The sequence below is a fragment of the Streptomyces sp. NPDC043680 genome (assembly GCF_056436685.1).
In genome coordinates this window covers 325,653-437,135 of the sequence record NZ_JBWKCE010000003.1, presented here as the reverse complement: position 1 = coordinate 437,135, position 111,483 = coordinate 325,653, and the positions used below count along the sequence as shown (strand labels likewise).

General features: G+C 72.4%; 103 protein-coding genes and 4 pseudogenes (1 of these 107 cut by a window edge). 60 read left to right on the top strand and 47 right to left on the bottom strand.

Features of this window, described 5'->3' with window-relative positions:
- Positions 1 to 30: 30 nt before the first annotated feature.
- Positions 31 to 249 (bottom strand): annotated as a pseudogene (locus AC0666_RS08555) (ATP-binding protein); the annotation flags it as partial.
- Between the two features lie 452 nt (positions 250 to 701).
- Between AC0666_RS08555 and AC0666_RS08550 the strand changes: the two are divergent.
- Positions 702 to 1,061, top strand: coding sequence for a PRC-barrel domain containing protein (locus AC0666_RS08550; protein WP_468965736.1), 360 nt, complete (start codon positions 702 to 704; stop codon positions 1,059 to 1,061).
- 68 nt (positions 1,062 to 1,129) lie between these two features.
- Here AC0666_RS08550 and trhA read toward each other — a convergent pair whose 3' ends face one another.
- Entirely contained in the window at positions 1,130 to 1,915 is a 786-nt protein-coding gene (trhA, locus tag AC0666_RS08545) for a PAQR family membrane homeostasis protein TrhA (RefSeq protein ID WP_478707303.1), read from the bottom strand.
- A 218-nt stretch (positions 1,916 to 2,133) separates the two neighbouring features.
- On the opposite strand from trhA, the gene AC0666_RS08540 reads away from it, so the two are divergent.
- Positions 2,134 to 2,694, top strand: a complete 561-nt coding sequence (locus AC0666_RS08540) for a hypothetical protein (protein WP_468965738.1) — start codon at positions 2,134 to 2,136, stop codon at positions 2,692 to 2,694.
- A gap of 64 nt (positions 2,695 to 2,758) precedes the next feature.
- On the opposite strand, the gene AC0666_RS08535 is transcribed toward AC0666_RS08540, so the two are convergent.
- Complete coding sequence (locus AC0666_RS08535; protein ID WP_468965740.1) at positions 2,759 to 3,394, bottom strand: TetR/AcrR family transcriptional regulator; 636 nt, start codon at positions 3,392 to 3,394, stop codon at positions 2,759 to 2,761.
- A gap of 127 nt (positions 3,395 to 3,521) precedes the next feature.
- Here AC0666_RS08535 and AC0666_RS08530 point away from each other — a divergent pair, with 127 nt between their 5' ends.
- The 5 genes from AC0666_RS08530 (at position 3,522) to AC0666_RS08510 (ending at position 8,092) form a co-directional block, all read left to right on the top strand.
- Positions 3,522 to 4,463: an alpha/beta fold hydrolase gene (locus AC0666_RS08530; RefSeq protein WP_468965742.1), complete on the top strand. Its 942-nt coding sequence runs from the start codon at positions 3,522 to 3,524 to the stop codon at positions 4,461 to 4,463.
- A 631-nt stretch (positions 4,464 to 5,094) separates the two neighbouring features.
- Entirely contained in the window at positions 5,095 to 5,505 is a 411-nt protein-coding gene (locus AC0666_RS08525; protein ID WP_361717166.1) for a hypothetical protein, read from the top strand.
- A 9-nt stretch (positions 5,506 to 5,514) separates the two neighbouring features.
- The gene (locus AC0666_RS08520; protein ID WP_468965745.1) at positions 5,515 to 6,243 is read left to right on the top strand and encodes an ABC transporter ATP-binding protein; all 729 of its coding nucleotides are present in this window, start codon (positions 5,515 to 5,517) and stop codon (positions 6,241 to 6,243) included.
- Positions 6,240 to 7,193, top strand: a complete 954-nt coding sequence (locus AC0666_RS08515; RefSeq protein WP_468965747.1) for a hypothetical protein — start codon at positions 6,240 to 6,242, stop codon at positions 7,191 to 7,193. Before AC0666_RS08520 ends, AC0666_RS08515 begins: the two co-directional genes overlap by 4 nt.
- Complete coding sequence (locus tag AC0666_RS08510) at positions 7,193 to 8,092, top strand: hypothetical protein (RefSeq protein WP_468965749.1); 900 nt, start codon at positions 7,193 to 7,195, stop codon at positions 8,090 to 8,092. The genes AC0666_RS08515 and AC0666_RS08510 overlap by 1 nt, the downstream gene beginning before the upstream one ends.
- 174 nt (positions 8,093 to 8,266) lie before the next feature.
- Here AC0666_RS08510 and AC0666_RS08505 read toward each other — a convergent pair whose 3' ends face one another.
- Complete coding sequence (locus AC0666_RS08505) at positions 8,267 to 8,686, bottom strand: SRPBCC family protein (RefSeq protein ID WP_468965751.1); 420 nt, start codon at positions 8,684 to 8,686, stop codon at positions 8,267 to 8,269.
- Between the two features lie 22 nt (positions 8,687 to 8,708).
- Complete coding sequence (locus AC0666_RS08500) at positions 8,709 to 9,071, bottom strand: VOC family protein (RefSeq protein WP_468965754.1); 363 nt, start codon at positions 9,069 to 9,071, stop codon at positions 8,709 to 8,711.
- A gap of 136 nt (positions 9,072 to 9,207) precedes the next feature.
- On the opposite strand from AC0666_RS08500, the gene AC0666_RS08495 reads away from it, so the two are divergent.
- The 5 genes from AC0666_RS08495 (at position 9,208) to AC0666_RS08475 (ending at position 13,693) form a co-directional block, all read left to right on the top strand.
- The gene (locus tag AC0666_RS08495) at positions 9,208 to 10,029 is read left to right on the top strand and encodes a helix-turn-helix domain-containing protein (protein ID WP_468965757.1); all 822 of its coding nucleotides are present in this window, start codon (positions 9,208 to 9,210) and stop codon (positions 10,027 to 10,029) included.
- 174 nt (positions 10,030 to 10,203) lie between these two features.
- Positions 10,204 to 11,148 (top strand): RNA polymerase sigma-70 factor, encoded by a 945-nt coding sequence (locus AC0666_RS08490; protein WP_478707302.1) that lies wholly within the window; start codon positions 10,204 to 10,206, stop codon positions 11,146 to 11,148.
- 112 nt (positions 11,149 to 11,260) lie between these two features.
- Positions 11,261 to 12,472: an NAD(P)/FAD-dependent oxidoreductase gene (locus AC0666_RS08485; RefSeq protein ID WP_468965761.1), complete on the top strand. Its 1,212-nt coding sequence runs from the start codon at positions 11,261 to 11,263 to the stop codon at positions 12,470 to 12,472.
- Between the two features lie 187 nt (positions 12,473 to 12,659).
- On the top strand, positions 12,660 to 12,854 hold the full coding sequence (locus tag AC0666_RS08480) for a hypothetical protein (RefSeq protein WP_468965763.1): 195 nt from the start codon (positions 12,660 to 12,662) through the stop codon (positions 12,852 to 12,854).
- 65 nt (positions 12,855 to 12,919) lie between these two features.
- Positions 12,920 to 13,693, top strand: a complete 774-nt coding sequence (locus AC0666_RS08475; protein ID WP_478707301.1) for an alpha/beta fold hydrolase — start codon at positions 12,920 to 12,922, stop codon at positions 13,691 to 13,693.
- A 4-nt stretch (positions 13,694 to 13,697) separates the two neighbouring features.
- On the opposite strand, the gene AC0666_RS08470 is transcribed toward AC0666_RS08475, so the two are convergent.
- Entirely contained in the window at positions 13,698 to 14,207 is a 510-nt protein-coding gene (locus AC0666_RS08470) for a DUF5994 family protein (protein WP_468965767.1), read from the bottom strand.
- A gap of 312 nt (positions 14,208 to 14,519) precedes the next feature.
- On the opposite strand from AC0666_RS08470, the gene AC0666_RS08465 reads away from it, so the two are divergent.
- The 8 genes from AC0666_RS08465 to AC0666_RS08430 all read left to right on the top strand — a co-directional run bounded on the left by AC0666_RS08465 (position 14,520) and on the right by AC0666_RS08430 (position 20,096).
- Positions 14,520 to 15,113: a DUF5994 family protein gene (locus AC0666_RS08465; RefSeq protein WP_468965769.1), complete on the top strand. Its 594-nt coding sequence runs from the start codon at positions 14,520 to 14,522 to the stop codon at positions 15,111 to 15,113.
- Between the two features lie 8 nt (positions 15,114 to 15,121).
- The gene (locus AC0666_RS08460; RefSeq protein ID WP_468965771.1) at positions 15,122 to 15,388 is read left to right on the top strand and encodes a hypothetical protein; all 267 of its coding nucleotides are present in this window, start codon (positions 15,122 to 15,124) and stop codon (positions 15,386 to 15,388) included.
- A gap of 38 nt (positions 15,389 to 15,426) precedes the next feature.
- Positions 15,427 to 15,714 carry a hypothetical protein gene (locus AC0666_RS08455; RefSeq protein ID WP_468583884.1) on the top strand — a complete coding sequence of 96 codons (288 nt, stop codon included), beginning with the start codon at positions 15,427 to 15,429 and terminating at the stop codon, positions 15,712 to 15,714.
- A 368-nt stretch (positions 15,715 to 16,082) separates the two neighbouring features.
- The gene (locus AC0666_RS08450; protein ID WP_361717201.1) at positions 16,083 to 16,286 is read left to right on the top strand and encodes a cold-shock protein; all 204 of its coding nucleotides are present in this window, start codon (positions 16,083 to 16,085) and stop codon (positions 16,284 to 16,286) included.
- Between the two features lie 324 nt (positions 16,287 to 16,610).
- Complete coding sequence (locus AC0666_RS08445) at positions 16,611 to 18,137, top strand: DEAD/DEAH box helicase (RefSeq protein ID WP_478707300.1); 1,527 nt, start codon at positions 16,611 to 16,613, stop codon at positions 18,135 to 18,137.
- A 46-nt stretch (positions 18,138 to 18,183) separates the two neighbouring features.
- A complete protein-coding gene (locus tag AC0666_RS08440; protein WP_468965778.1) occupies positions 18,184 to 18,522 on the top strand; it encodes a CBS domain-containing protein in 339 nt (112 codons plus the stop codon).
- Between the two features lie 49 nt (positions 18,523 to 18,571).
- Positions 18,572 to 18,883 (top strand): SCO5918 family protein, encoded by a 312-nt coding sequence (locus AC0666_RS08435; RefSeq protein ID WP_478707299.1) that lies wholly within the window; start codon positions 18,572 to 18,574, stop codon positions 18,881 to 18,883.
- Between the two features lie 874 nt (positions 18,884 to 19,757).
- Positions 19,758 to 20,096: a MerR family transcriptional regulator gene (locus AC0666_RS08430; protein WP_468965782.1), complete on the top strand. Its 339-nt coding sequence runs from the start codon at positions 19,758 to 19,760 to the stop codon at positions 20,094 to 20,096.
- A 268-nt stretch (positions 20,097 to 20,364) separates the two neighbouring features.
- Here the strand turns inward: AC0666_RS08430 and AC0666_RS08425 are convergent, their stop codons facing one another.
- The 3 genes and pseudogenes from AC0666_RS08425 to AC0666_RS08415 form a co-directional block, all read right to left on the bottom strand.
- On the bottom strand, positions 20,365 to 21,012 hold the full coding sequence (locus tag AC0666_RS08425) for a DUF305 domain-containing protein (RefSeq protein ID WP_478707298.1): 648 nt from the start codon (positions 21,010 to 21,012) through the stop codon (positions 20,365 to 20,367).
- Between the two features lie 55 nt (positions 21,013 to 21,067).
- Positions 21,068 to 21,490, bottom strand: a complete 423-nt coding sequence (locus AC0666_RS08420) for a DUF6153 family protein (protein WP_468965784.1) — start codon at positions 21,488 to 21,490, stop codon at positions 21,068 to 21,070.
- A 91-nt stretch (positions 21,491 to 21,581) separates the two neighbouring features.
- Positions 21,582 to 22,144, bottom strand: a pseudogene (locus AC0666_RS08415) (LuxR C-terminal-related transcriptional regulator).
- 322 nt (positions 22,145 to 22,466) lie between these two features.
- Between AC0666_RS08415 and AC0666_RS08410 the strand changes: the two are divergent.
- Together AC0666_RS08410 and pucL are read left to right on the top strand one after the other, a co-directional pair.
- Complete coding sequence (locus AC0666_RS08410) at positions 22,467 to 23,819, top strand: aminotransferase class III-fold pyridoxal phosphate-dependent enzyme (protein ID WP_478707297.1); 1,353 nt, start codon at positions 22,467 to 22,469, stop codon at positions 23,817 to 23,819.
- 231 nt (positions 23,820 to 24,050) lie between these two features.
- Complete coding sequence (pucL, locus tag AC0666_RS08405; protein WP_468965787.1) at positions 24,051 to 24,968, top strand: factor-independent urate hydroxylase; 918 nt, start codon at positions 24,051 to 24,053, stop codon at positions 24,966 to 24,968.
- Here the strand turns inward: pucL and AC0666_RS08400 are convergent.
- A complete protein-coding gene (locus AC0666_RS08400; protein ID WP_478707296.1) occupies positions 24,965 to 25,441 on the bottom strand; it encodes a histidine phosphatase family protein in 477 nt (158 codons plus the stop codon). The genes pucL and AC0666_RS08400 overlap by 4 nt on opposite strands.
- A gap of 189 nt (positions 25,442 to 25,630) precedes the next feature.
- On the opposite strand from AC0666_RS08400, the gene AC0666_RS08395 reads away from it, so the two are divergent.
- The 5 genes from AC0666_RS08395 to AC0666_RS08375 all read left to right on the top strand — a co-directional run bounded on the left by AC0666_RS08395 (position 25,631) and on the right by AC0666_RS08375 (position 28,427).
- A complete protein-coding gene (locus AC0666_RS08395; protein ID WP_361717230.1) occupies positions 25,631 to 25,846 on the top strand; it encodes a CbtB domain-containing protein in 216 nt (71 codons plus the stop codon).
- 24 nt (positions 25,847 to 25,870) lie between these two features.
- Entirely contained in the window at positions 25,871 to 26,626 is a 756-nt protein-coding gene (locus tag AC0666_RS08390; RefSeq protein ID WP_468583867.1) for a CbtA family protein, read from the top strand.
- Between the two features lie 21 nt (positions 26,627 to 26,647).
- Positions 26,648 to 26,893 (top strand): hypothetical protein, encoded by a 246-nt coding sequence (locus AC0666_RS08385; RefSeq protein ID WP_356852098.1) that lies wholly within the window; start codon positions 26,648 to 26,650, stop codon positions 26,891 to 26,893.
- Positions 26,894 to 27,124: 231 nt separating this feature from the next.
- Positions 27,125 to 27,706 carry a class F sortase gene (locus AC0666_RS08380; protein ID WP_468965791.1) on the top strand — a complete coding sequence of 194 codons (582 nt, stop codon included), beginning with the start codon at positions 27,125 to 27,127 and terminating at the stop codon, positions 27,704 to 27,706.
- Positions 27,707 to 28,271: 565 nt separating this feature from the next.
- Positions 28,272 to 28,427: a hypothetical protein gene (locus AC0666_RS08375; RefSeq protein WP_468965794.1), complete on the top strand. Its 156-nt coding sequence runs from the start codon at positions 28,272 to 28,274 to the stop codon at positions 28,425 to 28,427.
- Positions 28,428 to 28,502: 75 nt separating this feature from the next.
- Here AC0666_RS08375 and AC0666_RS08370 read toward each other — a convergent pair whose 3' ends face one another.
- Complete coding sequence (locus tag AC0666_RS08370; RefSeq protein ID WP_468965796.1) at positions 28,503 to 28,919, bottom strand: hypothetical protein; 417 nt, start codon at positions 28,917 to 28,919, stop codon at positions 28,503 to 28,505.
- A 160-nt stretch (positions 28,920 to 29,079) separates the two neighbouring features.
- On the opposite strand from AC0666_RS08370, the gene AC0666_RS08365 reads away from it, so the two are divergent.
- The 4 genes from AC0666_RS08365 to AC0666_RS08350 all read left to right on the top strand — a co-directional run bounded on the left by AC0666_RS08365 (position 29,080) and on the right by AC0666_RS08350 (position 34,152).
- A complete protein-coding gene (locus AC0666_RS08365) occupies positions 29,080 to 29,907 on the top strand; it encodes a hypothetical protein (protein WP_468583862.1) in 828 nt (275 codons plus the stop codon).
- An 89-nt stretch (positions 29,908 to 29,996) separates the two neighbouring features.
- Positions 29,997 to 31,994: an FUSC family protein gene (locus AC0666_RS08360; RefSeq protein ID WP_468965799.1), complete on the top strand. Its 1,998-nt coding sequence runs from the start codon at positions 29,997 to 29,999 to the stop codon at positions 31,992 to 31,994.
- Between the two features lie 81 nt (positions 31,995 to 32,075).
- Positions 32,076 to 32,801: a hypothetical protein gene (locus AC0666_RS08355; RefSeq protein ID WP_468965801.1), complete on the top strand. Its 726-nt coding sequence runs from the start codon at positions 32,076 to 32,078 to the stop codon at positions 32,799 to 32,801.
- A gap of 10 nt (positions 32,802 to 32,811) precedes the next feature.
- Positions 32,812 to 34,152, top strand: coding sequence for a sensor histidine kinase (locus AC0666_RS08350; RefSeq protein ID WP_478707295.1), 1,341 nt, complete (start codon positions 32,812 to 32,814; stop codon positions 34,150 to 34,152).
- A gap of 44 nt (positions 34,153 to 34,196) precedes the next feature.
- Here AC0666_RS08350 and AC0666_RS08345 read toward each other — a convergent pair whose 3' ends face one another.
- Entirely contained in the window at positions 34,197 to 36,302 is a 2,106-nt protein-coding gene (locus AC0666_RS08345; RefSeq protein ID WP_478707294.1) for a PhoX family protein, read from the bottom strand.
- A gap of 298 nt (positions 36,303 to 36,600) precedes the next feature.
- Between AC0666_RS08345 and AC0666_RS08340 the strand changes: the two genes are divergently transcribed.
- Positions 36,601 to 38,082 carry a VWA domain-containing protein gene (locus AC0666_RS08340; protein WP_478707293.1) on the top strand — a complete coding sequence of 494 codons (1,482 nt, stop codon included), beginning with the start codon at positions 36,601 to 36,603 and terminating at the stop codon, positions 38,080 to 38,082.
- Positions 38,083 to 38,193: 111 nt separating this feature from the next.
- Here AC0666_RS08340 and aspS read toward each other — a convergent pair whose 3' ends face one another.
- Positions 38,194 to 40,011 carry an aspartate--tRNA ligase gene (gene aspS / locus AC0666_RS08335; RefSeq protein WP_468583853.1) on the bottom strand — a complete coding sequence of 606 codons (1,818 nt, stop codon included), beginning with the start codon at positions 40,009 to 40,011 and terminating at the stop codon, positions 38,194 to 38,196.
- A 136-nt stretch (positions 40,012 to 40,147) separates the two neighbouring features.
- Here aspS and AC0666_RS08330 point away from each other — a divergent pair, with 136 nt between their 5' ends.
- Together AC0666_RS08330 and AC0666_RS08325 are read left to right on the top strand one after the other, a co-directional pair.
- Positions 40,148 to 42,517: an ATP-binding SpoIIE family protein phosphatase gene (locus AC0666_RS08330; RefSeq protein ID WP_478707362.1), complete on the top strand. Its 2,370-nt coding sequence runs from the start codon at positions 40,148 to 40,150 to the stop codon at positions 42,515 to 42,517.
- Between the two features lie 63 nt (positions 42,518 to 42,580).
- Positions 42,581 to 43,642, top strand: a complete 1,062-nt coding sequence (locus tag AC0666_RS08325) for an AI-2E family transporter (RefSeq protein ID WP_478707292.1) — start codon at positions 42,581 to 42,583, stop codon at positions 43,640 to 43,642.
- A gap of 487 nt (positions 43,643 to 44,129) precedes the next feature.
- Here the strand turns inward: AC0666_RS08325 and AC0666_RS08320 are convergent, their stop codons facing one another.
- A complete protein-coding gene (locus tag AC0666_RS08320) occupies positions 44,130 to 45,086 on the bottom strand; it encodes a pirin family protein (RefSeq protein WP_361717270.1) in 957 nt (318 codons plus the stop codon).
- A 161-nt stretch (positions 45,087 to 45,247) separates the two neighbouring features.
- On the opposite strand from AC0666_RS08320, the gene AC0666_RS08315 reads away from it, so the two are divergent.
- Positions 45,248 to 45,628: a hypothetical protein gene (locus AC0666_RS08315; RefSeq protein ID WP_468965814.1), complete on the top strand. Its 381-nt coding sequence runs from the start codon at positions 45,248 to 45,250 to the stop codon at positions 45,626 to 45,628.
- Between the two features lie 166 nt (positions 45,629 to 45,794).
- On the opposite strand, the gene AC0666_RS08310 is transcribed toward AC0666_RS08315, so the two are convergent.
- Positions 45,795 to 46,259, bottom strand: coding sequence for an SseB family protein (locus AC0666_RS08310; protein WP_361717276.1), 465 nt, complete (start codon positions 46,257 to 46,259; stop codon positions 45,795 to 45,797).
- Positions 46,260 to 46,465: 206 nt separating this feature from the next.
- Here AC0666_RS08310 and AC0666_RS08305 point away from each other — a divergent pair, with 206 nt between their 5' ends.
- The 4 genes from AC0666_RS08305 (at position 46,466) to AC0666_RS08290 (ending at position 52,069) form a co-directional block, all read left to right on the top strand.
- Complete coding sequence (locus AC0666_RS08305; protein ID WP_468588059.1) at positions 46,466 to 48,292, top strand: acyl-CoA dehydrogenase; 1,827 nt, start codon at positions 46,466 to 46,468, stop codon at positions 48,290 to 48,292.
- Positions 48,293 to 48,546: 254 nt separating this feature from the next.
- Positions 48,547 to 49,293 carry a hypothetical protein gene (locus AC0666_RS08300; RefSeq protein ID WP_356852122.1) on the top strand — a complete coding sequence of 249 codons (747 nt, stop codon included), beginning with the start codon at positions 48,547 to 48,549 and terminating at the stop codon, positions 49,291 to 49,293.
- Between the two features lie 103 nt (positions 49,294 to 49,396).
- Positions 49,397 to 50,689: a M18 family aminopeptidase gene (locus tag AC0666_RS08295; protein WP_361717282.1), complete on the top strand. Its 1,293-nt coding sequence runs from the start codon at positions 49,397 to 49,399 to the stop codon at positions 50,687 to 50,689.
- A 177-nt stretch (positions 50,690 to 50,866) separates the two neighbouring features.
- Positions 50,867 to 52,069: a hypothetical protein gene (locus AC0666_RS08290; protein WP_478707291.1), complete on the top strand. Its 1,203-nt coding sequence runs from the start codon at positions 50,867 to 50,869 to the stop codon at positions 52,067 to 52,069.
- A gap of 39 nt (positions 52,070 to 52,108) precedes the next feature.
- Here the strand turns inward: AC0666_RS08290 and AC0666_RS08285 are convergent, their stop codons facing one another.
- Positions 52,109 to 53,938: an NHL domain-containing thioredoxin family protein gene (locus AC0666_RS08285; protein WP_478707290.1), complete on the bottom strand. Its 1,830-nt coding sequence runs from the start codon at positions 53,936 to 53,938 to the stop codon at positions 52,109 to 52,111.
- A 126-nt stretch (positions 53,939 to 54,064) separates the two neighbouring features.
- On the opposite strand from AC0666_RS08285, the gene AC0666_RS08280 reads away from it, so the two are divergent.
- On the top strand, positions 54,065 to 54,643 hold the full coding sequence (locus AC0666_RS08280) for a Uma2 family endonuclease (protein ID WP_468965821.1): 579 nt from the start codon (positions 54,065 to 54,067) through the stop codon (positions 54,641 to 54,643).
- Here the strand turns inward: AC0666_RS08280 and AC0666_RS08275 are convergent.
- The 4 genes from AC0666_RS08275 to AC0666_RS08260 form a co-directional block, all read right to left on the bottom strand.
- A complete protein-coding gene (locus tag AC0666_RS08275) occupies positions 54,640 to 55,167 on the bottom strand; it encodes a DUF4240 domain-containing protein (RefSeq protein WP_468965822.1) in 528 nt (175 codons plus the stop codon). The genes AC0666_RS08280 and AC0666_RS08275 overlap by 4 nt on opposite strands.
- Positions 55,168 to 55,195: 28 nt before the next feature.
- Positions 55,196 to 56,002: a hypothetical protein gene (locus tag AC0666_RS08270; protein WP_468965823.1), complete on the bottom strand. Its 807-nt coding sequence runs from the start codon at positions 56,000 to 56,002 to the stop codon at positions 55,196 to 55,198.
- A gap of 80 nt (positions 56,003 to 56,082) precedes the next feature.
- The gene (locus AC0666_RS08265; RefSeq protein ID WP_468965825.1) at positions 56,083 to 56,409 is read right to left on the bottom strand and encodes a hypothetical protein; all 327 of its coding nucleotides are present in this window, start codon (positions 56,407 to 56,409) and stop codon (positions 56,083 to 56,085) included.
- 80 nt (positions 56,410 to 56,489) lie between these two features.
- Positions 56,490 to 57,269, bottom strand: coding sequence for a carbon-nitrogen family hydrolase (locus tag AC0666_RS08260; protein WP_468965827.1), 780 nt, complete (start codon positions 57,267 to 57,269; stop codon positions 56,490 to 56,492).
- 158 nt (positions 57,270 to 57,427) lie between these two features.
- Between AC0666_RS08260 and AC0666_RS08255 the strand changes: the two genes are divergently transcribed.
- Entirely contained in the window at positions 57,428 to 58,258 is an 831-nt protein-coding gene (locus AC0666_RS08255; protein ID WP_468965828.1) for a maleylpyruvate isomerase family mycothiol-dependent enzyme, read from the top strand.
- An 84-nt stretch (positions 58,259 to 58,342) separates the two neighbouring features.
- Here AC0666_RS08255 and AC0666_RS08250 read toward each other — a convergent pair whose 3' ends face one another.
- A complete protein-coding gene (locus AC0666_RS08250) occupies positions 58,343 to 59,695 on the bottom strand; it encodes an MFS transporter (RefSeq protein ID WP_468965831.1) in 1,353 nt (450 codons plus the stop codon).
- Complete coding sequence (locus AC0666_RS08245) at positions 59,685 to 60,365, bottom strand: GntR family transcriptional regulator (RefSeq protein WP_468965833.1); 681 nt, start codon at positions 60,363 to 60,365, stop codon at positions 59,685 to 59,687. Before AC0666_RS08245 ends, AC0666_RS08250 begins: the two co-directional genes overlap by 11 nt.
- Before the next feature lie 168 nt (positions 60,366 to 60,533).
- On the opposite strand from AC0666_RS08245, the gene AC0666_RS08240 reads away from it, so the two are divergent.
- Positions 60,534 to 61,712: a DUF418 domain-containing protein gene (locus AC0666_RS08240; protein WP_478707289.1), complete on the top strand. Its 1,179-nt coding sequence runs from the start codon at positions 60,534 to 60,536 to the stop codon at positions 61,710 to 61,712.
- Here AC0666_RS08240 and AC0666_RS08235 read toward each other — a convergent pair.
- The 6 genes from AC0666_RS08235 to AC0666_RS08210 all read right to left on the bottom strand — a co-directional run bounded on the left by AC0666_RS08235 (position 61,696) and on the right by AC0666_RS08210 (position 68,843).
- Positions 61,696 to 62,004 (bottom strand): protease inhibitor I42 family protein, encoded by a 309-nt coding sequence (locus AC0666_RS08235; RefSeq protein ID WP_468965837.1) that lies wholly within the window; start codon positions 62,002 to 62,004, stop codon positions 61,696 to 61,698. The genes AC0666_RS08240 and AC0666_RS08235 overlap by 17 nt on opposite strands.
- Positions 62,005 to 62,022: 18 nt before the next feature.
- A complete protein-coding gene (locus AC0666_RS08230; RefSeq protein WP_468965839.1) occupies positions 62,023 to 63,915 on the bottom strand; it encodes a C1 family peptidase in 1,893 nt (630 codons plus the stop codon).
- Between the two features lie 242 nt (positions 63,916 to 64,157).
- The gene (locus AC0666_RS08225; protein ID WP_478707288.1) at positions 64,158 to 65,336 is read right to left on the bottom strand and encodes a ribosomal eL19 family protein; all 1,179 of its coding nucleotides are present in this window, start codon (positions 65,334 to 65,336) and stop codon (positions 64,158 to 64,160) included.
- A gap of 229 nt (positions 65,337 to 65,565) precedes the next feature.
- The gene (locus AC0666_RS08220) at positions 65,566 to 67,032 is read right to left on the bottom strand and encodes an MFS transporter (RefSeq protein WP_478707287.1); all 1,467 of its coding nucleotides are present in this window, start codon (positions 67,030 to 67,032) and stop codon (positions 65,566 to 65,568) included.
- A gap of 80 nt (positions 67,033 to 67,112) precedes the next feature.
- Complete coding sequence (locus tag AC0666_RS08215) at positions 67,113 to 68,096, bottom strand: NADPH:quinone reductase (protein ID WP_478707286.1); 984 nt, start codon at positions 68,094 to 68,096, stop codon at positions 67,113 to 67,115.
- 168 nt (positions 68,097 to 68,264) lie between these two features.
- Positions 68,265 to 68,843 (bottom strand): NADPH-dependent FMN reductase, encoded by a 579-nt coding sequence (locus tag AC0666_RS08210; RefSeq protein WP_468965847.1) that lies wholly within the window; start codon positions 68,841 to 68,843, stop codon positions 68,265 to 68,267.
- A 269-nt stretch (positions 68,844 to 69,112) separates the two neighbouring features.
- Here AC0666_RS08210 and AC0666_RS08205 point away from each other — a divergent pair, with 269 nt between their 5' ends.
- The gene (locus AC0666_RS08205; RefSeq protein WP_468965851.1) at positions 69,113 to 70,006 is read left to right on the top strand and encodes a pirin family protein; all 894 of its coding nucleotides are present in this window, start codon (positions 69,113 to 69,115) and stop codon (positions 70,004 to 70,006) included.
- A 28-nt stretch (positions 70,007 to 70,034) separates the two neighbouring features.
- On the opposite strand, the gene AC0666_RS08200 is transcribed toward AC0666_RS08205, so the two are convergent.
- The gene (locus AC0666_RS08200; RefSeq protein WP_478707285.1) at positions 70,035 to 71,561 is read right to left on the bottom strand and encodes a hypothetical protein; all 1,527 of its coding nucleotides are present in this window, start codon (positions 71,559 to 71,561) and stop codon (positions 70,035 to 70,037) included.
- Positions 71,562 to 71,600: 39 nt separating this feature from the next.
- The gene (locus tag AC0666_RS08195; RefSeq protein ID WP_468965857.1) at positions 71,601 to 72,257 is read right to left on the bottom strand and encodes a TetR/AcrR family transcriptional regulator; all 657 of its coding nucleotides are present in this window, start codon (positions 72,255 to 72,257) and stop codon (positions 71,601 to 71,603) included.
- Positions 72,258 to 72,421: 164 nt separating this feature from the next.
- Between AC0666_RS08195 and AC0666_RS08190 the strand changes: the two genes are divergently transcribed.
- The 9 genes from AC0666_RS08190 to AC0666_RS08150 are packed head-to-tail and all read left to right on the top strand — an operon-like array spanning position 72,422 to position 85,443.
- A complete protein-coding gene (locus tag AC0666_RS08190; protein ID WP_468965859.1) occupies positions 72,422 to 72,973 on the top strand; it encodes an SRPBCC family protein in 552 nt (183 codons plus the stop codon).
- A 57-nt stretch (positions 72,974 to 73,030) separates the two neighbouring features.
- A complete protein-coding gene (locus tag AC0666_RS08185; RefSeq protein WP_468583127.1) occupies positions 73,031 to 74,623 on the top strand; it encodes a class I adenylate-forming enzyme family protein in 1,593 nt (530 codons plus the stop codon).
- The gene (locus AC0666_RS08180) at positions 74,623 to 75,840 is read left to right on the top strand and encodes an FAD-dependent oxidoreductase (RefSeq protein WP_468965863.1); all 1,218 of its coding nucleotides are present in this window, start codon (positions 74,623 to 74,625) and stop codon (positions 75,838 to 75,840) included. Before AC0666_RS08185 ends, AC0666_RS08180 begins: the two co-directional genes overlap by 1 nt.
- The gene (locus AC0666_RS08175) at positions 75,837 to 77,825 is read left to right on the top strand and encodes an FAD/NAD(P)-binding protein (RefSeq protein WP_478707284.1); all 1,989 of its coding nucleotides are present in this window, start codon (positions 75,837 to 75,839) and stop codon (positions 77,823 to 77,825) included. The genes AC0666_RS08180 and AC0666_RS08175 overlap by 4 nt, the downstream gene beginning before the upstream one ends.
- On the top strand, positions 77,822 to 79,249 hold the full coding sequence (locus tag AC0666_RS08170) for a nitrosuccinate lyase (protein WP_468965869.1): 1,428 nt from the start codon (positions 77,822 to 77,824) through the stop codon (positions 79,247 to 79,249). Before AC0666_RS08175 ends, AC0666_RS08170 begins: the two co-directional genes overlap by 4 nt.
- A gap of 60 nt (positions 79,250 to 79,309) precedes the next feature.
- Positions 79,310 to 80,698 carry an MFS transporter gene (locus AC0666_RS08165; protein ID WP_468965872.1) on the top strand — a complete coding sequence of 463 codons (1,389 nt, stop codon included), beginning with the start codon at positions 79,310 to 79,312 and terminating at the stop codon, positions 80,696 to 80,698.
- On the top strand, positions 80,691 to 82,829 hold the full coding sequence (locus tag AC0666_RS08160; RefSeq protein WP_478707283.1) for a molybdopterin oxidoreductase family protein: 2,139 nt from the start codon (positions 80,691 to 80,693) through the stop codon (positions 82,827 to 82,829). The genes AC0666_RS08165 and AC0666_RS08160 overlap by 8 nt, the downstream gene beginning before the upstream one ends.
- The gene (locus AC0666_RS08155) at positions 82,826 to 84,226 is read left to right on the top strand and encodes an FAD-dependent oxidoreductase (RefSeq protein ID WP_468965878.1); all 1,401 of its coding nucleotides are present in this window, start codon (positions 82,826 to 82,828) and stop codon (positions 84,224 to 84,226) included. Before AC0666_RS08160 ends, AC0666_RS08155 begins: the two co-directional genes overlap by 4 nt.
- Entirely contained in the window at positions 84,223 to 85,443 is a 1,221-nt protein-coding gene (locus AC0666_RS08150) for an FAD-dependent oxidoreductase (RefSeq protein WP_468965881.1), read from the top strand. Before AC0666_RS08155 ends, AC0666_RS08150 begins: the two co-directional genes overlap by 4 nt.
- A 65-nt stretch (positions 85,444 to 85,508) precedes the next feature.
- Here the strand turns inward: AC0666_RS08150 and AC0666_RS08145 are convergent, their stop codons facing one another.
- From AC0666_RS08145 to AC0666_RS08130, 4 genes are all read right to left on the bottom strand, one after another.
- Entirely contained in the window at positions 85,509 to 86,720 is a 1,212-nt protein-coding gene (locus AC0666_RS08145; protein WP_361717369.1) for an acyltransferase family protein, read from the bottom strand.
- Positions 86,721 to 86,850: 130 nt separating this feature from the next.
- Complete coding sequence (locus AC0666_RS08140) at positions 86,851 to 88,233, bottom strand: aldehyde dehydrogenase family protein (protein WP_478707282.1); 1,383 nt, start codon at positions 88,231 to 88,233, stop codon at positions 86,851 to 86,853.
- Positions 88,233 to 89,336: a phenylacetate--CoA ligase family protein gene (locus AC0666_RS08135; RefSeq protein WP_478707281.1), complete on the bottom strand. Its 1,104-nt coding sequence runs from the start codon at positions 89,334 to 89,336 to the stop codon at positions 88,233 to 88,235. The genes AC0666_RS08140 and AC0666_RS08135 overlap by 1 nt, the downstream gene beginning before the upstream one ends.
- 102 nt (positions 89,337 to 89,438) lie before the next feature.
- Positions 89,439 to 90,239, bottom strand: a complete 801-nt coding sequence (locus tag AC0666_RS08130; RefSeq protein WP_478707280.1) for an arylamine N-acetyltransferase family protein — start codon at positions 90,237 to 90,239, stop codon at positions 89,439 to 89,441.
- A 252-nt stretch (positions 90,240 to 90,491) separates the two neighbouring features.
- On the opposite strand from AC0666_RS08130, the gene AC0666_RS08125 reads away from it, so the two are divergent.
- The 5 genes from AC0666_RS08125 to AC0666_RS08105 all read left to right on the top strand — a co-directional run bounded on the left by AC0666_RS08125 (position 90,492) and on the right by AC0666_RS08105 (position 96,378).
- On the top strand, positions 90,492 to 92,159 hold the full coding sequence (locus AC0666_RS08125; RefSeq protein WP_468965891.1) for a carboxylesterase family protein: 1,668 nt from the start codon (positions 90,492 to 90,494) through the stop codon (positions 92,157 to 92,159).
- Positions 92,160 to 92,239: 80 nt separating this feature from the next.
- Complete coding sequence (locus AC0666_RS08120; protein ID WP_478707279.1) at positions 92,240 to 93,454, top strand: MFS transporter; 1,215 nt, start codon at positions 92,240 to 92,242, stop codon at positions 93,452 to 93,454.
- Between the two features lie 26 nt (positions 93,455 to 93,480).
- The gene (locus tag AC0666_RS08115; RefSeq protein WP_361717387.1) at positions 93,481 to 94,872 is read left to right on the top strand and encodes an FAD-binding oxidoreductase; all 1,392 of its coding nucleotides are present in this window, start codon (positions 93,481 to 93,483) and stop codon (positions 94,870 to 94,872) included.
- Positions 94,869 to 95,711: an arylamine N-acetyltransferase family protein gene (locus tag AC0666_RS08110; protein ID WP_468965895.1), complete on the top strand. Its 843-nt coding sequence runs from the start codon at positions 94,869 to 94,871 to the stop codon at positions 95,709 to 95,711. The genes AC0666_RS08115 and AC0666_RS08110 overlap by 4 nt, the downstream gene beginning before the upstream one ends.
- Positions 95,712 to 95,892: 181 nt before the next feature.
- A complete protein-coding gene (locus AC0666_RS08105) occupies positions 95,893 to 96,378 on the top strand; it encodes a hypothetical protein (protein ID WP_468965897.1) in 486 nt (161 codons plus the stop codon).
- 178 nt (positions 96,379 to 96,556) lie between these two features.
- On the opposite strand, the gene AC0666_RS08100 is transcribed toward AC0666_RS08105, so the two are convergent.
- On the bottom strand, positions 96,557 to 97,411 hold the full coding sequence (locus AC0666_RS08100; RefSeq protein WP_468965900.1) for an arylamine N-acetyltransferase family protein: 855 nt from the start codon (positions 97,409 to 97,411) through the stop codon (positions 96,557 to 96,559).
- A gap of 2 nt (positions 97,412 to 97,413) precedes the next feature.
- Positions 97,414 to 98,418: an aldo/keto reductase gene (locus tag AC0666_RS08095; RefSeq protein WP_468583144.1), complete on the bottom strand. Its 1,005-nt coding sequence runs from the start codon at positions 98,416 to 98,418 to the stop codon at positions 97,414 to 97,416.
- A gap of 137 nt (positions 98,419 to 98,555) precedes the next feature.
- On the opposite strand from AC0666_RS08095, the gene AC0666_RS08090 reads away from it, so the two are divergent.
- The gene (locus AC0666_RS08090) at positions 98,556 to 99,497 is read left to right on the top strand and encodes an NADP-dependent oxidoreductase (RefSeq protein WP_468965904.1); all 942 of its coding nucleotides are present in this window, start codon (positions 98,556 to 98,558) and stop codon (positions 99,495 to 99,497) included.
- A 60-nt stretch (positions 99,498 to 99,557) separates the two neighbouring features.
- Here the strand turns inward: AC0666_RS08090 and AC0666_RS08085 are convergent, their stop codons facing one another.
- From AC0666_RS08085 to AC0666_RS08060, 6 genes and pseudogenes are all read right to left on the bottom strand, one after another.
- A complete protein-coding gene (locus AC0666_RS08085) occupies positions 99,558 to 100,088 on the bottom strand; it encodes a hypothetical protein (RefSeq protein ID WP_468965907.1) in 531 nt (176 codons plus the stop codon).
- A 163-nt stretch (positions 100,089 to 100,251) separates the two neighbouring features.
- Positions 100,252 to 101,442, bottom strand: coding sequence for a 3-hydroxybenzoate 6-monooxygenase (locus AC0666_RS08080; protein WP_468965910.1), 1,191 nt, complete (start codon positions 101,440 to 101,442; stop codon positions 100,252 to 100,254).
- Between the two features lie 24 nt (positions 101,443 to 101,466).
- Positions 101,467 to 102,744: a 3-phosphoshikimate 1-carboxyvinyltransferase gene (gene aroA, locus AC0666_RS08075; RefSeq protein ID WP_468965913.1), complete on the bottom strand. Its 1,278-nt coding sequence runs from the start codon at positions 102,742 to 102,744 to the stop codon at positions 101,467 to 101,469.
- Positions 102,741 to 103,397: pseudogene (locus AC0666_RS08070) on the bottom strand (transketolase-like TK C-terminal-containing protein); the annotation flags it as partial. The pseudogene AC0666_RS08070 and the gene aroA, both read right to left, overlap by 4 nt.
- Before the next feature lie 21 nt (positions 103,398 to 103,418).
- A pseudogene (locus tag AC0666_RS08065) lies at positions 103,419 to 103,847 on the bottom strand (hypothetical protein); the annotation flags it as partial.
- A gap of 208 nt (positions 103,848 to 104,055) precedes the next feature.
- Positions 104,056 to 104,757 (bottom strand): SDR family oxidoreductase, encoded by a 702-nt coding sequence (locus tag AC0666_RS08060; RefSeq protein WP_361714746.1) that lies wholly within the window; start codon positions 104,755 to 104,757, stop codon positions 104,056 to 104,058.
- A gap of 223 nt (positions 104,758 to 104,980) precedes the next feature.
- Here AC0666_RS08060 and AC0666_RS08055 point away from each other — a divergent pair, with 223 nt between their 5' ends.
- Positions 104,981 to 105,493: an AtaL-like protein gene (locus tag AC0666_RS08055; protein ID WP_468965916.1), complete on the top strand. Its 513-nt coding sequence runs from the start codon at positions 104,981 to 104,983 to the stop codon at positions 105,491 to 105,493.
- A 72-nt stretch (positions 105,494 to 105,565) separates the two neighbouring features.
- On the opposite strand, the gene AC0666_RS08050 is transcribed toward AC0666_RS08055, so the two are convergent.
- The 5 genes from AC0666_RS08050 to AC0666_RS08030 are packed head-to-tail and all read right to left on the bottom strand — an operon-like array spanning position 105,566 to position 110,500.
- Entirely contained in the window at positions 105,566 to 105,919 is a 354-nt protein-coding gene (locus AC0666_RS08050) for a hypothetical protein (RefSeq protein ID WP_478707278.1), read from the bottom strand.
- The gene (locus AC0666_RS08045) at positions 105,916 to 107,799 is read right to left on the bottom strand and encodes an anthranilate synthase family protein (protein WP_468965924.1); all 1,884 of its coding nucleotides are present in this window, start codon (positions 107,797 to 107,799) and stop codon (positions 105,916 to 105,918) included. The genes AC0666_RS08050 and AC0666_RS08045 overlap by 4 nt, the downstream gene beginning before the upstream one ends.
- The gene (locus tag AC0666_RS08040) at positions 107,796 to 108,470 is read right to left on the bottom strand and encodes an isochorismatase family protein (RefSeq protein ID WP_361714734.1); all 675 of its coding nucleotides are present in this window, start codon (positions 108,468 to 108,470) and stop codon (positions 107,796 to 107,798) included. The genes AC0666_RS08045 and AC0666_RS08040 overlap by 4 nt, the downstream gene beginning before the upstream one ends.
- Before the next feature lie 58 nt (positions 108,471 to 108,528).
- Positions 108,529 to 109,299: a 2,3-dihydro-2,3-dihydroxybenzoate dehydrogenase gene (locus AC0666_RS08035; protein WP_468965928.1), complete on the bottom strand. Its 771-nt coding sequence runs from the start codon at positions 109,297 to 109,299 to the stop codon at positions 108,529 to 108,531.
- A 31-nt stretch (positions 109,300 to 109,330) separates the two neighbouring features.
- Positions 109,331 to 110,500: a 3-deoxy-7-phosphoheptulonate synthase gene (locus AC0666_RS08030; protein WP_468965930.1), complete on the bottom strand. Its 1,170-nt coding sequence runs from the start codon at positions 110,498 to 110,500 to the stop codon at positions 109,331 to 109,333.
- Between the two features lie 301 nt (positions 110,501 to 110,801).
- Between AC0666_RS08030 and AC0666_RS08025 the strand changes: the two genes are divergently transcribed.
- On the top strand, positions 110,802 to 111,483 hold the 5' portion of the coding sequence (locus AC0666_RS08025) for a transaldolase family protein (RefSeq protein ID WP_361714727.1). 347 nt of this gene lie beyond the right edge of the window; 682 of the gene's 1,029 nt are visible here — the first part of the coding sequence; its start codon is at positions 110,802 to 110,804; the stop codon falls past the right edge of the window.

The following is a 111,483-nucleotide window of genomic DNA, read 5'->3' as shown; positions in this document are numbered from 1 at the left end:
CGGGGCAGGAGGGCGTGTACGGTCTTGCCGCCCGCCGGTGCCGTCGACGAGGTCGGGTGTGCGCATGCGCGGCGGGTGGGGACTGGAGTCCTCGACGGAGACCTCGATGGAGTCGGGGTGCGCGGCCAGCCGGAGCGTGTAGACACCGCCACCGTGGCGCAGGGCGTGGGTGACGAGCTCGGAGACGACCAGGATCACGGTGTCGGCGCTTTCCGGTTCGATGACCGTGTGCCCGAGGGCTCCGAGGAAGGCGCAGTGCGCAGGACGGTGCGGTGGTGGAGTTCCGAAGCCAGGGCTGGTGCAGGACGGCGACGGGACTGACGACGGGACCGGGTGGCCCGCGGTGATCTTCCCGAGTGACGGGGGTGCGCAGGCGCATGCCCTCTTCGGCCTCTCCTCTCGCCGCCACCCTCCGGCACACCGCAAGCCGGACCCGAATGCCCTTGCTGTGCCCGCCGCACAGGCCCAGAGGGCGACGTTCGCACCACCGCGGCTTCGTCGTCCTACTCGCCGCAGCGCGGACTCCGGGACGGAGCGGTACTCGGGCACCGAGGCCTATGCGAGGTCCGCCCTGGCGCGCACGCCCGGAATCCTCTGCGGACCCGGTTGCGCAGCAGGCACCGGGGCATGTGGTCGGGCAGACGCGAGCCGCTGGTGCACCGAGCCACCACGCCCGGTCGCCGAGGACGAGGAGATGGTCTGTGAGCGGAGTGTGGACGTACGCGCAGGACAGCGGCTACACGTCAGGGCAGTCACTGGTGGGATTCACCGTGGAAGCCGCTGACGGTGTCATCGGGCACGTCGACCGACAGCAGGACCAGCCCGGCATGCAGCACCTGGTGGTCGACACCGGCGTGTGGGTGTTCGGCAGGAGCGTCCTGATCCCGGCCGGCGCCATCACCCTCATCGACACCGAAGCGCAGGTGGTGAAAGTCTCGGCCACGCAGGAAGACATCAAAGCCGCGCCACGGTTCACGACCGACAGCGAAACAGCCGACCACGCCTACCTGTCCGCGGTCGGCGCCCACTACGTCTCCCTCCGCCGCCCGCCCGCGCCCTGACCCGAAGCCGGTCGGCAGCTCACCGGCCCCCCGCACATGGGCGGGCATGCATCGACACGTCGTCGTGCTCAGTAGGCAGCGAGTAAGACGGCGATGTAGTGCGCGGTGAAGGCTGCCACGGTCAGGGCGTGGAACACCTCGTGGTAGCCGAACCAGCGGGGTGAGGGGTCGGGGCGCTGGAGGGCGTACACAACCGCGCCCGCACTGTAGAGCAGCCCGCCCGTCACGATCAGGATGAGTACGGCCGCGCCGCCGCTGTGCAGGAAATCGGGCAGGTAGCGCACCGGTGCCCAGCCCAGGGCCAAGTAACAGGGCGTGTACAGCCAGCGGGGCGCTCCGATCCACAGGACACGGAAGGCGATGCCGGCCAGAGCGCCCGTCCACACGATCCACAGGAGGACGGACCGCTGGTCAGGGGCGAGAAGGAGCACGGCCAGCGGGGTGCAGGTGCCGGCGATGATCAGGAAGATGTTGGCGTGGTCCAGGCGGCGCAGGACGGCCTCGCCGAGCGGTCCCCAAGTGCCGAGGTGGTAGACGGCGCTCGTCCCGAACAGCAGCCAGGCGGTGACGGCGTACACGGTGCAAGCCACAGTGGCCTGCGGTGTGCCGGCCAGACAGATGAGGACGATGCCCGCGGCCAGGGACGCGGGGACCATGCCGGCGTGGAGCCAGCCCCGTAGCTTCGGCTTGATCGGCTCCACCAGAGCGGCCGCTCGCTCGAACAGGTCGGCGGGAGGCGCGGAGCCCTCGCCTCCTCCATCCGTCGGTGCGGAGACAACATGGCCGGCTTCGGCGTCGTCCCGGGGCACTGCTTCCCGTCCTGACACGTGCTGCTGGGCATCACTGGCAACCATGAGTCCATGCTAGGAGCCTGTCCGAAGCGGCATTGTCCGAGGTGTGTCGCAGTCTCCGGGGCGGCATCGCCGGGCGCGGCCGGTTCGGCCACCTCTTGGTCGCGTCCTGGCACTCTTCCTCCAACTGGGGCCATGGAAGTCGTGTAATTCGGCGGGTCAGGGGAACGATCTGGGCTTCCGAACGGGCCTCTCCGCTCTCCTACGTCCAAGGACCGCCGATGCTTCCCGAGTTCCGCTCCCATGCATCCGCCCCCCTTTCCCATCAGCTGGAACAGCGGCTGGGACTGGATCCCCGCCTCGAAGCCGGCCACATCGACGTGGAGCGCGTCGCGGACATCGCCGTCGTCGCATCGGCACACTCCGACGGATACGCGGCCACCGCACACCTCCTCGGCCTACTGGCCGCGCTCCCCGCCCCCACCGAGTCCGGAGAGCACTTCTGGTCGGACCTGTGGAGGTCCTCGGGCTCCCTCTACTTGCTGCCCGCCAACATCAAGGCGAGCGTGCTGAGTTCACTGGCAGGAGAAGGCACCGGCCTGGCCGGCCAGATCCTCTCGGCTTTCGACGAGATGACCCCGCCCCAGCGCATCGCGGCCGGAGAGGTCATCGGCCAGGCACTCGCCGAGTCCGACCACCTTCCCGACCTCAAAACACAGGTCATCGGCGAGCTGTGGCTGCGCGACCTCGAACTCACCGCCTGGCGCGTCCTGCACGCGGACCACAAATCAGCCGATCCGTCCAGGCGGGAAGCCTTCTTCGACGCATGGAAGAGTGTCTGATCCGCAAGGTCGTCCGTGCCGTTCGGCCCCGACCACTCTGCGCGCGCGAGTGCTCCGCCACACTTCAGTTTGAGCCCGCTCCCCTCTCGGACGTCTCGGCAGTCGTGAAGATCCGGTCCAGGTGATGGCGGAGCACCGCGATCGCCGACTCCGGACTCCGCTGGCCCACGAGGATGCTGGTGCCCATGGTCGCCGCCATCGCCAGCAGGCTGATCGCCTCCGTGCGCGCGTCGGCGCCCGGGTCGGCCAGGCCGGCCCCCTGCGCCTGCTTGAGGAGTCCGGTCAGGGCATGCTCCGCGGCGTCGGGGTTGTCGATGAAGGGCTGGGCGGCCAGCGCCTCGTCGGTCACCGACAGGATCGCGTAGGAGCTGTACAACAGGTGGAACGTGCGGCTCTCTTCGTCGGTCGGCAGCGAGGCCAGCAGCAGCGCCTCCACCATGGCACGCGGGCCCGGGTCCGGGCCGGCAGCGGCCAAGCGGGCACCCACCCTCGCGGTGAAGCGGTCGGTCAGGTGCCGGAGGCCGTAGAAGAGCAGCTTCTCCTTGGTCTCGAAGTAGTACTGGACGAGTCGTAGTGACACACCGGCCTCTGCGGCGACGTCGCGCATGCCGACGGCGTGCAGTCCGCGCCGTCCTGCGGCCTGGATGAGGGCGTCGGCGATCTGGGTGCGCCGTTCCTCGTGGTCCACGTGCTTGGGCATGTGCGGTGCCTCCGGCTGTCGGTGGTGAGTTCGCGTCCGGCCCGTCCGGATCCCTTCATGGTACCGCCGTATCAGCAATATGGTACGGTCGTACCACGAAGAACGGATCTTCACCGGAGGTGCCGCCGTGCCCGAGAACACCGCCCGCGTACGCCGCGACGTCGGCCGCTACGTCAACGACGCCCTGCGCGACCGCTACTTCGCCGCCGCCGACATCCTCTACGCGATGGGGGCGCCCATCCGCTCCGAGACGGACGTGGAGACGAGCTTCGGCACCACCCACGTCTACCGGTACGGGCCCTCGGACCCCGCCGCCGACTCCCGGACGCCGATCGTCCTGATCCACGGCGCCGGCTACAGCTCCGCCATGTGGTACCCCAACACCCCCGGGCTCAGCCTCGACCGCCCCGTCTACGCCCTCGACACCCCCGGTGACGCGGGCCGCAGCGTCCACCGCGAGCCCATGTGGCAGCCCGAGCGCGCCGCACAGTGGATGGACGAGGCCCTCGACGCTCTCGGCCTCGACCGGGTCCACCTCGTCGGCTCCTCCTACGGCGGCTGGCTCGTCCTCAACCAGGCCCACCGGCGGCCCGGACGGCTCGCCTCGGTCACCGCCCTCGACCCCGGCGGCCTGGAGAAGGTCGGCCTGCGCTTCTTCGCCTGGGTCTTCATCAGCCTGTTCGCCACCTTCGCCCCCAAGGCCCTGCGCCCCCGGCTCGCCAAGTGGCTGGACCAGCCGGTCATAGCCGTCCCCGAGATGCGCAAGTGGATCCAGCTCGGCGCCCGCGCGTACCGGATCCGCCGCCCCGCACCGCTGCCGCTGGCCGAGGACGCGCTGCGATCCATCCGGACCCCGCTCTACGTCATCATGGGCAAGCACAGCCTGCTCGTACACCCGAAGCGGCAGCTGGAGCGCGTGCCCCGGCTGATTCCGGGAGCCCGCGCCGAGATCATCGCGGCGACCGGCCACGGACCGCAGATCGACCACCCCGACGTGATCAACGCCCGGATGCTGTCCTTCATGGAAGACGTCGACTCCCTCGACCCTGCTGCGGTCAGCGGCGCATAGGGCCACGGCAGGGAGAAACGACGCCGGCGGCGCCCGCTCCGTGCCACAACGTGCCAGTAGGGGCGGTGAAGAGCGGTCAACACGGGGTTCCCGAAGCAGCCGGCACAGGTCAGCTGGCGGACATTTCGGCAGGTCAGAACTGATACCGGCACGGGCTGGCAGGAAGCGCACAGCCTGGGGGCGGCGGGAACGTCCAGCGGGTCCGGAGCGGCCGCCCCGCGTGCCCCAACACCACCTCGTGCGGCAGGTCTTCGGGGCCACCGCGCATTCGGTGCCGGGTTCGTGCGCTCCTTTGCTTCACGTGCAGGGCTGCGCCCGCAAACGATCACGCTGGGGGGCGCGCCGGCGGTCGGCGCAGGGCGAGCCCGGCACCGACCGGCACTGCCGCCGGTCCGCCCCAGGCTCGGCCAACTCCCCGCATGCGCAAGCGAATGCATCCGCGCGACCGCCACCCGAGGTGACCCGATCAGGTCACCGGAAGAACAAACGCAAACACCGAAATTTGGCTCGATCGTGCCGTCATTTGACCAAAACGAAATAAAAGATGAAGATCATCTTCCGCTGGGTGCCGATGACGGCACGCAGTGCACAGACTCCACCGGGGAAGGTGGAGCAATCGGGAGGAAACCCCATGCGTACTCGCATGAAGTCGGCCGTGGTGACGGCATCGCTCGCAGCAGGACTCGTTGGCGCACTCGCGCCGAACGCCTTCGCCGCGTACACGCAGGTCAAGAACTTCTCCTTCATCGACGAGGGCGTGGGTGCGGAGACCGGCCGTTGGTCGGCCCCGGGCAACAGCCAGTCGGCTTCGCAGGACGCGTGCGCCACGAGCAACGGCGCCCAGGGCCGGGTCGGTTACGACTTCAAGATCGACAAGTCCTGGCAGCCCGACCAGTGGGTCGCCTGGCGTGACTGGTCCTGCGACAACGGCACGTTCTGGAAGGAGTTCAACAACGCCCCCGCCGGCAGCTACTACATGCAGATCGCCAACGCCCCGGCCTTCGTGCACTCGTCGGGTCGCGTCGTTTACAACTGGAAGTAATCTCAGACGATGAGCGTCCTTTCCTGTCACGAAGTGACCAAGAGCTTCCGGAAGCACTCCGTGCTGGAAGGGGTTCATCTCAGCCTGGAGGCCGGCGAGATCGTCGGCCTCCTCGGGCTCAACGGCGCGGGCAAGACCACCCTGATGCGGGTGATCACCGGGCTCTCCACCCCCGATTCCGGTGAGGTGCGGCTGTTCGGGGAGGCCCTGCCGATGCGGCCGCGGCAGCTCGACCGGCTTGGGGCCGCGCTCGACGCGCCCGCCTTTCACCGGTGGTCCACCGGGCGCGCCATGCTGCGCACCCTGCTCGACACCGCCGGGCTGCCCGACGGCGGGCGGATCGCCCGCACGCTCGACCGCGTCGGGCTCAGCGGCGCCGCCGACCGGCGGCTCGGGACGTACTCGCAGGGCATGCGGCAGCGGCTGGCCATCGCCGCGGCGCTGCTCAAGCGGCCCGATCTGCTGATCCTCGACGAGCCCACCAACGGGCTCGACCCCGAGGGACTGCGCATGGTGCGGCGGATCGTGGCCGAGGAGGCCGGACGCGGGGCCGCCGTCCTCGTCTCCAGCCACCAGCTCGACGAGATCCAGCGGATCTGCCACCGCGTGATCATGCTCGCCCAGGGCCGCGTCGTCGCCGCCGGCACCCTCGACGCGCTCGGCTACGACCCGGAAAGCGGTCCGGCCGCCTTCGAGGACTGGTTCTTCGGGCTCGTCGGGAACGGCGGCCGCCAGTGAACCGCCTCGTCCGGGCGGAGACCCGGCGGCTGCTGCGGCACCCGCTCGCCCTCACCCTCGCCGCGCTGTTCGTCTTCGGCTCCCTCTACTGCGCCTGGGTGAGCCAGAGCATGGCCTCGCACAACATCACGCAGGTGCAGGCCAACCTCGACTTCCTCCCCCAATCGTGTGATTCCGCGCGGAACACCCCGCAGCAGAAGGCCGGGTGCCTCGCCGAACTGCCCTTGCAGGCAGCCGGGCTGGAGCGGATCCAGGACAGGTTCACCGCCGAAGGAGTCCGCGCCGCCCAGGCCCAGCACCCGGTGGGCTCACTGCTGTGGACCGTACGGCTGCTGACGTCCATTCCGGGGCTCGCGCTGTTCGTGATGCTGGCGGCCTTCTCCGTCGCCGGCGAGTGGAGCCGGGGCAGCATCGTGCCGCTCCTCCTCTACGAGTCCCGCCTCAGCAGGCTGCTCGCCGCCAAGGCCCTGGCTCTCTGGGCGTGGAGTGTGGTGCTGCTGTGCGTGTCGGCCGTCGTGACAGCCGCGTTCGGCCTGCTCTACGGCCGCAACGCCTACCCGCTGCCCTCGCCCGGCGCCCTCGGCACCGTCATCGCCGACACCGCACTAGGCGTACTGGCCGGGGCAGCCGTGCTGGCCGGGGCCGCAGCCGTCGCGGTCGCGCTCGGCGCACTGCTGCGCCAGCAGCTGCGCACCTTCCTCGCCGGGATGCTGCTGCTCGTCCTGGTGGTCCGCACCTCCGCCGCCCCGGGGCTGGGCGCCTGGCTCCCCGGCGGCGCGCTGGCCGACCTCGTCGGCTTCGGTGGGGTGGACGGGGTTTGGGACCACTTCTGGATCTCCACCGACCCCTCCACGGCCCCCGTCATGCTCCGCGTCCTGCCGACCCTGGCCCTCATCGGCCTGCTCTGGCTCGGGCTGGACCGCCTCAACCGGACCCGGGACCGCGCCTGATGGCCGGTACCCGGCGGCGGCCGGCGCGCGGGGAGGGGAACGCCTGGGCCGGTGAGCTGCGCGCCCTGTGGACCGCTCCCGTATGGGGAGCGACCGCGGCTGTGATGCTGCTGACCCTGGCGCTCGTCGGCCGGCTCTGGATGTCGGGAGCCTCGTACGGCGTGCTCGACCCCTCGGTGTCGGCGCTCACCTCTCTCCCGTCGGCGCTGCGAGCGGCGGCATGGCAGTTCGCGACCCTGCTGGGTCTCGTCCTCACCGGAGTGGTCGTCGCCACGGGGCTCGGCCAGACCCTGGAAGGCGGCACCTGGAGCGCCCTGCGCCTGTACGAGAACCGGGTCGGGGTGCTGTGGGCCCGCAAGGCCGGCGCCGCACTCGCCCTGTCACTCGCCAGCCAGATCGTCACCGGCGTGCTGCTGTGGCTGAGCACCTCGGCATACGCCCGGCTGTGGCCGGTGCGGCCCCGCGCGGTGCCCCCCGGGTTCGCCGGCGGGACCGTCCACACGTCACCTCCCCTGCCCGTCGAGTCCGCGACCTGGGGCCAGGCCGCAGGCGCGATCGCCGCCGCCGTCCTCGTCCAACTCCTCTTCATCTCCCTGGCCGCCCTCGCGGCGGCCCTGCTGCGCAGCGTCATCGGGACCCTCGCGCTCGGCATCGGCCCCCTGCTGGTGACTGCGCCGCTCGTGCTGCTTCCGGCGGCGCCGTTCCTGCCGCACCGCTGGATCGCCGATCTGCTGAACCTGCCCTCCGAGGCCCAATACCAGCTCTACCTCTGGAACCAGGCCCCGCCCGATCCCGCACCCCTGACCGGGTGCCTCGCCCTCGCCGTGGCCGCGGCCCTGGCCGGTGTGGCGGCCTGGGCGGCGCTGCGCTCCGAGCGCGCGCTACGGCCCGTGGACTGACACCGCGGCCAAGTCTGGCGCAGCGCCTCCCGTAGCAGAGGCGTACAACGACGGCGCACCACGACGCAGGGGCCCGGGCCCGACCCATCCGGGCGTCGAGCACCACCTGCCGCTCCCGCTGCCGCCGGGGCAGGACGGAGACACGCTCCGGCCCCGGCCCCGGCCACGAGGTCTCTACCCGTCTGTCGGGTCCGGAGTGGCCTTCAGCGTCTCCTGCATGATGCGGGCACCCTGCTCGGCCATCTCGCTGAGGGGACCGGCGAGTTCGTCCGGCGTCACGTCGATCGTCCAGACGAAACGGCTGCGCCCTTCGGTGTCGGCGAGGACCTGCATCGAGGCGTGATGGTGCTTCGGCTTCATCGAGCCGCCGACCACCGCGTAGGCCACCCGGCGAGCCGCATCGTCGATGTCGACGATCAGCTCGTGGACGACGACACCGTTCGCGAAGGTCACGGTCCTGGTGTCCGTGCCCATACGGGTGTCCGTGACGAAGCCCGGTGCCAGGCGCCGGTGCACGGCTCCGACCTCGCGCAGGGCCTCCCACACGTTCTCCGGGGAGTTGTCGACCAGGAATTCTTTGTAGACGTAGGCCATGTGTCCTCTTCTGTGGGGTGTGTCAGGCGCCGGTGGTGAGGCAGAACGGGTGCCCCTCGGGATCGGTGAGGACGACCCACTGGTCCTTGCCGGGCTGGAACGCGGGCCTCGACGCTCCGAGGGCGAGGATCCGGCCGGCCGCCTCCTCCAGGTCGGTGACCGTGAAGTCGAGATGGGCGTGCTTGCCGTCGTCGGGCCAGCCGGGGGCGCGGTAGCCCTCGATGCGTACGAAAGCCAGGCCGGGGTGGCCGCCGCCGGCGAGGGAGGCGTAGTCCTCGCCGCTGTGGACGATCTCCCAGCCGGTGACCTTGCTGTAGAACTCGGCAAGCCGGACCGGGTCACCACAATCGATGACGAGGGTGCTGATCTGCGCGAGAGCGGACATGAGGGCGACTCCTTGAGCGCGGTAAGCGCGGTAGGGGACGAACTAGACGCCGCTCAGCTTGCTTGCCACGGCCCATTCCGGTCTTGAAGATCCTTGCGGCGAGGCCGGTGTCAGACCCCCGGCGTAGCGTTCAAGAGTGCTCACCTCCACCGTCCTGGCCACCCGGCCCGACTTCCGCATCACCGCGGTGAACTGCCGGGACGACCACACCCGCTGGTCAGAGGCGGAGGTCCGCGAGGACTTCCGCCTGGTCCTCGTACGGCGCGGCCGGTTCCGCAGGCGGGCGGGCGGCACCTCGGCCGAGGTCGACCCGACCGTGGCCTATCTCGGTGTGCCGGGCGAGGAGGAGCATTTCGCGCACCCTGCCGCCGGGGGCGACGAATGCACGTCGATCAGCCTGACGCCCGCACTGTGGCGGGTCGTGGCGGGTGAGGACGCACGCCCAGCCCGACAGAGCGTCTACGTGGACGCCCGCCTCGACCTGGCCCACCGCCGCATCCTCGCGTCCGCCCGCACCGGCGACGTGGATCATGCGCTGACCGAGGAACTCCTCGGCCTGCTCTCCGCCACCGTCCGCCAGGCCGTCGGCGGAGCCGTACCGGCCATCGTCCGGCCCGGCCGCAACGACGCGACGCTCGTCGCCGCGGCCCGGCACGCGATCGGCGAGGCCCACCCCGCCTCCGAGGGGCTCCTGCCCCTCGCGGGGCTCCTCGGCGTCTCGCCCTACCGCCTGAGCCGCTCCTTCACCCGCGAGCTGGGAGTCTCCCTGACCCGCTACCGCAACCGGGTCCGTGTCGGCCGGGCCCTCGACCGTCTGGACGCGGGCGAGGACAGCCTCGCCACGCTCGCCGCCGACCTCGGCTTCTCCGACCAGGCCCATCTCTGCCGGACCATGCGCCAGTACCTCGGCCACACGCCAACGGCCCTGCGGCGGCTCCTCGCCCCGGGATCACCCTGAGGCAACATCACCCGGGACGACGGACTCGACCCGCGGTCCGGCCCGTGCCACTGCGTGCCAGTGCCAGGAGGGGTGGTGAACAGCGGTCAAGAAGGATCCGTACGTCCTCGCTGCTCAACCAGAGAGCGCCTTCTCTCTGCCGGTCCGCCCCAGGAGGCGCTTAGGATCGCGGGCATGGCCGTGATCACGAGTGGTGTGGAGCGCTTCGAGACCGCCAGGCCCCGGCTGGAGGCCATTGCCTACCGGCTGCTCGGCTCGGCGAGTGAGGCGGAGGACGCCGTGCAGGAGACGTTCCTGCGCTGGCAGGCGGCCGACGTTGAGCGGATCGAGGTGCCCGAGGCCTGGTTGACGAAGGTCCTCACCAACTGGTGCCTCAACATGCTCACTTCGGCACGCGCCCGGCGCGAGACGTACGTGGGGCGATGGCTCCCCGAGCCGCTGCTCGCCGGGGACCCGATGCTCGGCCCGGCCGACACAGCCGAGCAGCGCGAGTCGGTGTCGTACGCCGTCCTCGTCCTGCTGGAGCGCCTGTCGCCCAACGAGCGGGCGGTGTACGTGCTGCGCGAGGCCTTCGACTACCCGCACCGGGAGATCGCAGAGATCCTGGAGATCACCGAGGCCGCCTGCCAGCAGATCTACCACCGGGCCAAGAAGCACATCGCGGGCGGCAAGGCACGCACCGAGATCGACGAGGTCGCCGCCAGGAGGATCGTCGAGGAGTTCCTGGCCGCGGCGACCACTGGCCGTACCGAACCCCTCGTACGTCTGCTCACCCAGGACGCCGTCTCGGTCGGCGACGGCGGCGGGAAGGTGCCGGCCCGCGCGAAGGCGTTCGAGGGCGCGCTCGCGGTCGCCACCTTCCTGCGCGGCCTGTTCAAGCCCAGCGCGGCCAAGCGGGCGTATGTCGGCGGGGTGCCCGAGATCTACGCCACGACCGCCAATGGCGAGCCCGCCATCGTGGCGGTCGTGGACGGCCGGGTCGTCGGGATCACCTGCCTGGAGGTCACCGCGGAGGGCATCGCCGCGGTCCGCAGCCAGGTCAACCCGGACAAGCTCGTCCGCGCGACCGAGCAGTGGGCCGCCGCCGACCACGGGGAGGGCCCGCTCCACACCCTCTGAGGAGGTGTGACGCAGGTCACGTTCCGGTCCTGTCAGGGAACGGGGGGCTGTCCGGTTCAAGAGGCGAAACCACGCCGGACCACGGCAGCCCCGCCCAGACAGGAGCACGGACATGCAGCACCGCATCGTCGTCCTCGGAGCCGGCTACACCGGTGCCGTCGCCGCCGGCCGCCTCGCCAAGCGGCTGCACCACGAGGACGTCGCCATCACCCTCGTCACCCCCGAGCCCGACTTCGTCGAGCGCGTCCGCCTGCACCAGCTCGCGGCCGGCCAGGACCTCGGGTCCCGGCCGTTCGGCGAGATGTTCGCGGGCACGGGCGTCGAACTGAAGCTCGCGAAGGTCACCGCCGTGGACGTGGACCGCAAGACGGTGACGGTCACCGCCTCGGACGGCCCCGAGCGGGAGGAACGGGAGGAACTGGAGTACGACACCCTGGTCTACGCCCTCGGCAGCAGCTGGAACGACGGGGGCGTCCCCGGCACCGCCGAACACGCCCACGAGATCTCCACCCGGCCCGGCGCCCTCCGCCTCCGCGATCGCCTGGCCACCCTGGACGCCGGCCGGCCCGTGGTCGTGGTCGGCGGCGGCCTGACGGGCCTGGAGGCCGCGACCGAGATCGCCGAGGCCCGCCCGGACCTCGACGTCGCCCTGGCCGCCCACGGCGTCCTCGGCGACTGGCTCTCGGAGAAGGGCCGCTCGCACCTGCGGAAGGTGGTGGACAGGCTCGGGATCACCGTCCACGAGCACACCACGGTCAGCGCCGTGGAGGCGGGCGGCGTGACGACCGCCGACGGCCGGACCCTTCCCGCCGCGGTCACGGTCTGGGCCACCGGCTTCGCCGTCCACCCGATCGCCCGCGCCACCGCCCTGGAGCTCGCCGACGACGGCCGGATCGTGGTCGACACCACCATGCGCTCGGCCTCCCACCCGGACGTGTACGCCGTGGGCGACGCGGCGGCGGCGGCCGGCCCGGGTGGCAAACCCCTCCGCATGTCCTGCGCCTCGGGCGTCCCCATGGCCTGGCAGGCCGCCGACGCCATCGCCGCGCGTCTCGCCGGCACCAAGGTCCCCCGCGTCTCCATCCGCTACTTCCAGCAGTGCATCTCCCTCGGCCGCAAAGAAGGCCTGATCCAGTTCGTCACCGCCGACGACCGAGCAGTCGACCGCGCCCTGACGGGCCGCGTCGCCGCCCTCTACAAGGAACTGATCTGCAAGGGCGCGGCCTGGGGCGTGGCCAACCCGACGGCGGGCATGCCGTCCCGGCGCCGGCGTGTCGTACGCCAGGAGACCCGCAGCCGCGCACGGGCGGAGGCTGCGGCCTGACCTCGCCGCGGCCGAACCGGTCCCTCCGCCGCGAAGCGGCGTGCCACCACGTGCCGGTAGGGGCCGCGCCTGTCCTCGGCGCTGGCGGGGGTGGCACGCTCCCGGCGGCGCCACGAGATGCAGAGCGTCACTGTGCGTGTCAGCGTGAGAGGAGTCCGTACCCCACACAGCACGAGGAGTCGCCGTCATGGGCGGTACGCAGGGCAAGCGCCAAGAGCCGGGCAAGGGCCGCGAGCCGCAGGAGCATCAGCGCCGCGGAGACCCCGCGCACCCCCAGCCGGGCAAGCAGTCCCGCGAAAGGGGAAAGGAGCAAGGCCGCAAGGAGACCTCGCCCCGCCCCGAGGACGACCTGCTGCGCGAAGAGGACCTGTACGACGAGTAGCTCTGACTCGATCGCCGGTGACCGCCGGCAGCCGGGCATGGCCACCTCATGAGCAGGGGCATGGTGTGACAGGACAGGTCATTCCGCACGACGTACTGGGCACCGGCTCCGAACGGGCCCTCTTGCTGCACCACTGGTTCGGCGACCGGTCGAGTTTCGACCTGGTGCGCGACCACCTGGACGGGGACGCGTTCAGTTACGCGTTCCTGGACTGCCGCGGGTACGGCGACGCGATCGACACCGACGGCGCCTTCACGATGGAGGAGGTCGCCGAGGACGCCCTCGCCGTGGCCGACCGGCTGGGCTGGGAGACCTTCTCGGTCGTCGGCCACTCCATGGGCGCCAAGGCGGCCCAGCTGATGCTGTTGGACGCCCCGCAGCGGATCCGCTCGATCATCGGCATCTCGCCCGTGCCCGCGTCCGGTTTCCCGCTCGAAGGCGAGATGTGGGAGCTGTTCGCCGGGGCCGCGAAACATCCCGGCAACCGCAGGGCGATCATCGACTACACCACCGGCGGGCGGCGCGACGACGCCTGGCTGGACGCGATGGTGGGCCGCTCGGTGGGGCGTTCCTCGGCGCCGGCTTTCCGCGCGTACCTGGATTCCTGGGCGCGCGTCGACTTCCACGAGCGGGTGAAGGACAACCCGGCCCCCGTCCTCCTCCTCGCCGGTGCGAACGACCCCGCGCTGGGACCCGAAGCCATGCGGGCCACCTGGATGCAGTGGTACCCGAAGGCCCGGCTGGAGGTGGTCCCGGACACGGGGCACTACGGCCCGGAGGAATCCCCCGAGGCCGTCGCCGCGGCCGTCGAGCGGTACCTCGGCCACCTCGTCCGCTGAGGGTTCAGGCTCCGGCCGCCGGATCGGCGGAGCCGCCGTCCGCGGCTTCGGGTGGGGTGGCGACGAGGATCTGAGCGGCTTGGGTGATGTTGTCGGCGCGGACGGCGCGGGCCATCGCTTCACGGGCGGCGTCGGCGGTCGTGTCCGGGGGAACCACCAGCAGCGCGAAGTGGTCGTTGTCGCCGCGGGTGATGAGGACGGTGTCGTCGCCCACCGGGTCGGAGTCGAGGTGCACGACCCGGTCGTCGATGACCAGGCGGCTCGGGATGCCCCGCCAGGCGGTGGCGTCCAGGCCGACGCGGGTGATGGGCCCGAGGTGCTCGGTCAGCACCCTCACCAGGGCGGGCAGCTCGCTGTCGACATTGCGGGAACGGGGCCACCACGCGCCGTCGAGGACGCCCTCACGGGAGCGGGTGGTCTCCAGCCGCAGCAGGGCCGTGCCGGGTTTCACCGCCTGGTGGACCGCGTCCGGCAGGAGCAGCGGGGGCGTCCGGGGGGTGTCGGAGTCAGCCATGGTGCGTCCGCCCGTCTGCGAGGAACAGCCCGCTCTCGTCGCGGCCGGCGCCGATGCCGGTGCCCGGCCGGCGACGCGCGCGAGCCTGCCGTCGCTTCACGGTACTCCCGCCGCCGTCGACGCCGCCTGCCTGGCGCGCCCGATCGACCGCCCGCCGGGAAATACCTGGCCGGAACCGGTCAGAGTTCACTGGTCCGGCGTACAGTGAAAGCACCGGGAGTACTTCGCACACCGGCTTTCACGCAGGTGTCATTTCCGGCGATCGCCAAAAAACCGGGCTGCCGATGGGCAGCTCGGGGGCAGGTCCGCATCATGACCACCACCACCGAACGGACCGCGCCCCGCGACCTCGCCGCAGAGTTCTCGGCACGTCTGTCCCTCACTCCGAAGACCAAGCTCGCGGGTCAGCTGGACGGGGCCTGGTGGCCCTACTCCCGCGATCTGCACGTCGAGCTTCCGCCGCTCGCGGCGGCCCTCGACGAGGTCTGGGGACGCATCACACGCGTCACCGTGAACCCCACCCGCTGGCCCCTCGTCCCGCACAAGGTGCACGTCGCCGGGCACACCGTCCACGTGGGCTGGTTCACCGAACAGCACCCCGACAAGCTGATCCTGCTCTCCCTGACCGTCGGCCGCTGGGACCTCCTCGTCGTCCCGCCCGAGACCGAGCCCGCCGCCGCGGCCCGGCTCATGACCGCCGCCGCGATCCCCGGCAGCGTCCTGACCGCCGGCGCCCTGATGGCCAACGAGGCCGCCATCGGCCGCGGCATACGCGCGGCCCGGAACCGGCGCGACGCCCGGAACCGGGAGAACGCCTGGGAGACCGATGGTGGAGCCTCCGCGGCACCCTCCGGGCACCTCATCGGGCGACGCGCCCTCCCGGTACCCGGGAACACCTGGTGGTGAGCTGCCCCTTGGAATCCCACGAGACGGAAGCGCTCCCGGCGGCCGGCCAGGCCGAGGTGCGCGTCGTCGCCGCCACGCCCGAAGCCGCCCGCGCGGTCGCCGAAGTCCTGCGCCGCTGCTTCGACGCGACGGAACAGCGCAGCTATCCCGCCCCGGGCGGCGGTACTCGGCTCCACCTCACCGTCGACACCGAAACCGTCGCCGGCCCCGCCCGTTCCTGGCTGACCACCAGCAGGCCCGCGGACAGCCCGGACGCCCTCGCCGAGGAGACCTGAGGGACCGGGGCACTCGCCCCGCACGAAAGGACGCGGCCATGGCCACCCTCCGCGAGCGGCAGGCCTACCGCCGGCAGATCCTCGGGGCCCTGTACGAAGCCGGCGAGGGCAACCGCCTTCTCGGAATCACCGGGGCGAAACTCGAACACGACCTCCACATCCCGCAACAGGACCTGGCAGCCGCCTGCACCTACCTCGCCGCCGAGGACCTGATCACCGTCGACTGGGAGCCGGGCAACACACCCGCGATGGTTTCACTGACGCACCAGGGGATCCGGCTCATGGAGGCCGAAGAGGAACGGGGCCCCTCCGGACGGAGTCGATGACGACGACCGCCGCATCCTGCGCAGGATCGAGGGTCCGACGGCCTGGCACGACGCAACGCTCGTCCTGGTCGATTGGCGCGGTGAATAAATATCTGTGCCCGCGGTCTGAGAATTTAACGGACACCGCAGGGAGGGTTTTTGCCGCAACGCACAGGGCGGCAAACTTCACCGCGCACAAGCCACTGCGGCGTGCTACTGTCGATCTCGGTTGCAGTTGTGGTACCCAAAACTTCAAGCGCCTCCAGCCGGCCTCCGCGCCACCTGGAAGCGCTTCATATTTCCGGGCCGTTTTCCGGGCGGGGCATCATCGCAGCGACACGGTCTCCGCACAGTGCGGAGACCGGCGTACTGCCCAAAGGAGATATGACATGGCTGCTGGCACCGTCAAGTGGTTCAACGCGGCAAAGGGCTTCGGCTTCATCGAGCAGGACGGGGGCGGCCCCGACGTCTTCGCCCACTTCTCGAACATCGCCGCCCAGGGCTTCCGCGAGCTGGCCGAAGGCCAGAAGGTCACTTTCGACGTCGCGCAGGGCCAGAAGGGCCCGACGGCCGAGAACATCGTTCCCGCCTGACGCTGACGCGCCATTCGTAGCTGGGGCCCGCATCCCTCGGGGTGCGGGCCCCAGCTGCAGCATTTTCCGCAGCGCTTTCTCCTGCGGGACAGAGTATTCAGGTGCGGTTCCTCCTCAAAACCGCACCCTTAGATCGGCGTCCTGGATTTCACATCCGCATGACGCCGCCCCTTTCAGCGCCTGCGCACCTACAGATCTCGCACGCACGGATCATTTGTAGGCCAGATTCGCTGCCGCATTTCATTCGGCCCGTTCTCGTGATTCCCGCGCTGCACTTCCGCTGCTGGAATTCCTTGATGCGTGCCGTATCAAGGAAGGTTCTGCATGAACCCCACACGTACGAACGAGCGCTCCTCCCGCACCCGCAGCCGTACCGGCGGCCCCGCTTTCGGCACGGGCGCCGGTTCGGGTCGGGGCAGCCGCTTCGGCTCGTCCGCCCCGAGCCGTTCCGGAGGTCCGAGCCGCTCGGGCGGCGGCCACGGCCGCCGGCCCGCCGCGCTCCAGGGCGAGTTCGCGCTGCCGAAAACGATCTCCCCCGCGCTGCCCGCCGCCGAGGCGTTCACCGACCTCGACATGCCCGCAGCTTTGGCAGCCACGCTGACCAGGGAGGGCGTGACCGTGCCGTTCCCCATCCAGGCCGCGACCCTGCCGAACTCCCTCGCGGGCCGCGACGTCCTCGGCCGCGGCCGCACCGGCTCCGGCAAAACCCTGGCGTTCGGCCTCGCCCTGCTGGCCCGCACCGCCGGGCAGCGCGCCGAGCCGCGCCTCCCGCTCGCCCTCGTCCTCGTCCCCACCCGCGAGCTGGCCCAGCAGGTGACCGACGCCCTCGCCCCGTACGCCCGCTCCGTGCAACTGCGTCTGACCACGGTCGTCGGCGGCATGTCGATCGGCAAGCAGGCCGGCGCGCTGCGCGGGGGCACGGAGGTCGTCGTGGCCACGCCCGGCCGGCTGAAGGACCTCATCGACCGTGGCGACTGCCGCCTGGACCAGGTCGCCGTCACCGTCCTCGACGAAGCCGACCAGATGGCCGACATGGGGTTCATGCCCCAGGTCACCGCCCTGCTCGACCAGGTGCGCCCCGAGGGCCAGCGCATGCTCTTCTCCGCCACCCTCGACCGCAACGTCGACCGGCTCGTACGCCGCTACCTGACCGACCCGGTCGTGCACTCGGTGGACCCCTCGGCCGGTGCGGTGACGACGATGGAGCACCACGTGCTGCACGTCCACGGCAACGACAAGCAGCGGATGACGACGGAGATCGCGGCGCGCGAAGGCCGGGTGATGATGTTCCTGGACACCAAGCACGCCGTCGACCGCCTGACGGAGCACCTGCTCAGCAGCGGAGTACGGGCCGCCGCGCTGCACGGCGGCAAGTCCCAGCCCCAGCGCACCCGAACCCTCGCCCAGTTCAAGACCGGCCACGTCACCGTGCTGGTCGCGACCAACGTGGCGGCGCGCGGCATCCACGTCGACGCCCTCGACCTCGTCGTGAACATCGACCCGCCGACCGACCCCAAGGACTACCTGCACCGCGGCGGCCGTACCGCCCGCGCCGGCGAGTCCGGCAGCGTCGTCACCCTCGTCACCCCCGACCAGCGCCGCGACATGACCCGCCTGATGACGGCCGCGGGCATCACCCCGCAGACCACCCAGGTCCGCTCGGGCGACGAGGCCCTGAACCGCATCACCGGCGCCCAGGCACCCTCCGGCATCCCGGTCACCATCACCGCCCCGGCGTCCGAGCGGTCCGAGCGGTCCGAGCGCAGCGGAGCCTCCCGCGGTCGGCGCAGGCCCGCTTCGGCTGGCCGGCGCATGCGCGTGCAGCGGCCCGCAGGCAATGCGGCGGCGTGAGAACCACTTGATCAGAAAACTGACCCATCTCTGCAGGAGGCACGTTGTGACGCTGGTCCAGATGCAGCCCCGCCCGGCGGACGCCACCCCTGTGCACCGGACGGCGGACGTCGCCGTGGAGGCGACCGACCCGCAGATCTGCGACGACATGACGGTCGAAGTGGCCCTGTCCGTCATGGCCAGTGCCCGCGTGGGACACCTGCTCGTCTGCGACGAGGACGGCCTGTGCACCGGACTGCTGACCCGGGCCCAGCTCACCGCCGTCCGTGACAGCGACGCGTACACGGACCGAGTCCGGCTGCGCGACGTCCTCGGCGACCGCGGGCCGTTCACCTCGCCCCTGACCACGAGCAGCGCTCTCGGCGTCCTGGCTCTGGCACGCTGACCCGCCTCACCGCGGTCGGCCCCTTCACCTTCTCCCCCCGTGAGGCATCATGCGCTGCGTCATCGCCCGCTTCCCCTTCGACCTGACCAAGAGCGGCGTCCTGGAATCGATGAAGGGCGTGAAGCCCGAGCAGGTCCTCGGCGAGTCCGTGATCATCGGCCGCCGCACCTACCCCGCCAAGCAGGTCGGCCAGGTCATCACCCGCCAGGACCGCCGCGACTTCAGCGTCGGCGAGGTCCTCCGGGCCATGACCCAGCTCGGCTTCACCTGCCGCGGCCTTCCCACGGCCGCGGCGCCCTCGCGCGTCCTCAGCCCGCTCCAGCAGGCATCCGCGATGCTCGGCACCCCGGTGACCGTCTGACCCTGGAAACGGCACGAGCCGACCCAGAACAGCAAGAAGGGCCCGACCGGCACACGCCGGTCGGGCCCTTCGCCGTACCGGCGGCCGGCGAGAAGGGCACTCACCTGTGGACATCCCGGCGCCTGACCTGCAGTGCAGGACGCCTCGGCCGATCTGGACCAGGCGCGAAAACCTAGCTCGCTTCGAGGCGAACGAAAATCTATCTCGGCCGGAGTAGACATTGGGCGGTGGCGTGGTTATGGTTTCTCTCGTAGCCAGAGAGAGACGGAACGGCTCGGCAGAGACGAACTGCCGGGCAGAAGTACCCGCAGTTGCAGTTGGTTGGACGGTGCGGTGGTGGAGTTCCGAAGCCAGGGTTGTTGTAGGACGGCGACGGGACTGACGACCGGACCGGGTGGCCCGCAGTAATCAGGGGCCGCCGCAAGCAGTAACGCAGTGGCAGTACCCGTAGGTGCAGTACGTACTACCCAGCAGTACAAGCAGTACGCAGTACCCAGCAGTGAAGTCAGTGAGCAGGAGCTCGGTGAAGGCGTCGGCTGCGGACGCGCGCACCGGGAGCTTGGCAAGCAGTTGCAGTTGATCACCGAGGGAAGAACGGAGGAGCCGAGCGCCATCAGGATCGCCCGGGCAGAAGTCGTGGGCCCGGGTACCGCAGGACATCGATAGTGAGGTGGTCTCCGGTCAAGCAACCGCGATCCCCGCACGCCCGACGGCATCTCGGTCGGGTCTGCGGAAACAGAAGGCCGGCGCAGTACCAGGGCCGGCAGATGGTGTAGTAGTTCCTTCGGGGCCTTGGTGCCGTACGGCACCAAGGCCCCTCCACGCGTTCCCGGAGACATGAGGGACCATGCATGACAGACATGAGAGAGGTGCAATGACAGCAGACGACTCATTCGGCCGTCTCGACGACGACGACTACCCCGCCTACACCATGGGCCGGGCCGCCGAGATCCTCGGCACTTCGCAAGGCTTCCTCCGCGCCATCGGCGAAGCCCGCCTCATCACCCCGCTCCGCTCCGCGGGCGGACACCGCCGCTACTCCCGCTACCAGCTGCGCATCGCCGCCCGCGCCCGGGAACTCGTCGACCAGGGCACCCCCATCGAGGCCGCCTGCCGCATCGTCATCCTCGAAGACCAGCTCGAAGAAGCCCAGCGCATCAACGCCGAATACCGCCGCGCCGCCGAATCGTCCGGCCCGTCGGCCTCGGCCTGAGGTGAGGCCGACGTCGGTATCCGCCGGGTCGGCAGCCGACTGGGGGTCGCCCGTGCCACCCATGTCGCCCATACCGCCGCCTCGACACGGCGGCCGGATCTGACCCGGTGTCTGAACCGCCCGTCTGACCCGCCCGGTCAAGGGCCCGCAGCGCGCCCAGGAGCCCGAGCACGCACCGCCGGCCGCTCCCCCACAGGCGTCGCCGGCGAGAGTGTCACCCCAGCGCCGACCGGCGCACCGGCCCGCGGTGGGGCCGGTGCGGCAGGGGTCAGGGGCGAAGGAGGGTCTTCATGCGGGCGATCTCTGCCGACTGGGACGCGGTGATCGCCTCGGCCATGGTCTTGGCCGGGCCGTAGGAGCCGGTCTTGCGCTCCGTGCCGGCCATGGCGATCGCCCCCTCGTGGTGCTTGACCATCAGCTCCAGGAAGGCCGTGTCGAAGGCCTTGCCCGAGGCCTTCTCCAGGCCGGTCATCTCCTCGGCGGTCATCATCCCGGAGGGCGTGCCGCCGCCGCCGTGGGCCGAGTGGTCCGCGGCGCCCGGGGCGGGCACCTGCTCACCCCAGGACGTCAGCCATCCGGACATCGCGTTGATCTCCGGGTCCTGCGCCTTCTTGATTTCGTCGGCGAGCTTCTTCACCTCCGCCGACTCCGCGCGCGACGCGGCCAGTCCGGCCATCTCCACCGCCTGGCGGTGGTGGGGGATCATCCCCTGGGCGAAGGCGACGTCCGCCGCGTTGTGGCCGGCGCCCGGGGACTGGGCGGGGGCCGAGGCCGTGGGGCCCTCGTGGCCCTCCGCCGGGTGGTCGGCGGTGCTGTTGCCGCCGCCGCAGGCTGTCAGCGTGAGGACCAGTGCCGTGGTGGCCGTGGCCAGCGCGACCAAGGAACGGGTGCGCATGGTGGTCGTGGTCGTGGTCATGGTCATGCAACTCCTCGGATGTACGGGATCAGGGCGCGCCGGAGCTCGGCGCGGCCTATATCCGCAGGAGTTGCAGTTCCGCGAGGTCGGGAGGCGCCCGGCCGCCCCCGGTCTCCCCCTGGGGGCCGGCGGGCGGCGTGGCTGCGGCCGGGGTGTGCGCCGTAGCCGCCGTCAGGGCGGGCGGGGCGTAGGGGGATCCGATTCCGGCGGCCGCGCAGGTGCCGTCCGCATGCTCCAGGTGCGGGGATCCGTCCCCGCCCGAGGGCTGCGCGCAGTCTTCCGTCGCACCGTGGGTCCCGTGGACGACCCCGTGGGCGGCCCCGTGGGCGGCCGCCTCGGCGCGATGCGGGTGCGCGGTGGGCGCGCCGCCCGGGGCCAGGCCGTGCATGCCCAGTACGCCGGCCAGTACCGCCAGCACCAGCAGCACGAAGCCCCGCCCGGCGGGGCGGCGGCTCGTCGGCGGCGCGGCGGAGGTCACGCAGCCATCGTACGAGCCGCACCCGGGCCCCCGGCAGCGCGCCCCGCCCACGCCCTGGCGGCGGCCCGGGGCCCGTCCCCCGGCCGGGTCCTCAGCGTTTGAGGTGGGCCAGGACCGCCAGGACGCGGCGGTCGGCGTCCGGGGACGGAGCGATGCGGAGCTTCGTGAAGATGGCTGCGGTGTGCTTGGCCACCGCGCTCTCGCTGATGTGCAGCGCGTTCGCTATCGCCGCGTTGGAGCGCCCCTCGGCCATCCGCTCCAGTACGTCGTGCTCGCGCGGGGTCAACTCACCGGTCAGGCCCCGCGCGTTGCCGCGCGCCAGGAGCTTCGCGATGACCTGCGGGTCCATGACCGTACCGCCCGCGGCGACGCGGCGCACCGCGTCGACGAACTGGCCGGTATCGGTGACCCGGTCCTTGAGGAGGTAGCCGACGGCTCCCGCTCGGTCGGCGAGCAGTTCGTTGGCGTAGAGCTGCTCGACGTACTGGGACAGTACGAGCACGGGCAGGCCGGGCCGCCGGCGGCGGGCCTCCAGCGCCGCCTGGAGCCCCTCGTCGGTGAAGGTCGGCGGCAGGCGTACGTCGACCACCGCGACGTCAGGCGCCTCCTCCAACAGCGCCCGCAGCAGGCCGCGTTGTCCACCGCCGCGACCACCTCGCAGCCGTGGTCCTGGATCCCCTGGCGGCCAGTCCCCTGGCGCCGTCCATGGTGCTGTCCACCCTCGTACCCCCCGTGCGATCCGTCCGCCTACGACGCCGTCGACGATGCCGCCCGCCGGAGCCCGGCACCTTGCACCTGGGCGCCCGGTCGGGGTGTACCTTCGTACAGTTCCACACTTCGGAAACGAAATTCCGCCACGGTGAGCCCGGGCCCACAACAGGAGCGGCCTACACGACCGGCGACGTGCTCACGGTTGACGGCGGCCGCCACATCGTCTGACGGGACCGACCACATCATGGACAACTACGCTCACATCATGAACGCAGAAGCCGCCGACGCCCTTGCCGCCGTCAAAGACGCCGACCGGAAGCACGTCTTCCATTCCTGGTCGGCGCAGGAGCTCATCGACCCCCTCGCCGTGGCCGGGGCCGAGGGCTCGTACTTCTGGGACTACCAGGGCAACCGCTACCTCGACTTCTCCAGCGCCCTCGTCTACACGAACATCGGCTACCAGCACCCCAAGGTGACCGCGGCCATCCAGGAGCAGGCCGCCCACCTGTGCACCGTCGCCCCCGGCTTCGCCGTCGACGTGCGGTCCGAGGCCGCCCGGCTGATCGCCGAGCGCACGCCCGGCGACCTCGACAAGATCTTCTTCACCAACGCCGGTGCCGAGGCCGTCGAGAACGCCGTACGGATGGCCCGACTGCACACCGGCCGGCCCAAGGTGCTGTCCGCATACCGCTCCTACCACGGGGCCACGTCCACCGCGATCAACCTGACGGGCGATGCGCGCCGCTTCGGCAACGACAGCGCGACCGCCGGCGTCGTGCACTTCTGGGGCCCGTTCGCCTACCGCTCGCCGTTCTACGCCGCCACCGAGGCCGAGGAGTGCGAGCGCGCCCTGCGCCACCTTGAGGACACGATCGTGTTCGAGGGCCCCGGGTCCATCGCCGCGATCATCCTGGAGACAGTCGGCGGCGCCCCGGGCGTGCTCGTGCACCCCGCCGGGTACCTGGCGGGCGTCCGGGCGCTCTGCGACCGCTACGGCATCGTGTTCATCCTCGACGAGATCATGGTCGGCTTCGGGCGCACCGGGAAGTGGTTCGCCTCGGAGCACTGGGACGTCACCCCTGACCTGCTCTGCTTCGCCAAGGGCGTGACCAGCGGCTACGTCCCGCTCGGCGGGGTCGCCATCTCGGGCGCCATCGCCGCGACCTTCGCCCGCAGCCCCTACCCGGGCGGGCTGACGTACTCCGGCCACGTGCTGGCCTGCGCCGCCGCCGTGGCGACGATCAACGTCATGGAGGAGGAGGGCGTCGTCGAGCAGTCCGCCCGCACCGGCGAGCAGCTGCTGGGGCCGGGCCTGCGGGCGCTGGCCGAGCGGCACCCCTCGATCGGGGAGGTCCGGGGCCTGGGCACCTTCTGGGCCCTGGAGCTCGTACGGGACCGCGCCACCCGCGAGCCCCTCGTGCCGTACAACGCGTCCGGGGCGGACAACGCGCCGATGGCCGAGTTCGGGGCGGCGTGCAAGAAGGGCGGCCTGTGGCCGCTGACCGCCGGCAACCGCATCCACGTCGCCCCGCCCTGCACCATCGCCCCCGAGGACGTGGCCAAGGGGCTGGCCATCCTCGACGAGGCCCTGCTGGTCGCGGATGCGCACACGGTCTGACCTGCACAGGCGCACGGTCCCCCAAGCCGTGGGTGCCTGTCTCGGAGGATCTGCACCATTCCGAACAGCACGTGAACGTGCTGAAATCCGACAGAGCACCTACGGACCGGGATGCACGTCAGTCCCGGGGCGGTCCTCCGGGACCGAACGGCGGGGAGCGGGCTGACCGCTGGACGCCGGGCGTACGGGATCCAGACATCCGGACTCCGTGTACCCGAAGGAAGACCGCGCATGAGCAAGCACGTCCTGGCCCAGAACCAGTACGGCAAGGCCGAGAACCGCATCGTGAAGGTGACCCGCAAGGGCAACGACGGATCCTGGCACGAGATCCGCGACCTCAACGTCTCCGTCGCGCTGCGCGGCGAGTTCCGCGACGTCCACCTGACCGGCGACAACGCCAACTGCCTGCCGACCGACACCACCAAGAACACGGTGTACGCCTTCGGCAAGGAGCACGGCATCGCCTCCCCCGAGGCCTTCGGCATCCTCCTCGCGAAGCACTTCGTCTCCTCGCAGTCGCCGATCCGCGAGGCGCAGATCCGCATCGAGGAGTTCGCCTGGGAGCGGATCCCGGTCCCGACGCGCAAGGAGCAGCACTCCTTCGTGCGCAAGGGCCAGGAGGTCCGGACCGCGCAGATCACCTACAGCGAGACGACGGGCCTCCAGGTGATCTCGGGTCTGAAGGACCTGACGGTGATGAACTCGACCAACTCCGAGTTCCACGGCTACATCAAGGACAAGTACACGACGCTGCAGGAGGCGCACGACCGCATCCTGGCGACCAAGGTCACCGCGCGGTGGGCGCACTCGGCACTGGCCGCCGACGACGCCGCGTACGACTGGGACCAGTCGTACAAGAAGGTCCGCAAGAACATGCTGGAGGCCTTCGCGGAGACGTACTCGTACTCGCTGCAGCAGACCCTGAACCAGATGGCCGAGCGGGTGCTCGACAACTGCCCCAAGGTCAACGAGGTGCGCCTCAACCTGCCCAACAAGCACCACTTCCTCGTCGACCTGGAGCCCTTCGGCCTCAAGAACGACAACGAGGTGTACTTCGCGGCGGACCGGATGTACGGCCTGATCGAGGGCACCGTCCACCGCGACGGGGTACAGCCGGTGATCGCGACGAGCGACTGGATCGTCGCCTAACTCCTGCTCCCCGAACCGCCCCGCTCTTCGACGGGGGCTCCGAGCAGCAGGTTCCAGCGGCCCGCCCGGCCGGTGAGGGTGGTCACGGTGTCCGGGCGTACGTCGAGCCGCCAGAAGGCGGCCGGGGGCAGCTCCAGTGCATACACCGCCGCAGCCCGTACGACGGCCTGCTCGACCGGGACCCGGTGCGTTCCGGCGGGCAGGCCGGCCAGCTCAGCGCCGACCCGGGCGATGAGCGCGTCGAGGCACTCCCCGCCGGGCGGGGCGTACGCCGGGTCCGTCAGCCAGCGTTGGACGGCGCCCGGGTCCTGGGCCGCGACCTCGCCCAGGGGGCGGCCCGCCCAGGCGCCGGTGTCCGGACCGCGGAAGCCGGAGTAACCCGGGCATTCGGCACCGCGGCCGAATGTCGCCTGCCGCGCCGAGTCGTCGAACGGGTGTGCAACGAACTGAACTCGTACAACGGCCCTCTTCATAAGGGGAGCGTAAACGCGGTACGGTCTCACGCGACAACACAAATAAGACGACGGTATGACGGAAGTCCGGTGAGAACCCGGCACGGTCGCGCCACTGTGAACCCGCCCCGAAGGGACGGGAAGTCAGACCCGCCACCGTCGTTCTGAGCACCACTGACCGGGACGCGTGTTCCCTCTGGAGGTCCTGCCATGGCCCACTCCGCCGTGCCGTCGACGGGCGCATCCGCCGTCGCCCCCATCTCGCTCTCCGCGCTGACCCCCTGGGCGCTGTTCGCCGGCGTCCTCATGCTCGTCCTGCTCTACCTCGTCGGCGCCGAGCAGGGCGCCACCGCGATCTTCCAGGGCGACGGCATCCACGAGTGGATGCACGACGGCCGCCACCTCCTCGGCTTCCCCTGCCACTAACACCGCGGCAAGGACAGCCCTGACATGAACTCCATCTCACCCCGCACCCTGCTGGTGCGGGGCATGCTGGCCGGCCTGTTCGCAGGTGTGGCCGCCTTCCTCGTCGCGTACCTGCTCGGAGAGTCCAAGGTCGACGCGGCCATCGCCATCGAGGAGGCGGCCTCGGCCGGTCACGACCACGGCGAGGAGATGGCCCCGGTCAGCCGGGCCCTCCAGGCCACCGGCGGCCTCGCCACCGGCACCCTGCTCTACGGGGTCGCGCTCGGCGGCATAGCCGCGCTCGTCTTCTGCTACGCCCTGGGCCGCATCGGGCGGTTCGGACCGCGGGCCACCGCCGTCCTGGTCTCCACGGGCCTGTTCGTCACCGTCAACCTGGTCCCGTTCCTCAAGTACCCCGCCAACCCGCCCGCGGTCGGCGACCCCGACACCGTCGTCAAGCGGACCACCCTCTTCATCCTGATGATCGCCCTGAGCGTGCTGCTCGGCTCGGGCGCGCTCATCCTGGGCCGCCGCCTGGCGCCCTCGCTCGGCAACTGGAACGCCTCCGTCGTCGCCGGTCTCGCCTTCGTGGTGGCCGTCGGCATCGCGTACGCGACCCTGCCCGCCGTCAACGAGGTTCCGGCGGACTTCCCGGCCACCCTCATCTGGCAGTTCCGGCTCACCACCCTGGCCATCCAGACCGCGATGTGGGCGAGTTTCGGCCTCGCCTTCGGATATCTAGCCGAACGCTCCCTTGCGCCGTCCCCCGCACCCAAGGAGGCTGTCCAGCCGACGAGTTGACGATGAGGGGCCGGTTCGTACATGCAGACGGCGATCTGGGAATGGCGCGGCTGGACCGGCGCGGTCCCGTTCTGGTTGAACTCCGTCCTGCTGGCACTGGCCCCGTTCACCGCCGTGCCGCTGCTTGCGCAGATCGGTGTCATCACGGCCCTGGCCGCCCTCGGCGGGCTGGCCCGTCATCTCTGGTCCGGTGACTACGGCCACCCGGCCATCCACCTCGCCGCCGCCCTGATGGGGGCGGCGGCGGTGGTGTTCGTGGTCAGCTGACGCATCCGGGTGAGGGGTGGCTCACCCGTTCGGTGGCGGGTTCGACGTGCCCCCGGATACGGGCCGCGCACCCGGTGCCAGCTGCGAAGACACCCGGATTTTGGTGCTGCTGTGACTGTGACGCGCCGTCAGTGTCCCGCGTTGTAGTCGGTACTGGGGGCAGCGAGGGGGTCCACTGCTCTCAGGAGACCCGGCCGCCGGTGCCGGTGAATCGGACCAGGAGGGACATCCATGGCCCGCGCCAAGGTGGTGGTCGGCGTGCTGACAGTGGCTCTGCTCTGCGGCGGCGTAGGGATGTTGCGCAGCACCGAGGGGGCGCGGCCCAGCGCGGTCACCGCCGCCGACGCGCTGCCCTCCCGTGCGCTCGGCCTGTCGGGGCACCGGCGGCTCGTCTCGCAGCTGGAGCATGCCGGGCACCAAGCGTCCGGCAAGGGAACCCGGCCTGCGCGGGCCGCCGCCATCGCACCGCTGCGGGCGGTGCGGCCACTGCGGCTGCACATCCCGAGCCTGGGGGTCGACGTGCCGCTGACCGGCGACGGGGACGAGGCCACCTGGGACACCGACAGCCCGGCTCCCGGCTCCGCCGGCACCTCCGTGGTCACCGCCGACGACCTGCGCCTGGCCGAGCTGCGGCGCGGCCTGACCGTGGAGATCGCCCGAGCGGATCACCGTATCGCCGTGTTCACCGTCGACCGGGTCTCGCCCGCCGGGGTCACCCGGCGCGGACAGCGGGCGGGGCGGGCCCAACTGCGCCTGGTCAGCGGGGAGACGACCGTGATGGCCCGGCTGACCGGCCAACGCCGTACGCGCTGAACCCGGGCGTACGAGGCGCTGATCCCGCGGGGTGATCCGGAGGAGTGATCCGGAGGAGTGACTTCGTCCGCCGGTCGGGGGCTTTCGCAGCCGCGGCGGGGAGGGGGCGGGCGCGTCGGGGCACACCCCTCGCATGAGCGGGACGCGGCACGCACGGATGGCACTGGCCAGGGCGCTTTCGGTGGCCTGCGTCGTGCTGCTGTGCCTGTTCGCGGCCGGTCCGGCCACCGCGGCGGCTGCGTCTGCGGCTGGGGCCGAGCGCCCCGGGTCGACCGCGCCGGGCGAACCGGGCTCCCCCGCCGAGGGTGAATCCGATCCGGCCGCGGAACCCGAGGCACGGCCCGTGGCCCGGCCGGCCGTGCGCGGGACTCCGGGAGTACGGCAGTTGGCGCAGCCCGTGTTTCACGTGAAACACGGCGATCAGCCGGGCACCGCCGCCCTCTGCGGGACGGCCGGGCCGATGCTGTCAGCGGGGACGGTACGGAGTGTGGTCCTGCGCTGCTGAGCGAACCGAGCAGCAGAGCACCCCCCCACAGCATCCCTCCGAACACCGTGAGGTTCCCGCATGCCCATCGACCCGTACACCGCGCTGAACGCCATGCTCCGCGCCGAGGCCGCCCGCTGCACCCCGCCGACGGCCCGTCAACCCGACCCCGAGGAGGCGGCCGCGGCCGCCGACACCGCTGCCGCGGCCCGGGGCGAGGATCGCGCGGGCGAGTGAAAGGGATCGAGCCGGGACCGTCCACGCCGCCCGAGGCGTGGGCACGGTCCCGGCTCGGTCACGCGGAGACAGGGCTCAGGGCTCCCGGGTGTGGTAGCGGTAGTACGCCACCAGTCCCACTCCCACGCCCGTGATCAGGCCCACCCAGCAGGAGCGGAGGATCGAGTGGTCGGCCATGCTGTAGAGGTAGCCCACGGCGATGCCACCGAAGGCTCCGTAGCCCGCGGCATGCACTTCCCGCTTCAGCCGGGGGCCGACGCGGGCGAGCCCGAACATGACGGCGGCGAAGAGCGCGCCGCACAGGATCCCGTAGAAGACGTTGCCCGCGTCGACCGGGCCCACGTTGCGGTTCATGAAGGCCGCGTAGACGCCGTAGACCAGCCCGAGGAGCAGCGCGCGCATCAGCTGGCCCTTCATCTGCTCCCTGCTCGCGTCGTGCGCGCCGGTCGCATGCCAGTGCCGCCTCTGGGCGGTGGGTGCCGCATGTGCCATGACGGGGCTCCTCTCTCCCAGCCTCCAGAGCACACCCGCCGCCCCGGCGCGGCAAGTGGATCAGCCGGTCCGCCCGTCGCCGCCCGCCCTCCGGCCATTCCGCCACCCGCCCGCAGCAGTACCGCTCGCGGGGCGCCACGGCCCGGCATTCCCTGGTGACGTGCGCACCTTCCTCTCGGCGGTCCTCATCGTCCTCGTGGCCCTGCTCGTGCCGGCGAGCGCGGTCGCGTACTGGGCTGACCACGAGCTGGGCAACGCCGACCGCTACACCGCGGCGATGTCCCCGCTCGCCGGGGACCCTGCGGTGCAGGGCGTCGTCATCACCCAGGCGAACCGGGCCCTGGCCGGACAGATCGACGCGGGCCCCTTCCAGGAGGGGATCGACGCCCTGCTCGGCGAGGCCCTGCGCTCCTTCGCGGGCACCCCGGCCTACCGCACGGCCTGGGACGCGGCCAACCGGGCCGCGCACGCCGCCTTCCTCAACGCGCTCACCACCGGCCACGGCGACGCCGTCACCGTCGACCTCGCGCCCGTCATCGCCCGGATCAGAGAGGAACTGATCGCCGACGGGGTACCCCTCGCCGACCGCATCCCGGTGACCCACGTCTCCGTGAAGGTCATGGAGTACGACAACCTCGGCGACCTCCGGAAAGGCTTCCACATGCTCCAGATCGCCGGCGTCTGGCTCCCCGTACTGACCGTGGTGCTGGCCGCGGCGGCCGTGGCCGTCGCGGTGCACCGACGCCGCGCCGTGCTGGCCACCGGCCTGGGCATCGCCGCCGGGGCGGTGCTGCTGTGGATCGCCGTGGGCCTGTGCCGCCGCCTCACCCTGGACGACCTGCCGGCCGACATCGACCGGCCGGCCGCGGCGGCGGTGTACGACGCGCTCACCGCGTTCCTGCGGACCACCGCCTGGGTGGTGCTCGCGATCGGGCTCGCCGCGGCGCTGGCCGCCTGGGTGATGGGCCGGGTGCGCCGCACCCCATAAGCTCGGAAGGTACCGACATGTACGGAACCACGCAGAAGACGCAGAAGACGCAGTAGAACCGATTCACGAGCGGCCGCACGGAAACGGGTATGAGCACCGAACGCACCGAAGACATACCGTCCGGGCGGGCCCGGCACCGTCCGCTGGCTCCACCCGCTTGGCTGCTCAAGGGCCTGCGGCCCACGGCCGCCCCCGTCCCCTGGGCCGCGGTCGTCCGCGCGGGCATCGCACTGGCCGTTCCGCTCGCCGTCGGCTTCGCCCTCGACGAGCCCGAGTACGGCGCGCTCGCCTCGATGGGCGCCCTGTCCGGGGTCATCGGCGACACCGCGGACGCCTACCGGATGCGGATCCTGAACATCGCCGTGCCGCAGTTCTCCGGCGCGGTCGGGGTCACCCTGGGGACGCTGGTCTTCGGGCACGGCTGGCTCGCCGTCGGCGCGCTCACCCTGATCGCCCTGGTGTCCGGGATGATCTCCTCGATCGGTACGGTCGCCTCCGTCTCCGGCCTGCTCCTGCTGCTCAACGCCGTCGTCGGCGCCGGTCTGCCGCTGCCCAGCCCCTGGTGGACGGCGCCGGTCCTGCTCGCGGCGGGCGGGTTGTTCGTCCTCGCCCTGACCCTGCTGGGCTGGCCGCTGCGCGGGCACCGACCCGAGCGGGCCGCGGTCGCCGCCACCTACCGGGCCCTCGCCGACGCCTTGGAGGCCGCAGGGGGAGCCGCGTACACGGAGCGGCGCCAGGAGGTCACGCAGGCCCTGAACCAGGCCTACGACCTGGTGCTGGGCCGGCGGGCCAGGGTGCACGGCCGCAGCCCCGCGCTGGTACGGATGCTGGCCCAGCTGAACGCGGTGATCGGCCTGGTCGAGGCGGCTCCCGCCATGCACCTGCGGGGCGGTCCGCTGCCGCCCGCGCTCCCGGCGGCCGTACGGGAGCTGGCCCGCGTCGTCGAGGAAGGCCGTACGGGGGCGTCCGTACCGGTCCTGCCCGAACCGCACACCCCCGCCGAACGGGCCCTCGACTCGGCCCTGCGCCATGCGGCGGCGATCGTGCACGCCGCCGAGCCCGACCCGTACAACGTCGACGACCGGCTGGGCCGGCCCGCCGCTCTGACCGTCCGTGCCCGGCGGGCCGTCCGCGACATGATGCTGTCCGGGGCCTCGTGGCGGTACGGGCTGCGGCTCGCCCTGTGCATCGGGCTGGCCCAGTCGCTGGTCTCCCTCGTACCGGTCGAGCGTTCGTACTGGGTGGCGCTGACCGTCACCTTCGTCCTCAAGCCCGACTTCGGCTCGGTGTTCTCCCGGGCCGTGCTGCGCGCGCTGGGCACCGCGGGCGGACTGGTCGTCGCCGCGGCCGTGCTCGCCGAGGTGCCGCGCGGCTGGTGGGACGTGCCGGTGATGGCGGTGCTGGCCGCCCTGATCCCCGCCTTCTCCGCCAAGGGGTACGCCTTCCAGACCGCCGCGATCACCCCCGTGATCCTGCTGCTGTCGGACCTCCTCAACCACCAGGGCTTCGACCTGATCCGGCCCCGGCTGCTGGACAGCCTGATCGGCTGCGCCATCGCCCTGGTCGCGGGCTATCTGCTGTGGCCCGAGAGCTGGCACGCCCGGATCGGCGACCGGCTCGCCGACGCAGTGGACGACGCCGCCCGGTACGTGGAGCGCGCGTTCGGCGCCCACGAGCCGACGGAGGCGGCCCTGCGGGCGGCGCGGACCGCCCGGCTTCAAGCCAGGCGGCGCATCTACCGGGACCTGTCGGGCGTACGCAGCGAGTTCCAGCGGGCCCTGACCGAGCCGCCGCCGACGGGGGCGCGGGCCGCCGCATGGTGGCCACTGGTGGTCGCCGTCGAGCGGATCGTGGACGCGACGACCGCCGCGCGGGTCCGGGTCAACCACGGGGCACCCGCTCCAGGCGCCGAGGAGGTCGCCGCCGTCACCGCCGATCTGCGGGCCCTGGCCGCGGGGGTCCGCAACGCCCGTACCCCGGCCCAGCTGGAGCCGCCGCCCCCGCGGGCCGGGGACGAGGCCTCCGTCCTGGCCCCGGTGCGCCGTGAGCTCGCCGCGGCCCGGGCGATCGCCTCCGCGGACCGCTGACGTGGCGGCGACCGGCGAGCCGCGTCCCTCGAACGGCTCCGTTCCCGGGCCGGGGCGGGCGGCCCGGGGGAGCATCGGGGCATGAGGACCCTCTTCCCGCCCGGGCGCCGCCGCGCCGCGGCCGTCCCGGTCCTCGTCGCCGTCCTCGCGGCCGCGGCCGGGTGCGCCGACGTGGAGGGCGCCCGGGACGAAGGGGACCAGGGCACGGTGCACGCTCCTCGGACCCTGTGGAAGGACATCCGCCCGAAGCCGCCGGGACCGGGTGAGAGACCCGGTACGGCCGCGGTCGTCCCCGGCCTGCCCAAGGTGGCCGGCCTGAGCATGCGCGGGGTGAACACGCTGGACGTCGTACGCGCCGACTTCACCTCCGCCACCGCGCAGGACGGCGGGAGCGGACGACTCGTCGACCCGCGGGCCGTGCAGCGGCTCGCGCTCTGTACACAGGCTGTGGACGGCGGTCCCGACTGCCCCGTACGGCCCGCGGTTCTGGCCGATGTGACGGGCAACGGGCGGGAGGAGCTGATCACCGCCGTCGACATCGACGGCCGGTCCAGCGAACTGCGCGTCTACACGGTCCAGGACGACGGCTCCATCGCCCGCATCCTGTCCCGGCACGGGATCCTGGAGGGCGTGGAGGTGGCCGACGAGCACCTGACCGTGCGCGAGCCGACGTCCAACCCGAAGAAGGTCTCCGTCTCCGACTACGTGTGGGACCCGGAAGCCAGGATCATGAACCTGTCCCAGCTCACCCTCGACGAGTGCGCGGGCACGCAGGACAGCGGCATCCCGTGCTCCACGAGCAGCTGAGGGGGCCGCGATGCGGATCACGAGCAGTCTGCGCTGGAAGATCGCCCTGACGATCACGGCGGTGTGCTGCGCGGTCGCGGCGGCGCTCGGGATCCTGGTGCACAACGTGGTTGCCCGGCAGATCGTCGGGGAGGTCCGCAAGGACGCGGACCGGGAGCTGGACCACGCCGTCAGCCACTACCAGTACGGCACCGCGCACGGCGACGTGAACCTCGTCCTCGACCCGCCCGGGCTGCCGCAGCCGCTGCGGAAGCTGGTCGCGCGCGGGAAGACCGGCACCATGGTCGGCGAACAGAACGGCGAACCCGTGATGTGGGCGGCCGCTCCCGCCGACGGCAAGGCGCTGGCCGTCTGGATCCCTTACGAGAGCACCCGCGCCAGGCTGCGTGACATCGACACCGCGATCCTCGCCTCCTCGGCGCTCGCGGCCGGAGTGGTGGCGCTGGCGGGCGTCTTCCTCGCCAACCGGATCAGCCGGCGGCTGGCGGTGACGGCCGCCGTGGCCCGCCGGATCAGCTCCGGCGACCTGGACGCCCGCGTCGGCTACCCGGTCGACGAGGACGGTCCCCCGTACGCAGGCGGCGCGGGCGGGTCGGGCGGCCCTGGTGGTGGCGGTGCGGGCGGCGACTCCGGCTCCGCGGACGCGCGGCGCCGCCCCCGCTACCGCGACGAGGTACGGGACGTGGCGCAGGCCCTCGACTCGATGGCGGCCTCCCTCCAGAAGCGGCTGGAGGCGGAGAAACGCTTCACCGCGGACGTCGCGCACGAGCTGCGCACCCCGCTCACCGGTTCCCTGGCCGCGGCCGCCCTCCTGCCGGAGGGCCGCCCCAAGGAAATGATCAATGACCGCCTCAAGGCGCTGCACCTGCTGACCGAGGACCTGTTGGAGATCTCCCGGCTGGACTCCGGTGTCGAACGCGCGGACCTAACCCGGGTGGAACTCGGGCGGGCGGTGCAGCGGGCCGTCTCCGCGACCCGGCTGCCCGTTTCCGTACGGGTGGTGCGCGACGCGGTGGTCTTCACCGACCGGCGGCGCCTGGACCGGATCCTGACCAATCTGCTGGTCAACGCCGACAAGCACGGGTGCCCGCCGATCGAGGTGAGCGTCGAGGGCCCGCTGATCACCGTCCGCGACCACGGGCCGGGCTACCCGCCCGAGCTGATCGAGCAGGGACCGCAGCGCTTCCGCACCGGAGACCCCGGGCGGGGTCGGGGGCACGGGCTGGGCCTGACCATCGCGGCCGGCCAGGCGGCGGTGCTGGAGATCGCGTTGACCTTCAGGAACCCGCCCGGGGGCGGCGCGGAGACCACCCTCAGGCTTCCGGTCGGCCGGGTGACGAGCGCTGATTGACAGCCATGGGGGACGACCACGTGAAACATCCCCCAACGCCCTTGTCAAAGACCGATGTTCTTGCCGTCCTTGCGCCAGACGGCCACCACCGCCGGACGGACGATCTTGCCGGGGCCGTCGGGCCACACCGACTCCGGCTTCTCGACGGACGCGCCGTCGATCTCGCCCGGGTGCTGGACGGCGACCAGGACGCGCTTGTCCTGGACCAGCGGACCACAGGTCTCGGCACCGCGCGGAACCGTCAGGAACTGCTTGAGCTCACCGCGGCGCTCGCCGGCGGTCGCGACCCCGAACAGGCCGTCGTGGGAGCCGAGCTGGTTGCCGTCCGTGGAGATCCACAGGTTGCCGTGCGGGTCGAAGGTCACGTTGTCCGGGCAGGAGATCGGGCTGACCTGCTCCTTCGGGAAGCCCGCGAAGAAGGTGGCCGGGTCCTTCGGGTCACCGGCGACCAGGAACAGCCGCCAGGCGAAGCCGTCGCCCGCCGGGTCGTCGAAGTTCTCGGCGAGCTCCAGGATCTGGCCGTGCTTGTTCAGGTTGCGCGGGTTGGCCTCGTCCGCGCCCGCCTTGCCGGCCTTGCCGCGGTCGGTGTTGTTCGTGAGCGCGACGTAGACACGACCCGTGCGCGGCGAGGGCTCGATGTCCTCGGGGCGGTCCATCTTCGTGGCGCCCACCTTGTCGGCGGCCTGGCGCGTGAAGACATACACCTCCTCGGCGGTCATGCCCTGGACGTGGGAGACGTTGCCGGTAGGGGAGGCGGTGGCGAGCTTGATCCAGACGCCGGAGCCGTCGAACCCGCCGTCGGAGGGGAGCTTGCCGGAACCCTCGATCTCGGCGGCCGGGGAGTCGCCGGTCAGCTTGGCGACGTAGAGCGTGCCCTCGTCGAGCAGCGTGAGGTTGTGCTCCTTCGCCGCGCGCGAGTTGCCCTTCTTCATCTGCTTCGACGAGACGAACTTGTAGAAGTAGTCGAAGCGCTCGTCGTCGCCCATGTAGACGACGGGACGGCCGTCCTCGGTGAGTCGGGGCTGCGCGCCCTCGTGCTTGAAGCGGCCGAGCGCGGTGCGCTTGCGCGGGGTGGAGTTCGGGTCGTACGGGTCGAGCTCGACGACCCAGCCGAAGCGGTGCGGCTCGTTGGGCTCCTGGAGCACGTCGAAGCGCTTGTCGAAGCGCTCCCACTTGCGCTCGGTGGCGCCGGTGGTCACTCCGTAGCGCTTCAGCCGGGCGGCCTGGACCGGGTCGGTGACCTGGCCGGCGTTGGCGAAGTACTGGTTGAAGTTCTCCTCGCCGTGGAGCGTGGTGCCCCACGGGGTGGTGCCGCCGGAGCAGTTGTTGAGCGTGCCGAGCACCTTGGTGCCGGTGGCGTCCGCGGAGGTCTTCACCAGGGCGCTGCCGGCGACCGGGCCGCTGAGCCTGAACTCGCTGGTCGCGGTGAGGCGGCGGTTGAGCTGGTGGCGGCCCACAGCGGTCAGCTTGCCGCTGCGGTGGTCCTCCTGGACGACGACCACGCCGAGGCCGTGCGCCGCCCAGGCGATCTCGACCTGCTCGCGGGTCGGGTTCGCCGGGTCGTAGCCCTTGAACATCAGGTTTTCGTCGGTGTACTCGTGGTTGGCGACGAGGAGCTGCTGGCGCTCGTACCCGCTGCCGAGCGGGAGCAGGGCCAGGAAGTCGTTGTTGTAGCCGAACTGGCCGGCCTGGGCGGCGGCGGTCTGCTTGTCGGGGTTGAAGGCCGGGGCGCCCTTGACGATCGGGTCGCCCCAGCGGATCACCACGTTCTGCTCGTAGCCCTCGGGGGTGGTGACCCGGTCGTCGGTGTTCGGCGCGACCGGCTTGAACCGCAGGCCGCGGGCGCCCTGCGCGTTCGCGGCGTCGGCGGAACCGGCCCCGTGGGCGTCGGCGGCGGGCGCGGCGGTGGCCGAGGAGCCGTCGCCGCCGAGGGCGAGCGCGGTGCCGGCGGCGGAGGCGACGGTGACGACGGCGGCCGAGCGCAGCATCGAGCGGCGGGAGTAGGCGCGGGCTATGACATCACCGACGTACTCGTTGTCGCTGGTGTTCGGCACCTCGTGGAAGCAGGCGTCGCCGCAGCGGTAGCGACAGGTGAGGGCGGAACGGCCACCCCCATGCGGGTTGCCGATGAGCGGCAGGAGCTTGCGCACGAGTTTCCTCCGTAGATGCACGGCGCCGACACCGACAGCGTGTCGGTCGAATCCAGCCGTGACGGTAGGCCCGGGTTGCGCCGGAGCGGCGGCGCGGGGATGAACGCCGGGTGAACCGGTCGCGTCGGTGCGGGAGTTAGGAAGGCGGGGGGAGGTGCTGTGCGGGGCGGGCGCCACGAAGGGCGCCCCTGCCGAAGATCCAGCCGAGGGGCCGATAACCTTACGTGTCCACTCTGGGCAGGGATCAACCGCGCAGCACGGACATATGACGCACGCACTCATGCGAAAGGCCTGGCCCATGGGTATTCGGAGCTTGTTGCGCAAGGTGTTCGGACGGTCTGCCGAGCCGGTTCCGGAGACGTCGGACGGCACTTCGGCTGCCGCCGTCCCAAACCAGGCGGAACGCACCCCCCTGGATGCGGCGGCCGAACTGGTCGCGGCGTCCTTCGACAACCCGACGGTGCCGCCGCAGTCCGCTCCGCGGGATCGGGAACCGGGCACCGTCATGACCGCCCCGGCGACGCCGGTCACGGACCCGACGGTCCCGGAGGCCCGCCGCCCCCAGACCCCGGGCTCCGGCTCGACGCCGCGTCCCACACCGGCTCCCACCGAGCCGGAACCGGCCGCCGCGGAGCCGGAGGCCGTCGAGGCCGCCGAGCCCGCCGCGGCGGAAGCCGAAGCACCCGCGCCGGAGGTCGCCGCCGAGCCGGAGCCCGCCGTAGCGGCCGAGGCCGCCGAGCCCGCCACCACCGAGGCGGAGGAGCCTGCGGCCGAGGAGGCACCGGCCGCCGAGGCCGCCGCACCCGAGGACGCCACCGCCGAGGCGGAGGAGCCCGAGCCCGCCACCACCGAGGCGGAGGAGCCTGCGGCCGAGGAGGCACCGGCCGCCAAGGCCGCCGCACCCGAGGCCGCCACCGCCGAGGCGGAGGAGCCCGAGCCCGTCACCACCGAGGCGGAGGAGCCTGCGGCCGAGGAGGCACCGGCCGCCGAGGCCGCCGCACCCGAGGCCGCCACCGCCGAGGCGGAGGAGCCCGAGCCCGCCACCACCGAGGCCGCCGAGGCCGAGCCGGTCACCGCCGAGGCCGAGGAGCCCAAGGCCGTCACCGTCGAGGCAGTCGAGGGTCCCGCGCACGCGCTTGCCGCGGTGCGGCGGCGGGCTCCCGGTGTGGTCGGCGCCTACAAGGCCGCCGGGCAGGTACTGCGCGGCAAGGGGAAGGCCGGGGCCCGGGCCAAGGTGTACCTGGTGCTGGACAGGTCCGGCTCCATGCGCCCGTTCTACAAGGACGGCAGCGCGCAGCACCTGGCCGACCACGCCCTGGCCCTCGCCGCCCACCTGGACGACGCGGCCACCGTCCACACCGTGTTCTTCTCCACGGACGTGGACGGCACCGCCGACCTGAGCCTCGACGGCCACGACGCCGCCTGGGTCGAAGCGCGTCACGCCGAGCTCGGCCACATGGGCCGCACCAGTTACCACCGCGCCGTGGAGCAGGTGCTGGAGCAGTACCGGAAGGAGGGCAACGAGGGCCCCGCCCTGGTCGTCTTCCAGACCGACGGCGCCCCCGACAACCGACAGCCCGCCAAGCAGGCCCTGGCCGACGCCGCCGCCTCCGCGCCCGAGGTGCACTGGCAGTTCGTCGCCTTCGGCGACCACGACGCCAAGGCCTTCGACTTCCTGCGCAAGCTGGACGCCGAGAACGCCGGCTTCTTCCACGCCGGCCCCGCCCCCGCCGAGCTGTCCTCCGCGGCCCTGCTCAAGGGCATCCTCGCCGGCTTCTAGCCGCCGCTCCGCCGCCGCAGACCGACACATCGGCGGCCGACACACCGGCGGCCGACACACCGGAAGGGCCCGGGATCCTCGATCCCGGGCCCTTCCTCATGCCTCGTACGCTCAGCGCGCCGCGTCCGGGTGGACCGCCTCGGTGACCGGCTTCGCGTCCGGCGCCTTCGTCTCCACCGGCTTGCGCAGGGCGATGTTCAGCTCGCGCAGACGGGACTCCTCCAGGACGGTGGGCGCGCCCATCATCAGGTCCTGCGCGTTGCCGTTGAGCGGGAAGGCGATCGTCTCGCGGATGTTCGGCTCGTCCGCCAGCAGCATCACGATGCGGTCCACGCCCGGGGCGATGCCACCGTGCGGCGGGGCGCCCAGCCGGAAGGCGCGCAGCATGCCCGCGAACTCGCGCTCGACGGTCTCGGCCTCGTAACCCGCGATCTCGAAGGCCTTCAGCATGACCTCGGGCTCGTGGTTGCGGATGGCGCCGGAGGACAGCTCGATGCCGTTGCAGACGATGTCGTACTGCCAGGCCAGGATGTCGAGCGGGTCCTTCTCCTCCAGGTCCTTCATGCCGCCCTGCGGCATGGAGAAGGGGTTGTGCGAGAAGTCGATCTTGCCCGTCTCCTCGTCCTTCTCGTACATCGGGAAGTCGACGATCCAGCAGAAGCGGAAGACGTTCTCCTCGAACTGGCCGGCGCGCTTGGCGGCCTCGACCCGGACCGGGCCCATGATCTTGGAGACCTCGTCGAACTCGCCCGCGCCGAAGAACACGGCGTGCCCGGGGGCCAGGCCGAGGCGCTCGGTGAGGACCTTGACGTTCTCCTCGGTGAGGAACTTCGCGATCGGGCCGGAGAGCGTGCCGTCCTCGCCGACGCGGACCCAGGCCAGGCCCTTGGCGCCGAGGGAGACGGCGAAGTCGCCGAGCCCGTCGAAGAACTTGCGCGGCTGGGCGGCGGTGTCCGGCACCGGCAGGGCGCGGACGTGCTTGCCGGCGAAGGCCTTGAACTCGGAGTTCTCGAAGACGTCGGTGATGTCGACGAGCTCCAGCTTCGCCCGCAGGTCGGGCTTGTCGTTGCCGTACTTCAGCATGGACTCGCGGAACGGGATCCGCGGGAACGGCGAGGTGACCTCGCGGCCCTTGCCGAACTCGGTGAAGAGCTCGGTCATCAGGCGCTCGATCGGCTGGAAGACGTCCTCCTGCTCGACGAAGGACATCTCCACGTCGAGCTGGTAGAACTCGCCCGGCGAGCGGTCGGCGCGGGCGTCCTCGTCGCGGAAGCAGGGGGCGATCTGGAAGTACCGGTCGAAGCCCGAGATCATCAGCAGCTGCTTGAACTGCTGCGGAGCCTGCGGCAGGGCGTAGAACTTGCCCGGGTTCAGGCGGGACGGCACCACGAAGTCACGCGCGCCCTCGGGGGAGGTCGCGGTGAGGATCGGGGTCGCCATCTCGTTGAAGCCGAGGGCCACCATCTTGGAGCGGATGGAGGCGATGACCGCCGACCGCAGCATGATGTTGCGGTGCATGCGCTCGCGGCGCAGGTCGAGGAAGCGGTACTCCAGGCGCCGCTCCTCGTTGACGCCGTCGTCGGTGTTGATCGTGAACGGCAGCGGGCCGGCCGCGCCGAGCACCTCGACCTCGGAGACCTCGATCTCGATCTCGCCGGTGGGCAGCTCGGGGTTGATGTTCTCGGCGCCGCGGGAGACGACCTTGCCGTCGACGCGGACGACGGTCTCCTTGGTCAGGTGGCTCAGGGCCTCGTTCGCGGCGGTACCGGGGCGGGCGACGAGCTGCGTGATGCCGTAGTGGTCGCGCAGATCGATGAAGAGGATGCCGCCCAGGTCTCGACGGTTGTGCAGCCAGCCGCTCAGCCGGACGTCGGCGTTGACGTCAGAGGCGCGGAGCTCGCCGCAGGTGTGGGACCTGTACCGATGCATCAGTCATCCAGTTCTTCGCGATACCAGGGTGGATTCAACCCTCACAAGGTTACCGTCCGGGCCGGGGACCGCGCTGGCTCGCCCGGCGGCCTCCGTGAACAGGCACACCGGGGCGATGACCTGTAAAGATGACCGGGTGCGCACCGAGGACGTCCTCGCCGCCGTCGCGACGGGTCTGTGGCGCTGGGACAACGCCTCCGGGACGGTCAGCCTCGACAGCGAGGCCGCCCGGCTCCTCGGGCTGCCCGCCGAGCCGGCCGTCCTGCCGGAGGTCGCCGTACGGTCCCGGTTCCACCCGGTGGACTGGAACGAGATCAACGGGATCGTCACCCTGGCGGTCGCCGAAGGCACCCTCGCCGAGGCCCGGCTGCGGATCATGGACGAGGACGGGCGGGTGCTGAGGACCGTACGCAGCCGCTCCAAACCCGTGGAGAACCGTTCCGCCACGGGCCGCGTCGACTACGAGCTGATCGGCACCATCCAGGAGATCGCCGACCCCCAGCCCGGCACCACCGCCGCCCACACCACCGTCACGGGCGACTGGCGGCGCAGCCGCGAGGCCTTCCTGCTGGACGCGGGGCGCGCCCTCGCCGAGGCCCGGTCCACCTCCGAGGTGCTGCGCGTGGCCGCCTCGCTGTCCATGCCCGGCTTCAGCCCCGACGGGCTGGCCGTCTTCGGCGTGGACGGGGAACGGCTGTCGATCATCGGGCACCACGGGCACGACCCCGGGGACGAGGGCCCCTTCACCGACATGGGGCTGGACACGGACTACCCCGCCGCAGAGGTCGTACGGACCGGCCGGGCGATCTACCTCCCCTCCCCCGAAGACTACAAACGGCGGTTTCCAGCCACCTGGCCCCTCGCCCAGCGCTTCGGCCGGATCTCCTGGGCCTTCCTCCCGCTGATCGTCGCCGGGCGCACCATGGGCGCCTGGATGGCCGCGTTCAAGCACCCGGTGTCCTTCTCGCCGGACGAGCGGTCCGTGCTGACGACCGTGGCCCGGATGCTGGCCCAGGCGCTCCAGCGCGCAGGCGTGGCCGAATCCGAGCGGGAACTCACGACCGGCCTCCAGCGGTCGATGATGCCGACGCTCGGACCGGAGATCCCGGGCATGCGGATCGCCGCCCGGTACGTCCCCACCGGCGGCGGCCTCCAGGTCGGCGGCGACTGGTACGACGTGATCCCGCTGCCGTCGGGCCGTTTCGCGCTGGTCATCGGCGATGTCCAGGGGCACGACGTACGGGCCGCCGGGCTGATGGGCCAGCTGCGGATCGCGGTGCGCGCCTACGCCTCCGAGGGCCACCGGCCCGACGCGGTGCTCTCCCGCGCCTCCCGCTTCCTGGCCGGGCTGAGCTCCGGGGAGGGCGACCCGGACTCCGACTTCCACAGCCCCCGCTTCGCGACCTGCCTGTACGCGGAGTGCGACCCGCAGACCGGGCGGCTGGAGGTGGCCCGGGCCGGCCACCCCGAGCCGGTGATCCGGATGACGGACGGCACGGTGATGACGCGGCCCACCTCGGGAGGCCTGCCGCTCGGCATCGTCCCGGACACCGACTACCCGACGACGCGGTTCACGCTGGAGCCCGGCGAGACGATGATGCTGTGCACCGACGGGCTCATCGAGACCGGCGGGCACGACCTGGACACGGGATGGGCCCGGCTGCGGGCGATCCTGGAGTCCGACCTGCACGGGGCCGACGAGCGGCAGGGACACGAGGCGCGGGGACACCTCGAAAAACTGGCCGACCTGCTGGTCCAGGCCGTGCACGGACCTTCCTCGCACCACACGACGGGCCCGCTCGCGGACCGGCGCGAGGACGACATAGCCGTGGTCCTGCTGTGCCGCGAGGGCGGGCGCTGCGGCTGCGGCACCGACACCGCGCACCCCGCCCGGCCGGGGCGCCGCACGATGCTGACCGTGGCCCAGGCCGAGCCCGAGCGGATCGCGGGTGCCCGGAAGCAGATCAAGGAGCTGCTGCACGACTGGGCGGACCCGGAACAGGTGGACTCGGCGGTGCTCATGGTCTCCGAGATGGTGACCAACGTCCTCATGCACACGGACGGCGACGCGCTCCTCGTGGCGGAGGCGGTGGGCGAACTGGGGACGCGGCGGCTGCGCGTGGAGGTGGCGGACGCCAGCGACGAACTGCCGCACAGGCGGCAGCCCGGTGAGATGGCGTCGAGCGGCCGCGGCGTCCTGCTGATGGAGATGCTGGCGGACTCCTGGGGCGTGGACCCGCGGGGCGAGGGCAAGTCGATCTGGTTCGAGCTGCACGAGCTCTCCAAGCCGGATTCCGGCCTCCCGGACGCGGACCGCGCCCCGGACCTGGCCGCGGCTCTCGGCCTGGACGACCTGGAGGGCCTGGAGGGCCTGGAGGGCCTGGAGGGCCTGGAGGGCCTGGACGCGTTGGACGAGGTGGATCCCGTGGACGCGGTGGATCTCCTGGACGAGGTGGACCTGCTGGACGCGGACAGCGGCCGGGACCCCGACCCCGAACCCTCCTGACCCGGCGCCGCGGCGCCGGGCAGCGTACCGGGCGGGGAGGCGCCCCCGTGGTTGGATGATCGCGTGCTGAGCTCATCCCTCCTGCCCGAGCCGGTACGCCGCCTCGCCGCCTGGTGCGTCGTCGTGCTGCTGGTCACCGGTGTGCTCGCGATCGGCGTCTGGCTCTGCTACGTCTTCCGGACCGCCGTCACGTCCGTCCTGCTCGCCCTGCTCGGCACGGCCCTGCTCGGGCCGCTGTACCGCCGGCTGGTCCGGATGAAGGTGCACCGCTCGCTCGCCGCCGCCCTCACCTGCCTCGCCGTGCTGGCGGTGGCCGGCGGGGCCACGTACGTCGTCGTGCACGCCCTGATCAGCACCGGTGACCAGATCGTCGAGTCCCTCAAGCGCGCGGGCCGGGACCTCGCCGCCCGCTTCGGCGCCGCCGGGACCTCCCTGGAGGACGTGGCCTCGCACGCCAAGGAGCTGCTGGGCAACTTCGGCGCCACCGCCGCCTCGGGCGTGATCACCGGCCTCAGTGTCGTCGGGGAGGTGCTCGCGACCGCCGTCCTCGCGCTGCTGCTGATCTTCTTCTTCCTGCGCGACTCCCACCGCGCGGCGGGCGCGCTGCGCTCGCTGGCTCCCCGCGCGACCGGCGACACCGTCGTGGCCATCGCGCGCCGCGCCTTCGAGGCGGTCGAGGGATTCATGCGGGGAACCACCTTCATCGCCTTGATCGACGTCGTCTGCATCACCGCCGGCCTGCTGATCCTCCGGGTCCCCGGCGCGGTCGGGCTCGGTGCGCTGGTCTTCGTCGGCGCGTACATCCCGTACCTCGGCGCCTTCATCTCCGGGGCTGTCGCCGTACTGGTCGCCTTCGCCGAACGGGGCTGGGTCATCGGGCTGTGGGTGGTGGGCCTGGTGCTCGCCGTGCAGCTGCTGGAGGGACACGTCCTCCAGCCCTTGATCCAGAGCCGGACGGTGCAGATGCACCCGGCGGTGGTCATGCTGGCCATCACGGCCGGGGCGAGCGTCGCCGGCATCCTCGGCATGCTCCTCGCCGTCCCCCTGACGGCGGCCGCCTTAGGCGTGGCCTCGGAACTCCGCGGCCGCCATGCCGGTGCCGGTGGGCCCGTGCCGGGGGCATGAGTGCGGGTCGTGCCGCCGGGGCGTCTCACGTGGCGAACTCGCCCATCCAGGACCGCTTGACGAGGTGCTCGGGCAGGTGGTCGGACTCGACGCCGACCGCCATACGACCGGGCCTCGTTGGCGGTCCCTTACTCCTTCGGGCCAGGTCAGCGCCTGCGGCACGGACTCGTTGAAGGCCTGGTCCTCACGGCGCAGGTAGAGCTGGAACCGCTCCAGCGGCGGATGGAGGATCTTCAGCACCTCGGCGTCGGCGGTCCGGGCTTCTCAGGGGCGGTGCCCTGGACCGGGGTCACCGAGGTGTTCCGGGTCTCCTGGCGGCCAGCGGTGGGCGGACCCGTCGCTGTCCTACGCCGGAATCGGCAGCTCGACGTCCTCGAAGCGGGGTGCGCCGGCGCGCCCGTGCTGGGCGCGGGATGCACATGAAGCAGCCCCAGGTCGGCGACCTGGGGCCGGCTCACCGTGCGAGCTTCTGCAAGCGGGCAGTCGGTCAGCGGGGGGTGGTGGGGATGGTGCCCAGGCGGCCCGACTGGAAGTCGTCGAAGGCCTGCTGGAGTTCGTGGCGGGTGTTCATCACGAACGGGCCGTAGTGCGCCATCGGCTCGCGGATCGGGCGGCCGCCGAGCAGGACGACCTCCAGGTCCGGGGCGTTGGAGTCCTGGGACTCGTCCGCCCGCACCGTCAGGGAGCCGCCTTCGCCGAAGACGGCCGTCTGGCCGGTGTGGAACGGTCGGCGGTCGGTGCCGACGCTGCCGCGGCCGGCCATGACGTAGGCGAGGGCGTTGAAGTCCTCCCGCCACGGCAGGGTCAGCTGCGCGCCCGGGGTGATCGTCGCGTGGATCATCGTGATCGGGGTGTGGGTGATGCCCGGGCCGGCGTGGCCGTCGAGTTCACCGGCGATCACGCGGAGCAGGGCGCCGCCGTCGGGGGTGGACAGCAGCTGGACCTGGCCGCGGCCGATGTCCTGGTAGCGCGGGGGCATCATCTTGTCGGAGGCCGGGAGGTTCACCCACAGCTGGAGCCCGTGGAAGAGCCCGCCGCTGACGACGAGGGACTCCGGCGGGGCCTCGATGTGCAGGAGGCCGGAGCCTGCGGTCATCCACTGGGTGTCACCGCCGTTGATGACTCCGCCGCCGCCGTTGCTGTCCTGGTGGACGAAGGTTCCGTCGATCAGGTACGTGACGGTCTCGAAGCCGCGGTGCGGGTGCCAGGGGGTGCCCTTCGGCTCACCCGGCGCGTACTCCACCTCGCCCATCTGGTCCATCATGATGAACGGGTCGAGGTACTGGTAGTTGATCCCGGCGAACGCGCGGCGCACCGGGAATCCCTCGCCCTCGAAGCCGCCCGGGGCGGTCGTGACGGCCAGCACCTTGCGGGCGGCGGTCTCCGGGGTGGGCTCGGCGACGCGGGGGAGCGTCAACGGGTTCTCCACAGTCACTGCAGGCATGGTCGGAACCTCCTTCTGGGCCGAGTTTAGTTGAAACTCGAACTTTCTGCCACACCCGACAGAACAGCGCACCGCGCGCCGTCATTCCCGGGACAACCCGGGACCCCGAAACGCCGTCCTAGCAGGGGCAGAGCACCCGAACGACCGCCTGGGGAGACGGCATGGCCAAGCGTTTCGGCACCTTCGTGAGGCTTCTGGGCAGAGCCGTGGGCACCTCGGCGGCGCTCGTCGCGCTCGGGTGGGCGGCATGGCGGTGGGCGGCCACCGGGATGCCGATGACCCCGCTGCCGGGTTCGCCGTGGCCGTACCTGGCCACGTGGGGCGCGCTGTGCCTGGCGGGCTGCCTGCTGCTGCGGTGGGCCACCGCCCGCGACGGGGCCGAGGGCACCGACTACGTCGTCGCCGTCCTCGCCTTCGCGGGCATCCGCCTCTCGCTCGCCCACCGGCCGGAGCTGGCGCCGCTGTGGGCGTACGCGGCCGGGGCGCTGGCCGCCGGCGCGGCGGCGGCGGTGCTGTGGCGCCGCTCCCGCCGCACCGCCTGAGACGACCGCTCCCGCCGCACCGCCTGGGACCTCGGAACGCGCCGTACCGCCTGAGGCCCCGGAACACCGAAGAGCCCGCCCGGGCCGCACACGGCGGTCAGGGCGGGCTCCGGGTGGGCCCTGGGCGGGCCCGCCCCCTACCGGCGCGGCCACGCGCCCGCAGCGGCTAGCCGTACATGCGGCGCATGGCGAAGTCGACCATCTGCTCCACGGCCTTCGCGTCGAAGACCATGCGGTGGTCGCCCTCCATGTCGAGGACGAAGCCGTACCCGGTCGGCAGCAGGTCGATCACCTCCGCGCCGGTGATCACGAAGTACTTGGACTCCTTGCCCGCGTACCGGCGGAGCTCCTTGAGCGTGGTGAACATCGGGATCACCGGCTGCTGCGTGTTGTGCAGCGCCAGGAAGCCCGGGGTGTCGCCGCGCGGGCAGTACACCTTCGAGGTGGCGAAGATCTGCTGGAAGTCCTCGGCGGACAGCGACCCGGTCGTGAAGGCCCGCACCGCGTCGGCGAGCGACGGCGGCGAGGGCTCGGGGTACAGCGGCTGCTCTCCGTACCCGGCGCCGGGCATCTGCTGCTGCGGCGGGGCGTACTGCTGCTGGGCACCCGGGTTCTGGTCGTAGCCGTACATGGCGGTCAGCCTACCGAGGGCACGGGGCCGCCGGGCGCGCTCCAGGGGTTCTCCACGGTTCCGAGACCGAAGCTCATGCGCGCGATTTGACACTGGTCACAGTCGTCACCGAAGGGTTGCCGTTATTACCCGCGGGTAGCATCATGTTGTTACCGATTGGTATGTACGAGGAATCTGTCTCCCCGAGCCTTAACGGAGCCGTCGCCATGGGGCACTACAAGTCGAATCTCCGCGACATCGAGTTCAACCTCTTCGAGGTGCTCGGCCGCGACAAGCTGTACGGCACCGGCCCGTTCGGCGAGATGGACACCGAGACCGCCAAGAGCGTGCTGTCCGAGATCGCCCGGCTCGCGGAGAACGAGCTGGCCGAGTCCTTCGCGGACGCCGACCGCAACCCGCCGGTCTTCGACCCGGCCACCAACACCGCGCCGGTCCCGGCCTCCTTCAAGAAGAGCTACCAGGCCTTCATGGACTCCGAGTACTGGCGCCTGGGCCTGCCCGAGGAGATCGGCGGCACCACCTCGCCGCGCTCCCTGATCTGGGCCTACGCGGAGCTGCTGCTCGGCTCCAACCCGGCCGTCTGGATGTACTCCTCGGGCCCGGCGTTCGCCGGCGTCCTCTTCGAGGAGGGCAACGAGGCGCAGAAGAAGATCGCCCAGATCGCGGTCGAGAAGCGCTGGGGCTCCACCATGGTCCTCACCGAGCCGGACGCCGGCTCGGACGTGGGCGCCGGCCGCACCAAGGCGATCCAGCAGGAGGACGGCTCCTGGCACATCGAGGGCGTCAAGCGCTTCATCACGTCCGGTGAGCACGACATGGAGGAGAACATCCTCCACTACGTCCTCGCGCGCCCCGAGGGCCACGGCCCGGGCACCAAGGGCCTCTCCCTCTTCCTGGTCCCGAAGTTCCACTTCGACTGGGAGACCGGCGAGCTGGGCGAGCGCAACGGCGTCTACGCGACGAACGTCGAGCACAAGATGGGCCTCAAGGCGTCCAACACCTGCGAGATGACCTTCGGCGACCAGCACCCCGCCAAGGGGTGGCTGATCGGCGACAAGCACGACGGCATCCGCCAGATGTTCATGATCATCGAGTTCGCCCGCATGATGGTCGGCACGAAGGCCATCGCGACGCTCTCCACCGGCTACCTGAACGCGCTGGAGTACGCCAAGGAGCGCGTGCAGGGCCCGGACCTCGCGAACTTCATGGACAAGACCGCGCCCAAGGTCACCATCACGCACCACCCCGACGTGCGCCGCTCGCTGATGACGCAGAAGGCGTACGCCGAGGGCATGCGCGCCCTCGTCCTGTACACCGCGTCCGTCCAGGACGAGATCCAGCTCAAGCAGGCCGCGGGCGAGGACACCTCCGCGCTGGTCGGCCTGAACGACCTGCTCCTGCCGATCGTGAAGGGCTACGGCTCGGAGAAGTCCTACGAGCAGCTCGCGCAGTCGCTGCAGACCTTCGGCGGCTCCGGCTACCTGCAGGAGTACCCGGTCGAGCAGTACATCCGGGACGCCAAGATCGACACCCTCTACGAGGGCACCACCGCGATCCAGGGCCAGGACTTCTTCTTCCGGAAGATCGTCCGCGACCAGGGCGCCTCGCTGAACGTCCTCTCCGAGACGATCAAGAAGTTCCTGGCCGAGGCCGTCGGCGGCGAGGAGCTGGCCGGTGCCCGCGACGCGCTCGCCAAGGCCGCCGTGGACCTGGAGGCCATCGTCGGCCAGATGATCGTCGACCTCACCGCCACCGGCGAGGACGTCAAGAACATCTACAAGGTCGGCCAGAACACCACCCGCCTGCTGATGGCCTCCGGCGACGTGGTCGTCGGATACCTGCTGCTCAAGGGCGCGGCCGTGGCCGCCGAGAAGCTGGCGGGCGCCTCCAGCAAGGACGTCCCCTTCTACCAGGGCAAGATCGCGGCGGCGAAGTTCTTCGCCGCGGAGGTCCTGCCGGGCGTCTCGGTCCAGCGCAGCCTGGCCGAGGCCGTCGACAACTCCCTGATGGAGCTCGACGAGGCCGCCTTCTAGCCTGCGGCGCTCGTTCCACATCTGTACGCGGTGTACGTACACGAAGCGGCCGGACCTCCGTGCGGGGGTCCGGCCGCTGCCGTTGCGGCGACCCTGCGGGCCCTGCCCGGGACGGCCGCGCCGCCGAGGCCGGGCGGGTCGCCCGGCTGCGCACGCGGCCGGGCAGGGGACGCGGCCGGGCAGGCCGCCCGGCCGTACGTGCCGCGCAACAGCCGGATTCCCGGGTTGTCGGTCGTCCGTGGGACGCTTTTCGCATGAGCCCACAGGAGCAGCACGGCAACAGCAGGGGGTACTCCGTCCCGACCGGGCGGCCGTACGCCCTCCGGGAGCTGCAAGCCGCCCTGGGCAGCCTCGGCGACCACCTGCGGGAGCTGTACGACGGCTCCCACCCCGCGGAGTACGAAGCCGTGGCCGACGCCCTCTACACCGCGTTCCAGACCGCCGCCGGGCTCGCCCCGGCCAAGAGCTACACCGGCTGCCCCGAGCACCCCAACGGCGCCCTCGACCCCGAGGCGCCCGACGGCTGGGGCCGCTGCCTGATCTGCAACGACCGGCGCCGGCTCGGCCTGCGCGCCCAGGGCGGCCGCGGCGCCCGCCCGGCCGCCGCCCCGCCGGCGGGGGAGCAGCGCCGGCTCGGCTATCCCGTACCGGACCCGCCGTACACCCTGCACGCCCTGCGCGCCCACCTGCGGACCGTGGAGGACCGCCGGTTCCACCTCGGCTTCTCCTCGCCCGCCGAGGACTTCGTCGCCATCGCGGACGATCTCCACCGCGCGTTCATCGTGGCCCGCGAACTGTCCCGGCCGCGCAACGCCTCGGGTTGCTCCGAGCATCCCGGCGCGCCGATCGACCCCGACGCTCCGCCCGGTGAGGCCTGTATCTTCTGCGCCGGACGCAAGAGACGCGCGCAGCGCTCCGCGACGACCCCGGAGATGCTCCCGCGCATCCGCCGGGGCGAGCGCAGGCAGCTGCAGCGCCGATTCGAGCGACCGCCGGGCTGAGACGCCGCCGGGAAAGCGGACCACACAGCCCGCACCCCCGGGCGTATCGGCTATCCGCCGCAGTCCGGCCATGGCGAACACGACCGTCGTTAAGGTGAACCACATGAGCTCTCCCGCCCGCTTCGACCGCGGCCACACCGACGACCTGATGACCTTTTTGACGGCCAGTCCGTCGCCGTACCACGCCGTGGCCGAGGCGGCCGAGCGGCTGGAGAAGGCCGGGTTCAGGCAGTTGGCGGAAACGGACGCCTGGGACGCGGGCAGCGGGGGCCGGTTCGTGCTCCGCGGCGGCGCACTCGTCGCCTGGTTCGTCCCGGAAGGCGCGGTCGCGCACACCCCGTTCCGGATCATCGGCGCGCACACCGACTCCCCCAACCTGCGCGTCAAGCCGATGCCCGACACGGGCTCCCAGGGCTGGCGGCAGATCGCGGTCGAGATCTACGGCGGAACCCTGCTCAACACCTGGCTGGACCGGGACCTGGGCCTGGCGGGGCGGCTCACCCTGCGCGACGGCTCCGAGCGGCTGGTCAACGTGGACCGCGCGCTGCTGCGCGTCCCGCAGCTGGCCGTGCACCTGGACCGGTCGGTCAACAGCGACGGGCTCAAGCTCGACAAGCAGCGGCACATGCAGCCGATCTGGGGCCTGGGCGAGGTGCAGGAGGGCGACCTCATCGCCTTCCTGGAGGAGGAAGAGGGCCTGGAGCAGGGCTCGGTGGCCGGCTGGGACCTGATGGTCCACTCGATCGAGCCGCCCGCCTACCTGGGCCGCGACCAGGAGCTCGTCGCCGGGCCGCGGATGGACAACCTGATCTCGGTGCACGCGGGCGTCGCGGCGCTGGTCGCCGTCTCGACCGCCGAGCAGCTGGACCACATCCCCGTCCTGGCCGCCTTCGACCACGAGGAGAACGGCTCGCAGTCGGACACGGGGGCGGACGGACCGCTGCTGGGCAACGTGCTGGAACGTTCAGTCTTCGCCCGCGGGGGCTCGTTCGAGGACCGCGCGCGGGCCTTCGCGGGCACCATCTGCCTGTCCTCGGACACGGGCCACGCCGTCCACCCCAACTACGCGGAGCGGCACGACCCCTCGCACCACCCGCGTGCCAACGGCGGCCCGATCCTGAAGGTCAACGTCAATCAGCGGTACGCGACGGACGGCAGCGGGCGCGCGGTGTTCGCGGCGGCCTGCGAGCGGGCCGGCGTGCCGTGGCAGACGTTCGTCTCCAACAACTCGATGCCGTGCGGGACCACGATCGGCCCGATCACGGCCGCCCGCCACGGCATCCAGACGGTCGACATCGGGGTCGCGATCCTGTCGATGCACAGCGCCCGCGAGCTGTGCGGTGCGGACGACCCGTACCTGCTGGCGAACGCGCTGGCGGCCTTCCTGGAGGGCTGAGGGCCCACGGCTCGCGGCTGACGGCCGGAGCCCGCCGGGGAGACCCGGCGGGCTTCGGCCGGGCGGGCGATCTCCGACCGGTACTGCGGTGTGATGAACGCATCGTGACGCTCCGTCATGATCTGCTGAACTCTCGTCACCCATGGCAACCAGCGCCCGGTCGAGAAGGAGAGTCCCGTGCTCCGTACGCCCCCCACCGCCGGCGCGGACCGAGAGGTCCGCAAGCTCCGGCTTCCCGCCCGGCTCCGCATGCCGCGCATCGCTGCCTCGGGCGTGGTGGCCTTCCTCCTCGCCCTGCTCTCCTCGGCTCCGGCGCCGGCCTCGGCCACCGCCGAGCCGGCGCCTGCGCCGGCCCCCGCTGCCGCTGCCGCTGCGCAGGGCCCGTCGGGGCAGGGCCCCTCGGAGTCGATCACGCTGAAGGACCCGCGCATCGTCGCGCACTTCGACTTCGCCGCCGGGCAGACGCCCGAGAACATCGCCCTCGAACCCGACGGCTCCGCGAACCTGACCTTCTCCTTCGCGCGCCAGGTCGCCCGGGTCGATCCCCACGGGGACACCCGGATCATCGCCGAGCTACCCGCCGTGGCGGACCCGCAGACGCCCCTCGTCGGCGCCGCCGTCGTCAGCGGCATCGTCCGCACCCACGACGGGACCCTCTACGTCGCCTACAACACCGGCACGGCCGAGACGGGCATCTACCGGATCACGGCGGACGGCACGGTCGCCAAGTTCGCCGACCTTCCGCCGGACGGCTTCGCCAACGGCCTCGCGCTCGACGAGAGGCACGGCGTGCTGTACGCCGCCGACTCGGTCCTCGGCACGGTACGGCGGATCTCCCTGGGCGACGCCTCCGTGACGGCCTGGGCCACCGGCACCGCCCTCGAACCCACCACCTTCATCGGCGCCAACGGGATCAAGGTCCGCCACCAGGCGGTGTGGGTGTCCAACTCGGACCGGGGCACGCTGCTGCGCATCCCGGTCGAGGCGGACGGCTCGGCCGGGGCGATCACCACCCGCGCCGACGGACTCGCCGGGATCGACGACTTCGCCTTCGCCGGGCGCGGCGAGACCGTCCTCGCCGCCCTGAACGCCGGCAACGAGCTCGCCCTCGTACGCCGCGACGGCACCCACACCGTCCTGCTGACGGCGCAGGACGGGCTGTCCAACCCCACGTCGGTCGCGGTGCGCCACCACAAGGTGTACGTGCCCAGCGCCTCCTACACGGCCGAACGGCCCGACCCGAACCTGCTGATCGCCCGCGTCGCGGACGCCGAGAAGGACGGCGAGGACGGCGATGACGGGCCGGGCCGCGGGGAGCACGAGGGCCGTGCGGACCACGAGGGCCGTGCGGACCACGAGGCCCGGGACGACCGCGGCTAGGCGGCCGGCCCCGGGCGCCCGGTCAGGCGGTCGACGCGGTCAGGCGTCGAGCCCGGCGAGGACGAGCGGGAGCCTGGTGGCGCCGGTCGCGGTGACGGTCACCGGGACTCCCCAGTCCTGCTGGTGCACGTGGCAGGCCGGGTACTCGTTCTCCGGGTCGTCGTCGCAGGAGGCCGCCATCGCGGATACGTGCAGGACGCCCTCGGTGACGTCCGGGTTCAGCACCAGCTCCCGGAACAGGTCCGTCCCGGCCCCCTCCCCCGCCGCCAGCAGCTCCGGCGGGGTCGAGGAGACCAGCAGGCGCGTCGACGGCCCGTAGCGGGTGTCGAGCTTCTGGCCGCTCGGCGCCTGGAAGACCACGTCGAGGCTGAGCGTGCCCGGGGCGACCTCGGTGGCGGCGCGCTGCGTGCGGTGGGCGACCGCGTCCACCCGTACGGCCTCCTCGGGCAGCCGCAGCCGGGTCAGCCGGTGGCGGGCCGACTCGACCACGACGATGTCCTCGCCGACCAGGACGGCGTCGCTGGGCTCGCGCAGGTCGGTGGCGAGCGTGGAGACCTGGCCGGTCGCCGGGTCGTAGCGGCGCAGGGCGTGGTTGTACGTGTCGCACACCGCGACCGAGCCGTCGGGCAGCGCCGTCACCCCGAGCGGGTGCTGGAGCAGGGCCTGCCCGGCGTCGCCGTCCCGGTGTCCGAAGTCGAAGAGGCCGGTCCCCACGGCGGTCCGTACGGCGTACCCCTCGCCCTCGGGTTCCACGTACCGCAGGGCGCTGTTCTCGGAGTCGGCGAACCACAGCCGGTCCCCGGCCGCGGCCAGCCCGGACGGCTGCGCCAGCCAGGCCTCCGCGGCGGGCCCGTCGTGCAGCCCCTCGCTGGTGGTCCCGGCGGAGACGGCGACGGTGCCCGCCGCCGGGTCCCAGGTCCACAGCTGGTGCACGCCGGCCATGGCGATCCACACCTTGCCCTGCCACCAGGCCACGTCCCACGGCGAGGACAGGTCCACCTCCAGGGCCGGCCCGGCGGTCGGCGAGCCCTGCCACCACTGCCGGCCGGTCCCGGCGACGGTCTCGACGGCGCCGGTGGCGGGGTCGAAGGTCCGCAGCGCGTGGTTGACGGTGTCGGCGACGACGACCCGCCCGTCGGGCAGCAGCGCGAGCCCCTGCGGCTCGCTGAAGGCCTCGGGCCCGAAGCCGCGCTCGCCGCTGCCGATGCGGCGCACGACGTTCTCGCCGTCCGCGGCGAGCTCCACCAGCTGGTGCCGCGTGGTGTCCGAGACGAGCAGGTTCCCGGACGGCAGCACGAGCGCCTTCCCGGGGAACCGCAGGTCGCCGGCGACCGGCTCGGGCGCCACGTAGGGCCCGTCGCCGCGCCGCAGGGTGCCCTTGGCCTCGTGCTCGGCCTCCAGCTCCTCGACCAGGCGCGCGATGGCGTGCGCGTGCCCCTCACCGGCGTGCTGCGCGACGATGTAGCCCTCGGGGTCGATCACCACCAGGGTCGGCCAGGCGCGTACGGCGTACTGCTTCCAGGTGGCCAGCTCGGGGTCGTCCAGGACGGGGTGGTGCACCTCGTACCGCTCGACGGCGTCGACGACGGCGGCGTGCTCGGCCTCGTGCACGAACTTCGGCGAGTGCACGCCGATGATCACCACGGTGTCGCGGTGCTTTTCCTCCAGTTCGCGCAGCTCGTCGAGGACGTGCAGGCAGTTCACGCAGCAGAAGGTCCAGAAGTCGAGGATGACCACGCGTCCCCGCAGGTCGGCGAGGGTCAGGCTCTTCCCGCCGGTGTTCAGCCAGCCGCCCTTGCCGATCAGCTCGGGGGCGCGGAGACGGGCACGTCGGGGCGCAGGGGTGGGCGCCGGGGCAGCATCGTTCATGTTTCAAGCTTGCCATCCCGCCCTCCCGGCCGGCGGCTCCACCCGGACGGGTGATCGACCCCGCCGCTGGGAGACTCCGGGGCGGGCGGCGTGCGAGCGTAGAACCGTGACGGAAGGAGCTGCCTGATGGCCACCGCCGCCGAGCCCGGCGACTACACCCAGGGCGTGGATCCCGAATTGGCTCTCAAGTACGCCATTCAGCACATGCAGGGTGCCCGGGTGGAGATCGTCGAGGGGGTCATCCAGGGGGGAAGCGGCGAGGTCATGACGCCGACCTGGGATCACGAGAGGGCTGCCGAGCGGATCCGGTACCAGATCCTGTCCCGTGTCCGGGAGCTGGGCTGTATCACCGGCTCGGGAAACCTCGACCTGCCCCGGTCGCCGAACTGGTACGTGCCGGACCTCGCGGTGGTACCGGAGGAGCTCGTCGACGGCGCCACGGCGCTGGTGCCCGACCAGACCCTCCTGATCGTCGAGGTGACCTCGGAGTCGAATGCCGAGACCGACCGCGTCGTCAAGCGCAAGCGGTACGCGGAGTACGGTGCCCCGCTCTATCTCCTGGTGGACCGGCTGGACAAGACCGTCACCCTGTTCTCCGGGCCCGGGCGGCTCGGGTACACGACGGTCGACGGGCCGCACCCGTTCGGCGAGCCGGTCCGGCTGCCGGAGCCGTTCGGGATCGACCTCGACACCAGCGGGCTCTAGGAAGCCGCGAAGAGGGCGCTCAGGCGGGGGAGACGGGCTCCGGTTTCGGCGGTGTCGTCGAAGTCGAAGTCCCAGGCCGGGTCCAGGGGCGGGTAGCTGATCGTGAAGGAGTCCGCCGGGAGGGCGTGGCCCGTCGCGGACTCGTAGGCCGTCCAGGCGATGGACAGGGCGGCCTCGTCCCACAGTTCCAGGCCCTCCGCCGCGGCCTCGCGGACCGCCGGGTGGTCCGCGAGGGAGTCCGGGTCGGCCAGGGCGCGGGCGAAGACCGCCTCGCCCTGCGTCAGGAGCCAGCCGCGGAAGTAGTCGAAGCCGTCGTCCGAACAGCCGCCGTTGATCACATAAGCCGCTGCCCAGAGGGGGCTGCGGTAGGACTGCGCCAGAAGGTCCCACAGCACCTGCTGGGCGGCGGCTATCTCGGCCGCCGGGCAGCGCGCCAGCAACTGGGCGGCGCGCGGGGCCACATGGTCCGGTCCGGCCTCCGCGCGGGCGGTCTCGATCAGCTTCCAGAACGTCTGCGTGTCCATGGGGGAAGCCTGGCATCCCCCTCTGACATCAGACGGTGAGGAAGGAGTGCAGGGATGCGGTGAGTGCGGTGACGAAGGCGTCCCGGATCTGCGGGGGGAGCAGGTCCAGGGAGAGGTACGGGTTGAGGTCCTCCAGCTCGACCAGGAGGAGCTCCCCCGACGGCGCCCGGCAGGCGTCCACGCGCTGGATGCCGTGGTCGAGGGTGTTCCACTCGATGAAGGTCCGCGCGAAGTCCAGGTCCGCCGGCGTCGCCTCGTACGGGCGCAGCTCCCAGCGGCGGGCGGGGTCCGGGGCGTACAGGGCGTACTGGAAGGCGTGGTCGACGAAGTAGAAGGACACCTCGTACGCGAAGTCGATCCGCGGCTGGATCAGGTTCTCCCCCGCCGGGCCGGTCGGGTGCGGGGTGAAGGTGAGGCCGATGGAGTCCGCGCCCTGCTTGGGTTTGACCGCGTACGAGGGGACGTCGGGCAGGAGCGGGAGCAGCGCCGGGTCGTCGATGGTGGGGATCACCGGGTAGCCGGCCTCGGTGAGGTCCAGGAGGTACTGCTTGCCCGCCATGTCGCCGCGGCCGCCGAGGGGGTTGTAGACCCGGGTCCCGGCGGCGAGCGCCGCCGCGCGGAAGGAGTCGTACGCCTCCTGGTAGTGCAGGACCGGTCCGCTGTTGCGGATGACGACCGCGTCGAAGCCCAGGGGTATGAGGGCCTCGGCGTCCCGCGGATGGCACAGGGCCAGGTCGAAGGACTCGCGCAGCCGGGCGGTGAGGAGGACGTCCTCGTCGCCGTAGCGGCGGCCGCGCGCCGGGTACGCCAGGTCGGTCACGTAGAGGAGGGGCATGGCCGCAACCTATCGCGGGCCCGGCCGACGGCTCCGGGCGGCGGCTCCGGCCGGCGCGGGGGGAGCGGTCCCGGCGCCGGTCAGCGGGGGCCGCGGTGCCGGCTGCGCGCGGCGAGCTGGCCCTGGACATAGGCGTCGGTGTCCGGGGTGTAGGGGCCGCCGTGGTCGAGGGTCAGGTCGGTGACGCGCTGCCATTCGGCGATGGCGGCGCGGACGGACGCATCGGCCTGCGACCAGTCGCCGACGGCCTCCAGGGCCGTCTCCAGCGCGGCCGCCGCCTGGTGGTGCGTCATGCCGGTGGCCTCGGCCCGGACCCGGTCCCGGGCCGCGATCTCACCGGGGGCGGGCTCGTGCGGCTCCAGGGCCGCCTCGATCCCGGCCTCGGCTTCCTCGGTCTGCTCGGACACGACCCCGTCCCCCCTTGCTCGGCTTCCCGTTCCCGTTCCCGCCGCGGTGTACCCGCTGCGGCGGCTTCGAAACCGTAGGCTCAGCGCCCGAGCCGGCGGTCCTTCAGCGCCGGGAACTGCTCACGGGTCTGGGCGACCTTCGCCGGGTCGAGGTCCACGGTGAGGACGTCCTCGCCGGGTCCGGCCTCGGCCAGCACCTCGCCCCACGGGTCGACGACCAGGCTGTGGCCGGCCTGTTCGACGCCGGCGTGCGTGCCGGCCAGTCCGCACGCGAGGACGTACGCCTGGTCCTCGACGGCGCGCGCCCGGTTCAGCAGGGTCCAGTGGGACCTGCGGCGGGCCGGCCAGCCGGCCGCCACGACCATCGTGGTGGCCCCGGCGTCGACGAGGCCGCGGAACAGCTCGGGGAAGCGCAGGTCGTAGCAGGTGGCGACGCCGAGGGTCTGCTCCGGCAGGGCGACGGTGGTCAGGGTGTCCCCGGCGGACATCAGCACGGCCTCGCCCTGGTCGAAGCCGAAGCGGTGGATCTTGCGGTAGGTGGCGGCCAGCTCGCCCGCGGGGGAGAGGACGAGGGTGGTGTTGTAGAGGGATCCGTCGCCCGCGCGCTCCACGACCGAGCCGGCGTGCAGCCAGACCCCGGCGTCGCGGGCGGCCTTGGACATGGTCTCGTAGGTGGGACCGTCGAGCGGTTCGGCCTCGGTCTCGAAGAGTTCGTAGGCGAAGGCGCCCACCGTCCAGAGTTCGGGCAGGACGACGAGGTCCGAACCGGCCTGGTCCCGGACGAGATCGGCCGCCCGGGACCGCCGGGCGGCCACCGACTCGCCGTCGTGGACCGCGATTTGGATCAGAGAGGCGCGCACACTACCACCGTCCTGGCGTTCAAGCCCTCGACTCGGGCCTACGATCGTCACACGAAAGCACTGCCGGGGTGCTCACCGGCAGCGTAGTTTTGGAACCAGTCCACACGCTTCCGAAAAAACGCGCCACGCGCCACTGAACAGCACCGCGAGGGGTCCCGTTGACCGTCCAGCCGCATCCCAGCCTCCAGCCCTATGCCGACGCGTGGACACATTCCATCGAGGCGATATCCGAGCTGGTCCTCCCCCTGACGGAAGGCGAGTGGAACCGGGCGACCCCGTGCCCGGGCTGGTCCGTACGTGACGTGGTGTCACACATCATCGGCATCGAGTGCGAAATGCTCGGCGATCCCCGGCCGATCCACACCGTGGCGCGGGACCTGCGGCACGTGGTCGACGAGTTCAGCCGGTACATGGAGGTGCAGGTCGACGTCCGGCGCCACCACACGGCGCCCGAGATGACCTCGGAGCTGGAGTACACGATCATCCGCCGCTCGCGGCAGCTGCGGAACGAGAAGCGGGATCCGGCCACGATGGTGCGGGGGCCGCTGGGCGACCAGGTGACGCTGGAGCTCGCCCTGCGGCTGCGGGCGTTCGACGTGTGGATCCACGAACAGGACCTGCGGACGGCGCTGGGCCTGCCGGGCAACTGGGACTCGCCGGGCGCGTTCGTGGCGCGGGACCTCCTGCTCGCCGGGCTGCCGAAGGTGGTCGCGAAGCAGGCCGGGGCCCCGGCGAACTCGGCGGTGGTCCTGGACGTGCACGGACCGCTGGAGTTCATGCGGACGGTACGGGTGGACGCGGAAGGCCGCGGCACGATCGACAAGTCGCCCTCGCTCGGTCCGGCGGTGACGCTGGCCACGGACTGGGAGACGTACGTCCGCCTGGCGGCGGGCCGGGTCAGGCACCAGACGGTGGCCGACCGGGTCAAGATCGAGGGCGACGCGGAACTGGCCGACGCGATCCTGGCGAACTTCGCGGTCACCCCGTAACGGCGCCGGCCCCCGGCGGACCCCGCGGCGGCCGGGCGGAGAAGGACGGGTCTGTCCCTCCCGGCCCGGTCATACGAGCGGGCTCTACGCGGGGGCCGGCCGCGACAGGTCGGTCCGCGACGCCTCGGGGAGCGCAGGGTCCGGCGCCGGGCCGAGGACGGCGGCCTGCCGGTCGCGCTCCCGGGCGAGGGCCCGGCCGCGCAGGCGGAGGATCCGGACGATCCCCAGAGCCTCCACCCCGAACACCGAGGAGAAGGCGATCCGGTAGTTGCCGCCGGTGGCGTCCAGCAGGATGCCCACGGCCAGCAGGGTCGTCATCGAGGCGAGGAAGCCGCCCATGTTGGTGATGCCGGAGGCGGTGCCCTGGCGCTCGGCGGGGTTGGCCGGCCGGGCGAAGTCGAAGCCGATCATCGACGCCGGGCCGCAGGTGCCGAGGACCACGCACAGCGTGGTCAGGAGCCACATCGGGGCGTGGCTGCCCGGGCAGGCCAGGACCGCGGCCCACAGCAGGGCGGTGAGGCCCACGGTGCCCAGGGCCAGCGGGATCCGGGCGGACTGGCGGCGGCCGATGAGCTGGCCGTAGACCAGGCCGAAGCCCATGTTCGAGGCGACGACCAGGGTCAGCAGCCCCGCCGCCGTGGTACGGGCCAGGCCCTGCGCCTCCACCAGGAACGGCATCCCCCACAGCAGCAGGAACACCATCGCCGGGAACTGGGTGGTGAAGTGCACCCACAGGCCGAGCCGGGTGCCGGGTTCCTGCCAGGCGTCCCGGATCTGACGGCGTACGAAGCCCTGCGCCGCACCCGGGGCGGCCGGCGCCGGCTCGTACCCCTCCGGGTGGTCGCGCAGGAACAGCACCAGCGGGACGAGGACGACCAGACCCGCCGTGGCGCTGCCCGCGAAGGCGGGGACCCATCCGACGCCGTGCAGGACGGGGGCGAGGACGAGCGTGGAGACGAGGTTGCCCGCCATCCCGACCAGGCCGGCCAGCTGCGCCGTCAGCGGGCCGCGCCGCGCGGGGAACCACCGGGTGCCCAGGCGCAGCACGGAGATGAAGGTCATGGCGTCGCCGCAGCCCAGCAGGGCGCGCGCGGCCAGCGCCATCCCGTACGAGGGGGACAGTGCGAAACCGAGCTGGCCCGCGGTGAAGAGGACGGCGCCCAGGGTCAGCACCTTTTTGGTGCCGAGCCGGTCCACCATCAGGCCCACCGGGACCTGCATGCCCGCGTAGACCAGCAGTTGGAGCAGGGAGAAGGTCGACAGGGCGGAGGCGTTCACGTGGAAGCGGTCCGCCGCCTCCAGGCCGGCCACGCCCAGACTGGTGCGGAAGATCACCGCCACGAAGTAGACGGCGACGCCGATGGACCAGACGGCGACGGCCTTGCGGCCTCCCGGCGGGTCCCGCCAGACGGAGGCCGGGACCGGTTCAGCGGTCATGACGGCCCCGAACCAGCGCCTCGACCCGGCCCAGGTGCCCGCGGACGGCCGCGGCGGCCGCCTCCGCGTCCCCGGCGCGCAGCGCGTCGAGGATCTCGGCGTGCTCGTCCAGCGTCCGCTGCACCCTCCCCCCGGCTCCGTCCGCGGGCGTCCCCCCGGGGTGGGCGTGCAGCAGGGCCACGCCCATCCGCAGCTGCCGGTCGCGGAGTTGGTCGTAGAGGCGGCACAGGATCTGGTTGCCGGCGCTGCGCACGATCTCGGCGTGGAAATCGCGGTCGGCGGCCGCCATCGCGGCGAGGTCGCCGTCGGCGGCGTGCCGGCGCTGTTCCTCCAGCAGCGCGGCGAGCCGCTCCAGCAGGCCGGGCGGCGCCGGGACGGCCCGGCGGACGGTGAACTCCTCGACGAGCAGCCGGGTTTCGAGGACGTCGCTGATCTCCTGCGCGGAGACCGGCAGGACCAGCGCGCCCTTCTTCGGGTACAGCTTCAGCAGTCCCTCGGTCTCCAGGCGCAGCAGTGCCTCCCGCACCGGGGTCCGGGACACGCCGACGGCGTCGCCGAGTTCGCCCTCGGTGAGGAGGGTGCCGCCCTCGTAGCGGCGGTCCAGCACGCCCTGTTTGACGTGCTGGTAAACGCGGTCGGCGGCGCTGGCGGTCATGGTCGCGGCAGGCATGCGCACAGCATAGATACATGAGGTGTGCACACGTCTTCCCGTCCAGGATGCGGACGGGCTCCGGACGGTACGGCGGACCTCGTCCCCGCTCCGCTGCATCGAAGGATGTAGGCCCGCTTCGTCCGCCCGCAGGACGTGGCGCGCCCCGGGCGCCGGGACGCTGAGGTCATGGCCCACACCGCCCTGCACACGACCCCCGCGACCACGGCGCGCATCCCCCTCCTCGACGTCCTGCGCGGCGCCGCCGTCCTCGGCACGCTCATGACGAACGTCTGGATCTTCACCGCGCCCGGCTCCGAGTGGAGCGTGCTCCACGGGCGCCTGGACCTGCCCGACCCGCTCGCCCGGCCCTCCGCCGCCGCCGTGGCCGAATCCGTCTTCCGCTTCCTCGCCGACGGGAAGTTCCTGTCCCTGCTGACGATCCTGTTCGGAGTGGGCCTGGCCGTCCAGTACGACTCGGCCGCGCGCCGCGGGGAGCCCTGGCCGGGCCGGTACCGGCGGCGCGCCACGTTCCTCTTCCTGGAGGGGACCGTCCACTTCGTCCTCGTCTTCGCCTGGGACGTGCTGATGGGGTACGCCGTCACCGCACTGCTGGTCGCCCGGCTGCTGGCCGCCTCCGAGAGGGTGCGGCGCCGGGTGATGTGGGTCGCGGGCGGGACGCACCTCGCGCTGGTCTCCCTGGTGACGCTGGGGGAGTTGGCCGAGTCCGGTGCCGGGGGGTCATCGGCTCCCGGTCCGGAGGCCGTCCGGCTCTACGCCCGCGGCGGCTACGCCGAGCAGGTCCGCTTCCGCCTCGACCACGCCCTGGCGCTGCGCATCGAGCCCGTCTTCTCCTTCGGCATGCTGGTCTTCCTCTTCCTCCTCGGGGTCCGGCTGTTCCGTGCGGGCGCATTCGCCCCGACCGCCGCGGGGCGGCGGATCCGGAGCCGGATGGCCGCCTGGGGGCTGGGCCTCGGCCTGCCGCTGGGCGCCGCCGCCGCGCTCGGCGGCCCGGACTTCTTCGTCCTGGGCCGCTACGGCATCGCCCCGCTGATCGCCCTCGGGTACATCGGCCTGATCGGAGCCGCCCTCGACCGCTTCGCGGTGCCCGGGGCCACCGCCCTCGGCTGCGTCGGGCGCACCGCCCTGTCCTGCTACGTCGGCCAGAACCTGATCTGCATGCTGCTCTGCTACGGCATCGGCCTGGGTCTGGCCGACCGGCTCGGCGGGACCGGGCCCTGGTGGGTGATGGGCCTGTGGGCGGCGGTGTCCCTGGCCCTCGCCGTCGGCTCCACGCTGTGGCTGCGCCGCTTCGGGCGGGGCCCGCTGGAGGCCGTACAGCACCGGGTGCTCAGGGCGCGGCGGTGACCTCCACCTCCAGGACGAACTCGTCGTACGGTGCCTCGTCCGGGTAGGGCGGCCGGATCTGAGCGAAGCGGATCCGCGCCCGGCCGCCCGGGCAGCGGCCCCGGACCAGGTAGCCGCGCTCGACGGGGGCGCCCGGAACCGCCTCCGCCGGCGCGGGCGCGGCCTCGCTCACCGACACCGCGTCCGCGTCACCGCTGACCTGCCAGGTCCAGACGTATCCGCGTGCCCCGCGCCCGGTGAGCCGCAGCTCGTACGACTCCCCGGCGCCGAGGGCCACCTCGCGTACCTCCACCGGCGCCGCCCTCCACGCTCAGGCGGGGCCGATCACCGGCCCCTCGTGCCACCCCGCGCCGTCACGCCAGTAGTGCTGGAGCTGCCGGTCCGTGCGCAGGACGATGACCTCCAGGTTGAACCCGAAGCTGCCCTGGAGCATCCCGGTCACGGCGAGCACGTCGTGGCCGAAGACGGCGCTGCGGCTCCAGGCGGACCCCGCTGCGTTGCCCCGCCACCAGTGCTCCACGCGGCCGCCCGCCACGGCCACGCACAGCTCGTAGTTCCCGGCGGTGTCCTCGTCGGCCGCCCCGTACTGCCCCTCGATCAAGCAGGGCGCGGAGGTGGCCGCGCTGCCGAAGACCTCCCCGGGCCGCCAGGCGAAGCCGTTCGGGTCGTCGCGCCACCACAACTGCATGCGGCCGTCCGTCCGGGTGGCGACGAGGTCGAGGTGGCGGCCGCGGGTCTGCACGAGGGCCGGGCCGTAGTGGGCGATGCCCGAGGCGAAGCGGCCGCCGTCGTTCCAGGTCCAGGGGGCGCCGTTGATCCGCCACCAGTGGTTCAGGCGGCCGTCGGCGGTGCGGACGACCACCTCGAAGTTGCCGGGCTTGCCGTAGTCGCTCTGGATGAACGCCGGGGTCGAGCCGATGGCCGCGTCGCCCGGGCCGAAGGCGCCGCCGTCGCGCCAGGCCCCGCCGGACTGCTCGTAGTACCAGTGGCGCAGCCGGCCGCCCGTGGTCACGTGCAGCGACTCCATGTTCCGGTTGTACGTGGTCCCGGTGAAGGCGGGCTGGCCGGAGGCGTCGTTCGCGAAGGCGGCGGCGCGGGCCCACGGGAAGGGGGCGTCGCCCTCGCGCCACCAGTGCTGGAGACGGCCGCCGGTGGTGGTGGCGAGCAGTTCGAAATTGCGGTGGGCGCGGCCGTTGCCGCTCTCGTAGACGTTGCCGGAGTGCAGGCGGCGCTTGGTCCACGGGTCGACGTTGGTGCCGCGCAGGCCGCACTTGGCCCAATAGTCGATCTTCACCTCACCGTACGCGATCCGCCCGTACCCGCCGACGTGGTAGCCCGTGCCCCAGGAGTTCTTGAACAGCCAGCAGCCGGCCGCGTCGTCGTACCCGACGATGAGCACGCAGTGGCCGCCCGCCAGGTGGTCGCTGGTGCGGTGGTAGACACCCGAGCCGAGGCCGAAGAAGTCGTCGTACACGTCGAAGCAGGCCGTCAGCGGGCCGACCGTGTCGAGCCAGACCTTCTGCTGCTCCACATCGCCGAGGCGGACGTAGTCGGTGATCCGCACGGTGCGCCCGGAGCGGTCCCAGCTCGGCGTGTACTCGGCGCGCCAGCCGTCGCGGCGGTCGGCGGGGACGGTGGCCGGCGGCGGGGAGTACGGCCAGCAGTCCGGATCGGCGAGGCCGCCGTTCGCCTTGATCCAGTCGAGGGCGGTCTCCGGGTTGGAGCCCTGCCCGCAGGTGAACTTGAGGCCGTCGTGCACATCGCCCTCGGACCGCTCCGCCCAGACGTCGTGCTCGATCCGGGCCATGGACTCGACCAGTCCGACGGCCCCGAAGGCCCAGCAGGAGCCGCACGGGTTCTGGTCCTTGACCCTGGTGATCCAGGGCCACCCCCAACGGCTGCGCCAGTCCACGGCGGTGGGCCGGGCCGCGGCGACCGCCGGGCCCCCGCTCCCGGGCAGCAGGCCGTGGGCGGCGCGGCGTCGGGTGAGGTGCGGATTGCCGCTCTCCCGGCCGATCAGCGCGCGCAGGTCCACCTGTCCGGCGTCCTCGGCGCGGGTGAGGTTCGCCCCCGGTTCCAGGCCGAGGGCGGGCCGGGGCACGGCCTCGTCGTCGGCGAGGTGTTCGATGACGGACCAGCGCGCGCCCCGCTCCACGAGCCGCGCGCGCAACTCCCCCGCCGTCTGGACAGACTGCTCCGGCATACCGGCCCCCCAGCTGGTCCACCTTGTACGGATGCGAGACCCGCGGAGCGTCCCCCCGGTGCCAGGGCGCGTCAAGGGGGTCCGCAAGGTCGCGCGGTCGCACGGGGGAGCGTACGGGTGGCTCGTAGGCGCTGGTCACGGGCGCCGGGCGTGCGCCGGCCCCGGCACCCGTCGAGCGGGGTGCCGGGGCCTGCGTACGAAGCCCGGGTGGGGCTGGTCGGGCTGCTCGCTGCTCGAACTCGCTACTCGTCCGAGACCACGGGAGCGGAGAGCTCCGGGGCAGCCGGGGCAGCCGGGGCGACCGGGGCGACCGCCGACTGCTTGGGCAGGCCGGCCAGGTTGGGCGCGGGCAGGTTGCCCTGGGCCAGCAGTGCCGCGACGGTGTTGACCATGCCGGTCACGACCTCGCCGGCCTTGGCCTTGGCGTCGGTCGAGCAGCCGCAGGCACCGGCCGCCTTGAGGACGCCGTCGACCGAGGCCTTGAGCTGGTTGACCGCGGTGGTGAGGAGGTCGACGCGGGAGACCGCGCGGACGGGGGCGACGGCCGGGAGGGTGACCGGCTTCATGGCCTCCGCGGGCGGGTTGACCGGCGCAGCCGGGGGCTTCACGGCCTCGGTGGGGGGCTTGACGGCGTCGGCGGGCGGCTTCACGGCCTCCACCGGGGGCTTCACGGCCTCGACCGGAGGCTTGACCGCCTCAGCCGGGGGCTTGACCGCCTCAGCCGGGGGCTTCACGGCCTCCACCGGAGGCTTGACCGCTTCGGCCGGGGGCTTCACGGCCTCAGCCGGAGGCTTGACCGCTTCGGCGGGGGGCTTGACCGCCTCGACCGGAGGCTTGACCGCCTCAGCCGGAGGCTTCACCGCCTCAGCCGGAGGCTTCACCGCCTCAGCCGGAGGCTTCACCGCCTCAGCCGGAGGCTTCACCGCCTCAGCCGGGGGCTTCGCCGCGTCAGCCGGAGGCTTCGCCGTGCCCGCCGGGGGGTCCACTTCGTCCGCCGGGGGCTTCGCCGGGAAGCTGATCGGCAGCTTCGGCGCGTCCGCCGCGGGCGGCTTCACCGCCTCGGCCGGGGGCTTGGCCGGCGTCTGCGGCGTCGCCGGAGCGGCGACCGGAAGGGTCTTCCTCACCTCGGCGAGCGCCGCCTCGATCTTCTCCCTGTGCGCGGCCAGATCCGCCTCCGGCAGCTTCCCGTCGGGCGACTTCAGCACCTCGCCGAGGAAGTTGGTCACGGGCTGGAGGAGCGCGCCGACGGCGCCGAGGGACTGCACCTGGGTCTGGAGCGTCTCCGAATCCGGGATGGCCTTCGGCGCTGCCGGGGCAGGCGGCCGCTCAGGTGTGCCGACGGCTCCGGCGAGGCCGGGGGACGCGCCCAGCAGGGTGAGGCAGAGGGCAGCGGGGAGGGTGTAGCGGGTGAAGCGACGCAACGTATCTCTCCTGTCTGTGACAGCGGGGGTGGGGACGGGGCGTCCGGATCCGGACGTGCCCCAGTCCAAATCACAGACAGCTCGTCACCCGCCGCAACCCGAGACCGCCCACCACCCCCCGCAAACACGCGGCGCATCCGGCGGTCCGACGGCGGTGACCTGCACGGATCGCTTCACCCTTCGGTTGTGCTGCACCCTCGTGACCCCCACCCCGGCCTGCCCCCCTTGGTCAGGCCGGAGTGGAGGAGCGCTCCGCCGGCCGATCGGCAGGGACTCGGCCGGTGCCCCGGGCGGGGGCGAGGCCCCACAGGGCCAGGCCGACGGCCAGCAGGAAGACCCCGCAGGCCGCCTCGAAGGCGAAGGCGTACCCGCCCGTGGCGGCGGCCGGATCCCCGGCCGCCAGCAGCGTGGCCGTCCGGGCGTCGGCGGCCGAGGTGATCAGGGCGAGGCTGATGGTGGGCCCCGCCAGGATGGCCGTGTTCACCACGGCCCCCGCGAGGGCGGACTGTTCCTCCGGAACACCGCCGACGGCCCCGACGACCGCCGCCGACATCAGCGTGCCGATCCCGGCCGACAGGATGACCAGGCCGGCGAGCACGGTCGGCGTCGAGCCCGTACGCATCCCCACGCCGCCGATGAGGAACAGCCCGGCGGCGATGACCGCCAGGCCGCCCACGGCGACGGCGCGGACACCGTGGCGGGCGACGATCCGGCCCGCGACGAAGCCGACGCCGAGCAGCATCGCGCTGTACGGGACGAAGGCGAGGGCGTTCTGCAGGGCCGAATAGCCGCGCACCTGCTGGAAGTAGAGGGCCAGCAGGAAGGCGGTGCTCGCACCGATCGCCGGCCCGAGCAGGGCGCAGACCAGGGCGGTCGCGCGGCGCCGGGACGCGAGGAAGGCGAGCGGCAGCAGCGGGGCCCGCACCCGCTGCTGGGCCGCGACGAAGACCGCGAGCAGGACGGCTCCCAGCGCGAGCGGGGCGAGGACCTGCACCGCGGCCCAGCCGTGCGGGCCCACCATCACGAAGCCGTAGCCGAGGGTGGAGAGCGCGAGGGTGCCGAGCACCGCGCCCAGGAGGTCCACGGGCACCCGTACGGGCGGGGCGCCGGCCGGCAGCGCCCGGGGCGTCAGGGCCAGTACGGCCAGGGCGACCGCCGCGAGCACTCCGAAGCTCCACCGCCAGGACAGCCAGGCGACGAGCGCCCCGCTGAGCACGATCCCGACGGCGGCGCCGAGGCTGGCCAGCAGGCCCCACCGGGCCAACGCGGTCGCGCGGGCCTTGCCTTCGGGGGAGACGACCCGCAGCAGCGCCATGGCGGCGGGGGCGGCGAGCGCGGCCCCGCAGCCCTGGAGGAAGCGGGCGGTGAGGACGGTGTGCGAGGTGGGGGCCAGTGCCGCCGCGAGGGAGGCCGCGGCGAACAGGGCGGTGCCCCGGGTGAAGAGCCTGCGCTGCCCGACCCGGTCGGTGAGCCGTCCGCCGAGCAGCAGGAGCCCGCTGAAGGCCAGTCCGTAGGCGGCGCTGTCGAGGATGAGGTCGATCCGGCTGAGGCCGAGCTCCCGCTGCATGGCCGGACCGGCGGCGAACGTCACCGAGACCGATGCGTTGAGCAGCAGTTGAACGGCGCCGAGCAGCGCGAACCGCACCCGGGTGTTCCGCGGGGCGGCGACGGCCGGGGCCTCGGGGAGTTCGTCCATGCGCGCAGTCTGGCAGCAGCTGACACGAGCCGTGCGGGGCCGCATGCCAGTCCGTCAGGTCGGCTGGGCGCTCCTTCGCGCTACGACTCCTTGGGCAGCAACACCACGCGGCTGCCGTGCAGTTCGCCCGCCTCGATGCGCTGGTGCGTACGGGCGGCCTGGGAGAGCGGTACGCGCTCGATGGTGCGGGCGCGCAGCCGGCCGTCGGCCAGGAGCCGGTTGATGGACCCGGCCGCCTCGGCGAGTTCGGCGGTGGTGGCGTGCGAGATGACGAAGCCGACGACGGCGCCGTCCTTCATGTAGAGCGGCCCGGCGGGCAGGGCGGGCTGGGTGCGGGCTCCGGCGAGCAGGACGATCCGGCCGCGGTGGGCGAGGACCTCGACGGCGCCGGACAGGTCGTTCGTACCGGAGGTGTCGATGTGGACGTCGATGCCGTCCGGGCTGAACTCGCGTATACAGGCGGTCAGTTCGGGATCGCGGTAGTCGAGCACCGCCTCGGCTCCGAGCGAGCGGCAGTACTCGGCGTCCCGGGCACCGGCGGTGGCGAGGACCCGGGCGCCCGCCTCGACGGCCATGACGATGAGGGCGCTGCCCACGTTGCCGGCGCCGCCCCCGACGAGCACGGTCTCGCCGGGGCGCACCCGGCCGTGGGTGAAGAGGGCGAGGTAGGCGGTGCCGGCGGGGTGCAGGACTGCCACGGCCTCGGCGGCGTCCACGCCGGGGGGCAGGTGGTGGAGGCGGTCGACGGGGACCACGGCCCGTTCGGCGGCGGCGCCCTGCCGGCCGCCGTGGCCGAGGCTGTTGCACCACACGCGGTCGCCGACGGTGAAGCCGGCGGCGCCGGGACCGGCCGCCACGACGGTGCCCACGAGGTCGCGGCCGACCACGAACGGGAACTCGACCGGGGTCCGGAAGAGCCCGGACCGCACGAAGGTGTCCACCGGGTTGACCGACACCGCCTCGACGTCGACCAGGACGTCCGTCGGGCCGGGGGCGGGCGGGGGCAGCTCGCCGTAGCGGATGTTCTCGGCGGGGCCCAGTTCTTCGATGAAAGCTGCACGCATGATCCGATCCTGCCAACGCGGATGGCGATCGGGGATCGGGTCGTGCCGGTTCCGTCAACTCCGCGCCGCGGGGACCGCGTACGTCCGGACATGCCCGAAGGGCCGCTACGGGGGTGTAAGCGGCCCTTCGGAGAGGGGGGATCGGCCGGCCGGGGGCGGCCTGCCGGATCAGACGGCGGCGTTGGCGATGGCGCGGGTCTCGCGGATCTTCGTGCCCAGCGCGCCGAGCAGCTGCTGGAGCAGCTCGATGGTGGTCTCGTCGGTCAGGTTGCCGTTCTCGTCGAAACGCTCGTGCGCACGGAAGATCTGCAGCTCGGGCTTGCCGACGACCTTGGAGTCGGTCCACAGGAACATCTGGCGCAGCGCGAGCTGGGCGCGGACGGTGCCGAAGTTCGTCGGTGCGGCGCCCGCGATCGCGACCGGCTTGCCGGTCAGCGAGGAGTCCAGGGCGGGCCGGCTCGCCCAGTCCAGGGCGTTCTTCAGGACGCCCGGGATGCCGTAGTTGTACTCGGGGGTGGCGATGAACAGACCGTCCGCCTCGTTGATGCGGCGGCGCAGGTCCACGACGGCGGCCGGGGCGTCCTGCGTGTCCTGGTCGGTGTCGTAGGGCGGGATGTCGCGCAGGCCCTCGTAGATCTCGATGGCCAGGTCACCGGGGGCGTGCTTCTGCGCGGCCCGGACCAGGGCGCTGTTGTACGAGGCCGCACGCAGGCTGCCGGAAATGGCCAGGATCTTGAGCTCGGGCATGAACTGTCCTTCCGCAAAGGTGACATGCGCAGCGAATGCCGTACCCGGCAGGCCCCTGCGAGGTGAACGTCGGTGAATGAGCAGGAGTCTGGGCGCGCGGGGCGGGCGGCTACAACCGCACGGGGCGGTATCTGTCAGCTAGCGAACGGCGGGTGGGTGTCAGCTACTTGATCCGGGCATGGCCCTGTCGTATAAATGAACTGAACTGTATAGTTCACTGAAGCCGGAACACGACGGCCCCACGACCGCGTACGACGAGAGAAGGCACCATGACCACCCTCGACTCCGTTATCGACACCGCCACCGCGACGCGTTCGGTGGTCGACGTCCTCCAGCCCGTCCACACCCTGGAGGGCGAGGGCTTCCCGGTCCGTCGCCCCTTCCCCACCCCGCGGATCCCGCAGCTCGACCCCTTCCTGATGGTCGACCAGGTCGGCCCCGTGGACCTCGGCCCGGGCGAGCCCAAGGGCGCCCCCGACCACCCGCACCGCGGCTTCGAGACCATCGCGTACGTCCTGGACGGCGACATCGAGTACGCGGACTCCACCGGCAACCGCGGGGTCGTGCCCCCCGGCGCCGTGCAGTGGCTCACCGCGGGCGCGGGCGTCGTGCACTCCGCGCAGCCGACCGACGGCTTCCGCGCGGCCGGCGGCCTCCAGCACAACCTCCAGATCTGGGTGAACCTCCCGGCCTCCCTCAAGGGCCTGCGCCCGCGCACCCAGAACCACGGCGCGGCGGACATCCCCGTCGTCCGCACCCTCGAAGGCTCCTGGTTCAAGGTCATCGCGGGCTCGGCGCTCGGCGTGACCGGCCCCTTCGAGACCCAGGTCCCGGTCACGGTGGTCCACGCCTCCCTCGCCCCGGGCGCGAGCGCGCAGCTGCCCGCGCCGCAGGGCCGCACCGCGGCGGTGTACGTGATGTCCGGCAGTGCGGCGGTGGCGTCGAGCGACCTGGCCGACGGTGAGCTGGCGGTCCTCGCCGACGACGGCGAGAGCGTCCTCGTCGAGGGCGGCCCGGTCGGAGCGGACCTCCTCTTCCTGACGGGCGAGCCGATCGGCGAGCCGGTGGTCCGCAGCGGCCCGTTCGTCATGAACACCCTGGAGGAGATCGACCAGGCCTTCGACGACTACGCGGCGGACCGTCTCGGCCGCTACGAGGGCTGAGCCGCCGCGGGCGTTCCCGCCGGGCCCGTCAGCCCGCGAAGAACGCCGTCAGCGAGGCCAGGATGGCCAGGGCCGGCTGGGCGATGTCGGCTCCGGCGGCCAGCAGGGTGCGCAGGCGCTCCAGGCGGGTGGCGGCAGCCGGGGCGTCCGGTTCCGGGGATGCGGCCAGGCGGGCCAGGGCGTGGATGGTGTCCGCCGCCTCCTCCCGGTCCCCGTCCGGCACGTCACGGCTGGTGAGCACGAGCTGGAGGAGGCGGGTGAGTTCGTCGCCGCCGGACACCGCCGCGTACGTGTTCTGGAAGTCCCGTACGACCGTGTCCTGCGGGCGGTTGATGAACGTGGTGTTCTCGCCCTGGAAGTAGAAGTTCTCCGACACTCCGGCTCCTGAGATGACGACGACGTTGCCTGCGGTGGGGACGGCCGGGCGCAGCGCGGCCTTGATCGCGGCCTCGGCCCGGCGGACGGCGGCGAAGGCGGCCGCGTCCGCGGCGCGCGGGCTCTCGTGGTGCTCGTCCGCCGCGCAGGACAGGACCCGGTTGATGCCTCCGAAGAGGGACCGGAAGTAGGCCGTGGAGGTCTGCTCGATCGGAAAGACGATCTTCTCCCCCTCGGGCACGGGACCGTCGAGCGTGTGGAAGAAGACCAGGCAGGGCAGGCGCTCGGGTGCGATGCCGAGCGTGGCGGCGACCTCGTACGCGCCCTGCGGATCGTACGGAGTCCAGCGCAGCCAGCGCACCGCGGACAGGACCCGGTACAGCTCGGGCTCCAGGTGGCGGCGCCAGTACTTCCTGGCCGCGGACCGGCTCGCGCGCCGCTCCACGGCGAAGACGCGGGTGGCGGGACCGGACAGCACGTTCAGGTCGTCGAAATGGGTCCGTACGTACGTGGCCAGCTCGGCGTCGGCGCGGGTGTAGAGCAGGACGCCCCACAGGCGGGGCCTGCCGTCGGGGGCTGCCGTGGTCTGCGCGAGCGGGAGCCAGCCGAGCAGCTCTTCCGCGGTGGCGGCCGCCCCCATCTCGTACATCGCGAAGGGCGGGTGCTCGACGCAGAGGACGACCAGGTCCCCGTCGGCCAACGCGGTGTCGGCCAGGCGCAGTTCGTCCGGAAGGCGGTCGTCGGTCGCCGCGTCGGTCAGCCAGACGTCCACGATGCGGTCCGGGCCGAAGAACGAGGGGCCCCCGGCCCCCGGGTCCGGGGCGGCGGGCTCCGGGGCCGCCGCTCCCCGCCGGCGGGCCTCGGCCAGGCAGCGGGCCTTCAGGGCGCCGACGGTGAGGGAGCCGGCGTCGGGGACGGAGATCTCGAAGGCCCCCTGGTGCATCCGCCGGTCCGCGGCCCGCCACCGGGCCAGACCGGCGTCGCCGCCGTCCTCGCCGGAGCCTCCGGGGTCACGGGGTTCACCGGGCCCGCCGTTCCCGTCCGGTTCGCCGTCCCCGGCCGCGTCGGGCGCGAAGCCCCGCCTCACCATGTCCGAGAGGATCCAGGCCGACCTGCCGCTGTACGTGCTGTGCCGGACCGCGGTCCAGTCACCCTCGCGGACGAAGACGTACAGCCGCATGCGGACCTGCCCCCTCGGTCGTCAACTCCCGTGGGCAGGCTACTCCTTGACCCCGTACTGGTTCAGGAACATGTCCACCCCGCCCTGCACCAGCCGTTCCGCGAGGTCCGCGTCCAGGGCCGTGCCGTACGCGCCGTAGACCAGGTGCGGGGAGAGGACCAGCCCGGAGAGCTGGAGCACCGCCAGTTCCATGTCCGGGATGCGCAGCAGGCCGCGCCGATCGAGCCGGCCCAGGGCCGTCGCCAGGGCCGCGTGCTGGCGGCCGGGGCCCTCCTCCTGCCAGGTGGTGCCGAGCTCGGGGAAGCGGTGGCGCTCGCCCGCGATGACGTTGCGCAGGGCCAGCACCTCCGGCGTGGTGAGGCCGGCGACCCAGGTGCGGCAGGCCTCCAGCAGGTCGGTGCGGACGTCGTCGGACTCGGCGAGCTTGGCCTGGATCACCGACTGGGCCACCTCCAGCGCCTCGTCGAGCGTCTGCCCGATCACGGCGTTGAAGAGGTTCTCCTTGCTGCCGAAGTGGTTGTAGATGGTGACCTTGGAGACGCCCGCCTCGGCGGCCAGCTGGTCCACCCCCGCCCCGAAGCCCTCGCGCAGGAAGACCGTGCGCGCCGCCTCCAGGATGGCCTGGCGCTTGCGCGCGGCGCGCGCCCCCGTGGGGACGGCCTGCGGGGCGTCGGTGGTGCCGGTCCGTGCGCTCATGTCGATCCCTACTCCTCGGCTGCAGGCTCCAGTCTAGAACCCAACTGAACTGTACCGTTGCGTTCAATTGAACTGAACTGTATGGTTCATCTAGCCGAGGCGCCGAAAGGGGCGCAGCAGCACGGCAGTTGAAGCATCCGAAGACGCAACAGGAGGACCCATCCATGAGCGCCACCCAGACTCCCCTCTTCCGGTCGCGCGCCCAGGTCCACGTCGACGCCACCCCGGCCGAGGTCTACGCCGTCGTCAGCGACCTGGCGCGCAGCGGCGAGTGGAGCCCCGAGTGCCTCGGCGGGGAGTGGAGCTCCGGCGCCCCCGGCGCGGTCGGCTCGGTGTTCAAGGGCGAGAACGAGCGCAGCGAGGACGTCGTCGCCTGGGCACCGGTGGTGCGCGGCAAGTGGACGACGTACGCCGAGGTCGTCGCCGCCGAGCCCGGCCGGACCTTCCAGTGGGCCATGCACAACAGCTCCGGCGAGAAGCAGGACAGCGTCTGGGGCTTCTCCATCGAGGCCGACGGCGAAGGCAGCCTGCTCGCCCACCACTTCCGGATGGGCTCCGCCACCGAGGGGATCCGCGGGATCACCGCCGAGATGGACGAGGGGCAGAAGCAGCAGTTCTTCGCCGAGTGGGGCGAGAAGGTGGCCGGCGACCTCGCCGAGACCCTGGAGCGCATCAAGGTCGTCATCGAGAAGGACCTCGCCGGGAAGCCCGCCTGAGCACCCGCCCCACCCCGTGACCGACTCCACCGCAAGGCACTTGAGAGAGGCCAGACGATGATTCTCCAGCGCATCGGGAACAAGGGCATCCGGCTCGGAACGCTCTTCGAACGGGCTGCCGCGAAGCACCCGACGAACGTCGTGATCCTCGATCACGACCTGGACATAGCCCCCTCACTGGGGCGCCGCGCGACCGTGGCCGAGGTCGCCGACCTGATCGACGACATGGCCTCGCGGCTCTGGGCCGCCGACGTCCGCCCCAGCCGCCGCGTCGTCGTCTACAAGTCCGACGGCTTCGACATCACGCTGCTGGCCTGCGCGGTGGCCCGCATCGGCGCCGTACCGGTGCTGCTGTCGCCGAAGCTCGACGGTGAGACCGTCGCCGAACTCGTACGCCGCACCGATCAGCCCTACCTGATCACCGACCAGAACAAGCTGGAGACCGAGCTGCCCGCCTCGGTCTTCGCGGAGGCCTCGCAGGTGCTGCTGACCTCCGGCAGCTACCAGCAGGCCACCGAACTGGCCTCGCTGGCCGGCGCCCCCCGGGTCCCCGCCGTCACCATGCCGCCCGAGCACCCCACCCTGATCACCCACACCTCGGGCACCACCGGCACCCCGAAGCTGGCCGTGCACACCGGAGCCACCCTGCAGGCCCGCTACCGCCCGCAGGCGACGATCACCAGGCCGCTGCTCCCGGGCCGCGAGACGATCGCCATGCACGTCTCCTTCGTCCATTCGCGGCTGATCACGGCCCTCGCCATCTCCCTCTTCCGCGGCTTCCCCATCGTCGTCCTCGCCGACTCCGACCCCAAGCACGCCGCCGACCTCTTCGCCCGGCTGCGTCCCGGCATCCTGGAGGCCCACCCGAACTCCTTCATGGAGTGGGAGGAACTCGCGGACGACCCGCGCGGCCCCCTGGCCAACGTGAAGCTCTTCAGCAGCACCTTCGACGCCATCCACCCGCGCACCGTGCAGCGGCTGCTCGCCGCCACCAAGCGCAAGGGCGCCGTCTTCGGCCAGCTCTACGGGCAGAGCGAGATCGGTCCCGCCGTCGCCCGCTCCTTCTCCAAGCGCCGCGGGCTCGATGCCGACGGCCGCTGCGTGGGCATGCCCTTCCCCGGCATGACCGACGTCCGCGTCGTCAGCCGCAACGGCCTGCCGCCGTCCGAGACCAACCCCGGCTTCATCGAGGTCAGGAGCGACGGCCGGATCGTCACCTACCTCGGCGAGCAGGAACGTTACGACAAGCAGGTCAACGACGGCTGGTGGCGCATGGGCGACGTCGGCTACCGCACCAAGTGGGGCTGCGTGCACCTGCTGGACCGCGAGGTCGACCTGATCGAGGGCTTCGGCTCCACCCTCGCCGCCGAGGACACCCTCTTCACCCGGCTGGAGGAGCTCGCCGAGGTCATCATCATCCCCGACGAGACCGGCCGCGCCGTCCCCGTCGTCTGCACCAAGGACGACAAGCCGCTCGACCCGGAGGCCTGGAAGGCCGCCACCGCCGGCCTCCCCCCGATGGCCGAGCCCGTCCAGTGGCGCCAGTCCGACCTGCCGCAGACGGCCACCACCAAGATCAAGCGGCTGGAGCTCGCCCGGCTGCTCACCGCCGGCGCCCCCTCCCCCGCCGGCATTGAGGAGAAGGTCTGATGTCGAAGCTGATCATCGTCGGCGGCGGAATCGGCGGGCTGGCCACGGCCCTCGCGGTCGCCCGGCAGGGCCACCGGGTCCTGGTCCTCGAACGCGCCCCCGAGTTCGCCGAGATCGGCGCCGGCATCCAGCTCGCCCCCAACGGCCTGCACGCGCTCGACCGCCTCGGCCTCGGCGACGCCGTCCGCTCCACCGCCGTACGGATGGACGCTCTGCGGTTCATGGACGGGGTCACCGGCGAGCACGTGGTCAGCATGGACCTGACCGAGCGCTACCGCGAGCGGTTCGGCAACCCGTACGCCGTCGTCCACCGCGCCGAGCTGCACACCACGCTGCTGGAGGCCTGCCGGGCCGAGGAAGCGGTCGAACTGCGCAGCGCCGCCGGCGCCGCCGGCTACGAACAGGACGCGAACGGCGTCACCGTCGTCCTGGAGAACGGCGACCGCATCACCGGCGACGCCCTGATCGGCGCCGACGGCATCCACTCCGCGATCCGCGCCCAGCTCGTCGGCGACGGGGCTCCCCGCAACTCCGGGATCACCGTCTACCGCGCCGTCATCCCGATGGAGCAGGTCCCCGTGGAGCTGCGCCACCTGACCTCCGTGACCTGGTGGACCGGGCCGGGCTGCCACTTCGTGCACTACCCGATCGCCGGCGGCAAGTACCTCAACCTCGCGGCCAGCAGCGACAACAAGGCGGCCGAGACGCACGCCGGACTCCCCGCCACCCAGGGCGACATCCGCCGCGAGTTCGCCTCCCTCGGCGAGGACGCGCAGCGCCTGCTCGCCCTCGGCGAGGGCTGGAAGTCCTGGGTGCTCGTCGACCGCGACCCGGTCGACACCTGGACCGACGGCCGGGTCGCCCTCCTCGGCGACGCCGCCCACCCGATGCTGCACTACGTGGCGCAGGGCGCCTGCCAGGGCCTGGAGGACGCCGTGATCCTCGGCGACCTGCTCGACTGCTCCACCGGGGAACTCCCGCAGCGCTTCGAGAAGTTCAACGCGGACCGGCGCGAGCGCACCGGCCGGATCCAGCTCCTCGCCCGCGAGAGCATCAAGCTCTGGCACACCTCCGGCTCCGCTGCCACCGACCGCAACGCCGCCCTGTCCGCCCTCACCCCCGACCAGCTCCACGACTACGTGGCCTGGATGCACGGCGCCCGCACGACCGACGAGGCCACCGACGCGGCCACCGACCCGCAGGGAGTCCAGCGATGAGCGGCAACCAGGGGCGGATCCAGGTGGCCATCATCGGCGCCGGACCGCGCGGCCTGTCCGTACTGGAGCGCCTGTGCGCCAACGAACGGCGCAGCCCGGCCCACAGCGCGGTCACCGTCCACGTGGTGGACCCCTCGGCTCCCGGCGCCGGCCAGGTCTGGCGCCCCGACCAGTCCCAGCACCTGCTGATGAACACGGTCGCCTCGCAGATCACCGTCTACACCGACGACAGCGTCCGCACCGAGGGCCCGATCGAGCCCGGCCCCAGCCTGTACGAGTGGGCCCAGGACATCGCCGGGAGCGGCGACGCGGACGCGGCCACCCTCGCGGAGGCCCGCCGCCTGGGACCGAACACCTACCCCACCCGCGCCTTCTACGGCAGCTACCTGCGCGCCACCTTCGAGCGCGTCGTCCAGGGCGCCCCGGACCACGTCACGGTCGAGGTGCACCGCTCCCGCGCCGTGGCCATGGCCGACACCCACGGCACGCCCGGCGGCAAGCAGGGCGTCCGGCTGGAGGACGGCACGCGCCTCAACAAGCTCGACGCCATCGTGATGGCGCAGGGCCACGTACCCGCCCGGCTGACCCCCCGCGAGGCGAAGACCGCGAGCCTCGCCCGGATCCACCACCTCACCTACATCACGCCCGCCAACCCCGCCGACCTGGACCTGAAGACGGTGAAGCCCGGCGAGAACGTCCTGCTGCGCGGCCTCGGGCTGAACTTCTTCGACCACATGGCGCTCTTCACCGCCGGCCGCGGCGGCGCCTTCGTCCGCGGTGAGGACGGCCGCCTGTCCTACCGGCCTTCGGGCAACGAGCCGGTGCTGTACGCCAGTTCCCGGCGCAGCATCCCCTACCACGCCCGCGGCGAGAACGAGAAGGGCGCGTACGGCCGCCACCTGCCGCGGCTGCTCACCCCCGAGGCCATCGCCGGCCTGCGGGCCCGCTCCCGGGGCGGCGAGGGCATCAGCTTCTCCGCGGACCTGTGGCCGCTGATCTCCCGCGAGACGGAGAGCGTCTACTACGGCACCCTGCTGGAGACCCGGGGCCGCGGCGCCGAGCGGGAGGGCTTCACCACCCGCTTCCTGTCGCTGGAGGACGAGGAGGACCGGGCCTCCCTGCTGGACGTCTACGGCATCGAGGAGGAGCAGCGCTGGAACTGGGAGAAGCTCTCCCGCCCCTACGGCGACCGGGAGTTCACCAGCCGCGAGGACTTCCGGCGGTGGCTCGTCGCCTACCTGGAGCAGGACGTCGCGCAGGCCCGGGCCGGCAATCTCAGCGGTCCCCTGAAGGCCGCCCTGGACGTCATGCGCGACCTGCGCAACGAGATCCGCCTCGCCGTGGACCACGGCGGTCTGGACGGCGACTCGCACCGCGACGACCTGGAGGGCTGGTACACCCCGCTGAACGCCTTCCTCTCCATCGGCCCGCCGGCCTCCCGCATCGAGGAGATGATCGCCCTGATCGAGGCGGGGGTGCTGGTCCTGACCGGTCCGGGCACCGAGATCCGCGTCGACACCGCCGCCGGCGACCAGGCCACCTTCCTCGCCCGCTCCCGCACCGTCCCGGGCCCGGTGGTCCGCGCCACCGTGCTGATCGAGGCCCGCCTGCCCGAGCCGGACCTGCGGCGCACCGACGACCCGCTGCTGCGCCACCTGCTCGACACCGAGCAGTGCACCACGTACCGGATCGCCGGATCCGACGGCACCAGCTACGAGTCGGGGGGCCTCGCCGTCACCGAGCGCCCGTACCGGCTGCTCGACGCCCGCGGCCGCGCCCACCCGCGCCGCTTCGCGTACGGGGTGCCCACGGAGTCCGTGCACTGGGTCACCGCGGCCGGCATCCGCCCGGGCGTCGACTCGGTCACCCTCGGGGACTCCGACGCGATAGCCCGCTCCGTCCTGGCCCTCCCGGCCGCGACCACCGTCCCCTCCGGGGTCGCCCCGCTGCCGGCCGAGACCGACCTGACCGGGGTCCTGGTATGAGCTCCCTGCCCCGCCAGGACCTCCTGACCGACGCGGGACTGCTCTCGCCGGTACGCGCCGGGACCCCCGCCGAGGAGGCCGTGTCCGACCTGGCCTGGCTCCAGGCCATGCTCGACGCGGAGGCCGCCCTGGCCCGGGCCCAGGCGGCGCTCGGCACCCTTCCGAAGGAGGCCGCAGACACCATCACCCGGGCGGCCCGCGCCGACCGGCTCGACCTGCGGGCCCTCGCCCTGGCCGCCCGGGAGACCGCGAACCCGGTGGTCGGCCTGGTGCAGGCGCTGACCCGGGTGGTGGCCGAGGAGGACCCGCGGGCCGCCGAGTACGTGCACCGCGGCTCCACCAGCCAGGACATCCTCGACACCGGCGCCATGCTGGTCGCCGACCGCACGCTGCGGCTCGTCCGGGCCGACCTGGGGCGCACCGCGGCCGCGCTGGGCCGGCTGGCCGGCGAGCACCGGGACACGGCGATGGCGGGGCGGACCCTCGCCCTCCAGGCCGTGCCCACCACCTTCGGGCTGAAGGCGGCCGGCTGGCGGCAGCTGGTGCTGGACGCGGACGAGCGGCTGGCCCGGGTCCAGGAGGGCGGCCTGCCGGTGTCGCTCGGCGGGGCGGCCGGCACGCTGGCCGGATACCTGGAGTACGCCCGCCTCGACGACGCCGGCGGCCGGCCCGAGCCCGGCGTGTACCTGGACCGGCTGGAGGAGGCCTTCGCCGCCGAGACCGGACTCGCCCGGCCCGCCCTGCCCTGGCACGTACTGCGCACGCCGGTGGCCGACCTCGCCGCGGCCCTCGCCTTCACCGCGGGCGCCCTCGGCAAGATCGCCGTCGACGTGCAGAACCTGTCCCGCACCGAGGTCGCCGAGGTCGCCGAACCCGCCGTGGCCGGCCGCGGCAGCTCCTCGGCCATGCCCCACAAGCGCAACCCGGTCCTGAGCACCCTGCTGCGCAGCGCCGCCCTCCAAGTGCCGGTGCTGGCCACCGGGCTGGTGCAGTGCCTGGTCTCCGAGGACGAGCGCTCGGCCGGTGCCTGGCACGCCGAGTGGCAGCTGCTGCGCGAATGCCTGCGCCTCGCCGGGGGCGCCGCCCACACCGCGGTCGAACTCGCCGAGGGCCTGGAGGCGCGGCCCGGGCGGATGCACGCCAACCTGCTGCTGACCGGCAGCCGGATCGTCTCCGAGCGGATCGCGGCCGTGCTCGCACCGCAGTTGGGCAAGGCGGCGGCGAAGCAGCTGCTGACCCGGGTGTCGGCCGCGGCCGAGGAGAGCGGGCGCCCGCTGCACGAACTGCTCGCCGGGGAACCGGTACTCGACGGGTACTGGAGCACGGAGGAGCTGGTGGCGCTGTGCGACCCGGCGACGTACACCGGCGGCGCGGGCGCGCTCGTGGACCGGGCGCTGACTCGGGGGGTCCGACCCATTGAGTAGTACTGAACTGAACTGTATAGTTCAGAAAGTCGAGCCACCCGAGTAGAAAGCCGAGGAGCCATGACGCCGCCCGCACGGCCCGCCACCGGACGCTGGATCGAGGACTGGGACCCGGAGAACGAGGAGTTCTGGCAGCGCTCCGGCAAGCGGACCGCCCGCCGCAACCTGATCCTCTCGGTCCTCTCCGAGCACATCGGCTTCTCCGTGTGGAGCATGTGGTCGGTCCTGGTGCTCTTCATGTCACCCGCGATCGGCCTGGGCTTCACCCCCTCGCAGAAGTTCCTGCTCGTCGTCGTTCCCACCCTCGTCGGCGCGGCCCTGCGCCTGCCCTACAGCTACGCGGTCACCCGCTTCGGCGGCCGCAACTGGACCGTGTTCGCCTCGGCGGTCCTGCTCGTCCCCACCCTCGCCGCCTTCTTCTTCGTGCAGCGCCCGGGCACCCCGCTGTGGGTGTTCCTGCTGATCGGCGCGGCGGGCGGCGTCGGGGGCGGGAACTTCGCCTCCTCGATGACCAACATCACCGCCCTGTTCCCGCAGCGCCTGCAGGGCTGGGCCCTCGGCATCAACGCGGGCGGCGGGAACCTCGGGGTCGCCGCGGTCCAGCTGATCGGCCTGCTGGTGATCGCCACCGCGGGCAGCACCCACCCCGCGTACGTCATCGCCGTCTACCTCCCGCTGATCGCCCTGGCCTCGCTGCTCGCGGCGCTGAAGATGGACAACTTCACCGCCGTGCGCAGCGCGCCGGGTGCCCAGCGCGAGGCCGCCCGCAACCCGCACACCTGGTGGATCTCCCTGCTCTACGTCGGCACCTTCGGCTCGTTCATCGGCTACGGCTTCGCCTTCGGCCTGGTCCTGCAGAGCCAGTTCGGCGCCACCCCGCTCCAGTCCGCCTCCCACACCTTCCTCGGGCCGCTGCTCGGCTCGCTGTTCCGGCCGGTGGGCGGGCTGCTGGCCGACCGGTGGGGCGGGGCGCGGGTCACCCTCGTGACGTTCTACGCGATGGCCGCGGGGACCGGGGTACTGCTGGTGGCCTCCGCTCAGGGCTCGTACGGGCTGTTCATCGCCGGCTTCACCGCCCTGTTCGTGCTGACCGGCACGGGCAACGGCTCGACCTACAAGATGATCCCCGCCGCCTTCGCCCGGCAGGCGCAGGACGCGGTCACCTCGGGCCACGACGCGGCCGAGGCCTTCGCCCGGGCCCGCAGGCTCTCCGGCGCGGTGATCGGCATCGCGGGCGCGGTCGGCGCGCTCGGCGGAGTCGGCGTCAACCTGGCCTTCCGCAGCGCCTACAGCGGCCCCTCGGCCTCCGGTGAGCCCGCCTTCCTCGCCTTCCTCGGCTTCTACCTGGTGTGCGTACTGGTCACCTGGGCGGTCTACCTGCGCCGGCGTCCGGGCGGGTCCGCCGCCGCGGACGCCGCGCCGGTCCGTGCGGAGGCCTCCCGTGTCTGAGCACGCCGAGACCACCGCCGCCGTCGCGCTCGCCGGCGCCGAGGTCACCGCGGTCGCCGAGGTCTCCACCCACTGCCCCTACTGCGCGCTCCAGTGCGGCACCCGGCTCGCCCACGGCGGGGGCCGCACGACGGTCCGGCCCGCGCAGTTCCCGGTGAACCAGGGCGGGCTGTGCCAGAAGGGCTGGACGGCGCCCGCGCTGCTCGACACCCCCGGACGCCTGACGCAGCCCCTGGTGCGCGGCTCCGACGGCCGACTCGCCCCCGCCACCTGGGAGGCGGCCCTCGACACGATCGCCGGCCGGCTGCGGGAGATCCGCGCCGCGCACGGACCGGACGCGGTCGGCGTGTTCGGCGGAGGCGGGCTCACCAACGAAAAGGCCTACCAGCTGGGCAAGTTCGCCCGGGTCGCGCTCGGCACCAGCCAGATCGACTACAACGGCCGGTTCTGCATGTCCTCCGCGGCCGCCGCCGGCATGGCCGCCTTCGGACTCGACCGGGGCCTGCCCTTCCCCGTCACCGACCTCGGGTCCGCCGAGGTGATCCTGCTCGCCGGAGCCAACCCGGCCGAGACGATGCCGCCGCTGATGCGCCACCTGAACGGCGCGCAGCTGATCGTCATCGACCCGCGCCGCACCCCGACCGCCGAGACCGCCGCCCTGCACCTCCAGCCGGCCCCCGGCACCGACCTCGCGCTCGCCCTGGGCCTGCTGCACCTCGCCGTCACCGAGGGCCACACCGACCACGGCTACCTGAACAAGCGGACCACCGGCTTCGAGGCCGCCTGGAAGCGGGCCGCCGCCTGGTGGCCCGAGCGGGTGGAGCGCGTCACCGGGGTCCCCGTCGCCGAGATGCGCGAGGCCGTACGGCTGCTGGCGGGCGCGCAGCGGGCGTACGTCCTGACCGGGCGCGGCGCCGAACAGCACAGCAAGGGCACCGACACGGTCGCCGCCTTCATCAACCTCGCCCTCACCCTCGGCCTGCCCGGCCGCGAGGGCAGCGGCTACGGCTGCCTCACCGGCCAGGGCAACGGCCAGGGCGGCCGCGAACACGGCCAGAAGGCCGACCAGCTGCCCGGCTACCGGATGCTGGCCGATCCCGCCGCACGCGCCCATGTCGCCGCCGTGTGGGGGGTGTCGCCGGACGAGCTGCCGGGCCCCGGGCGCAGCGCGTACGAACTCCTCGACGCGCTCGGCACGGACGGCGGCCCGCGCGCCCTGCTCGTCTTCGGCTCGAACCCGGTCGTCTCCGCGCCCCGCGCCGCCCGGATCGCCGACCGGCTGAAGTCGCTGGACCTGCTGGTCGTCGCCGACTTCGTGCCCTCGGAGACCGCCGAACTGGCCGACGTCGTCCTGCCCGTCACCCAGTGGGCGGAGGAGGAGGGCACCATGACCAACCTGGAGGGCAGGGTGCTGCGGCGGCGCCGGCTGCTGGCACCGCCCGGCGAGGCCCGCAGCGACCTGGACGTGCTGCACGGCATCGCCGTCCGGCTCGGCCAGGACCCCGGCCGCTTCCCGACCGTGCCCCGCGAGGTCTTCGAGGAGCTGCGCCGGGCCTCGCGCGGAGGAAAGGCCGACTACTCCGGCATCAGCTACGAACGGCTCGACGCGGGCGAGGCCCTGCACTGGCCGTGCCCCGACACGGCGGAGGGCGAGGACGCCCACCCGGGCACGCCCCGCCTGTTCCTCGACGGCTTCGCGCACCCGGACGGGCTGGCCCGCTTCGCCGAGGTCGAGCACCGCGACGCCGCCGAGACCCCCGACGCGGACTTCCCGCTGTACGCCACGACCGGCCGGGTGCTCGCCCACTACCAGTCGGGCGCGCAGACCCGCCGGGTGCCGGAGCTGACCGCGGCCGCGCCGGAGGCCTTCGTCGAGGTGCACCCGGACACCGCGGAGCGGCACGGGCTGCGCGAGGGGGCCGCGGCCCGGGTGGTCTCGGCGCGCGGCGCCATGCTCGCCCGGGTCCGCCTGGTCGGCTCGCTGCGTACGGACACGGTGTTCCTGCCGTTCCACTTCGCCGGGGCCGGCCGGGCCAACCTGATCACCGGTGCCGCCCTGGACCCGCGCAGCAGGATGCCGGAGTTCAAGGTCTGCGCGGTGCGGATAGAGCCGGCGGAGGCCGGACTGTGAACGCGGGCGAGGTACTGGTCGTCGGCGGCGGACCGGCCGCCCACCGGTTCGTGGAACGGCTGCACCACCACGGCCACCGCGGCCCGGTCACCGTCCTCGGGGCCGAGCCGCAGGCCCCGTACCACCGGGTGCTGCTCGGCTCCGTACTGGACGGCACCCTGGGCCCGGACGCCCTCGCCCTGCCCGCACTGCCCCCCGGGACGCGCCTGCGCACCGGGGTCACCGTGACCCGCATCGACCGCGCCCGGCGGCGCGTGCACACCGCCGACGGCTCCGTGCACCGGTACGACACGCTGGTGCTGGCCACCGGGTCCCGGCCGGCCGTCCCCCGGATCCCCGGACTGGCCCGGGTGCCGTCCCCGCAGGAGGGGGTGGCGGCCCCGCGGACCCTCGCCGATGTCGCCCGTCTGAGCGCCCAGGAGCCGAGCCGGGCGGTGGTGCTGGGCGCCGGGATGCTCGGGGTGGAGGCGGCCGCCGCGCTGCGCCGGGCGGGCCACGAGGTGGCCCTCGTCCACCGCGGTCCGCATCCGCTGGACCGGCACCTGGACACCACCGGGGGCCCGCTCCTGACCCGGCGCCTGCAGGAGCTCGGGGTGGAGGTCCACACCGGGCGGGAGGCGGCCGGGTACTGCTCCGGCAAGCTCACCCTCGACGACGGGCGGGTGCTGGCGGCCGACCTGCTGCTGCTGTGCACCGGCACCGTCCCGGAGACCTCACTCGCCCGCCGGGCCGGGCTCACCGTCCGCTCCGGCGTGGTGGTGGACGACCTGCTGCGCACCGACGACCCGCGCATCCACGCCATCGGCGACTGCGCCGAGCACCCCGCCGACACCGCCGGGCACCTCGAACCGGCGTGGGCGCAGGCGGAGTCGCTGGCCCGGCAGCTGGCCGGCGACCCGGCGCCCCACCCCGGGACCCGGCACATCGCCCGGCTGCGGGTGCCCGGCCTCGACCTGGTCCGGCTGGGAGGTGGCGCGGCGCCCGCGGCGGGCTCGGAGGTGGTCTCCTTCGCCGACGCGGCGCGCGGCCGGTACGCCCGGCTGACCCTGGCCGACGGGCGGATCACCGGGGCGGTGCTGCTCGGACTGCCGCGGGCCGTCGCCGCCGTGAGCCGGCTCTACGAACAGGACCTGCCGGTGCCGTCCGGGCGGCTGGAGTTCCTGCTCGGCATCGCGCCGGCCGCCGCCGGGAGCGACGAACTGCCCGGCGACGCGGTGGTCTGCCGCTGCAACACCGTCACCAAGCACACCATCACCGAAGCCTGCCGGGCCGGCGCCGCCGATGTGGCGCAGATCGCCGCGGCGACCCGGGCCACCACCGGCTGCGGCGGCTGCACGGACGCCGTGCGCGCGCTGTGCGGCGCCGCGGCCCGCACCGAAGGGAGCAGCACCTCGTGAACCGCACACGGCGCACTCTGGTCGTCGCCGGATACGGCATGGCCGCGCACCGCCTCGTGGAGGAGCTGCGCTCCCTCGACGCCGCGGGAGCCTGGCGGATCGTCGTCCTGGCGGAGGAGCGCCACCCCGCGTACGACCGGGTCGCGCTCTCCTCGTACCTCGACGGCAGGAGCGCGGCCGACCTGACCCTGGCGGCCCCCGGCTTCCTGGACGACCCGCTGCTCGACCTGCGGCTGAGCACCCCGGTGGCCTCGGTGGACCGGGCGGCGCGCTCGGTGGTCACCGCCTCCGGCGAGGTGGTGGGCTACGACGCCCTGGTGCTGGCCACCGGCTCGCGGCCGTTCGTCCCGCCGGTGCCGGGGCACGACCTGCCGGGCTGCCATGTGTACCGCTGCCTCGACGACCTCGACGCGATCCGCGAGGCCGCCGTACCGGGCCGCCCCGGCGTGGTGATCGGCGGCGGCCTGCTGGGCCTGGAGGCGGCGAACGCGCTGCGGCTGCTCGGCATGGAGCCGCACGTGGTGGAGCTCGCCCCGCGGCTGATGCCCGTACAGGTGGACGCGGCCGGCGGTGGGGTGCTCGGGCGGCGCGTCGAGGAGCAGGGGCTGAGGGTTCACTGCGGTACGGCGACGGCGGCGGTCGAGGCGGGACCGGACGGCCGGGCCGCCGCGGTGGCCCTGGCCGACGGTACGTCCCTGGAGGCGGCCGTGGTGGTGTTCTCGGCGGGGGTGCGGCCCCGGGACGAACTGGCCGGTCCGGCGGGCCTGGCCACGGGCGGGCGCGGCGGATTCCTGGTGGACGGGCTGTGCCGGACCGGGGACGAGCGGATCTGGGCGATCGGCGAGTGCGCGGCGGTGGAAGGGCGCTGCCACGGGCTGGCGGCGCCGGGCTACCGGATGGCCTCCTCGGTCGCCCGGCAGCTGCTGGACCTGCCCGCGGAGCCGTTCGGGGAGGCGGACCTGTCGACCCGGCTGAAGCTGCTCGGGGTGGAGGTGGCGAGCTTCGGCGACGCCCAGGCGAGCAGCGAGGGGGCGGTGGAGCTGAGCCGCCTGGACGAGGCGGCGGGCACGTACGCGAAGCTGGTGCTGGCCGCGGACTGCCACACCCTGCTCGGCGGGATCCTGGTCGGCGACGCCCGCGCCTACGGCGAGATACGGCCGTTCGTGGGCCGTGGCCTGCCGGCCGCGGGACACCGGCTGCTGGCTCCCGCGACATGAAGGGGCCGCCCGCCGGGGCGTGGGGTTCCCGGAGGGCGGCTCGTGGAGCGGGTCGGTGCGCTGCGTCAGACGGTTTCGAGGGTGCGGCCCTCGGCCTCCGGCGAAGCGCCGGCGCGGGCGGCTTCGGCGCGCGCGGCCTTGGCCGCCCTGGCCTTGCGGGAACTGGAGAACCGGCGGGTGATCGGCGCCTCCACCCAGGCGTACAGCGCCCAGGCCAGCAGGACGGCGACGACGATCTGGCCGGCGATCAGCGCGATGCCGACCGGCGTCGAGAACAGCTGGTCGCCCAGGAGGGAGCGGGAGTACGCCAACACGATGTAGTGCAGCAGGTAGAAGGCGAAGGAGATCTCGCCGAGCCAGATCATGAACCGGCTCTTGAACGGCGTCGGCTTGCCCTCGGCGTCCCTGGAGGCGACGGCCGCGATCAGCAGCACGATCGGGATGAGCGTGACCGAGCGCTGGCCGTACAGGTGCGGCACGTACATGGCGACGGCGTAGCTGACGGCCAGCAGCAGCGCCGACCAGGTCATGCCGATGTTGCGCCAGCGGCCCGCCATCACGGCGCGCGCGACCAGGATGCCGAGGGCGAAGTCCAGCAGCCGGACGGGCGGCAGGACGTACGCGAACCAGTACTGCACCGTCGAGGTGCCCTCGGCGCCGGGCATCTGCATGCCGGTGTTCTCGATGACCGCATAGGTCAGCGTCGGGGTGAGGAGGACGGCGGCCACGACACCGGCGATCCAGTACTTCAGCCGGGCCGGCGCGATCTTCTTGACCAGCAGGAACAGCACCGGGAACGAGAGGTAGAAGACCGCCTCCGCGCCGAGGGACCAGCTCGGCGGGTCCACGCTGAAGTTGGTGGCGAAGTCGGGCACCCACACCTGGAGCATGAGCAGGTTGACCACGGCCTGCCAGGGCTTCGTCATGACGGCCGCGAAGGTGACCAGGGCGAGCGCCCAGGTGATCACGTAGTTCGGGTAGATCTTGACGAAGCGGCGGCGCCAGAAGGCCCGCATCGTGTCCTGGTCCCGGGCCGACCAGGTCAGGACGAAGCCGCTGAGCACGAAGAAGAACGTGACGCCGAGGGCGCCCGCCTGCGAGGCGTACTTCGCGAAGGCGTTGTTGGCCGAGTCCTCCTGGAACAGCCTGATCCACGGGACGCCGAGGGAGGCGTGGAAGAAGAAGACCAGCAGGGCCGCGGGGAAGCGCAGACCGGTCAGGGAGTCGAGCCTGGGCGCTCTCGCGGGTCTGGAAGTGCCCGTTCCGTTCATGGGCATGACAAAGATGCTCCTTGGTGAGTGACGGGATGCGTGCGGAATCGAGGGACGGGATGAGCAGGGCGGGCCCGGTCCGGGGCGCTGTGCACGCCCCGGACCGGACCCACCGGGCCTTGCGGCGGGAAGGGACTCAGTCGCGGATGACGGTCTTGGTCCGCATCAGGAACTCGCCGAGGTAGCCGTCGTGCGGAACCCCCGGACGGATCCAGTACGTCGGGTGGTCGCCGAGGTAGACGTTGCTGATGGTGGGCTCCGCGATCAGCTCGTCGATCAGCGCCTCGTCGTCCGTGAAGGCCGTCAGCACCAGGGAGTTGCGCAGCGGCCCGATCCCGTCGGCCGGCGACCACGGGGCCACCCACACGCAGGGGAAGGGCAGCTCGATGCCGGCCTGTTCGGCGTCCGGCCGCTCCAGCTGGTGCACGGCCGGGCGCAGCACGGCGCTGCCGTCGCCGAGCTCCTCGACGATGCCGTCGCCGCCGAGGTGTGCCGTGGTCCCCGCCGCCTTGGCGAGCAGGAACTTCTCGATGGCCCGCGCCCCCTCCACCGGCTGCACCGCGAGGACGGCCTTCTCGTCCTCCGGGGGCAGGCTGGGGATGGTGGCGAGCCGCTCGGCGATGGCCTGCGCGAGCGGGGCCGGGTCGCCGTCGACGAGCACGGTGGTGGCGTTGATGCAGGCCACACCACCCTGGTGGCTGATGGAGTCCACGATGGTGTCGAGGTGGTCGCGCCAGTCGACGCCGGCGGGGATCAGCATCTTGGAGCGGCCGGGGCCCTGCGGGAGCACGTTGGTGCCCGCGTACTTGCGCACGACGTCGTCGCCGCCGTAGACGAGGCCGAAGTCGGCGCTGCGCAGGATCTCGTCCGCCGCGTCGTAGTCCGTGGGCAGCAGCACGACCTGGTCGTTGCCGAAGCCCGCGGCCCGCAGCGCCGAGATCAGCCGGTGCGGGGTGAAGGGCTCACGGCGCGAGGGCCGTACGGCGACCCGGTAGCCGAGCGCGAGGGCCTCGACCCACAGGGAGTGCGGTCCGGGGTGGTTGCCGGCCGCGTGCACCGCGAACACGTCGCCGCGACGGGTCCACACCGCGCTGCCGTTCCGGGTGCCGTCGGCACGCCAGTCCTCCACCGCGCCGGCCGGCCGCGCCTGGTAGGCGGCGAACCGGGACAGCTCGGTGGCCTCGATGATGGCGGCGGTCGCGGCCCGTACGACACCGAGCGGCACCCCGGAGACCCGGGCGACCGTGCGCTCGTACTCCGCGAACGACAGGCCGTCGATGGTCTCCTCGGCGAAGATCTTCCCGGCCCGGGCCAGTGCGGCGGTCCGCTCGTCGAGCGGGAGCGTGCGGGCCTTGCGCAGGGCGTCCATCGCCCGGGTCACGAACAGCTTGGGAACCAGGCTGAGTTCGGCGGCCGGGGCGCCCGTCACATCGGTGACGGTCATCCGCTTGCGCGCGCGGAAGGGTCCGGCCGGCCCGAGCGCGTCCAGCGTGATCAGACCGGCGCTCCCGGCGCTCATTAGTAGACCCCTTCGATGACGGTCTCGTTGTCGAACTCCTGGACCGGGGCGATGTCCGCCACGGAGTCGCCGATCTGCCAGACGCCCTCGGGCGCGGGCACGCGGGTCGCGTAGTCGCGCTCCAGGTTGTTCGGCATGAACAGGCTCTTGCTGACGTGGTGCATCACGACCTGGCCGCGCTCGCCGTACGGGACGGTCAGGCGCGTCTCGGGGTCGACCACGTCGAAGACCATGTGCGGGGAGAAGGGGTCGTAGATGCACGGGTCGTCGTCGGTCAGGCCCGGGCGCTCGCTCGCGTTGCCGAGGATCATCGTGGAGCCGTAGCCGCTGTAGAGGTGCGCCTTGGGGAAGACCTCGGTGCGGTACAGGTAGCGGGTGTCGGCGTCCATCTGGGTGCCGACCCAGTTGATCGCCTTGACCTTGTCGTCGATGAGCTTGGCGAGGTCCTCGCGGCGCGCGAGCCGCTCCAGGACCGGCGGGGTGCACATCAGGACGCCGATGTCCTGCGTCTGGAGCAGGAAGGCCACCTGGTCGACGATGTGCTCCGCGTAGGCGCCCGCCTCCGCGGTCTTGCCCTCGGAGATGAGCTTCTTGACCCAGCGCGGGTCGAGGTCGACGGTGAAGGCGAGGCCGCCGCGGAAGGCGGTCTGGCGCTTGATCACGTCACCGACCATGTGCGGGCCGGTCGGGGCGACGACGAGCCAGTTCACGTTCTGCGGAACGCCGTGGCGGTCCAGCTGCGCGCTGCTCCAGGCGAGCAGCCGGTCCAGCCACTCCTGGAGCAGGACGATGCGCTTGGGGGCGCCGGTCGTGCCGCCGCTCTCGTAGACGCCCACGACCTCGGGGTGCTCCCCGTAGCCGCGCGGTATGAGGTCCTCGGCGCGTACGTGGCGCAGTTCGTTCGCGAGGTTCGGGAACTTGGCCAGGTCGGCGAATCCGCCGACGTCGGTCAGCGGGTCGAATCCGAGGCTTCCCGCGCGTTCCAGCCAGAACGGCGAACCCGTTTCCGGGGAGAAATGCCAGCGCAGGGCGGCGCGCAGGAATTCGTCGGGGTCCGGCTGGGTGTCGAGTGGAAATTCCAGCAAGGGATCAACGGTGGACACAATGCTCCTTCCGGGTACGGGGTAACGCCGTACTCTTCGCATCGTGCGGGGAGTCCCGTGATCGGGTCCACGCCCTTCCGATGAGTACGTCAACTGTCTGTGTCAGGTCAGCTGGATCCCGACGGTCCGGTTCACGCCACCGCCTTGCGGGAGTTCGTCGAGAATCATTCCGAAGTGGGTGCGGTAAGCGGCCAGAACCGCCTCCTCGCCGTCGAGTTTCTCGATCGTTCGGACTCCGCCCTCGACCCTGACCAGGCGGTTGTTCTTGAGCGTGACCCGGCCGTCGGCGAGCGGCATGGAGCAGAACAGCTCCTGGAGGAACGGGGAGTCGGGGCTGGTGCGCCACCACCACAGGGTGGGGCCGAAGTCGTCGAGGCGGCAGGGCCGGTCGTCGAGCCGGTACAGCGGCCTGCCGTCGAGCTCCACGTCGTGGCCGCCACCCTGTGCGGGGCTGACCCGGTACTCCCCGTGCGGGTCCCGCTGCACGTCAGAGGTGGTGAGGTGGAGCGGATGACGGCTGTTGCGGCCGAATCCGGCGTCCACCAGCCAGGGCTCGCCGCCGACGGTCACGCGCAGCGCCAGATGGCACATCGCCGGCCCCAGGCCGTCCGGCCGGTACACCCGGCCCGGCAGGATCTCGACGGCGTACCCGAGGGAGGCCAGCAGGACGGCGAAGGCCGAGTTCACCTCGTAGCAGCCGCCGCCGCGGCGCCCGCGCACGATCTTGTCGACGACCTGCTCGCCGAGGTGGATCGTCCGGTCCAGGTGGTAGTCGATGTTTTCGAAGGGCACCGACAGGACATGGCGCTCCTGGAGGTGGCGCAGCCCTTCGAGATCCGCCGTGTCCGGCTTCTTCGCGCCGATCCTGTCGAGGTATTCGGCCACTTCCGCTTCGTCCAGCATCGCATTCTCCCTGACGATTCGAACCCGGCAGCGTACGCCGAATGAAAACACGGCACCGGCCCGCTTCCGGCCCGAGCTGACGGACAACCGGACACCTGACACAGTGCACTCCCCTTTGTTGCCGCCCTCTTGCGCGGTAACCAGCATCGGATGGTCCAGAGTCATCCGACGCGGCGCATTCGGTTCGAATGGGCAACACCGTGGAGTCGGCGTGACTGACCGCCCGTCGATGACGATGGAGTACTCACGGCCATGTCCCTCTCCGCCGCCACCAGCCCCTCGCCGGAAAACGAGACCGGAATCGAGACCGACGGCCCGGCCGCAGGCGCAGCCGCGGCCGGAGCCGGGACCGTGCTGGTCCACACCGGCGCCGGCGTGGTCGCCGGGCAGCGCGCCGGACGGCTGTCCGTCTTCCGCGGAGTCCCGTACGCCGCCCCGCCCGTCGGCAGGCTTCGCTTCGCCTCGCCGCGCCCGCCCGTCCCGTGGAGCGGCGTACGCGACGCCACCGCCTTCGCTCCCGAGTCGCTCCAGCCGATCATCCCCGGCAGCGGCGAGGACTCCCTCTACGCCAACGTGTGGACGCCCGCCACCGACGGCAGCCGGCCGGTGCTCGTCTACATCCACGGCGGCGGCTGGATGGTCGGCGGCGGCAGCCTGCCCGTCTACGACGGCGCCCGCCTCGCCGACCGCGGCGACCTGGTCGTCATCACCTTCAACTACCGGCTCGGCGCCCTCGGTTTCGGCCTGCACGAGGAACTCGCCGACCCGGAGACCGGCGACTTCGCCAACTGGGGCCTCCAGGACCAGGCGGCCCTGCTGCGCTGGGTCCACGCGAACGCGGCGGCCTTCGGCGGCGACCCCGGCAACATCACCGTTGCGGGCACCTCGGCGGGCGGCGCGAGCACCTGGCAGCTCGCGCTCCTGCCCGAACTGGGCCACATCATCCGCCGCATCGTCCCCATCAGCGCCTGCCACGTGTGGGACCCCTCCACCTCGCTGACCCCCGCCGACTCCCGCCAGGCGTACGAGCTGCTCGCGCGCCGGTTCGCAACGACGGTGCCGGGACTGCGCGAGGTGCCCGCCTCCGCGCTGATGGAGGCCTGGGAGGAGCTGTTCGGCGGGCTGCCCGGCGAGCGCGCGGTGGGCAGCGGACGCGAGTTCCGCGGGCCGGTCGTCGACGGCCGCTGGATGAGCGCATTCGACTGGGAACTGCCCACGCCCGACGTGCCGGTCCTGGCCGTGCACACCCGGACCGAGGGCTCCTTCTACACCGGCCCGTGCCCGCCGCAGCCCACCCCGACCCCGCCGCCCACCGACGCGGCCGAGCTGCGGGAGGCCGTCCGGGGCGTGCTGGAGAAGGGCATGGCCAAGGTCTCGTACGAGCTCGTCGACGCCTGCATCACCGCCTACCGCGAGGCGGCCGAGGCCGACGGGCTGCCGCAGGACCCGCTGTCGCTGTGGACGGAGATCTGGGGCGACGCGCTGTTCCGCTACCAGATCATGCGGCTCTCGGAGCGGCACGCCCGCCAGGGCCGCTCCCCCCAGTGGGTCATGGAGTTCGCCCAGCCCGTCCGGGCCCCGCACCACGGCACCCCGCACGAGGCGACCTCGCCGTTCCTCTTCGGCACGTACGCCGACACCGCCGCGATCGCCGCGACCTACCCGATCCCGGAGAGCACGCCCCTCTTCCACGACGGACCGCAGGAGCGCGCCGTCTCCGAGACCTTCATGGACCTGGTGGCCGCCTTCGCCCGCGACGGCGTGCCCGCCGGTCCCGGTGCCCCCGAGTGGCCGGTCTTCGATCCCGAGCGGCCCAGCACCCTGGTGCTCGGAGGTGAGCGGATCGCACGGACCGCCACCACGTCGAAGCTCCGGCAGCTGCGGTTCTGGGACGAGTCCGGCTGGGTCCCCCGCCCCTGACCTGCTCCGACGGCCGCCCCGACGGCAAACCCGACGCGGCGGCCGCACCCGCCCCCAGAGACACGAATGAGGTTCTTGCCATGGCAACCCTGGAAACAACCGCCGAGACCGCCGCAGAACAGGAGGTGGCGGAGCGGACCCCGCTGAAGGCCTGGTTCGCCGTCGTCTCCGTCGCGGTCGGCATCTTCACCCTGGTCACCGCCGAGCAGCTGCCGATCGGCCTGCTCACCTCCGTCGGCTCCGCCCTGCACGTCTCCGAGGGCACCGCCGGACTCATGGTGACGGTGCCCGGCCTCGTCGCCGCGCTGTCCGCGCCGCTGATCCCGGTGCTCGTCGGCCGCCTGGACCGGCGCTTCCTGCTGGTCGGCCTGATGACCGTGATGGCGGTCGCCAACCTGGTCACCGTCCTCGCGCCCAACTTCGGCGTGCTGCTCGCCTCGCGTGTGCTCGTCGGCATCACCATCGGCGGCTTCTGGGCCATCGCGGGCGGTCTCGCCTTCCGCCTGGTCCAGCCCGCGGCGATCCCCCGGGCGACCGCGCTCATCTTCGGCGGCGTCGCCGCCGCCAACGTCCTCGGCGTGCCCACCGGCACCCTGATCGGCGGGCTGGCCGGCTGGCGCACCGCGTTCGCCACGCTCGGCGTCCTCGCCTTCGCGGTGCTCGTCGCCCTGCTGGCCCTGCTGCCGGCGCTGCCCGCCACCGCCCCCGTCGGCGTGCGCGAGCTGATCGGCCAGTTCGCCAACCGCGGCGTGCGGGCCGGCATCATCGCCACCGCCCTCATCGTCACCGGCCACCTGGCCGCGTACACCTACGTCAGCCCGATGCTCCAGCAGGTCTCCGGCATCGACGAGGACCTGATCAGCGTCCTGCTGCTGGGCTTCGGCGTCGCCGGCATCATCGGCAACTTCGTCGCCGGCGCGGCCGTCGCGAAGAACCTGGGCCGCACCATGGCCGTCATCATCGTCGCCCTGGCCGCCGCGATGCTGCTCTTCCCGCTGCTCGGCAAGACCCAGGCCGGCGGCATCGCGCTGCTGGTCCTGTGGGGCCTGGCCTTCGGCGGTGTCTCCGTCAGCCTGCAGACCTGGATGCTGAAGTCCGCGCCCGACGCGATGGAGGCCGCCTCCGCGCTGTGGGTGTCCGTCTTCAACCTCGCCATCGCGCTCGGCGCGCTCGTCGGCGGCCTGATCGTCGACCAGGTGGAGCTGATCACCGTGGCCTGGCTGGGCGGGGTCGTGGTCCTGCTCACCGCGCTCACCCTCCCGAGCCTGCGCAGCTCCGGCAAGGCCACCCGGTGAGCACCCCGTTACCGAAAGGAACCGCTGTGACCAGCCCCGACTTTTCCGCCCTCGGAGCAGAGCTGCGCGGCCCGCTGCTGCTGCCCGGCACCGACGCCTACAAGGAGGAGACGCTCGGCTTCAACCGGATCCTGCCGGACAGCCGGCCCGCCGCCGTGGTCGTGGCCGACGGCACCGCCGACATCCTCGCCACCGTGCGCTTCGCCACCCGCCACGGCATCGCCGTCGCGGTCCAGGCGACCGGCCACGGCGTCTCGCTGCCCGCCGACGGAGCCGTACTGATCAACACCCGCAACCTCAAGGGCGTACGGATCGACCCGCGCGGGCGCACCGCCCGCGTCGAGCCCGGCGTCCAGTGGAGCCGGGTCATCGAGGAGGCCGCCGCCTTCGGCCTGGCACCGCTCAACGGCGCCTCCCCCGGGGTCGGCGTGGTCTCGTACACCCTCGGCGGCGGCCTCGGCCCGCTGGGCCGCTCGTACGGCTACTCCGCCGACCACGTCAAGAACATCGACCTGGTCACCGCGGACGGCGAACTGCGGCACGTCTCGCCCGAGGAGCACCCGGACCTGTTCTGGGCGCTGCGCGGCGGCAAGGGCAACTTCGGCGTGGTCACCTCCCTTGAGATCGGCCTCTTCCCGGTGGCCCGGCTCTACGGCGGCGGCCTGTTCCTGCCCGGCGAGCACATCGACACGATCCTGCGCACCTGGCGGGACTGGACGCGGACGGTCCCCGACCAGATGCAGTCCTCCATCGCCGTGATGCGCTTCCCCGACATCGACGTGCTCCCGGAGCCGGTCCGCGGCCGCTTCCTCGCGCACATCCGGATCGCGTTCAACGGCTCGAACGAGGAGGGCGAGGCGCTGGTGCGCCCGCTGCGCGAGATCGCCGAGCCGGTGCTCGACACCGTCGCGGACATGCCGTACACGCGGGTCGCCGAGATCAACATGGACCCGACGGTGCCGTTCGTCTACTACGAGCGCTCCACCCGCATCCGCGAGCTCGACGACGCGGCGATCGACACCCTGCTGCCGCTGATCAAGGAGGGCGCCGATGCCGTACGCCCCGGCATCGAACTGCGCCACCTCGGCGGGGCGCTGGGCCGGCAGCCCGAGCACGCCAACGCCCTGCCGCACCGCGAGACCGCGTACACGCTGTTCGCCGGCGCCCCCGTGTGGCCCGAACACATCCAGGACGTGCGGGAGTTCCAGGAGCGGCTGATCGAGACGATGGAGCCCTGGCGCATCGGCGGCCCGTTCCTGAGCTTCATCAGCGCCCTGGAGAGCTCCCCGCAGCACCTGAAGTCGGCGTACGACGAGGAGACGTACGCCCGGCTCGTCACGGTCAAGGACGCGTACGACCCGCAGAACGTGTTCCGCGTGAACCACAACATCCCGCCCACCGGATGGCAGTCCCGATGACACAGGAGACGAAGAAGAACATGTTCAGCGAAGCGATGGTGGACGCGTACCTGGAGCGCATCGGCGCGCGCCGGCCCGAGCGGGCCGACCTGCACGCGCTGCGGCACCTGCAGGAGCGGCACGTGCTGTCGGTTCCGTTCGAGAACATCGACTACCACGTCGAGGGCGCCGAGCTGGGCCTCGAACAGGACTTCCTCTACGACAAGATCGTCACGCGCCGGCGCGGCGGCGGTTGCTACGAGCTGAACCCGTCCTTCGGGCACCTGCTGGAGGCGCTCGGCTTCTCCGTGGAGATCCTGGCCGGCCAGGTCTTCCTCGGCGGCGCCTTCGGCGCCCCGCTGTGCCACCTGGCGCTGCGGGTGCGGCTGGACGGGCAGGACTGGCTGGTCGACGCCGGCTTCGGCAAGAACAGCCGCTTCCCGCTGCAGATCGACTCGGCCGAGGTGCAGAAGGACCCGCACGGGGACTACCGGGTGGTCCGGACCGAGGACGGCTTCGTCCAGGTCGAGCTGAACGGGAACATCCAGTACCGGCTGGACGAACGGCCGGTGCGGATCGGCGACTTCCACCCGACCCTGTGGTGGTACCGCACGGCGCCGGACTCGGTGTTCCTGCACAACCTCATCTGCTCGATCCAGAACGAGTCCGGCCGGGTCACGGTCAACGGCCGGGAACTGACGCGCACGGACGCCGGCGGCACCACGACGGTCGAACTGGCCGACGACGCCGCCCTGCGTGCCGCTTACGAGGAGCACTTCGGCATCGTCATCGACCCGGCCGCCATGCCGAAGCAGCCGGACATCGACCCGGCGATCCGCATCGTCATGCAGATCGACTGACCCTTTCCTTTATCTCTTCCATTCCCTGCGGAAATCCCCGCACCGGACGGTGCGGGGATTTCCGCATTTCTACCCCCGTGGGCGACCTGACGAATCGACAACTGGCCCATACCTCCACGGAAAAAGGGGCGGCATCATGGAAGGGAAAGCCGCCCCCATTCCCTTTCAAGGAGAGAATCACATGCTGAAGAGCACCCGTCTCAAGGTCGCCGTATTCGCCGGTGTCGCCGCGCTGGCCACCGCGACGGCCGTCACGGGTCCGGCGTCCGCGGCCGTCGAGGGCGGCAGCGGCTGCTACACCCTCCCGGGCAGCTGGAAGGTGGTCGACGACAACACCCACGACACCTTCCTCGGCAGCTACTACGGCAGCGCGACCGCCACTTCCGGCGTCGTCAACTTCACCTCGCCGAACAACACCACGACCGCCTCGCACGGCGAGTGGAAGCAGACCGGCTGCGGCACCTACTCCGACACCGACACCGCCTTCCTGATCGGCACGGACGGCAAGGCCAACTCCACGATCACCTTCAAGGCCAACATCACGGTGACGGGCCGCAACACCGCCAACTTCGACTTCGCCTTCCAGATCAACAACCTGGACGGCACGTTCGTCACCGGTGGCGCCTCCACCGGCAAGGCCACCCGCATCGCCGTCCAGCCGCGCTAGGCCTCCTCGCCCCTCCCCCCTTCCCCAGCGCCCGTACGGGCCCGGCTCCCCCCGCCGGGCCCGTACGGCTGTTTCGGCGTGGACGCGCGGCTGCGCGGCGCGTGGCGCGGCGCGCGGACGGGAACGCGAGCGGGGCCCGTCACCAGGTGACGGGCCCCGCAGCGGCCAGTGTCCGGGATCAGGCCGGTTCGGGCGCGGGCAGCGCCGCGACGACCATCTTGACCTCGTCCTGCGTCAGCTCGATGCCGAACTGCTCCGCCAGGAGGCCGGCCACCTCCTCGTCCACGATGGACCGGACCTCGACCGTGCCGTCCGCCCGGGTCAGCGTGAGCTTGCGGTGGTTGAGGTTGAGCCGCCAGCCCTCCGCGATCCGCTCCAGGAACACCCGCCCGGTGAAGGGCGAGCTGGAGTGGGTGGAGATGAAGTAGTTGGCGACCACGCAGTCGATGTGGTGGTGCGCCTCGGTGGCGTACCAGTACAGCGGGAACCAGTCGTCCTCCCGCTTCAGCGAGAGCACCCACTCCTTGTCCGAGCCCTCGACCCGGGCCAGCCGGTACACCCAGCCGCCCTGGTCGCGGACGATGCCGTCGGAGACGGGGATCGGCTCCAGGGGGCCCTCGTCGCCGAAGCCGACGTCCGCGAGGTACGTCTCGTCGCCGACGGCCACGCTCAGTACGAGGTGGGTGCGCGGCAGCGGCTTGGGCGCGTCCAGGAGCGGCCGGGCGTAGAGGCGGGTGACCTCGTACCCGAGCCGCTCCAGCAGGACCGCGAACAGCATGTTGTGCTCGTAGCAGTACCCGCCGCGGCTGCTGCGCAGGAGCTTGGACTGCATGGCGTCCATGTCGAGGTCGATGCCCCGGCCCAGCAGGATGTCGAGGTTCTCGAACGGAATGGCCAGGGCGTGCGCACGGTGCAGCCGGCGCAGGGTCTCCGCGTCCGGCTGCAGCGGCCCGGTGATGCCCAGGCGGTCGAGGTACGCCTGGACGTCGAGGCGGTCGGCCTGCCACTGGGCGGCGCTGCCGATGGGCTTCACGCTCAGCCCTTCTTCTCGCTGTCGAGCATGGCCATGCCCTCGGCGTCGAAGCGCGTACCGGCGACCTCCTCGGCGGGCACCGCGCGCTCGATCTCGGCGATGTCCTCGGCGGTCAGCTCCAGGGAGAGGGCGCCCAGCGCCTCGGTGAGCTGCTCGCGGCGGCGGGAGCCGACGACGGGCACGATGTCGACGCCCTGGGCCATGGCCCAGCCGATGGCGAGCTGCGAGGTGGTCACGCCCTTGGCCTCGGCCACCTTGCCCAGGGCCGCGACCAGCTGGAGGTTGCGGTCGAGGTTCTCGCCGCTGAAGCGGGGGAAGCTGCTGCGGCCGTCGTCGGTCGCGGTGGCGCGCTGGTGGTTCCAGCGGCCCGACAGCAGGCCGCGGGCGAGGACCCCGTACGCGGTGATCGCGGTGCCGAGCTCGCGCGCCGTCGGCAGGATCTCGTCCTCGATGGAGCGGGACAGCAGCGAGTACTCGATCTGGAGGTCCGCGATGGGGTGCACGGCGGAGGCGCGGCGCAGGGTCTCGGCGCCGATCTCGGACAGGCCGATGTGGCGGACCCAGCCGGCCTCGATGCACTCCTTGATGGCGCCGATGGTCTCCTCGATCGGCACGTTCGGGTCGAGGCGCGCCGGACGGTAGACGTCGACGTAGTCGGTGCCGAGCCGCTGGAGGGTCTGGGCGAGGGAGTTCTTGACCGCCTCGGGGCGGTTGTCGACGCCGAGGATGCCGCCGGCCGGGTCGCGCAGGACGCCGAACTTGACGCTGAGCGTGAGCTGCTCGCGGTCGTGGGTCTGCAGCACCTCGCGCAGGAGGAGCTCGTTGTGGCCGCTGCCGTAGAAGTCGCCGGTGTCGAGGAGGGTGATGCCCGCGTCGATGGCGGCGTGGGCGGTGGCGACTCCCTCGGCCCGGTCGGCGGGGCCGTAGAAGTCGGACATGGACATCAGGCCGAGGCCGAGAGCGGAAACCTCAGGGCCGGCCGAACCAAGTGATCGCAGCTGAGTCATATGGTCCAGCATTGGGCAGCACACCGGCCCTCAAAAGATATTCCCGGTGGCTGTGTCAGGTTCCGGATGGCCGGAATTCGACGGACGACGGAGAGGTGGCTTTACAACTCGCGCGGCCTTTGCGGATCATGCACACCATGACAGAAACCATGCGCACCGTACGTCAGGAAACCCTCGGCGGAATAGAGGTCCTCAACCTGACAGATTCCCCGATTCCCGCTCCCAATTCCACGGAGATCCTGGTAAAGACCCACGCCGCCGGCGTGAATCCGATCGACTGGAAGATCCGTGAATTCGGATTGTGGCTCACCCCGCCGTTCGGCGTCGGCTGGGACGTCTCCGGCACCGTCGTGGCCGTCTCGCCCGGCGAGAACCGCTTCAAGGTCGGTGACGAGGTCTTCGGCCTGCCGTCCTTCCCGAACGAGGCCGCCGGATACTCGGAGTACGTCGCCGCACCCGCGCGCCACTTCGCCCGCAAGCCGCAGTCCCTGGACCACGTCAAGGCGGCGGCCCTGCCGATGGCCGGCCTGACGGCCTGGCAGGCGCTCGTGGACGGCGCGGACATCCAGCCGGGCCAGCGGGTGCTCGTCCACGCGGCGGCCGGCGGTGTGGGCCACATGGCCGTGCAGATCGCCAAGGCCCGCGGCGCGTACGTGATCGGCACGGCGAGCGCCGCCAAGCACGAGCTGCTGCGCGAACTGGGCGCCGACGAGCTCATCGACTACACGAGCGAGGACTTCACCGAGGCCGTCCAGGACGTGGACGTCGTCTTCGACCTCATCGGCGGCGACTACGAGGACCGCTCGCTGCGCACCCTGCGCCCGGGCGGCACCTACATCGGCGCGACCAACCCCCTCGCCCTGGAGGAGATCAAGGCGAAGGCGGAGGCCCTGGGGCTGCGCGGCATCACGGTCAACGTGGCGCCGGACCACGCCGTCCTGGAGCAGTTGGCCGACCTCGCCGAGGCGGGCCGGATCCGCCCGGTGGTCGCCGAGACCTTCCCGCTCCAGGAGGTGCGCAAGGCGCACGAACTGAGCGAGTCGAAGCACACCACGGGCAAGATCGTCCTCACGATCTGACCACGAGCGGTCCACCCCGGGCCCCGGCACGGCACCCCGCCCTGCCGGGGCCGACCCACCTCAGTGGCAGAACTTCGCGGTCGCCTTCGCGGACCCGTCCCGGTAGCCCTCCCGCCAGTCCATGCTCTTCTGCTGGATGTCACGGGGCGGCTTGGCACGGCAGTTGTGCCGGATGTCGGAGTAACCCCGGTCGAACCCCTTGGAGTACTGGCGGCTCTTGCCCGTCTTCTCCTTGGGCGTCGTCCCGCAGAAGACGTCCCCGTCCTTGTTGCTGCTGATGAAGAACGTGCCGGCGGGCAGCTCGGCGATGTTGACGGTGCCGTTCTCCGGAACGGTCCCACCGGCGCCCATGCCACCGGTGCGGTCGGGGTCGGGGGCGAACTGCCCCCTCAGCTCCCAGGCGGCCCCGGGAGTGAAGCCCTTCCCACGGAGCAGGTACACCGTCTTGCCCGGTTCCGAGTTCAGATCGTCCCTGCTCAAGGAGCACTTGGCTGCGGCGGGGGCGGCCGGCGCGGCCACGGCCGGGCCGAACGCGACCGAGGCGACGAGAACCGGGGCAGCGGTGATCGCAAGCCAGGATGCTCTTCGCATGGCTCTGCCTCACAGACTGGTGGAACGCAGTCCCCGAGCACATCCAGTCTAAAGAGGACCCGAACGCGCCGCACGGCGGCAACCGGGACGCGACGGAAGGGGCGGTGGGGGCGCGTACGCCCCCTGTGCCCCCACCGCCCCGGCGGCTCCACGGCTGCTCCGGTCAACTGCCCGCAGCGGCCCCGAAATCCTGCGAGCCGTGCAGCCAGGCCACCTTGTCGTACATGTCGTCGTCCGACAGCGAGGCCAGCATCACATTGCGCTCGACCCGCGCATCCCCGGCCGCGTGGTAGAGCTGACGCCCCATCTCGCGTGCCACCAGCTGCACTTCGGCCGTCCGCTCGCGCCGCGCCGCGTTGTACTTCTCCAGCCGCTGCTCGTAGTCGGCCGGGCAGCCGTCGAGCAGCCCGCTCAGCAGCACCGCGTCCTCGACGGCCTGGCAGGCGCCCTGGGCCGCGTACTGGAGCATCGGGTGCGCGGCGTCACCGAGGAGGGCGACCCGGCCCTCGGTCCACCGGTCGACCGGGTCGCGGTCGCACAGCACCCAGGACTTCCAGTCCCGGCCGAGCTCCAGCAGCCTGCGCGCCGCACCGGACAGTTCCGGGAACGAGTTCAGGACGTGCTCGTGCTCGGCGGGCGCGCCCGCCACCGCCTCGGTGGCGCCGTCGTCCCGCGTCGCCGCCAGGTTGAAGTGCTCGGCACCCGCGATCGGGTAGTGCACGAAGTGCCACTTCGGGCCCGCCCACAGGGTCACGGTGTTCCACCGCAGCTCCTCGGGCACCTCCTCCATCGGGATCACCGAGCGGTAGATGGTGTGCCCGGAGACCCGCGGGGCCCCGTCGCCGACCATCTGCTGCCGGATCGCCGAGTGCAGGCCGTCGGCGCCGATCAGCGCGTCTCCGGTGATGCGCCGGCCGTCCGCGAGGACGGCGGTCACCTCGCCCGCCCTCTGCTCGTACGCCACCACGTGGTGGCGGCCGCGCAGTTCCACACCGGGGTGCCGGCGGGCGGCCTCCAGCAGCGGCAGGTACAGGTCCACGCGGTGGACCACCGCGTACGGGTTCCCGAACCGGGCGCGGTACTTCTCCTTCACCGGCATCGCGGCGACCTTCTCGCCGGTCGTGCCGTCCATGAAGCGCAGCTCGTCGATGAAGACGGCGCGGTCGCGGACCTCCTGGCCCACGCCGAGCAGGTCCAGCGCGTGGAAGGCGTTCGGGCCGAGCTGGATGCCCGCGCCGACCTCCGTGAAGACGTCCCTGCGCTCCAGGACGGTGACCTGGTGTCCACGCTTCGCGAGCCCGAGCGCCGCGGCGAGGCCGCCGATGCCACCGCCGGCGATGAGTATGTCGGCCATGGGTGTCTCACATCCCTTTCGTTGTCAGTGACTGGTGGTGGTGCCCGAGTAGGGGCGCGTACGGGCCGGGAAGAGCCGTTCCAGTTCGGCGTGGAAGCCGGGGAAGGTCTTGCCGACACAGGACGGGTCGTCGAGCGTGATCCCGGGGACCCGCAGGCCGAGCACCGAGAACGCCATGGCGATCCGGTGGTCCCGCCGGCAGGCGATCTCGGCGGCCGCGGGACGGCCGGGGTGGACGGTGAGCCGGTCCGGTCCGGACTCGGTGCGGATCCCGCAGGCCCGCAGGTTCTCCTCGACCGCGGCGATCCGGTCGGACTCCTTGAGCCGGGCGTGGGCGATGCCGTGCACGGTGATGGGGGCGTCGGCCAGCGGGGCCACCGCGGCCAGGGTCATGAAGGTGTCGGAGATGTCCCCCATGTCGACGTCGAAGCCGCCGCGCAGCGGCCCGGTGCCGGTGACGGTGGTCTCCCGCTCGCCGATCTCCACCCGGGCGCCCGCCCGGCGCAGGACCTCCACGAAGCCCAGGTCGCCCTGGACGCTGCCGCGTCCCAGTCCGGGGACCGTGACGGTGGTCCCGGTAACGGCCGCCGCCGCGAAGAAGTACGAGGCGGTGGAGGCGTCGGGTTCGACGTCGAATTCGGCGGCCCGATAGCCGCCGGGCAGCACCTGGATCGCCCCGCCCTCGAACTCGTCGACGTACGCGCCGAAGTGGCGCATCAGCGCCTGCGTCATGGTGATGTACGGGCGGCTGACCAGCCCCTGCCCGCGTACGGTCAGCGGCCGGCGCATCAGCGGCCCGGCCATCAGCAGACCGGTGAGGTACTGGCTGCTGAGCGAGGCGTCGACGGTCAGCTCACCGCCCGTCAGGCCCCGCGCGGTGACCGTCAGCGGCAGACCGCCGACCGGCTCGGCCACCCGGGCGTCGGCGCCGAGCCGGCCGAGCGCGTCGGCCAGCGGGCGCAGCGGGCGGGCCCGCAGCTGACCGGTGCCGTCGAAGGTGAAGGTGCCCGCTCCGGTCGCCGCGAACGGCGGCAGGAACCGGGCGGCGGTGCCCGCGTCCTCGCACCACACGGTGCCCCCCGCGGAGGGGACGCGCCCGCTGCCGCAGACCTTCCAGCCGTCCGGGCCCGTCTCGACGGGCACGCCGAGGCCGATCAGGGCCTCCCGGAAGGCGACGGTGTCCTCGCTGACCAGGGGCGAGCGCAGCAGGGAGACCCCGTCGGCCGCGGCGGCCAGCAGCAGCGCCCGGTTGGTGATGCTCTTCGAGCCGGGGATACGGGCGGTCAGGGCGGTCCCGGTCACATCGCCTCCCGGTGCGCGGCCCGGGCCAGAGCGGCCCGGGCGGTGGCGGCCACCCGCTCCGCGGTGAAGCCGTGCCGTCGGTGGAGGGAGGTGTACGGGGCGCTCGCGCCGGACCGGTCGAGCCCGACCGGGATCCCGGGGTCGCCGAGCAGCTGGTACCAGCCGAGCGCGGAGCCGGCCTCCACGGAGACCCGGGCCCGCACGCCGCTCGGCAGCACCTCCTCGCGGTAGGCGGCGCTCTGCTCCCGGAACCACTCCGCGCACGGCATGGACACGACCCGGGCGGCGATGCCCTCGCGCTGGAGGACGGCCCGGGCGTCGAGGGCGGTGTGCACCTCGCTCCCGGTGGCGATCAGCACCACCTGCGGGGCGCCGCCGTCCGCCTCGGCCAGGACGTAGCCGCCGCGCGCGGTGCCCTCGGCGGACTCCGCCCCGGCGGCGCCGGAGCGGTCGAGGGCCGGAAGGTCCCGGCGGCTCAGGCAGAGTCCGGCCGGCCGGTCGGTGCGCTCCAGTACGGTCCGCCAGGCGACGGCCGTCTCGGCGGCGTCGGCCGGGCGGACCACGTCGAGGCCCGGGACGCCGCGCAGCGCCCACAGGTGCTCCACCGGCCGGTGGGTGGGGCCGTCCTCGCCCCGGCCGGTCGAGTCGTGGGTCCGGAACGCGGCGGCCCGCTCGGGGGAGGCGGCCCGCCAGGGCCGGCCGATGAGGGTGCGCGGCGCGACGAGCGAAGGCCGCCCGGTTTCCTCCCGGGCGGCCGACAGGGCCTCGTACAGGCCCGCCATGTCCTCCTCGTACCTGCCGGTGGCGCTCCAGTCGACCTGTCGGACGTGCCGGCCGTGGGCTCGGAAGGGGGCGGGCACGTCCTCGGAGGCCGCGCTCCGGGGATCGTCCCCGAGGGAGATCCGGTCGTCGTCCCAGAGCACGACCAGGTGTGCGCAGGAGAGGACGGAGCAGTCGCAGTTCGACCAGCCCGGGTCGCCCGGGTCGTGCCGCAGCAGCCGCCGGAAGAGCGGGTGGGCGGCCGGGGTCCGGCTCGTGGCGGCGGGGTGGCCGTGGCCCGCGGCCCCGACGGCGTCGACGGCCAGGGCCCGGGCGGTGTCCACGGCGCTGCGGTCGAGGTCGCTCCACTCGAAGGGACGGGGGGATGTCGGGGATGTCTGCGTGGGACTGATCACCGCTGTGCTCACCGCTCTGCTCAGGGCTCCTCTGCTCGGCCGGTCCCCGGGGGGCGCCGGGGCACTGCTCACTCGTTGGTCACGCGCCGGGGCACACGTCGTGCCGCGCGCTCCTCGGTCACTGCTTGCGCGCCGCTCACTCGCCGGTCTTGCGGTCGAGCACGAGGTCGTGCCCGACGATGTATGCGGCTGCGTCCGAGGCGAGCCAGACGACGGTGTCGGCGATCTCCTCGACGCTGGCGCCCCGGCCGAGGGGGCAGGGGCTGATGGCGTTGATCCGGATGGACTGGCCGACGTACTCGCGGGCCGCGGTCCGGGTCAGCGCGCTGACGGCGGCCGTGGAGGCGGCGTACGCGCCGAGGCCCGGGAGCATGCCCTGCGCGCCGATGTTGCTGGCGGTGTTGACGATGACGCCTCCGCCGGCGGTCTCCATGTGGGCGATCTCGTGCTTCATGGAGAGCCAGACGCCCGTCAGGTTGGCCGTGAGGGTGTGGGCCCAGACGGTCTCGTCGATGTCGGCGACGCTCTGGTGCGGGCCCAGTTCCGTGGTGTTGTTGAAGGCCACGTTCAGGGCTCCGTGGCGGCGTACGGTCTCGGCGACGACGTACGCGGCGCCGGCCTCGGCCCCGGCCGTGGTGTCCGACACGTCGGCGATCACGCTGTCGGCCTGCCCGCCCGCGTCGCGGATCAGCTTGACCGTTCCTTCGAGCGTCTCCGGGTGGCGGCCTGCGACCACCACGAGCGCGCCGAGCCGGGCGAAGGCAACCGCCGCTGCCCGGCCGATGCCTTCGCCTCCTCCGGTCACGAGGACGACCTGGCCGTCGAACCGTTCAGACATCAGCGTTCTCCTGATTCTCCGCATCGGATTTAACGGGAAAGGCGTTCTGTGGAACGCCACCAACCAACCGTCACCCTGCAAGAAAGGGGGGCCCGCGGGGCAGTGGACTTCGGTCACTTCGTCAGGTCCTGAGGGCATCTGACGTAATGCTGCGACCGGCTTTGACACGGGCGTGCGCCGGGCTGATGCTGCACGCCGGCCCAGCGGCGGAAAAGGGAGATCAATGCTGACGCTTTCATGGACCCGTCCGGTAGTCGACGCAGGTCAGGAGTGTTGCGGCGGTCCGACGCGGGAGAACCTGTGGCAGGCGCTGCTCCACAAGGCACAGTTCCCGGTGGACTATGTTCCGGCCATTAAGGAATGCCGGATCACCGAGTGGTACGCCGATGGATTTCTACGGGAAATCCGGCGCGGCGACCAGACGTTCCGGCAGCGGGTGACCCCGCAGGAGAGCGCGGGGCGCATTACCTACCGGCATCTGGACGACACCGACATCGCGGAGATCCGCAATGAGATGGGCGAGGACGAGCAGGGACGGCTCACGCTGACGCTGAGCATCACCCTGACCGACCGCCCGGCGGCCGCGGTCCTCGCGCAGAACACCTATCTGCGGGACCTGGACTGCGATTTCCACGGCACGCTGGAGGCCATGACCCAGGTGCTGCACCGGGTCATGATGCGCACCGCGGCCGACGCGGCCACGACGACGGCCCCCCACGCCCCGCAAGGGTCGTGAGGGGCCGTACGCGTACGCCCCGGCCCGGGCCGGCGCCGCCTGCCCGACGGCGCCGGGCCCGTCCGGGCCGTCCTACCTGCTGTGCACGGCCTGCCCGTCCTCCCGGATGAGGTCGAGTCCGGGCAGCGCGGGCAGGGTGTGGACGCCCTCGACCGTCGCCTCGACGTCGAACACCGTGTACTGCACCGGTGGCCGCCCGATGAGCTCGGCGGCCCGCGGGGCCAGCGGACGGGCAGCCGCCTCGGCCGACTCCCACAGCAGCACCGCCCCCCACCGCTCGGTCGCCGGGTCCGCGATCCAGAACTTCAGCCGCAGGCCCTCGACCCCCGCGAACCGGTCGACAGCCTCATCGCGCAGGTACGCCCGCAGCGAGGCGATGCTGTGCCCCGAACCCGACAGGTCCCACCAGGCCACCGTCGCCTTCACACCAACTGCTCCTGGAGCAGGCCCGACAGGGCGTCGGCGACGATGCGGATGCCGTCCTCGGTGAGCACCGACTCGGCGTGGAACTGCATCGAGCGGAAACCGGGTCCGCGCAGAGCGTGCACCTCGCCCGTCTCCGCCTCCCGGCACACCTCGACCGTGCCGATGCCGGGCACCTCGACGGTGTCCGCGGCGCTCTGCGAGGCGAAGGTGTTGTAGAAGCCGACGCGCTCGCGCCGCCCGAACAGCTCGATCTCCCGCTGCACCCCCTGGTTGGGGTGCTCCCTGCGCCGGAGCGGGAGGCCCAGCTTCATGCTGAGCACCTGGTGGCTGAGGCAGACCGCGAGGAACGGCCGCTGCTCCGCCAGGAGGACGTCCACCGCGGACCGCAGGTGCGCGATCTTCGGGTGGTCCACGTCCCGCGGGTCGCCCGGCCCCGGCCCCATGACGACCAGGTCGTACGGGGCGAAGCTGTACGGCTCGTCGAAGCGGCAGACCGTGACGTCGGCCTCCATGGCCCGCAGCTGGTGTTCGATCATCGCGGTGAAGGTGTCCTCCGCGTCGACGACCAGCACCTTGCGGCCCACCAGCAGCGGGACCGGCCGGGTGCGGGAGGCGTCGTCGTCCAGCCAGAAGCCGGCGATCGTCGCGTTGCGCCGGCTCAGCGCCGCCCGTACGTCGGGGTGGTCGCCGAAGCGCCGCGGCCCGGACTGCTCGAACATCGCCAGCAGCCCGGCCGCCTTGGCCCGGGTCTCGGCGACCTCCGACAGCGGATCCGAGTGCCGCACGAGGGTGGCGCCGACGCCGATGCGCATCCGGCCGCGGCTGTCGATGTCGGCGGTGCGGATGAGGATCGCCGAGTCCAGGGTCTGCCCGGCGTTCTCGTCCTGGCCGACCAGGGCCAGCACGCCGCTGTAGTAGCCGCGGCCCTGGGGCTCGTACTTCTTGATCACGCGACCCGCGCTCTCCAACGGGGAGCCGGTGACCGTCGGCGCGAACAGGGTCTCGTGCAGGATCTCCCGAGGGTCGCGGGAGGTACGACCCTCGATGAAGTACTCGGTGTGCGCGAGCCGGGCCATCTCCTTGAGGTACGGCCCGACCACCCGGCCGCCCGACTCGCAGATCCGGGCCATCATCTTCAGTTCCTCGTCGACGACCATGTACAGCTCGTCGGCCTCCTTGCGGTCGGCGAGGAAGTCCATGACGCCGGGCAGTTCGGGACCCGAGGCGGGGAACCGGTACGTGCCGCTGATGGGGTTCATCACGGCCCGGCCGCCGCTGACGCTCACGTGCCGCTCCGGAGAGGCGCCGATCAGCGTGCGGTCGCCGGTGTGCACGATGAAGGTCCAGTACGCGCCGGTCTCCCGCTCCAGCAGGCGGCGGAAGAACCGCAGCGCCGCGTCGACGGAGTAGTCGCTGATGTCGGCGACGAAGGACCGCTTCATCACGAAGTTGGCGCCCGCGCCGGTGCCGATCTCGTCCGCGATGACCCGGCGGACCGTTTCGGCGTACGCGTCGTCGTCGATGTCGAAGTCGCCGCCTGCCGCCAGGTGCACCGGTGCGTCGGCGATCCGGCCCAGCACGGTCTCCAGCGGCAGCTGCGCCTGCTCCTCGATCACCATCGCGAGCAGCGGGGTGCCGTCGTCGGGCGCCTCGAAGCCGCGCTCGGCGAGCTGGCGGTAGGGCACCAGGGTGAGCACGTCCTGACGGGCGCCCGCTCCGGCCTCCAGGTCCCGCAGCGGGATGTCGGCCAGCGTGTCCGCCTCGGTGAACTCGCCGAGGAAGAGGTCGATGTGCCCGGAGACGGTGGTCTCCGGCCGGTGGATCAGGGCGAAGGCCGGCGGCCGGCCGGTGAGGATCCGGCCCAGCAGGTCCCCGGTCATGCGGATCCCCTTCCCGCGTAGGCGGCCACCCGGTCGGGGAGGGCCGTGAGGAGCTCCTTGGTCGTGGTCAGCCGGGCGCACCGGCCGGCGGCGTACTCCAGCGCCATCCGGTGGTCCTCCCAGCTGAAGTCGGCGATGGCGTCGGCGACGAGGAAGGGCTGGATGTCGTTGGTGAAGGCGTCGACGGCGGTCATCAGCACGCCGACGTGGGCGTACACCCCGCAGATGATCAGCTGGTCGCGGCCCTGCGCGCGCATCCGCTCCAGCAGGTCGGTCTTGAAGAAGGCGCTGTAACGCCACTTGGTGAGCATCCAGTCGCCTTCGGCCGGCGCCACCGGGTCCACGACCTGGCGGTGCTCCGGGCTCGGCTGCATGCCCGGCCCCCAGAAGTCCTTGAGCAGACCGCGCTCCTCGGGCGTCATCCCGCCCGGCTGCGCGGTGTAGGCGACGGGAATGCCGAGCTCCGCCGCGCGGACGCGCAGCTCCCCGGCGTTGCGGGACAGGTCCACGACGGGCTGCTCACCCGCGGGGAAGGCGGCCAGGAAGTACTTCTGCAGGTCGTGCACCAGCAGGACGGCGCGGTCCGGATCGACCTCCCAGTCGACGGCGGAGGCGGGCAGGTCGGCCGCCGACGGCATCGGATAGGGGCTGATCGCAGGTATCCCTGCCATGCGTTTCTCCCTCTCGTTCACGCTCTCGTTCACGGTTCGCTGACTGCTTGCACCGGTCTCAGGCACCGAGCGCCGCACCGCCGTCCACGGTGAGGTCGTGCATCGTGATGTGGGCGGCCTTGTCGGAGAGCAGGAAGACGACCGCCTCGGCGACGTCCTCGGGACGCGCCAGCTTGCCCAGCGGGATGCCGACGCGGTACGCGTCCGGAACGCCCTCGATGGAGGCGCGGGCGCTGCTCTCGTCCTGCCACATCGAGCTGAGCATCGGGGTGTCGGTGGAGCCCGGCGCCACGAGGTTCGCGCGGATGCCGAACTTGGCGACCTCCAGCCCCAGGCACTTGGTGAACATGGTCGCGGCCGCCTTGGAGGCGGCGTACGCGGACATCTCCGTACGGGCGGTGCCCGCGGCGTTGGAGGCGATCGTGACGATCGCACCCCGCCGGCGCGGCACCATGCGGTTGACGACCGCGCGGGAGACGAAGAAGACCCCCGTGGTGTTGACCGCGAACGTCGTGCTCCACTCCTGGTCGGTGAGCTTGCGCGCCTCGGCGAGCCGCAGCACGCCCGCCGCGTTCACGAGGAAGTCGAGCGGGCCGACCAGCGCCTCGACGTCGTCCACCAGCGCCTCGACGTCCGCGCTGGAGGTGACGTCGGCCGGGAACGGGTCGACCCGGCCGCCCTGCTCGCCGACGGACTTGGCCACCTCGCGCAGCCGGTGGGCATCGCGGTCCACCGCTGCCACCCGGACGCCCCGGGAGGCCAGGGCGCGGACGATGGCCTCGCCTATGCCGCCGGCCGCTCCGGTGACCAGAGCGATCTTTCCTTCCATGATGGAGTAACCCCCTTTTTCTTCTTCGGCCTCAGCCGCGCCAGGCTGAGGCGACTTCGATGGCCTGGTCGGAATTGAGGCGCGGATCGCAGAACGAGGTGTACTTCTCGCCCAGTTCATCGACGTGGAATTCGTCGGCGACGCACTCGTGGACCTGGTCGGGAGTCGTTTCCAGGTGAAGTCCGGCCGCGACGCCGCCGTTGTCGACCACGGCCTTCTGGAATTCCTCGACCTCGCGCACGACGGTTTCGACGTAGCGGGTCTTGATCCCGCCCGGTGCACTGACCGTATTGCCGTGCATCGGGTCGCACATCCACAGCACGGGGTGGCCCGCCTCGCGGACCGCGCGGACCAGTTCCGGCAGTTTCGCCGCGGCGGTGCCCTGGCCCATCCGGGAGATCAGCGTGAGGCGGCCCGGCTCGCGGTCCGGGTCGAGCTTCCCGCACAGCTCGACCAGCTCGGCCGGGGTCATCTTCGGCCCGACCTTGGTCGCGACCGGGTTGGCTATGGTCGCGAACAGCTCGACGTGGGCCCCGTCCAGCTCGCGGGTGCGCTCACCGATCCACGGCCAGTGCGTCGAGGTGAGCAGCCGCGAGCCGTCCGGCTCGGTGCGCACCATCGGCCCCTCGTAGTCGAGCAGCAGCGCCTCGTGGCTGGTCCACACGGGCGCCTCGGCCCCGGAGGGGCGCTGCTCCCCGTGCCAGCCCAGCAGCTCCATGGCCCCGGCCGCGGCCCGGTAGCCCGCGACCAGGCGCTGCGGGTCGGGGCGGCGCAGCTCGGGGTCCGGCTCCGGGCTGTTGACCATGTGGCCGCGGTAGACCGGCAGCTCGACGCCGGCGACGGTCTCGGTCGGGTTCGAGCGGGGCTTGCCGAACTGCCCGGCCAGCCGGCCGACCCGGATCACGGGCTTGAGCGAGCGCGTCTTCATGACACCGGCCAGCACATCGAGGAGGGCCGCCTTGCGGGCCAGGTAGCCGGGAGTGCACTCGGCGGGGTCCTCCGCGCAGTCCCCGCCCTGGACGACCTGCACTTCGCCGCGCGCCGCCGCGGCGAGCAGGGCCCGCAGGGCGTCGACGTCCTCCCGGCGCACGAGGGCCGGGGCGTCCGCGAGTTCCGCCCTGGCATTCGCCAGGGCTTCTTCGTCCGGCCAAACGGGCTGTTGGCCCGCGGGCAATGATTTCCAGCGTGCAACACCGTACATGTGGCACCTCCCAGTGCTGAACCTGCCGTGACATCAGATGCAGCGAGCAGTCTGTGAAACGGGTAATCGGCTGAACCACCAGAGATTCGCCACTTCGTCAGGTGGCGGTGCGTTAGGTCAGGTCGTGAGCGGACCCGCGGAATTGACCTGACGCACTACCGCGACAGACGGGACGGACCGGCCGCCGGAGCCTTTAGGGTCCGCACACGTGGTGAGGCACAGAGCACGCGGAACACCGGCACTTGACACACCATCACCGCACTATTTCAGGCGTAAGCCGTGACGTTCTAAGGTCGGGATCGTGGTTAGTCAAGGAGCTGGAGCGCTGCTGAAGCAACTGGTGTCCGAGGGCGTCTCGCCGTGGCTGAGCGCGCACGACCCCGAGGCGTTCGACGCCGGAGTCCGGTATCCGACGCTGGGAGCCCACTTCCACAACGCCCTGGCGCCCGCGGGCAGCACCCTGGCGCAGCTGCGGCGGGCCTGCGATCTCCTGCTGCCCGTCTACGAGGTGAGCAAGGGCACCGTGGGCCACGTCTCCGTGGCCGTATCCCCGCGGTGGGCCCACGACGCCAGGGCGCTCGCCACGGCAGCCCGCGCCGTGCACCGCTCGGTGGCGCGCGCCAATGCGCTCGTCCGCCTTCCCATGACCCCGGCGGGCCTGGAGGCGCTCGCCGACTGCCTCGCCGAGGGGATCGGGGTGCACGCCTCGATGGTGTTCTCCGGGGAGCGGTACGCCGAGGTGCTCGACGCGTACGTCGACGGGCTGGAGCGGTCCCTCGCCTCCGGCCGGCCGCTCGGCGAGGCCCCGATGGTGGCCTCGTTCGCGGTGGGCCTCTTCGACGCCGAGGTCGACGCCCGGCTGGACGAGCTGGGCGTGGACCCAGGCCACGAGGTCCGCGGGGCCGCGGGGCTGGCCGTGGCCCGCAGGATGTACCGGCTGCGCGAGGAGCGGCTCTCCGGGGACTGGTGGCGGGTGCTGCGGG

What these genes read in the sequence shown, in the direction of transcription:
- trhA (WP_478707303.1), bottom strand. Translation starts at nt 1,915, where the DNA reads ATGGTTGCCAGTGATGCCCAGCAGCACGTGTCAGGACGGGAAGCAGTG.
- AC0666_RS08540 (WP_468965738.1), top strand. Translation starts at nt 2,134, where the DNA reads ATGCTTCCCGAGTTCCGCTCCCATGCATCCGCCCCCCTTTCCCATCAG.
- AC0666_RS08535 (WP_468965740.1), bottom strand. Translation starts at nt 3,394, where the DNA reads ATGCCCAAGCACGTGGACCACGAGGAACGGCGCACCCAGATCGCCGAC.
- AC0666_RS08525 (WP_361717166.1), top strand. Translation starts at nt 5,095, where the DNA reads ATGCGTACTCGCATGAAGTCGGCCGTGGTGACGGCATCGCTCGCAGCA.
- AC0666_RS08520 (WP_468965745.1), top strand. Translation starts at nt 5,515, where the DNA reads ATGAGCGTCCTTTCCTGTCACGAAGTGACCAAGAGCTTCCGGAAGCAC.
- AC0666_RS08510 (WP_468965749.1), top strand. Translation starts at nt 7,193, where the DNA reads ATGGCCGGTACCCGGCGGCGGCCGGCGCGCGGGGAGGGGAACGCCTGG.
- AC0666_RS08505 (WP_468965751.1), bottom strand. Translation starts at nt 8,686, where the DNA reads ATGGCCTACGTCTACAAAGAATTCCTGGTCGACAACTCCCCGGAGAAC.
- AC0666_RS08500 (WP_468965754.1), bottom strand. Translation starts at nt 9,071, where the DNA reads ATGTCCGCTCTCGCGCAGATCAGCACCCTCGTCATCGATTGTGGTGAC.
- AC0666_RS08490 (WP_478707302.1), top strand. Translation starts at nt 10,204, where the DNA reads ATGGCCGTGATCACGAGTGGTGTGGAGCGCTTCGAGACCGCCAGGCCC.
- AC0666_RS08485 (WP_468965761.1), top strand. Translation starts at nt 11,261, where the DNA reads ATGCAGCACCGCATCGTCGTCCTCGGAGCCGGCTACACCGGTGCCGTC.
- AC0666_RS08480 (WP_468965763.1), top strand. Translation starts at nt 12,660, where the DNA reads ATGGGCGGTACGCAGGGCAAGCGCCAAGAGCCGGGCAAGGGCCGCGAG.
- AC0666_RS08470 (WP_468965767.1), bottom strand. Translation starts at nt 14,207, where the DNA reads ATGGCTGACTCCGACACCCCCCGGACGCCCCCGCTGCTCCTGCCGGAC.
- AC0666_RS08465 (WP_468965769.1), top strand. Translation starts at nt 14,520, where the DNA reads ATGACCACCACCACCGAACGGACCGCGCCCCGCGACCTCGCCGCAGAG.
- AC0666_RS08455 (WP_468583884.1), top strand. Translation starts at nt 15,427, where the DNA reads ATGGCCACCCTCCGCGAGCGGCAGGCCTACCGCCGGCAGATCCTCGGG.
- AC0666_RS08450 (WP_361717201.1), top strand. Translation starts at nt 16,083, where the DNA reads ATGGCTGCTGGCACCGTCAAGTGGTTCAACGCGGCAAAGGGCTTCGGC.
- AC0666_RS08445 (WP_478707300.1), top strand. Translation starts at nt 16,611, where the DNA reads ATGAACCCCACACGTACGAACGAGCGCTCCTCCCGCACCCGCAGCCGT.
- AC0666_RS08435 (WP_478707299.1), top strand. Translation starts at nt 18,572, where the DNA reads ATGCGCTGCGTCATCGCCCGCTTCCCCTTCGACCTGACCAAGAGCGGC.
- AC0666_RS08430 (WP_468965782.1), top strand. Translation starts at nt 19,758, where the DNA reads ATGACAGCAGACGACTCATTCGGCCGTCTCGACGACGACGACTACCCC.
- AC0666_RS08425 (WP_478707298.1), bottom strand. Translation starts at nt 21,012, where the DNA reads ATGACCACGACCACGACCACCATGCGCACCCGTTCCTTGGTCGCGCTG.
- AC0666_RS08410 (WP_478707297.1), top strand. Translation starts at nt 22,467, where the DNA reads ATGAACGCAGAAGCCGCCGACGCCCTTGCCGCCGTCAAAGACGCCGAC.
- pucL (WP_468965787.1), top strand. Translation starts at nt 24,051, where the DNA reads ATGAGCAAGCACGTCCTGGCCCAGAACCAGTACGGCAAGGCCGAGAAC.
- AC0666_RS08400 (WP_478707296.1), bottom strand. Translation starts at nt 25,441, where the DNA reads ATGAAGAGGGCCGTTGTACGAGTTCAGTTCGTTGCACACCCGTTCGAC.
- AC0666_RS08395 (WP_361717230.1), top strand. Translation starts at nt 25,631, where the DNA reads ATGGCCCACTCCGCCGTGCCGTCGACGGGCGCATCCGCCGTCGCCCCC.
- AC0666_RS08390 (WP_468583867.1), top strand. Translation starts at nt 25,871, where the DNA reads ATGAACTCCATCTCACCCCGCACCCTGCTGGTGCGGGGCATGCTGGCC.
- AC0666_RS08385 (WP_356852098.1), top strand. Translation starts at nt 26,648, where the DNA reads ATGCAGACGGCGATCTGGGAATGGCGCGGCTGGACCGGCGCGGTCCCG.
- AC0666_RS08380 (WP_468965791.1), top strand. Translation starts at nt 27,125, where the DNA reads ATGGCCCGCGCCAAGGTGGTGGTCGGCGTGCTGACAGTGGCTCTGCTC.
- AC0666_RS08375 (WP_468965794.1), top strand. Translation starts at nt 28,272, where the DNA reads ATGCCCATCGACCCGTACACCGCGCTGAACGCCATGCTCCGCGCCGAG.
- AC0666_RS08370 (WP_468965796.1), bottom strand. Translation starts at nt 28,919, where the DNA reads ATGGCACATGCGGCACCCACCGCCCAGAGGCGGCACTGGCATGCGACC.
- AC0666_RS08360 (WP_468965799.1), top strand. Translation starts at nt 29,997, where the DNA reads ATGAGCACCGAACGCACCGAAGACATACCGTCCGGGCGGGCCCGGCAC.
- AC0666_RS08355 (WP_468965801.1), top strand. Translation starts at nt 32,076, where the DNA reads ATGAGGACCCTCTTCCCGCCCGGGCGCCGCCGCGCCGCGGCCGTCCCG.
- AC0666_RS08350 (WP_478707295.1), top strand. Translation starts at nt 32,812, where the DNA reads ATGCGGATCACGAGCAGTCTGCGCTGGAAGATCGCCCTGACGATCACG.
- AC0666_RS08340 (WP_478707293.1), top strand. Translation starts at nt 36,601, where the DNA reads ATGGGTATTCGGAGCTTGTTGCGCAAGGTGTTCGGACGGTCTGCCGAG.
- aspS (WP_468583853.1), bottom strand. Translation starts at nt 40,011, where the DNA reads ATGCATCGGTACAGGTCCCACACCTGCGGCGAGCTCCGCGCCTCTGAC.
- AC0666_RS08320 (WP_361717270.1), bottom strand. Translation starts at nt 45,086, where the DNA reads ATGCCTGCAGTGACTGTGGAGAACCCGTTGACGCTCCCCCGCGTCGCC.
- AC0666_RS08315 (WP_468965814.1), top strand. Translation starts at nt 45,248, where the DNA reads ATGGCCAAGCGTTTCGGCACCTTCGTGAGGCTTCTGGGCAGAGCCGTG.
- AC0666_RS08310 (WP_361717276.1), bottom strand. Translation starts at nt 46,259, where the DNA reads ATGTACGGCTACGACCAGAACCCGGGTGCCCAGCAGCAGTACGCCCCG.
- AC0666_RS08305 (WP_468588059.1), top strand. Translation starts at nt 46,466, where the DNA reads ATGGGGCACTACAAGTCGAATCTCCGCGACATCGAGTTCAACCTCTTC.
- AC0666_RS08300 (WP_356852122.1), top strand. Translation starts at nt 48,547, where the DNA reads ATGAGCCCACAGGAGCAGCACGGCAACAGCAGGGGGTACTCCGTCCCG.
- AC0666_RS08295 (WP_361717282.1), top strand. Translation starts at nt 49,397, where the DNA reads ATGAGCTCTCCCGCCCGCTTCGACCGCGGCCACACCGACGACCTGATG.
- AC0666_RS08285 (WP_478707290.1), bottom strand. Translation starts at nt 53,938, where the DNA reads ATGAACGATGCTGCCCCGGCGCCCACCCCTGCGCCCCGACGTGCCCGT.
- AC0666_RS08280 (WP_468965821.1), top strand. Translation starts at nt 54,065, where the DNA reads ATGGCCACCGCCGCCGAGCCCGGCGACTACACCCAGGGCGTGGATCCC.
- AC0666_RS08275 (WP_468965822.1), bottom strand. Translation starts at nt 55,167, where the DNA reads ATGGACACGCAGACGTTCTGGAAGCTGATCGAGACCGCCCGCGCGGAG.
- AC0666_RS08270 (WP_468965823.1), bottom strand. Translation starts at nt 56,002, where the DNA reads ATGCCCCTCCTCTACGTGACCGACCTGGCGTACCCGGCGCGCGGCCGC.
- AC0666_RS08250 (WP_468965831.1), bottom strand. Translation starts at nt 59,695, where the DNA reads ATGACCGCTGAACCGGTCCCGGCCTCCGTCTGGCGGGACCCGCCGGGA.
- AC0666_RS08245 (WP_468965833.1), bottom strand. Translation starts at nt 60,365, where the DNA reads ATGCCTGCCGCGACCATGACCGCCAGCGCCGCCGACCGCGTTTACCAG.
- AC0666_RS08240 (WP_478707289.1), top strand. Translation starts at nt 60,534, where the DNA reads ATGGCCCACACCGCCCTGCACACGACCCCCGCGACCACGGCGCGCATC.
- AC0666_RS08230 (WP_468965839.1), bottom strand. Translation starts at nt 63,915, where the DNA reads ATGCCGGAGCAGTCTGTCCAGACGGCGGGGGAGTTGCGCGCGCGGCTC.
- AC0666_RS08220 (WP_478707287.1), bottom strand. Translation starts at nt 67,032, where the DNA reads ATGGACGAACTCCCCGAGGCCCCGGCCGTCGCCGCCCCGCGGAACACC.
- AC0666_RS08215 (WP_478707286.1), bottom strand. Translation starts at nt 68,096, where the DNA reads ATGCGTGCAGCTTTCATCGAAGAACTGGGCCCCGCCGAGAACATCCGC.
- AC0666_RS08210 (WP_468965847.1), bottom strand. Translation starts at nt 68,843, where the DNA reads ATGCCCGAGCTCAAGATCCTGGCCATTTCCGGCAGCCTGCGTGCGGCC.
- AC0666_RS08205 (WP_468965851.1), top strand. Translation starts at nt 69,113, where the DNA reads ATGACCACCCTCGACTCCGTTATCGACACCGCCACCGCGACGCGTTCG.
- AC0666_RS08200 (WP_478707285.1), bottom strand. Translation starts at nt 71,561, where the DNA reads ATGCGGCTGTACGTCTTCGTCCGCGAGGGTGACTGGACCGCGGTCCGG.
- AC0666_RS08195 (WP_468965857.1), bottom strand. Translation starts at nt 72,257, where the DNA reads ATGAGCGCACGGACCGGCACCACCGACGCCCCGCAGGCCGTCCCCACG.
- AC0666_RS08190 (WP_468965859.1), top strand. Translation starts at nt 72,422, where the DNA reads ATGAGCGCCACCCAGACTCCCCTCTTCCGGTCGCGCGCCCAGGTCCAC.
- AC0666_RS08185 (WP_468583127.1), top strand. Translation starts at nt 73,031, where the DNA reads ATGATTCTCCAGCGCATCGGGAACAAGGGCATCCGGCTCGGAACGCTC.
- AC0666_RS08180 (WP_468965863.1), top strand. Translation starts at nt 74,623, where the DNA reads ATGTCGAAGCTGATCATCGTCGGCGGCGGAATCGGCGGGCTGGCCACG.
- AC0666_RS08175 (WP_478707284.1), top strand. Translation starts at nt 75,837, where the DNA reads ATGAGCGGCAACCAGGGGCGGATCCAGGTGGCCATCATCGGCGCCGGA.
- AC0666_RS08170 (WP_468965869.1), top strand. Translation starts at nt 77,822, where the DNA reads ATGAGCTCCCTGCCCCGCCAGGACCTCCTGACCGACGCGGGACTGCTC.
- AC0666_RS08165 (WP_468965872.1), top strand. Translation starts at nt 79,310, where the DNA reads ATGACGCCGCCCGCACGGCCCGCCACCGGACGCTGGATCGAGGACTGG.
- AC0666_RS08145 (WP_361717369.1), bottom strand. Translation starts at nt 86,720, where the DNA reads ATGCCCATGAACGGAACGGGCACTTCCAGACCCGCGAGAGCGCCCAGG.
- AC0666_RS08140 (WP_478707282.1), bottom strand. Translation starts at nt 88,233, where the DNA reads ATGAGCGCCGGGAGCGCCGGTCTGATCACGCTGGACGCGCTCGGGCCG.
- AC0666_RS08130 (WP_478707280.1), bottom strand. Translation starts at nt 90,239, where the DNA reads ATGCTGGACGAAGCGGAAGTGGCCGAATACCTCGACAGGATCGGCGCG.
- AC0666_RS08125 (WP_468965891.1), top strand. Translation starts at nt 90,492, where the DNA reads ATGTCCCTCTCCGCCGCCACCAGCCCCTCGCCGGAAAACGAGACCGGA.
- AC0666_RS08120 (WP_478707279.1), top strand. Translation starts at nt 92,240, where the DNA reads ATGGCAACCCTGGAAACAACCGCCGAGACCGCCGCAGAACAGGAGGTG.
- AC0666_RS08110 (WP_468965895.1), top strand. Translation starts at nt 94,869, where the DNA reads ATGACACAGGAGACGAAGAAGAACATGTTCAGCGAAGCGATGGTGGAC.
- AC0666_RS08105 (WP_468965897.1), top strand. Translation starts at nt 95,893, where the DNA reads ATGCTGAAGAGCACCCGTCTCAAGGTCGCCGTATTCGCCGGTGTCGCC.
- AC0666_RS08095 (WP_468583144.1), bottom strand. Translation starts at nt 98,418, where the DNA reads ATGACTCAGCTGCGATCACTTGGTTCGGCCGGCCCTGAGGTTTCCGCT.
- AC0666_RS08090 (WP_468965904.1), top strand. Translation starts at nt 98,556, where the DNA reads ATGACAGAAACCATGCGCACCGTACGTCAGGAAACCCTCGGCGGAATA.
- AC0666_RS08085 (WP_468965907.1), bottom strand. Translation starts at nt 100,088, where the DNA reads ATGCGAAGAGCATCCTGGCTTGCGATCACCGCTGCCCCGGTTCTCGTC.
- AC0666_RS08080 (WP_468965910.1), bottom strand. Translation starts at nt 101,442, where the DNA reads ATGGCCGACATACTCATCGCCGGCGGTGGCATCGGCGGCCTCGCCGCG.
- AC0666_RS08060 (WP_361714746.1), bottom strand. Translation starts at nt 104,757, where the DNA reads ATGTCTGAACGGTTCGACGGCCAGGTCGTCCTCGTGACCGGAGGAGGC.
- AC0666_RS08055 (WP_468965916.1), top strand. Translation starts at nt 104,981, where the DNA reads ATGCTGACGCTTTCATGGACCCGTCCGGTAGTCGACGCAGGTCAGGAG.
- AC0666_RS08045 (WP_468965924.1), bottom strand. Translation starts at nt 107,799, where the DNA reads ATGACCGGGGACCTGCTGGGCCGGATCCTCACCGGCCGGCCGCCGGCC.
- AC0666_RS08040 (WP_361714734.1), bottom strand. Translation starts at nt 108,470, where the DNA reads ATGGCAGGGATACCTGCGATCAGCCCCTATCCGATGCCGTCGGCGGCC.
- AC0666_RS08035 (WP_468965928.1), bottom strand. Translation starts at nt 109,299, where the DNA reads ATGGAAGGAAAGATCGCTCTGGTCACCGGAGCGGCCGGCGGCATAGGC.
- AC0666_RS08030 (WP_468965930.1), bottom strand. Translation starts at nt 110,500, where the DNA reads ATGTACGGTGTTGCACGCTGGAAATCATTGCCCGCGGGCCAACAGCCC.